Raw genomic sequence first — 82,994 nt, forward strand, 5'->3', positions numbered from 1 at the left:
TTGCTCTCCATAATGTCTATGGATTTGGTGACACAATTTCGTATACGCTACCGCCATATTTCTCGAAAGAAGCGGAGCAATGCAGCAAGCTTATCTTAGTACCTTTAAGGAGGTGGCTGACACTTACAATGTTTACATTGTAGGTGGGTCCATTGCAATGCGGGAGGTTCACGGAAACGGAAACCTTATAGCAGATAACAACACTTGTTATAATCTTTCCTACTTTTCGGGCCCGACGGGGAGGTTCTTGGTTGGCAGAAGAAAGTACATTTGACTCCCCAAGAGCAATATCAGGATGAAGAAGGAAATTACGGGTTGGATCTGAACCCCGGCACTATTGAAGAATTGAAAGTTTTTTTCCACGCCTTTTGGCAATGTGTCGGTCGCTATCTGCTATGATGCTTTCTTCCAGGATGAGGGCGATGTTGTTCAAACGCTGGCTGCTAGAGGCGGAGGCATACTGGTGCAACCGTCGGCTAATCCACATGAATGGAATGCGTGGCAGCAGGAAGACTGGTTAAACGGTTGCTGGAAAGCTACAAGAGAGCAAAATGGCTTGAATTGGTTTGTGAATCCGATGATGGTTGGGCCATTAAAGGAGATGGTATTTGAAGGTCAGTCGTCCATAGGGCTGAATGCGGCCATGGGGTCGGGCACACCGATGAACTATATGGATCTGGACCCGATCGATGGATTCCTGGCCATAGCGGCAACAAAGGATCAGCCTGAAATTTTAGTACAGACCATTTCCCCAACAAACACCTACACCGTATCCGTGACGGTCAACCCCCAGGGTGGAGGAACAGTAGAGGGAGCGGGAACTTATTTCCATGGAGAACAGGTGACCTTGAGGGCCATCCCCGCCGCGGGCTACCGCTTCCTAAGCTGGAAGGAAGGGGGATCCGAGGTCTCGAGGGACAACCCCCTGACCTTCACCGCGGAAAGGGACCGCGACCTGGTGGCGGAATTCGAAGTGGAAGCGCAACCCTCCAAAACCTTCTACTTCGCCGAGGGCTACACCGGAAGGGATGTCTTCGAGGAGTACCTGACCATCATGAACCCCAACTCCTCCCCGGCCCAGGTGACCATAACCTACATGTTCCGGGACGGGAGCACCCAGGAGCAGAGGATCACCGTGGGCCCCACCACCAGGGACACGGTGATGGTCAACTCCGTGGTGGGGATGGACAGGGAGGTCTCCATGAAGGTCTCCTCCGACCTCCCCATCGTGGCCGAGCGCCCCATGTACTTCAACTACAAGGGAAGGTGGACCGGGGGACACGTGGCCGTGGGAGCTGGCTGGGCTTCTTTGGACAGGATTTCCTGATGCTTAGGTGGTAGAACCGCTCATTACACAGCCACCTGCATCTCCGAAAGCGTATCCCAGCAGACCTCGTCCGGCGCCCCGTAGTCTACCTCTTCTCCGACGCAATCTACGAATCGCTCCGGGTCCAGGCGGGCTTGGAGGAGGGCATCCCGGTCTCCTGGGCCATACTTTCCTGCGGCTCAAAGGTCCTCCTATCCATGATCCTGGGAAACAAGAAGTCCTGTGAGGACTGGCTCTCTCACTTTCGGGACATGGTCTCCCGCGGGCTCAAGCCGCCCGGCCGTGACCGGAGGCGGAGCCCCCGGCCCGATCAAGGCTGTGGAGACCACATGATTCGGAGGGCAAGCGCATCCGCTGCCTCCTGCACAAGATGAGAAACGCCTTGGATAAGGTCCCTGAGGAGGAAAGGCCCGCCCCGAAGAGCCGGCTGGAGACGGTGCGCGATGCCCCCGACCAAAAGACCGGCTTGCCACTGGCCTTGAAGGTAAAGGAGCTGTTCAAGCGGGATTACCCCTCAGCGGTAGAGTGCCTCATGGATGCCTGGAGTCCTCCCTCTCCCACCTCGAGTCTCCCAACGTGCACCGCAAACACATCCGCACCACCAAGTGCGGTGGAGCGGAGCTTTTTGGAAGAGCGCCGCCGGGCCAAGGCGATCCCGCTTCCGGTCCGAGAGGGAATGCTTAAAGCTGGTCTTTGCCAGTTCATAACTTCGAAATGGAAGACCAGGCCGGGAAACATGCCCTCTGACCTGGTCTTTTACTGGTGGCGAGAGGCGGAATCGAACCGCCGACGCCAGGATTTTCAGTCCTGCGCTCTACCAACTGAGCTATCTCGCCACATACCCAAACTCCCTTCGGGACACCTCGGTCCTCCACGGAGTATATTTTGGCGGAACCGACGGGATTTGAACCCGCGATCTCCGGCTTGACAGGCCGGCGTGTTAACCTGACTACACCACGGCTCCGCGAAAAATCCGGGACGGGCACCCTTGCCTCGAGGCCCATCCCCTTCAATAGTATCTCAAGTCGTCCTCGCGGACAACGATCCATGCTGGTGCCCCCAGCGGAATTCGAATCCGCGTCACCGCCTTGAAAGGGCGATATCCTAGGCCGCTAGACGATGGGGGCACGCCAAACCTTCCTCTATCCTCTAACGGCTCCGGCTATATCTCCGAATATATTATAAGCTATCCTTCTCCTCCTCGGATCATAAAAATTTAAGCATCAAACCCCCTCTCTCTTCAATCCCGAATCGACCTTTTTAGGGACGATTCGTGCGGCAACCTCGAACAAGATGGTCCATCCAGTCTTTCTATTCCGTCCCCAGCACGCTTCCCCGCTTTTTCTCGCGAGCCCTTAACCGAACGGGCGGGTCCTGTCGATAGATATCTACGGGAGGAGCGGCGGCTTCTTCGGTGCCTCTCCGCAAGACGAGAATCGGTGATTTCGCTGGTCGGGCATCTCATCGCCTTCCCGGGGGGGAGGCAAGCCCGGCTGCGCATCCCGGCTCCGAGAAACCGCAGGTGGTGGAGGCGACCGAATGGAGAGGCTAGACGGTGAGGCGTGATGCGAAACCACGATGAACTTAACCTTCAACCTCTACATGATCTCGGCGCAATGGAGGAAACTGGGGGAAAACGCAGCCAAGAGCAGACCGCCCTGGACATCCTCACCCGCCTGGCCATCGCCTGCAAATCACGGCTCCTCTACTCACCCGACCATCCAGCCGTCAAGGATGCCGTCACCGTCCTCCACGCGGTGACCGAGGACAGCCTCAGGATACACCCCGAGATAGCCGTGCGGGTGGAAAAGGACCGCTTCACCTGCAACGGCATTCCCCTGGGCGAGGAAAGGGAGAGCCTGCGCCGGCTGGCCTCCCGCATAAGAGCCCTCAACATTCGGGCACTGGTCTTCGCCTCCGGCGTCAACCTCAAGGAGGTGGAGGCGCTGGTGGAACTGGCGGTCTCGTCCCCCGAGGACATAGAAAAGCAAGGCGGCGCGGAGGCCTTCCTCCTGGGCCGCGGAATGCACGGCATAAGGGTGGTGGAGAGCGAAGCCGGAAAGGCCGACGAGGAGGCCGACCTTCGCGATGGCGGCCAGGAAGCCCAAGCCCAAGTGGAAGAGGAGGTGGAAACCGCCGCCGCGGAGGATGAGCTCGAGCGGCTGCTGGACCTCCTCTTCGACCCCGAGAGACTGGCCCTAGCCCTGGCCCACTTGCGGGACCCCGATGGAAAGCCCCTGGAGGGCGAGGCCCTGGCCGCGGCCATGTACGACTTCCTGAAGAACGCGTGGGAGATTGTGCAAAGGCGTGCCCCGGAGAGGATTCCGGCCCTCCCCCGGTCCTTCGCCGAGGCCCTTCTCTTCTTGGAAAACGATCTGCGAAACCCGCTCCTCCTGCGCCACATCCTTCCCGGGATGCGCGAGGGGCCGCCGGGGAAGGAGATCCTCGGTCGCTTGAACCCCCAGGAGGCTTCGGGGGTCTTCAGCCACCTGCTCCCCCTGGCCCCCCAGCTCATTCCCAAGATGGACGAGCTCTTCACGGTCATCGGCTTCCGGGACCGGGACCTCGAGGAAGCCCTGACCCTGTTGAGGGAAAGGTTGATAGACCTCGGCGAAGTGCCCCTTCCCCTGCTCTCCGCCCTGGATGCCATCCTCGCGTCCCGGGGGATAAGACCGCCCGCGACCAGCCTGCCCACCGCCGACGAGATATCCTCGCTCTCCGAGTACTATGGGGAAAGCGAGCTGGAGGAGATCCGCGACATAGCGGAGATGGACATCGAGCTGGAGACCTACCTCTCCTCAACCCCCATGCTTTTAGATCTCCTCCAGCGGGGGGAGGAGCTGGACAACCTAGGCAAGGTGGTGAACCTTCTGGTGGAAAACTTCTGGGGGCTGGTGACCTCCGCCCGCTTTTCCCTCGCCGCCTCGATCCTCGAAGCCTTCGAGCGAGCCCTGCACAGCGGAAATCCCGCCCTACTCGCCCACCGAGAACAGCTCGAGGGCCTGCTGGAAGAGGCCTCCCGGAAGGGGATTCTGCAGCGCATCATCCAAATGGCCAGCGAACGCCGCGGGGATCGGGAAACGGTGGAGGGGTTCAAGGCCTTCATGAGACGGCTGGGGGACGGTGGGCTACTGGCCATGATAGACGCCCTGGGCTCCGAGGAGAATATGTCGGTGCGCAAGTTCATCATCGACACCCTGGCCGACCTGGCCCGGGATCGGGTCTCTCTCCTGGGTTCCTTCCTTGACGATCCCCGGTGGTACCTGGTGCGCAACATCGTTACCGTGATGGCCGGCATCCGCTCGCCCTTCACCCTCCCCTACCTGGAACGGGCCATGGCCCATCCCCATCCCAGGGTGAGGTCGGAGGCGGTCCGGGCCATCGGGCTCACCGGCGGATACGAGGCGGAGAGCCTGCTCATCAAGGGACTTGCCCACCCGGACAAGAAGGTGCGCGTCTTCTGCATCCGCTGGCTGGGGCGGCTCGAGGTCACCAGGGCGGTGCCCCGGCTCGAGGCCATGCTGGAGGAAAGGGAGCCGGGAGCCGAGGAGTCCACCGTGAAGAAGGAGATCCTGGAGAGCCTGGGGAAGATCGGGGATCCTTCCACCTACGAGCTGCTCCGGAAGTATGCAGGGCGCCAGCGGGGGCTTTTCAGGTCGGAATGGCAGGAACTGGCAACCACGGCCCGGGAGGCGCTGCAGCAGCTGGTGGACAAGTACCCCCACCTGGCGCGCAAGTGGTGAGGCCGGCAAGGCATGCATCGGAGGCGAGGAGAGGATATGTATACGAGGCCACAGATCCGCGAGGACGACAGGAAGCGCGAGGCCCTCGACTACTTCCGTTCCAAGGGGCTCCTGGAGAGGGTCCGCGATGTGCTCAGGGATCTCTCGGCCGCCAAGAAGAACCTGCTCCTTTACCCTCCCCAGCACGAAATATGCCTGGATTCCATATCCCGCTTCATGCATTCCTTTCGTGAATACCTCCGGCACGGGGAGAGCCTCTCGCTGCGCATCGTGGGCGAGGAGTTCTTCTTCGAGGACAGGCTGCTGGCCCGGGAGAGCGTACTCTACTACCCGCTCCTCCAGGAGCTGCGCTCCAAGGGGGTGGGAGGGTTGAACCTCCTGGCGGGACTGGAGGCCAGGGAGCTCCTCGATTTCCTGAGCCTCCTTAACCTGGGGGAGGAGGAGATCGCCTCCCGGGGCGGACTGGCCAGGCTCTTGCAAGAACGCGGTATATCCCACGTCATCCTCGACCCCCCGGGGACCTGGGAGGAAAAGGCCTCCCGGCTGAGGGAAACGGCGTCGGCCCGCGAAGAATACTTCGCGGCAGTGGACGTCATCCGTGAGCTCTCGGAGCAGGTGCTGCACGACCGCCGTCTCTCGGTGAGCAAGGTCAACCGAGTAGTCGGGATGTTGCTCAACCGGGTGGGCGAAAACCGCTCCGCGGTTCTGGGGCTGGCCACCCTCAAGAGCTACGACGAGTACACAACCTTCCACTCCGTGAACGTGCTCATCCTCTCCCTGGCCCTGGGCTCCATGCTCCCCCTGGACCGCAACGCGCTGATGATCCTGGGGACAGGCGCCCTCCTGCACGATCTGGGAAAAGTTACCATTTCGAAGAGTATCCTGGGGAAGAGGGGGCCCCTCACCGCCGCGGAATGGGAGGAGATGAAACGGCATCCGGTGCGCGGAGCGGACATCCTCCTCGCCCAGCCCGGGGTGCATCCACTGTCGGTCCTGGTGGCCTATGAACATCACGCCCGTTACGACCTCACCGGCTACCCGCGGCTGAACGGCGTGGAAAAGCCCAGTCTCTTTTCCCGCATCGTGCAGCTGGTGGACGTCTACGACGCCATGACCACCGTGCGCCCCTACCAGGACGCGCGCACCCCCGACCACGCCATCCGGGTGCTGGTCAGGGAGAAGGGAGCCACCTTCGATCCGCTGCTGGTGAAGGTCTTCGTGGACATGATGGGCCTCTATCCCGTGGGTACCTTGGTGCGCCTCCATACCGGCGAACTGGGAGTGGTTTACGAGCAGGTGGAGGGCGAACCCACCTCTCCCCGGGTTAAGGTCATCCGCGACCCCGAGGGCCGGGAGGTGGAGCCGTACCTGGTCGAGGTGACCAGGCTGAGGGAAAGGGCCGCTCCCGGCGAGGAGGTCATCTCCTCGGCCAGGCCCGAGCAGGAGGGACTCGATCCCCTGGACTACCTGGACTGACCTCCCTCCGCGGGGTTCTATCCCAGGTATCTCCCCTCCTCCGCCACCATCTTCCTCACTCGGGAGAAGAGCAGGGTGGATAGAAGCACGCAGGCCAAGGCCATGGCCCAGGCTCCCAGGTAACTGCCGCTGCGGTCAAAGATGAAGCCGGTAAGCACCGGCCCGAAGGCGCCGCCCAAAGCCCCTCCGGTGGTCACCGCCCCGAAGATGGCCCCCATATTCGCCTTCCCGAAGACCTCGGCGCAGACGGCGGGGATAACCGGCCCGTAAGCGGCAAACCCGAAGCCGAAGACGGCGGCGAAGACCATGAGCACCCACACCTGGCCGACCAGGAAGAGGAGGAGGATGCTGCCGGTGAGGATGAAGCAGGCGGGATAGAGAGCGTTCTTCTTCTCCCGGGTGCGATCGGAGAGGCGGCCAAAAAATATGCGGCCCAGGATGGAGGTGGCCCCGTAAAGGAAGACCGACCACTCCGCCCAGTTCCGGGAGATGCCCCGGTCGGTCACGTAGGGGACCTGGTGGACCATGATGCCGTAAAGGGAGACGACGATGAGCACGAATCCCATAAAGAGGTACCAGAAGGAAGCGGTCCGCAAGGCCTCGCGCAGGGTGAGCCCTCCGAAATTTCCCTCCTCTCCGTTTCCCGCCTCTCGAATTTCACTACCGGTACCCTCCTCGGGAACTCCTTCTTCCCGGATAGCGCTCCCGCAAATCCCTCCCGTTGACCCGACACCGTTCCTCGTACCCGGAACGGTACCTTCCGGGTCTCGGCGCTCGCCTCCTTCCTTCCCCGCCCCAAGGGACTCACCTGGCACGTTCTCCGTCCATCCTCCGGCGCCGGCGCAAGCTTCCGCCGGTATCTCCTCGGGCTCCTCCCCTCCCCCGGCCCCGCGGCGGAGAAACAGGAGGGCCGGGATGGTGAGGGCCAGGGCCACGTATCCCAAAAACTGGAATGAAACCCGCCAGTCCCAACGCGCCTGTATCAGCCCGGTGAGACGGGGAAGGATCATGGTGCCGAATCCGATCCCCATGGTGGCCACCCCCAGGGCCAGGCCCAGGCGGCGCCGGAACCACATGGCCACCGAAGTGTTGGAGGGCACCAGCCCTATTCCGTTCCCTCCCACACCGAAGACGATGCCGAAGAAGAACACCAGCGCCCACAGGCTGTTGGCCCGCGAGCATAACCACAGTCCGATTCCGGCGAGGAAGGCGCCGCCGACCATGACCCAGCGGGGGCCGAAGCGGTCGACGAGCCTCCCGGTGACCGGGGCCAGGAAGGCATAGACCAGGACGGAGACGGTGAAGGGGAGGGAAGCGGCCGCGCGCCCTATGTCCAGATCGCGTGAAAAGCCCTTGATGAGCACGGTCTGGGTGCCGCGCACGCCGTAGTTCACGAACATGGCCAGGAAGGCCACGGCGACTACCACCCAGCCGTAATAGACCCTGCTGCGGCCCCGCCGTTTTCCGTCCTTGGATGACCGCCTGTGCATTCCGTGCCTCATCTATGAAAACTCCATGCCCCACCGCCAATCGTCCTGAACAATGACATCACGGCTCCCTGTCCTGCGATCCACAATCCACGGGAGGCGTTGGGGCCCCGTTCTCACATCTATTTAGCGTCCGCTTCTCTCTATCCGGAACCTTCCCGGAGTCCCGCGATCAGGCCCTCAGGAAAGCCAGGCGGCCTGGAGATACCATCCCCACCAAAGCGAGCCCGGCACGGCTGCAAACCTCAGCGCCCCTTTTCCTCGCGCTGAAGCGAGTAGTCCCGCAAGACGGCGGCGGCGTTCACGGCCTCCTCGGCGTCGTCGAAGATGGGGAAGTCCACCGTGTAGCGCGCCCTTATCCTCACCTCGCTGGGAGCCATGAGGCTGAAGACGATGGGTTTCCCGTGCTTCCGCACCAGCTCGGCGAGGTCGGGGATGATGTTCCTCCTGAGGCTCTGGATGCCCCCGGTGGAGACCTCCTCGGAGGAGAAGCGGGCGATGAGCAACATGATTATCCCGTCGATGAAGTCCTGCTCCAGCAGCCGGTCGATTATGTACACGCGGGCGTCGGCATCGTGCACGTCGCCCAGGTCCACGGGGTTAGAGATGTTTATCACCCCGGCCCGCAGCCGGGACTGGATGTCCTCCACTAGCGAGGGCGGAAGGGGAGGGAAGACGAAGCCGCGCCGCGCGCACTGGTCGCTGGCCAGGACCAGTATCCCGCCGGTGGGAGAGACCAGGGCTACCCGGTTGCCGCGCAGGGGCGGGAGGGAGAACACCTTGGTATACCCGGCGAGCTCGGCCAGGCTGCGCACCCGGATGATGCCTGCCTGGTGGAAGGCACCCTCCAGCACGGCGTCGTCGTTGGCCAGGGCAGCGGTGTGCGATTGGGCGCTCTGTCGGGCCAGGGGCTCCACGTTGGCCTTGTACACCAGGATGGGCTTGTCTATCTCCCGGGCCGCCTGGAGGAACTCCCGGCCGCGCTGCACGTCCTCCAGGTACATGCAGATCACCCTGGTATCGGCGTCCTTCCCCAGGTAGCGGAGGAAGTCCACCTCGTCCAGGTCGGTCTTGTTGCCCATGGACACGAACTTGGCGAAGCCGGTGTTCTGGTCCTTGAGCCGGGCCAGGAAATCCAGCCCTATCCCCCCGCTCTGGGCTACGATGCTCACCCCGCCCCGCGGGAGGTCCGGGGGCACGGGCACGAAGGGAAGGCACAGCCCGGTGTGGGCGTTGATCACCGTGAGGCAGTTGGGCCCCACGAAGCGGATGCCGTGCCGCCGCGCCGCCTCCACCAGGCGGTCGCGGTGGCTGACCCCGTCCCCTCCGAATTCCTCGAAGCCCCCCGAAGGGATGGCCACGCGGGTGATCCCCTTGCGGCCGCACTCCTCTACCACCTCCGGGACCGCCTTGGCGGGGATGATGAGCACGGCCAGGTCCACGGCTTCCGGCAGCTCGGAGACCGAGGTGTACAAACGATGCCCCAGGGCCTCTCCTCCCTTGGGGTTGACGCAGTAGATGCGGCCCTGGTAATTCCAGTCGATGAGGTTCTGGAGGATGTATCTCCCGAGGTTGTTGGGCCTGTCCGATACTCCGACGACGGCAATGCTTCGTGCTTCGAATATCCTCTCCATGTTGAGGCCATTATACCAAACAGACTTGGGGTCACCTATGAGAATCGGTGTCCAGCCAACTTCTAACAGGCCCGCTCCTCAAAAGGAAACCTCCGCTGAGGACCAGAATCAGTCCCTTTCCCTGCCCGGGGAGAGCATGGTTCGCCTGCTCCGCTCCATTCAACCCCTGACCCTTAGCCGATGCCTTCCGGAACGCCCCTCTTACCTTTCCAGGCTACCGGCATGAAGGGTATTTCACCCCTCCCACTCCCCCTACCTAACCCAACTGCCATCGATATATAATGACGTTGGGCCGCTAGCTCAGTTGGCAGAGCACCGGACTTTTAATCCGGGTGTCCTGGGTTCGATTCCCAGGCGGCTCACCAGCATAAGACCAGGTCGGAGGGCATGTTTTCCGGCCTGGTTTTTTCTCTTTCCGGGCGCAAGCGATTTCTGCACCAGAAATACGCCGGGAACTTGAGCCGCGATTTGCGTTTCCGCAGGTTATCGTGGCACCTTTTTCTCTTCGGCAGCCGGGGATAACCTTAACTCCACTGGATACTACCGCCTCCAGGGATTTAGATGCCCGGTTAAGGGCGTCCCAGTAGGGTGCTATAAATATCCATGGTTGCTCAAGAGAATCCTGTGCATTTATCGAACCATGAAACGTCATCAGTCACGGGTTATGCAATGACCTCTCTCCTAGCCCGAGCAGGGAATACACGGCCTCCATGTCCAGTGTGGAGCTGACGATGTCCGCCAGTCGATCCAGGCTCTGCTCCCTCAAGGATTCCCACTCCTCTGCCATGCCCACGGTACTCAGCCCCTTCCTGCGTCGGAGGCTGCCCAAAAAATTCTCTCTCAAGCGGCGATTTTCGAAAATTCCGTGCAGGTAACATCCGAAGACGGGGAGTTCCTCGTGCAACGCCCCGTCCTCGATACGTACCTCCATCCCGTCCCGTTCCACGATAAGGAGGGGCGCTTCGCCTTCCACCCGGGAAATTCCCATGTGAATCTCGTAACCGCTCAGGGGAGGATGGGAGGGGTCCATCCCCAGCCAGGGGATCTTCCTCCTGGCCACCGCCTTCACCAGGTGGGTGCTTTTCTCGGAAGCCATGACCGTGTCCACCGGCAACATCCCCAGGCCCTCCACCCTTCCCGGACCAAATTCCACCCCCGCGGGATCCTCGATGCTTCTTCCCAGTATCTGGTAACCAGCGCATATGCCGATCAGCGGAATACCGCTGGCTGCGAGACGCATCACGGCGGCGGCGAGTCCGCTCCTTCTCAGGAAAGCGAGGTCCGAGGCCGTGCTCTTGCTTCCGGGCAGGAAAATGGCGTCCGGTACTCCCAGGTGGCGTGGATTCCTAACGTAGCGGACCTTCACCCCCGGTTCCCTTTCCAGGGGTTGGAAATCGGTGGCGTTGGATATATATGGGAAGTGGATAACCGCCAGGTCCAGGTGATCGTCGAGGATCGTGTCGCTTCTCGGCTCCTTTCCCGCTTCCAGGTTCACCGTATCCTCCTCCTCGAGGCCCAGGTCCCGGATGTAAGGGATGACGCCCAGAACGGGTTTTCCCGTTTTCCTCTCCAGGAAGTCCAGCCCGTCAGCCAGAAGTTCCTTCGCGCCGCGGAACTTGTTGATGACCAACCCGGCCACCAATTCCCGCTCCCACGGCTCCAGGAGCTCCATGGTCCCCACCAGGGAGGCGAAAACGCCCCCGCGATCGATATCCCCTACCAGGAGTACGGGGGCCTCCGCCTCCTTGGCCATGCGCATGTTGGCGATGTCCCGCTCCTTGAGATTTATTTCCGCCGGGCTGCCCGCCCCTTCCAGGACCACGATCTGGTAAGCGGAACGCAACCTTCGCAGTGCCGCCAAGGCGTGAGGCAGCAGGTCCAACTTGATCCGATGGTAATCCCCCGCCTCCAGGTGACCTTCCACTTTTCCGTTGAGGATGATTTGCGCTCCCTTCTCGGAGGTCGGCTTGAGAAGGATGGGGTTCATGTCCGTGTGCGGCCGGATCCCCGCCGCCTGCGCCTGCAGTACCTGCGCCCTCCCCATCTCGCCTCCCTCCGCGGTAACGAAGGAATTGAGGGACATGTTCTGGGACTTGAAGGGTGCCACCCGCCAACCGTCCCGGGCGAAAATGCGGCACAGGGCGGCCACCAGAACGCTCTTCCCGGCATGGGACGAGGTGCCCTGGACCATGAGGCAACGCCCCAGCGCTTTGTCCCCGCTCAACCCCCCTCCTTTCCCGCCTGCCGAAAGGCCTTCACCGCGGCGAGCAGGGATTCCCTGTCGCCCACCTCGACAGCGCCTTCTTCCACCAAGCGACGATAGATCCCGACCGCCGCTCCCCGGGTATGGTCCCTCTCCTCAACAGGTCGAGCCGAGAGGAGGAAAACCTTCTTTCCCCACCTCAGGGCCTGCAATGCCGCCTCCAGATTGACCAGGTTTCCCGGTCCCACGTGCAGATTGGTCACTACCACCGCATCGACTTCCCGGATTACCTCCAGGTTGGACCTGTGCGCCTCCTCCGAGATACGGGAAAAGGGTGCCTCGGTTATCATCCTCAGACCCAGGGCTCTTCCCACCTCCTCATCGCCGTCCCCCAGGTTGAGGACCCCCGCGGTCACGCGGCATCCCGCCTCCAAAAGGTCCCGCATGAGGGAGGCGCCGCTCGCCCCCCCGCAGATCAGATGCACCCGCAGACCGGCCAGGCCGCCGGACCCGTCTACGGGGGGGAGGAATATGACATGCGGCCTTTCGGTTACCGCGTGGCGGGTGACGATGGCCTCCACCCCGAAGACCTCCCGGAGAATGGGGGGAGTGAGGACTTCGCCGGGGGTTCCCCGTGCGAACTCCCTCCCCTTGTGGATAACGATCAACCGTCGGCAATATTGAGAGGCCAAGTTGATATCATGCATCACCATGATCACCGCCAACCCCTGATCGCACATTTCGGACAGCATGCGCAAAAGCGACAGCTGGTGGTTGATATCCAAGTGCTGGGTGGGCTCATCCAGGAGGAGGAGGCCGGTGTCCTGGGCCAGGGCTTGGGCGATGATCACCCTCTGGCGCTCTCCTCCCGAAAGCTCGGTAATCGTCCGATCGGCCAGGTGCCACACGTTGACCTTCTCCATGGCCCGCCGGGCCGCCTCCAAGTCGCGGGGACCGGCTCCCTGCAACCGCCCGAGGTGAGGATTTCTCCCCATGAGCACCACTTCCAGGGCGGTGAAGTCGAAGGTCACCTGCGATTCCTGGGGAACCATGGCCAGTTCCCTCGCCGCTTCCTTGGCCGGCAGGGAGTATAGGTCCTCTCCCCCCAGGAGAACCACCCCCTCCCTAGGCCGCAGGGCCCGGGAAAGGGCCTTGAGAAAACTGGTCTTCCCTGAGCCGTTGGGTCCCAGGATGCCGATGAAGTCTCCCGAGCGCACCTCCAGGTTCAACCCGGCCACCACGTCTTCCCCGTCGTAGGAGGCATGGACGTTCCACGCCCGGAGGTCCTTCCGTTCCCTCAAGTCGATCTTCCTCCCCGCCCGACATCCGCCTTCTACCGATAAATCCCTCAACCAACGGATCGCCTCCCCCGCTTGAGCAGGTAGATGAAGAAGGGCGCCCCGAAAAAGGCGGTTACGATGCCCACCGGCAATTCGTTGGGAGCGATGACCGTACGGGCCAGGGTGTCGGCGAGCACCAGGAAAAGCCCTCCCCCGAGGAGGGATCCCGGGATGAGGTACCGATGGTCGGGGCCGGTGAGCAGGCGCACGATATGGGGGGTCATGAGCCCCACGAAGCCGATGATGCCCGAGACGGAGACCGCTGCCCCCACCATCAGCGAGGCTACAGTGATTATCGCCCACTTGAACCGCTCCACCTCCAGCCCCAGCTGCGCGGCGCGCTCCTCGCCCAGGAGGAGGAGATTGAGATCCTTGCCACAGACGACGCTCGCAGCGGAGCCCACCGCCACAAAGGGCAAGACCGCCAGGACCATGTCCCAATTTCCGGTACCCAGTCCCCCCATCAACCAGAAAAAGATGTTGTGCATGCGATCCTCGCTCATCACCATGAGCAAGGAGACTATGGAAGCCAGAAAGGAAGAGAGGGCGATACCCACCAGGAGCAGGGAGGAAACGGAAACCCTTCCCCCAGCCCTGGCGATGAAATACACCAGGAGGACGGCGCCGAGGGAACCGGCGAAGGCAAAGATGGGGACGGCGGTGAGTCCGCCCCACCCCACCCTGATCCCGAAGAAGAAGGCGATGGTCGCTCCCAGCGCCGCTCCCTGGGAGGAACCGATGATGCTCGGGTCGGCCATGGGATTTCGGAACAGCCCCTGGAATATGGCACCGGCCACCGCCAATCCCATCCCCACCAGCAAGGCGAGGAGAACGCGGGGTAAACGCACGGAGACGATGATGGTCTCCTCGGTGGGGGTCCAGGTGGCATCGACGAGGCGACCCAGGAAAGGCAGGCGAGAGAAGATTATCCTCGCCGAGGTGAGGATGGGAATATAGACGGCTCCCAGGGCGACGGCGGCCACCACCGCCGCCAGGAGGAGCAACCCCAGGGCGACGAGCACCGTGTTGCGACGGCGCCGCAGCGCCGCCAACCTCCGGGTAACCGCAACCGTCCCTTCCATATTACCCTTATCCCCTCAAGCTTCACGGCTCCCGCGCCGCGGTAAAGCCGGTTTCCCCGGGCGCGCCGCCGCGCGACCGCGCCCGGGGTTGCCTGGCTTCGGCGACCATCTCCGCTCGACAGCTGCGGAAACCCTGGCCGCCCAAGGGCTCTTCCCGCCGTTCATCAGGGAAACAACGCCCGGTGTATGGCCTCCAGGCCCTGAATGAGGCGCGGCCCGGTGCGGTAGACGAGGTCCTCGTCGATGACGTAGACTCTTCCTTCCCTCACCGCTTCCATGCGGTCCCAGCCAGGCCTCCTGGTGACGTCCCCGGGATTGGACATGGACCCGCTCCCCACCAGGTAGACCTGGGGATTCTCCGCCATGAGCCGCTCCACGCTGAACTCGTAATAATCGCTTGCCTCGACGTCCCCGATATTCTCACCCCCTGCCAGGGAAATGAGATCGGAGATGATGCTGCTCTTCCCGGCCGTCCACACGTTGTTCTCGTAGTATATCTCGTAGAAGACGCGGGGGCGCTTCTTGCCCTCGGCCTCCAACTCGCGCACCCGCTTTGCAACAGCCTCGGCCCTTTCTTCCATGTCCCGTGCTATCCCCTCCGCCTCTTCCACGGCGCCGGTGATCTCCCCGATCTTGCGGATGTCCTCCACCGTTTGTTCGAAGGTCATGGGGTTCACGGCGAAGACGGTGAGCCCTAATTCCTCCATGCGGCCCAGGATTTCCGCCTGGACGCCGCCCGTGGCCAACACCAGGTCGGGCTCCAATGAGAGGATGGCCTCCAGGTTGGGAGTGGTGAAGGTCCCGATCTTGGGCTTCTCCTTGGCCTCCTCGGGGTAATCGCAGTACTCAGTCACCCCGATCACCTTGTCCCCCAACCCGAGGGCGAAGAGGATCTCCGTGCACGAAGGGGCGATGGAGACGATGCTTTGCGGCACCTCCGCAATCTCGACTTCCCGACCGAGGTCGTCCACGAAGACGGTGGGCCGGGCCTCCTTTCCCTTCTCCGCGCTGCTCCCGCACCCGGCAACCAGGACGACGGCCAGCAGAGCACCGATCAAGACTACGGAAAGCGTGCTTTTTCTTCTCAACCGCGTTCCCTCCTCCTTTTTCTTTCCAATACTTACCTTCTCTTGCCAAAATATGGTTTCAGGGCGCCACGCGCGAGGGTCGACCACCTGGCCTGTAGCAGCTTTATACGACCACCTTCAAATAGACATCACCTCCCTCAAGGCGCGGAGAAGCTTTTTGTTTTCCCTCGGCCTGCGCACCGCCACCCGGATGAATCCCTCTCCCAGGCCGTGGAAGTTGAAGCAGGAGCGAACCAGGATCCCCCTCCTTCCCAGCTCGTCCACCAGCGCGGCGGCGTCCGGCCTTTCCTCCCTCAACCGCAGCAACAGGTAGTTGACACGGGATGGGTATACCTGGAAGATGCCAATCTTTCCCAAACCCGTGGCCAGCTCCTCCCTCCAGGCCCGCACCGATGTGCGGGTCCTCCGGAGGTAACCGTCATCCGCCAGGGAAGCGTGCGCCGCTGCGGCGGCCACCCGATTCACCCTCCAGGGGACACCGGTTTCCTCCATCTCCGCCACCAGCTCCCGTGTCCCCGCCAGCCAGCCGGGTCCGCGCAGGCCGGCCAGGGCGAAGAGCTTGGTGCAGGTGGAAATCACCGCCAAGCCCTCCTCGCCCGCCAGCGGCATCAACGTGGACTCCCCCCCTTCCTCCGCGGGACAGAAACCCATGAAGCTCTCGTCCACCACCAGGAGCCCTCCCTTCTCGCGGCAGACCTCCAGGACGGGGAGCAGTTCCTCGCGGTGATATAGCGCTCCCGTGGGACTCGCCGGATTACAGAAGAAAACCATATCCGACCGCGCGGCCGATCGAGCCAGGGCGTGCGTATCCAGGGCAAAACCGTCGCTCGGGGAAAGGAGAAAACGCTCCACCTCCGCGCCTGCCGCCCTCGCCGCCCTCTCGTACTCGGAGAAGGACGGGGAGACCACGGTTACCCGGCGGGGAGACCGGCAACGGACCAGGTGATAGATAAGCTCGGTGGATCCGTTACCCAGGGTGAGGCGGGAGGAACCGGTTCCCAGCCAGGAAGCGAGGCTCCGTTTCAGCGAATCGGCGCCAGGCTCGGGGTAAGAGGATACGCACTTCAGGGCCGACCGAGCCGCCTTCAGCGCCGAAGGGGCGGGGCCCAAGGGGTTCACGCTGGAGCTGAAATCGAGGAATTTCTCCGGGCGCATACCGTATCGCTTCGAGGCCCAGGCCAGGTCTCCTCCATGCTCCGGAAATGCCACCGCCCTCTCCTCGCCTTCTTCCGCCGCAGCGACCGTGCAAAGGTCCCCGGCATGGGTTCCCCCCAGCCGGTGCGGGACTGTCCCGCAGATCGCTTCCCAACTCCCCTCCCGGAGAGCTCGATTGAACGACATGTATTTCCGGATCAATGACCCGGCCGCCTGGTACGGCATATGCGACCTCCTGCCCTTGAGTTCCTCGAGAAATCCCGCTCCTCCCCGACTCTCTCCTTGTGCGACCGAAAATTTCTGCCGCCGGCAAAGAGGAGGGCCACGCCCAAGCCAAGTAGGGAAGCCGTATTGAGCAACCCGACCGCTTCCCGTACATGGCATGGTTCCGCCTCCCGGGTCCCCTCTCCGATCTCCGGAAGCTCGCGCACCCGTCCCCCGTACAGGCTGGCCCCGCCCAGCCGAAGCCCCAACGCCCCCGCGAAGGCGGCCTGGGCATGGGCGCTGTTGGGACTCTGGTGGCGCAGGCGGTCTCGGAGACCGATCAGGAGAGCTCTCCTCCCGTCGTGGCCGCGAAGGCGGGCGGCTGCGGCGACGAGGGGGATGGACAGCCTGGCCACTGGAAACACGGCCAGGTCGTCCAGGCGCGCCGAGCACCACCCCAGATTTCGATACCTCTCGTCCCGGTAACCGATCATGGAATCCAGGGTGGAGACGGCCTTAAAAGCCAAGGCCGCCGGCGCTCCTCCCCATACCGCCCAGAAAAGGGGGGCCAGGACGCCGTCGACGAGGTTCTCGGCCGTCGATTCCACCGCGGCCCGGCAGATACCGCCCCGGTCAAGAGGCCTTGTATCCCGTCCCACCAGGGAGGTCAGGCGCCGTCGGGCCTCGTCCAAGTCCCCCTTCTCCACCGCCTCCGCCACCCGCAGGGCGCTTTTTTCCAGGTCCTTCCTGGCCAGGCAAGCGTAGAGAAGCAGCGCTTCCGCCACCGCCCCGCCCGGGAGGGAGGTCAGTGCGCGGGCGCCGATCCAGGCTCCGCCGACCACGATCCCAACGAGTGCGCAGCCGGCATACCTCGCCTCCTCGCTCCCGCAATCCTCCGGGGCCATCTTCTCCTCTAGGAACCGGATACACCTGCCCAACAGGCGAACCGGATGAGGATATCCGGGAGGGTCTCCCCACAGCGCGTCCAGGAGATAAGCCGCGGCGATGGTGGCTACCGTCGTCTTTTTCATCCTATCCTCCCGGAAGGAGCAGGGGCACGCGGCTGGCCAAAAGCAGAAGGACGAAAGCCTCGCAGAGCATGCCCGTGGCGCCGATTACATCGCCGGTGATTCCCCCCAGGGAGCGGGAAAAATACCCTCCCAAGAGCTCCGCAAGGGCCAGGGTGTAAAGGATGAGCACCGGAATCAACATGGGAATGTTTACCAGCCAGGTGAAGGAAAAGACCAAGGCGGACAAAGTGAGAAAGGTGGAGATGAGAAAGTGGCGCGGCAGTGCCTTGCCCACCATGGCCGCCCCTGTCCCCTCGGCCCGGGCGTAGGGAAAACGCAGGCAGAGGTAGGACATCGACCATCGCCCCAGGACGGGAAAGGAGAAAAGCGCCGCCTGCCGCAACCCGCCGCTTGTACCGGAGGAAGCGGCGGGAAGGGCGTAGAGCACCGCCAGCTCCGCGAGGAGGAAGAGGATCAGGGCGGTCACCCCCAGGGCTCCCGCCCGGGAGTCCTTCATGATCCGCAGGCGCTCCTCCCGTGACCTCCTCCCCCAAAAGGCGTCGGCCGTATCCAAGAGACCGTCGTGATGCAGACCGCCGGTGAAAAGCGCGTAGGTCAGGAGCAGCAGGGCCGAGGTAAGAAAGGAAGGCTGGTGGGTAAAGGCTCGGCCGCTCGCCCAGTCCACGATCACCAGGAGGCCGCCCAGCGCTCCACCCACCAGGGGAAACCAGGCCACGGAAGAGGCCAGCCGGTCTTCGCTCCCCCTCCTCGCCGACGGTAGGGGAACGGCGGTCAAAAAGCGGAAGGCCTCGAGGCAGGAGCGAGGCAAAAGAAATTTTCCCGCCTCGTTGCAGCCAATTCCCTTAGCGGAATCACGCTTGTCCTCCATCATCGATTATCCCCCTCAGGTCGTGAGATCACCACCCCGCCCCTCTCGCTTCCGGGCCCTTCTTCCGCCCTCACTCCGGTCTGGAGACCCCCGCCTCCTCGAAGGTGGCCATCTCGGAGAGTATCTTCAACGCCGCATCCACGATGAGGAAGGCCAAGGCCGCTCCCGTCCCCTCCCCCAACCTCATATTGGCCCGGATGACGGGATGAAGCCCGAGTTTCTCCAGGATTACCGCGTGTCCCTTTTCCACCGAGAGGTGGGAGGCGATCATGAAATGAGCCGCCCGAGGCTGGAGGCCGGCGGCGATCAGGGCTCCCGCCCCGGAGATGAACCCGTCCACCAGTACCGGGCAACGGGCGGCAGCGGCGGCGAGCATAACTCCCGCAATGCCCGCGATCTCCAAGCCTCCCACCTTGGAGAGGACATCCAGGGGATCGGACGGATCGGGATCATTGACCTGCAGGGCCCTGCGCACCACCTCCACCTTGTGCTCCAGGGCGGCGTCGTCGATTCCCGTGCCCCGACCGGTGACCTCCCGCGGATCTAGCCCCGAAATGCACGCGGTGATGGCGCTGGCGGCGGTGGTGTTCCCGATGCCCATATCCCCGGCGGCGAGGAAGCGCGCGCCCTTCCTTATTTCCGTCTCCGCCACCTCCATCCCCACTTCCAGGGCGGCTACCGCTTCCTCCCTGGACATGGCGGGACCCTTAGCCATGTTGGATGTGCCAGGTCTCACCTTGCGGGAAACAAGCCCCGCTCCCTCCACCGCGGACTTGACCCCGACGTCCACCACCCTCACCTCGGCGCCGGCGTGCCGCGAGAGAACGTTGATGGCCGCGCCGCCGGACAGGAAATTCAACACCATCTGGGCGGTCACCTCGGGAGGATACAGGCTCACCCCTTCCTCGGTGACGCCGTGATCGGCGGCCATGACGATTACCACCTTGGGACCGGGGAGAGGGCGGGGGTCCCCGAAGATTCCGGCTAACCTCACCGAGATCTCCTCCAGGACCCCCAGGGACCCTCGCGGCTTGGTCAACCGGTCCTGCCTGGCTTGAGCTTCCCGCATGGCCTTCTCATCCAGTTCCGGAATCAGGCTGATGGTTCTGTTAAGTTTTTCCATAAATTACCTCCTCTATCTTCGCTTGCCCGGTGGATACGGGATTGGTTCACCCCTGCCGTCCCGCGTTTCCGTTTCCCGACCCTCCCTTCAGGCAGAGGGGCAATCCCGCCGCCACCAGGTAGACCTCGTCCGCCTCCTCCGCCAGTTTCTGGTTGATCCTGCCGGCCAGATCGCGGAAAAGGCGTCCCAAGCGGAAGGGAGGCACCAATCCCATCCCCACCTCGTTGGAGACCACGATCAATTCCCTGCATCGATGACGCAGCTCGTCCAACATGGACAGGGCTTCCTCCACCACCCTTTCCGCTTCCCGTTCCACCTTGTTCTCCGGCACCAGGCCCTCGCCTTCCCCCAGCCGGTCAAGTCCATGCGCGGCCATGAGGTTGGAAAGGTACACGGTGAGGCAATCGAAGATGACCACCCTGTCGTCGGCCGGAAAACGTTCCAGGCGGATGCCCCCCTGAAGCTCCAGGGTTTCCCACTCCTTGGGCCTGCTCAGGCGATGGCGACGGATGCGTTCCCGCATCTCCGCGTCCTTGGCCTCGGCGGTGGCGATAAAACAGACCTCGCCACCGGCCCCTGCGGCCAGGGAGTGGGCGAAGGCGCTTTTCCCGCTGCGCGCCCCGCCGATAACCAATACCATGCGGGCACTCAATGACCTTCTCCTCTCGCTCGAAAAAAAGCCCCGCTCTCCGACTTGAAGAGCGGGGCTTGATTCCCTACTCGCCAGGTTTCTCCCTGAAGCGGAGAGCTAACTGGCACCGTCCGGGCAGGTCTTCTGACTCCTGGATCTTCGCTCCGCCCCACCTTCCCGACTTGCGTCAGTGGTATAACGGGGCTTCGCTCCCCAGTCACAGCGGCGCTACCGTGCCGGATTTTCACCGGCTTCCCTATTAACCCCTCCGAAGTGGGACCCGGACAGCGTCGTTATTACTTTCAAGGTTCTTCCGGAAAGATATTATCATTGCAATTTCATCGAATCAATATACATCAAGCTTTCAGCAACCCCTCCCCGCGAGTAGCAAAGAAGGCCGACCGTTGTGCGGGTAACGCAAATTCCCATCCTCCCCTTAAACACGCAGGCGGGAAGGAGGCATTTCCCGCTCCGGTTTCGCATCACCTAAGCCGGGAAACGGCGATCTTAAGATGAGGCTCCTCGCTAAATTGTGTGAGTAATGTCACCTGATTGAAAGTGTAAAGCACATCCTCCCTATCCATACCCGTTCCCTCGCGTGAAGTGCACACGGTGTGGAGAAAGGATGGTCGAGGTCCCCTGGGCCCAGCCGGGAATGGACTTCACCCTGCTCTTCGATGTTTACCTAGTCCTTTTGCCCAGGAGATGCCGGCATCCGCCTGGAGATATCATCCCTATCCTCTACGGAAAAATATTCCTTAAAAAGAGCCCAGGCTATCCTTATCCTGACCACGCCGGGTGAGGGCTCCTCCCAGCTCCAGGAAGGATTTTCCAACCCACATCCGGCGGCCACCATTCCGGCCAGGATGGCGCCGTGGTAGCCGTTGCGGACGTCGATCCCTTCCGCAAGTTCATCCCTGGTGGGTCGGAGGTTCTCCGGTACTCCCACGCCCCGCAACACGAGGAAGGAGAGGTCCCCGAAGACCTGGGGGTGCTCTTCCTTCCGGCGCCGGTAGAATTCGTAGGTGGCTTGGGCCACTACCCGAGGTATCACCTCGCCCAGCTCGAACTCCAGCTCCCTCAGTCGGCGTCGAGGGCCCGCGTCCCCTGGACGAAGAACCACTCTCCGGTCCCCTACTCCACGATCCTACCGCTCCGGTCATCCTACTGGAAGTGGGCCAGCTCAGTGGGCGAACCGCAGCGGGCACAGCGCTGAAACCCGGCCTGGGCCTTCACGGTGTGTCTCTCCTTGAGCTCCAGGCGTTCGCTGACGTGGGACTTCTCGGAGGCTTCGATACGCAGGAACATCTCCTTGGAAAGGAAGGCGTATGCCAGTTCCTGCCTGAAGGCGTTCACTCCGTCCAGGTCCTTTCACGCAACAGCCTGGACAGCCTTTCCGCTTGGCTTTGGTCCAGGGTGGAGAGGTCGAGGTCCTCCTCGCCGGTGTAGAAACGTGCATCGGCCGCCCGGTTGGGATCCAGCAGGGCGGAGACTTCCTTCTGCCATCTGGCATAATTTCCCTGCAGGGGGCTGAACAGCTTGCGCATCACGGGGTCGAAGTAGAAACCCTGCTCCATGCATTCCTCAATGGCCGCCAGGGCGAAGTCCAGGCTTAAGGGGACGAGGCTCTCCGTGTGACGGCGGTCGCGTGGATGGTAAGCGAATATCTCCTCGCAATGGGCATAGGCGCTATTCTCGTAGATGGTCATCCATGCGCAATCTCCCATGTCGTCAAGGATGGCTTCCCTTTCTATCCACCTCTCCTTTATCTCCTGCGCCTGCACCATGTACCGGGTGAGCACCTCCCAGGTCTCGTCCTTTGGCCAGCCGGTGGAAAACTGGCCTCCCGCGCGGTAGATGAGGGGGATGATGGTGACCCTGATGAAGTTCATCCAGAACATCCTTCCCAGTGCAGGCACTCCGTGGAAGAGCTCCATGGATATGCCACCGTGTTGGGACAGTATCTCCCGCAGCGCTCCCTCCTGGTAGGCCAATTCCCCCAGTGAGTCCCCGGCCAGGACCACCATGAGGAGGTATTTAAAGGCGTCCCTCAATACGGCCCTCAAGGCCTGCCTTCCCCGCAGCCTCTTCAGCAGGTGGGGTAGGATGCATAAAAGATAACCGGCCGTGGAGGACTTGCTGACCACGTACCCGATCTCCGCCTCTCCAAGAGCGTAGCCGGCGTCTTTGAAGGAGCGGAGATCGGGGAAGAAGCACATATGAAACCGCAGGTTATCCGGGACCGGGGCCGAGAAGTCGAGCAGCAAGCCGCTCCCTCTCGTTTCCTGCGGACCGGGCCAGTGGAACAACTTCAAAGCCGCCCTGGTGTATATGCCGTTCCCGCCCATGGAACCCATGTATCCCCGCATGATTCCCCGCAGGGAGGGCCCGGGGCCATCGCCGCAGAACCAGCCCCGCCCGGAACCCAGGGAACCGGTCTGTAGCAGGGTTCCATCCGGAAGGACCCACTCCACCCCCAGGAGGTTGCGCGGGCTGTAGCTCATGTACTGCCCATCCCAGCCCACCCCCCAGCAGGCGGTGGCGCTGGCCAGCGGCGAGCATGCCGGCCCCGCCCCGATGATGTGGGTATTCAGGCCCCTCTTCATGGCTTCCGCCTGCAGCTGGGCGCCGCTCACGTAGGGCTCCACCACGGCGTACATGTTCCTCTCGTCGATCTCCAGGATGCGGTCCATGCGCCGCAGGTCGATCTGGACCACTCCTTCCTGGGCGGGCCCGGCATGGGCTCCCCAGCCGGTGCTGAAGGCCTTGAACTTGAGCCCGTGCCGGTTGCATATCCTCACCACATCCTGCACCTCCTCGGTACTGGAGGGGAGGACCACGGCCGCGGGCCTCGGCAACCAGATCTCGGGGTCGGTGTTGAAGGAAGGCTGCCAGGCGTAACCGTCCAGCACAGCGGGTTCCACGGAAACGTTTTCCGGGCCCAACACATCTGCCAGTTCCTGGTAAGCAGATTCGGGGATGGTCATTCTCTTCCTGATACCGCTACAAGACGCTTTTGACATGACAGCCGGGACAGCCCGATAAACATTTTACATGGTGGTAAACGAAAAGGCCAAAAACTCCTAAAACCCTTAACGGACATGAGGATCGGTCAACCCTTGCCGGTCAAGAACGGCCGGTCCTTCTTTGTCCCACGCTCGTGCTCATGGCGGACGGTCGGTGGCCCATAGACCTCCATCGAACGCGTTTGTTCCATCCGGAACTAAAGAAATCCTTCCCCAGTTCGCTTGCCTTGCCGAGATAATCGCTCCATCACTCGGCCCTTTAGATTCACAACGCGCCCACCCAAACGACGGGACCTTTCACCTCCCCGCATCTCAAGATATCATGGAAGAATCGAAGTAAAATTTGCTTGAGCTGTTGAGGCAAAATTCCTGTTCCTGGTGCCAATAGCTGTAACGGGAGGTGATGGAATGGATGAGCTGACGCGCGCGGTGGTGGAGACCCTTCTGGACTGGGGAGCGGACCTGGTGGGGATAGCCCCGGTGGAACGCTTCGAGAACGCCCCGGAGGGACACCGGCCCACCGATTTCCTCCCCGAGTGCCGGTCGGTCATCTCCATAGGGATGCACCTCTTCCAGGGGATGGCCGACGTGTGGGGCGAGTGGTACGAGCCCACCAAAACCAACACCCCCTATCTCTTCTACGGATACGGGCTCACCAACTGGGAGAGTTCCCGCCTGGTCAACCGCATGGCCAAGCTCCTGGAATACAAGGGGTACAAGACGCTGGCCTTCATGCCTACCTGGATAAGCAGCATGACCAAGTACTTCGACCAGACCATCCAGACCGGGGAGGTGATGGCCGAGTTCTCCCACCGCCACGCCGCGGTGGCCGCCGGGTTGGCGGACTTCGGGTGGAACGGCTTGGCCCTCACGCCGGAATTCGGGGCCATGCAGCGCTTCAACTCCCTCCTCACCTCCGCGGAGCTGGAGCCCACCCCTCTCTACGACGGCCCTCCCCTCTGCCGGCCGGAGGAATGCGGGCGTAAATGCGTGCGGCTATGCCCGGCGGAGGCCTTCTCGGAGAGCGAGGCCCAGAGGTGCAGGATCGGGGAAAAGGAACTGGAGTACGCCGTCCACGACAACATCCGGTGCGCCTACGCAGTGACCGGGCTGATAAAGGGAACGGGAAGTCACAGCGACCTTCAGATGCCGGAGGGCCCCGGCCAGCCTCTGCACTACTTCGCCACCCTGGGGAGCGAGCAAATACATCCCTTCACCCGGGCCATGCTGGATAACTGCTTCGGGCTCATCTGCGGGGATTTCTGCGGCAAGTGCCTGCACATGTGCCCGTCCCTACGCCTGAGTCAGGAGGACCTCAGGGACTACGACCTCTCGCGGCGGCACAGCTCCCTGAACCGCAATCCGCTGGCCTGAGCAAGGACGCCCCGTTCAGGAGAAATTCTGGGTGATGTAGACCTCCCCGTCGTCGTCCACCCACACGCCGATGCCCTCGCGGGAGAAGGGGGTGAGGATGTTCTCCCGGTGGCCCGGGCTTTCCATCCAGCCCTCCACCGCCGTGTCCGCCAGGCTCTCCAGGGTGAAATAGGAGTAGGAGAGGATCTCTCCCGTGTTTTGGTCATAGGTATAGGATTTCACCACGTTGCCCAGAAAGAGGTTTTCGCCGCCCGCGTACTCAACGTTCCCCACCCTGGTGGTCCGGCTGTAACCGTGCTCCCGGTAACGATCGGCGAAATCCTTCCCCTCGGGACTCACGTGGTCGAAGTAGTTCCTCTCCGCCATGTCCCGGCTGTGCGCCAGGGCTATGGCTGCCAGCTCCTGATCCCAGTTGAGAGAGGAAAGACCGTGCCGTGTTCGGATGTCGTTTATCCTGCTGTGAATCATGAAAGCCAGCTCCCGGGACTTCTCCCGGAAATAGCTTATGCGCTCCGCCTTCTCCTTCTCCAACCGCGCGGGAGCATGATGCCCCTGCGGTTCCTGAGGCTGCTCCTCGACGGCTTTGTCGACCCGGAATTCGAAGGACACCTCCTCCTGGTTCCTCGGAACCGGCAGGCACCCGCAGCCGGGGTTGGTAAGGGCGCTCGCTAGAAACAGCAATACGAGGATGGGGACCAGGGAATACGCGACCATGCGGGACTGGCGTGGACGGGCGTCGCCCACGGACCGTCCGCGCGCTACAGCCGAGCCGTCGTTTCCTTCTGCCCCTTTAAGACCTTTTTTCATCTCCTCTGTCATCCTCCTGCCCGGGTCGTGCGCTCCATGTTAACTTTTTATCATCCAACCCTACGCCTCTTCTATCCCCGCACCGCGCTCCTGACTGAACCGCCCCTGCCGTGCTTACCGCTTCTATATCGGAGGGCGCTTTCCATGCCGACGCCCCCGCCCTCTTCCATACCAACGGGTTCGTTAGCGTTTCTTCGCGGATCCGTTCATCGAAGGTGGCGCAAACCTGCCGGCAGGGGTCCGCTCCGCACCGAACTGAGAGCTCTCCATTTCCATAAGGCTTATATATACCACATATACGCGTCATGCCCCCTGGCCCCTCAACATCCAAAACCAAAGAGGGTGAGCCCTTGCTCGGCGGTCGGAAAATCCTGATGCCACCATGCGGCGCGAGAGCTCCCCGAAATCACCGGTCATCCTGGGCCCTCATGATCCTCACCCTTTTCATGCCGCAACGGCAAGGGCTCTCCAAGCGTGCAACCGAAAAATATTGCTCAGTGTTGGGGAATCTTTTCTCACGGGGACGGAGGCACCATGAGAAAAATCGGGACCCGGGAAAGGAACGACTTAGTGAAACACCGTCCCGCCATGGTTATGCAAGGGGTCTCCCACGTCGACTCGCGGAGCACGCGGAACCCGCAGGCGGGTGGCTTGCCGCGGCCCGAAACCCAGCCGTGTTAGTATGGTGGATGAAGGCGGGGCACGGAAATCAATAGATTCCGGTCGCGCTTGCGGGGCCACCGGTCAGCGGTATGGGGTCAAGGCGGGGTCCGGAAAGGAGAAAACCCTTGGAATGCCGCAAGTGTGGGGCGTGCTGCATAGCGCTCTCCATATCCACCTTGAACAAGCCCGCGGGCGCGAGATGTCCGCACCTGACCGCGGAAAACCTCTGTTCCCTGTGGAAGAAGCCGGAGAGGCCCCGCGTCTGCTCGGCCTTCATGCCCGACCCGGCCTTCTGCGGGTCGAGTTTCGAGGAGGCGCTGAAGCTCATGGGGGAGCTGGAAAGGGAATCCCAAATGAGAGACGGGAAGATGGACGCCTCGCAGGGCTCCGCACCGGGTTAAGCTAGGGGCTTCCGAGCCTGCAGGGCCTTATCTCCCCGGGACCCCCGGGGGGAGAAGTGGAGCAGGTTGGGCCGGACAGGAGGATCAAGGCGGCGGCCGGAGGAAACTTTTCAATGAGCGGTGGCCGACCGGTTCCGCAAGGTTTCTCTTTCCCTTGTCCTCCGGGGGAGAAGTGGAGTAGATGAGCAGGACGGGAGGGTTAAGGCGGAAGTGACGGGAAGAAAGCTCCTCGTGGTGGGCGACAGCCTGGCGGGGGGATTCCCCCACCTCTGTTTCCCCGCCCTTCTCCGCCAACTGGACCCGTCCTGGGAGATAACCGTGAGCGCCAGGGGCGGGGACACCCTTCTGGGCGCGGGAAACCGCCTGGCGGAGCTCCTCTCGGGCCGGAGGCCGGACGCGGTCCTCCTGGTAGCGGGAGCCAACGACCTCCTCCTCCCCTTCCTCGAGAGCAGGGGTGGTACATGGAAGATACTGGTAAAAAGACTCGTCTCCCGGGGCAGCGTCCCCGCCGCCCGGCCCGAGGCCTTCCGGGCGCTCCTGGAGAGGGTGGTCAAGGCCGCGCGGGGCAGGGCCGGCTCGGTGATCCTGGCCTCCGTTCCCTGCCTAGGCGAGGACCTCCATTCTCACCTCAACCGACGGAGAGAGGAATACAACCGTGTCATCGCGGAAACGGCCCTGGTTGCCGGCGCACGGCTGGCCGACCTGGCCGAACCCTACGAAAGGGAATTAAAACGCCTGGAAAACCCCAGCTCCTACCTCCTGGGCTGCCTCTTCGACGCCTTCCTGGACCCCCTGCGCTCCCTGACTCCGTGCGCGGCCTTCCAGCTCAGCGGAAGACGGGGGCTTCTGCTGACCCTCGACGGCGTGCACCCCAACCCCCGGGGAGCGCGCATCCTGGCGGAGAAGGTCGCCGCGGCGCTATCCCCTATTTCGTGACCGCCGGAGGGGAACCACCTCCGGCATGGCATCCGGCATGTGCGAAGGATCACTTTTCCCACGAGGGCTTGCCCGGCGCACCATATCCAGGGTCAATGAGCTCCGTCCAGGGTTAATGAGCTCCGAAAAGGGTTGAGAAACGAATGCTTCTTGCCGCCTTACGCAGGAGCATCCCGGGGCGGTTTATTCCCTCCAGGATGGGGTATATTTACGCTACAGACAGAAGTAACCGATGGCCCATGGCTGGACGGCTTCCGGGTGGGCGTTCCTCGCAAACCCTACCCGGCGACAGGAAAGAAGAGGATGCATCGGATGTTCCGCGCTTTCCCGGGCCGGGACGGAAACGTCTGGCTTTCACGTGAGACGAGCAGGAGCCGCGAGGAAGGGGGCATTGGCCCGTAACCGGCCCGTAAACATTCGAGAGGACAACGGCCGCAAGGGGCGCGGCACGTGGAATGGCGTCCGGAACGGGGAGGGAGAGGCTATGACGATCAAGGCGGACAAGAACCTCAAGGAGCTCCTGCGCGCCCTGCCCCCGGCCCTGCGGATGGAGGAGGCACGGGGGCTGGGCAGGACCTTCCGGGAGCAGTGGGGCGGCTCTAAGAACACCCGGCGCATCGTGTACCGCATCTTCACCGGCGGAAGGGGGCTGCTCTCCAACCTCAAGGACCTGGGGAAGATGAAGGTGGGCCGCATCATCCCCAACTGGGTCCTGGGGATGTGGGACACCTTCCCGGAGCGGGAAGCGGTGGTGGACGGGGAGAAGCGATACAACTTCGGTGAGCTCAAGGAAAGGGTGCTGCGCTTGGCCAACGCCCTGCAGGACCTGGACCTCCGGCCCAGGGACACGGCGGGCGTCATGCTCCACAACAGCGCCGAGTTCCTGGAGACCATGTGCGCCTGCAGCCTCATCGGGGTGGTCACCCCCTTCGTCAACTGGCACCTGCGGGGAGAGGAACTTATCAAGACCATAAATTTGCGAAGTCCAAAGGTCCTGGTCTTCGACGCCGAATTCCGGGAAGAGATAGAGCGGATTCGTGGAGACCTGGGGAGCGTGCGCCACCTGGTCATGGTGGGCGACGGCGCTCCCGCCGGTGTGGACGTCCTGTCCTACGAGGAACTGGTGTTCTCCCATCCGGCTACCATGCCCGAGGTGAATTTCGTGGTCTCCTTCAACCCCTACACCGGGGGCACCACGGGGATACCCAAGAGCTCCAACCTCTTCGACAGCCTGGGGTACATGCTCTCCGACCTCGCCGAGCCGCCCCGGGCCACCCTCCCCGAGTTCACGCGTTACAACTTCCTGGCCTTCAGCTACCTCTACTGGTTCGGGGGTGAGCGCATCCACGACCCGGTGACCGGGAACATCCGCACCCTCATCGTCACCCCCCTCTACCACGCGGGAACCGCCGCAGCCTGGGCTCCCTTCTTCCTCTTGGGGGCCACGGCGGTGATCATGCGCAAGTTCGACGCCGAGGAGTTCCTGCGCCTCATCGAGCGTGAGAGGGTGAACTGGACCTTCGTGGCCCCCACCATCCTGCAGCGGGTGCTGGCCCTCCCCGAGGAGGTGAAGAGCCGCTACGACCTCTCCTCCATGCGCTCCATCCTCTGCGCCGCGGCGCCCTGTCCTCCGGAGGTCAAAGCGGCCACCAACGAGCTCTTCATGCGGCAGGGAGCACCGGGACCGGTGTTCGGCGAATACTACGGCAGCGCGGAGACGGCCATCATCACCGTGCTCCTTCCCGAGGACTACCGGGAAAACCCCAAGCGGCTGGCGAGCGTGGGAAAGGCACGTTGCGGAGACCTGCGCATCTACATCGAGGAGGAGGGACGCTGGGCGGAGCCCGGAGAGGTGGGCAAGGTGATGGGACGCACCGCCTCCACCCTGGCCTTGCGTTACCCGGGCTCGGAGGAGCGGCTGCATGAGTCCATCCGCCTGATCGATGGCCAGGAGTGGTACGATGACGGCCTCCTGGGCTACCTGGACGAGGACGGCTTCCTCTACCTCACGGGACGGGTCAAGGAGATGATCATCACCGGCGGGGTGAATATCTATCCCCTGGAGATAGAGGAAGTCATCCTCCGCCATCCCGCCGTCTTCGACGTGGCCGTGGTCAGGCTTCCCCACCCGGACCTGGGGGAGGTCCCGGTGGCCTGCGTGCAGCTCCACCAGGGGAAGGAGGCCACCGAGGAGGAGATAATCGAGTTCTGCAAGCGGGAGGGCCTCTACGGCTACAAGATACCGGCCAAGGTGGATTTCTTCGACGAGCTTCCCCGCCACATAGACGGCAAGATAATCAAGCGCGAGCTGGAGAAGATTTACTGGAGGGACGTGGAAAGCAGGGGTTGAACCGGGCTTCGGCGGAAGTGACGCCTTCCCGGAAGGCCAGCCGGTCGTATGGCGCTCCTGGGAACAGCGCGAGGACCGGGAGGACACGGTTTTCGGGAAGCATGCTGGCAACGAAACCGGGCTTTAGGAATTTTTCGCAGCTCAGGAGGTGAAAAATGACGGATAAACTCAGGGAAGTGGTGGTGGTTGAAGCCGTCCGCACCCCTACCGGCAGATCCGGATGGGCGGGAGCGGCCAAGGGCGGAGTTTTCGCCAGGGTGTCCGCCCAGCACCTGCTGGCCACGGCGCTGCGCGGCTTGGTGGAAAGGGTCGTAGAAAAATGTCCCTCCTTCGACCCGCGAGAGATCGAGGACGTGGCTGTGGGATGCCTGAGCCAGATCGGGGAACAGGGCCTCAACTTGGGAAGGATAGGCGTCCTGGCCGCCGACCTTCCCGACGAGGTGGCGGGGTGGACGGTGAACCGCTACTGTAACGCCGGTTTGCAGGCCATAAACTCCCAGGCCCACGCCCTCATGTGCGGAGCGGGCGAGATAGCCATCGCCGCCGGGGTGGAGAGCATGAGCCACTACGCCATGGGCTCCGACTTCATGGTCGCCGGACAGGCGGGGCTTCCCGCCTCCCTCCATCCCCGGGCCATGGAACGGGGAGCCCTCAACCCCATGGGGGTCAGCGCTCAGATGGTCGCCGACCGCTACGAGCTCTCCCGTGAGGACATGGACCGCTTCGGCCTCTGGAGCCACCAGAAGGCGGTGCGGGCCATGCGCGAGGAGGAATGGTACCGGAAGAGGATAGTCCCCGTGGAGGTAGAGGACGAGAACGGTACCCGCCTGGTGGACCGGGACGAGCCTCCCCGCGAGCAGGCCTTGGACGATCCGAAGGCCGCTTACGCCAAGATGGCCGCGCTCCCGCCTCGCTTCAAGGAAGGAGGTACGGTGACCGCGGGCAACTCCTCGGCCATCGTGGACGGGGCGGCGGCGGTCATGCTCATGACCTCGGAAAAAGCCGAGAAACTGGGGCTGGAGCCCTACGCCCGCATCCTCTCCACCGCCGTGGCCGGGTCCGAGCCCCTGATCATGCTCCTGGGGCCCATACCCGCCATACGCAAGGCCCTGGACAGGGCGGGAATAACCATGGACGACGTGGACGTCTTCGAGCCCAACGAGGCCTTCGCCTCACCCGTGCTGGCCTTCTGCAAGGAATTCGGGCTGGACTTCGACGACCCGCGCATAAACCCCACCGGCGGGGCCATCGCCATAGGTCATCCCATCGGCTGCTCGGGAGTCCTCTACTTCACGGAGATGGTGCACTGGATGGTCCGCCACGGCCTGAAGTACGGGCTGCAGACCCTCTGCGGGGGCGGCGGGGTGGGCATCGCCACGGTGGTGGACCGGCCCTGAGGGCAGGTTTTTCAAACCCGGATCTTGCTGTTTACGACCGAACGAGGACCTGTGAGCGGCGCACAGATGACTGGTAAGGGCTTTAATATGGCCATACATTGCGTTTCCATCCAACGCGGTGCGACGGGGGGTATCCAGGGCACCGTGGGTTCAGAACTCCCCATGGTAGGAACATGAGATGGCGGGCGGTGTCTCGCCTCCGCCTATAAAGGTGTAGGAACCCGGGTTCCCCACCTGCGGGCATATGGGAACTTCTTCCATGAACTCCGGGACCAGTTCTCCGACCGCGGTAGGATAGGTGCCGTACCGGGCATTGTAGACTCCAATGGCCGATTCCATCATCCTCACGTTGGCCCGGCACACCTTTTCTGAGGCGTTGTCGCGGGCGGCCACGTACACCGGGACAGCGATGCCCACCAGTATCCCCACGATGAGGATGACGATCATAAGCTCCACGAGCGTAAAGCCGTCCTCTTTCGAAAAGATCGTCGTAAGCATCGCCCATCCACCTGCGAATCCAGGCGGCTCCCCCGGGAGACTCGAATCGAAAACCCTAACTGTATATATATTTATCGACCAGCCTAGGAAGAAAAATAAAACCCAGGTACCCTTTTTGTTCACTTCGTTTTGTTGACAATTACCTCCCTTTCTCCTAAAATCCCCCTATGATGGAAAAGCAGGCCGTGAATCATTGCGAACTTCGATGGTGGTGGAGCCTCTCCTGAGGAGAGGGCTCCGCTGAAGCCTGCGCCAGTAAAACTTACGGATAAGAGAAAAGACCGAAAAACAAGAATCTAAAGAGGATAAGGCCGCGAGCCCTCTCCAGGGGGAGCGGCCTTCGAGCTTGTATGGGCCGCGTTCCCCGAGGGATACGCGGCCGTTCCTTTTCAGAGTAGTGAGGAATAGTGAGGGGATGGAAAACGGAGGATGAAGGTGTCATGGGAAAAAGACATTGCTATCCCGGCTTTCGAACGGGAGGTGGGCGAAGATGACCAGGGTATGCGCGGAGAGCGGTGGGAAAAAGAACGGTTTATACTCCCCCGGCGAAGAGGAGTTCCTGGAGCTCTCGCGGCGCTACAACCTCATCACCGTGACCCGCGCCGTGGAAGCGGACACCGAGACCCCGGTCACCGCCTTCCTGAAACTGGCACACGGGGACCATTCCTTCCTGCTCGAAAGCGCGGAGGGAGCTGAACGCTGGGGGCGCTATTCCTTCCTCGGCTGCCGCCCTCTCTGCATCATAAGCTACGATGAGGGGCGCATACGAATACCCTTGGGCGGAGAAGAGCTGGAGCGGCTCCACAGCGGGTTCCTTAGCACTCTCCCCGATGAAACGAGGCGCCATCCACCAGGCGATGGCGTCGCGCCGGCCCGGGAGGACCCCGTGGACTTCCTCTTCGACGTCATGGAATCCTTTCGTGCCTCCCCTCCCCCGGAAGGGCTCCCCTTCTGCGGCGGTGCGGTGGGTTATTTCGCCTACGACCTCCTGCCGTTCATGGACAAGATGACCCTGCGCCGGAAGGAGGGCCTCCCCATCCCGGACATGGTCTTCATGCTCACCCTCACCGCGGCCGCCTTTGACCACTTGCGGGGTCGCATTATTCTCCTGGCTAACGTCCTTGTCCCGGAGGAAGCGGATAGTGGCGAGAGGAGCCGTCTTTACCGGGAAGCGGCGGCCGCGCTGGAATCCATGGCCCGTGACCTGGTCACGAAACCCACACCTCCTTCCGGCGGAGAGGTCTACTACCTCTCCGAGGAAGTCGATTTCCAGGAAGTGGAATCCAACTGCACCCGCGAGGAATACGAGGACATGGTGCGACGTGCCAAGGAGTACATCTTCGCCGGGGAAGCCTTCCAGGTTGTCCCCTCCCAGCGATTCTCCACCCCCCTGCGCTGTTCGCCCTTCTCGGTCTACCGGGCCCTGCGGGGGCAGAACCCCTCTCCCTACATGTTCTTCCTGCGCTGCGGGGACCTTTTCCTGGTGGGTTCCTCACCGGAGCCCATGGTGAGGAGGCGGGGAAGCGAGGCGGTAATCCGCCCCATCGCCGGCACCCGGCCGCGCGGCAGGACCCCCGAGGAGGATCAGGAGCTGGAGCGTGAACTGCTCTCGGACGAGAAGGAGCGTGCCGAGCACGTCATGCTGGTGGACCTGGCCCGCAACGACCTGGGGAGGGTGTGCGAGCCCGGCAGCGTGGTCCTGAGAAGGGTCATGGAGGTGGAACGTTTCTCCCACGTCATGCACCTGGTGAGCGAGGTGGCCGGGACCCTGCGGTCCGACCGGGGCAACCGGGAGCTGCTGCGCTCCGCCTTCCCGGCAGGCACCGTCTCCGGGGCGCCCAAGATAAGGGCCTGCCAGATAATCGACGAGCTGGAGAGGGAACGACGCGGCCCTTACGCCGGCGCCGTGGGCTACGTCTCCTACCACGGGGACATGGACACCTGTATCGCCATCCGAACCATCGTCATCCAGGGGAACCGGGCTTACGTGCAAGCCGGAGGCGGGGTGGTGGCCGACTCCAATCCTTCCCGGGAGTACGAGGAGACGGTGAACAAGGCTCGCGCCCTCCTACGCGCCATTCGCACCGCTGAGGCCCGCGAGGGGGTGATGACACCGTGATCTCTGCGCGGAACACGATAGGGCGCGACGGCGCCCCGAGCTCGTCACGGACCGCGCTTTCACGTCCGGCAACGCGCTGGGAGAAAAACGCCCCCGCGGAAAGCGGCACCCGGTCCATTCGTGTGCTCCTCATCGACAACTATGATTCCTTCACCTACAACCTTGCCCAGGCCCTGCAGGTACTGGGAGCCGAGGTCATCGCGGCGCGCAATGACGAGCTCACGCTCTCAAGCGTAGATGAGCTACGGCCCACCCACCTGGTCATCTCGCCCGGGCCGGGAGGACCGGAGGACACCGGGATAACCATCCCCGTGGTCCGGCGCCTGGCGGGGAAGGTACCTGTCCTCGGCGTCTGCCTGGGACACCAGGCCATCGGCCACCTCTACGGAGCGGCGGTGGTTCGTGCGCCGCGCCCCGTGCACGGGAAAACTTCCAGAATATTCCACGATGGCAGAACCATCTACCGCGGGCTACCTAATCCCTTCACCGCCACCCGCTACCATTCCCTGGTAGTCGGCGCGGACCTCCCCCCCGAGCTGGAGATCAGCGCGCGCAGCGAGGACGGGCTGGTCATGGGCATAAGGCACCGTCACCTGCCCGTGGAGGGAGTGCAGTTCCATCCCGAATCCTTTCTGACCATCGAGGGAGAAGGCCTTTTAAGGAATTTCCTGGAAATGGAGGTGGGAAGATGATAAGCGATGTCCTGGCCTGGGTGACGGAGGGGAAAACCCTGAACCAGGAGACAGCCCGGGAGGTCATGTCCTTCATCATGCGGGGGGAAGCCACCGACGCCCAGGTCGCCTGCCTGCTCACCGCCTTGAGAATGCGCGGCGAGACCCCAGAAGAGATAGCAGGCTTCGCCCAGGCCATGCGCGAGGCGGCGCTGAACATCCGGCCCTCGGTCTCTCCCCTCGTGGACACCTGCGGAACGGGTGGGGACGGTTGCGGCACTTTCAACATTTCCACCGCCGCCGCATTCATCGCCGCCGGGGCGGGGGTCTACGTGGCCAAGCACGGGAATCGCGGCGTGAGCTCCTCCTGCGGGAGCGCTGATGTCCTCGAGGCCCTCGGGGTGAACATCGATATGGACCCGGAACGGGTGCGGACCTGCATCGAGGAAGTGGGGATCGGCTTTCTTTTCGCCCCACGCTTTCACCCCGCCATGCGCCACGTGATGCGGGCCCGCAGGGAAATGGGCATTCCCACCGCCTTCAACCTGCTGGGTCCCCTCACCAACCCAGCCGGGGCCCAGTTCCAGCTTCTGGGGGTAGGCAGAGTGGACAAGGCCCCGCTGATAGCCGGCGCCCTGGCCGGCATGGGGACACGGAAGGCGCTGGTAGTGCACGGCGAGGACGGCCTAGACGAGATCTCCTCCATCTCCCCCACCCTGGTCTGGGAGGTGGAGGACGGGAAAGTCAAAGAAGGGCGTATCGAGCCGGGCGAACTGGGGCTCGACCCCGCTGACCCTCAGGCCCTGCAGGGAGGAAGCGCGGAAGAGAATGCCCGCATTATCCGCGAGGAGGTTCTTTCCGGGAAACCGGGTCCCCGTCGCGACATTGCCGTCCTCAACGCCGCCGCGGTCCTTTATGCGGCGGGAAGGGCAGCCGACCTGAAGGAAGGGCTGGCGCTGGCGGAGGATGCGGTGGATTCCGGCCGCGCCCTACGGAAACTGGAAATGTTGGTAGAATTTACCAAGGAGGCGAGTCGTGTTTCTTGAACGGGCCATGCAGCTCGCCGGGAAACGCGTCCGGGAGATGATGGAGGTCTTCTCTCCCTCTCACCTCGAAGACCTCTGCGCGGAGCTTCCACCCCCTCCCTCCCTGTCCGCCGCCCTCCGGTCACGCGCCGAGGCGGAAGTGGGGATAATCGCGGAGATAAAACGTCGTTCTCCCTCCCGGGGGGACATCCGACCCAGTCTGCGGGTGGCGGAAACCGCCCGGGCATACCGGCGCGGCGGGGCCCGTGCCATATCCGTACTCACCGAGCCTGATTTCTTCGGCGGCAGCCTGCAGGACCTGGCCGAGGCGGCGACCGCCGTGGACCTACCCGTTCTGCGGAAGGACTTCATCCTGGATCGTTACCAGCTCTTGGAAGCCAGGGCGGCGGGTGCCGCGGCAGTGCTGCTCATCGCCACCGCCCTGGAAAGCAGGCAGCTCTCCAGATTGCTGGCGGGAGCGAGGGAATTGGGAATGGAATGCCTGGTGGAGGTACACGACGACAACGACCTGGAGAAGGCGCTCCAGGCCGGCGCGGAGATGATAGGCATCAACAACCGGGACCTCGTGACCCTCGAGGTGGACCTGGGCACCACAGCGCGACTGGCCCCGCTGGTTCCTCCCTCCATCCTCCTGGTGGCCGAGAGCGGTTACCGCTCCGCCGGGGACCTTGTGGGCCTGCGGGAGATGGGAGTAGACGCTGTGCTGGTGGGCGAGGCCCTCTCGGGAAGCAGGGATCCCGAGCGCACCCTGCGGGAACTGCGGGCCTCCCGGCACCCGGGTCAAAGTGAGGGATGACGCGATGTTCAGGAACGGGTACCATGGGGTGGTCGAGCCGAGCGTTCCCTTCCTTAAGGCCTGTGGGATCACCAGGCTGGAGGACGGGCTGGTCGCCTGCGCCGCCGGTTTCACCGCCGTGGGTTTCGTCTTCGCTGAAAGTCCAAGGCGGGTGGATCCCGTCCGGGCCCGCGAAATCAGCCTGCGCCTTCCCCAGTCCGTGCTGCGCGTAGGGGTCTTCCTGGACCAGGAGGAGGACGAGGTGCGTGATATAGCCGGGTTCTGCTCCCTGGACCTGGTCCAGCTCCACGGCCGCTCCCTCGGGCTGGCGTCCCGGTTCGGGGGAAGGGCCGTTCCCTCCCTCCGCCCGCGCACGCCGGAGGACCTGGAGCTCCTCGAGGAGTACCGCGGCGCCTTCGCCGTAATCCTGGATACCTGGGACCCGGAGCTCCCGGGCGGGACGGGCCGGGTGGGGGACTGGAACCTGGCGGCGGAGGCGGCCCGAAGGGGCCGGGTCATCCTGGCCGGTGGCCTTAACCCCGAGAACGTGGCCCGGGCCGTGGCTTGTGTGCGCCCCTTCGGGGTGGACGTGTCCAGCGGGGTGGAGATCTCACCCGGAATCAAGGATCCCGCCCGCCTGCGCGACTTTACGAGCGCTGCAAGGAAGGCCTTTGCCCGGGAAAAGAGAAAGATAGACTCCAGGAGCACAAGGCAGGTCATGGGCCATATGCCGGAGACGGGTCAACCCTCACCGGGATAAGGAGCAAGCCCCGGGAGTTCGAGGAGTGCCACAAGGAAAATCGATAATGCAGGCAGGGCAACCCTCACGGGATAAGAAGCATGTCCCGGGAGCGGATGACTCTTGGTCATTGGGTCGCAAGGGAAATAGGCCGGCTGCAAGCGAGGAGAGCTGGAAATGGTGATTCTTAGGGATCCTGCGACGTGGAGGGAAGTCGCCGGTAAGAAGCGGGTTCCGACCGTCTCCCCTCCCTCGTCCTGCCGCCGAACATCCGCCATGCTTGCGGGGACCGGGCACGGCCAGCGCGGAACCAAGCCCAGGCGCGCAAAAAACCGCGCCGGACGCCGACCCGAGAGGTCCGGTCTCCGCGCGGTAAACCTGAAGGAGGTGTACCCATGACCGCCGGATGGGATGCACAATCCGAATCCGTGGCCCCAAAGGGCCGTTTCGGAAGGTTCGGGGGACGCTTCATCCCTGAGACGCTCATCGCCCCGCTGGAAGAACTGGAAAAAGCCTACCAGGAAGCCAGGGAGGATCCCTCTTTCCGCAAGGAGCTGGATGCCTACCTCCGCGATTACGCCGGGAGGCCCACTCCTCTTTACCGGGCGGAGCGCCTGAGCCGGGAGCTGGGAGGGGCGACCATTTTCCTCAAGCGGGAGGACCTCTGCCATACCGGATCCCACAAGATAAACAACACCCTGGGGCAGTGCCTGCTGGCCAGGCGCATGGGCAAGCGCCGGGTCATAGCCGAGACGGGAGCCGGCCAGCATGGGGTAGCCACGGCCACCGCCGCCGCCCTCCTGGGCCTGGAATGCGACGTGTACATGGGCGAGGTGGACATGGATCGCCAGGCCCTCAACGTCTTCCGCATGGAGCTCCTGGGCGCCCGGGTGATACCGGTGCGCTGCGGCTCGCGCACCCTCAAGGATGCGGTGAACGAGGCCTTGCGGGACTGGGTGGCCAGCGTGGATTACACCCATTACTGCCTGGGCTCGGTGGTGGGGCCCCATCCCTTCCCCACCCTGGTGCGCGATCTGCAATCGGTCATCGGTCGCGAGGCCCGGAGCCAGCACCTGGAAAAGACGGGGCGCCTGCCTGACTGCCTGGTGGCCTGCGTGGGAGGCGGGAGCAACTCCATTGGGCTTTTCCACCCCTTCCTGGACACCGACGTGCGCATGGTGGGAGTGGAAGCCGGAGGCGTGGGCGAAGGACCCGGCGAGCACGGCAGCACCCTGGGGCTGGGCTCGGTGGGAGTTCTGCACGGCGCACGCTCCTACCTGCTGCAGGACGAGGAGGGCCAGGTACTGGAAACCCATTCCATCTCCGCGGGGCTGGACTACCCGGGGGTGGGGCCGGAACACGCCTACCTCAAGGAGAGCGGGCGGGTGGAGTACGTCCGGGTGAGCGACGCCGAGGCCCTGGAAGCGGTGGATCTCCTGTGCCGCACGGAGGGCATCCTGCCTGCCCTGGAGAGCGCCCACGCCGTGGCCTACGCCGCCAAGCTGGCGCGGGAGCTGGGCCCGGGCGCCTCCCTGGTGATCTGCCTCTCCGGGCGGGGAGACAAGGATGTGAACACCCTAATGGCCGTCCGCTCCCGCAGGAGTGAGGGAAGTTCGCTCTTTGGAGGAAGGTTCGATGGACGGAATGAAGCGCATTGAAGACATGTTCGAAAGAACCAGGGGCCGTGCCGCCCTTATCGGCTTCACCACGGCCGGTTTCCCCGACCGAAAGACCTCCCTTCGCCTAGCCTCCGTGCTGCTGGAGAACTGCGACGCCCTGGAACTGGGAGTGCCCTTCTCCGACCCGGTGCTGGACGGCCCGGTGATACAGGAATCGTCCTTCCGGGCCCTGCAAGCAGGGTTCCGCCCTAGCCAGGTCTTCGAGCTGGTCGGTGAATTGAGGCGGCGCACAGAGAATCCCATCCTGATCATGACTTACTACAATCCGGTGCACCGGCTGGGACACCGGACCTTCGCCGCCGCGGCCGCGGAGGCCGGGGCGGACGGGGTGCTCATCCCGGACCTGCCCCCTGAAGAGATGGGTGACTGGAGGGAAGCAGCCAATGGACACGGCCTGGCGGTCATCCTATTCGCCTCCATGACCACTCCCGACGAGCGCCTACGCATGCTGGGGGAGCTAACCCAGGGATTCCTTTACTGCTTCGCGGTCAAGGGGACCACCGGCCTGCGGGATAGCCTGTCACGGGAGCTGGCGCCTTTCCTGGAGAGGGTGCGCCGCTTCTGTTCCAGGCCCATCGCCGCCGGGCTGGGTGTCTCCAACCCGGAGCAGTGCCGGGAAGTGGGCAGGTTGGCCGACGGGGTGATCGTGGGAAGCGCCCTGGTCAAGGCGGCCCTGGACGCCGTGAACGCGGGGGAGGACCCGGCTCCTGCGGTATCCTCCCTGGCCGCCGCCCTCTCCTCGGGGATCAGGTCTTGAAGAATTGCATGGTGCCGTCAGGGATCACCGCCACCGATGCCCGGTCGGGGTATTCCCGCTCCAGGAGCTGCAGGGTTTCCTCCCAGTCGCGGGTGACAGTGACCGCTTCCATGGGGGCGAAGAGGTCGCACATGGTCCGGTCGGGATAGGCGGTGCAAACGATTATCTTTATTCCCGGCGGTGGGGGACCCATCCGCATGTAGAAATCCCCGCCGTACTCCTTCCCGAAGCTGCGGATGAGGTAATGGCATACCTGGCCCTCGGGCGCGTTGACCACCAGGACGATGACCCCGCGCTGCAGGTTCACGGTCATCATGGACATGAGCATGCAGATGGCCATCTCGTTGTACTTGGCGTAGGCGTTGGCCACCACGATGTCCTTCCCGGGGGAGGGAGGGGTGCCGTAATGTTCCCGTGCTGCCTCGATCCCGACCGCGTATTCCTCGAGGGGGTCCCCCACGAAGAGGTCGGTTATCTCGCCGCGTGCGTTGATGAGGGCGTCCACCTTGACCTGCAGGCCGGACATGCGCACCACGTGCTTTATCTCCTCGTACATCACGTTGCCCTCCGTCCGGCCCAGGCCCATGGTCTCCGGTCCCCGCCGGGAGACCTCGCCGTGCCAGGCCTTGATGGTCTGCACCCCGCTTATGCCAGGCAGGATTATCTTCCCCCCTCCGCCGAAGCCCACGTGGACGTGGGGGGTTATGCACCCTATCCCTATCCGCAGGTCACAGTACATGAACTCGCGGTTGATGTACACCGGGACACCGGTGGGGCTGTCGCCCAGGTACTCGCAGTTCTCGTAGGGGTTGTGGTTGTAGATGGGAAACTTTTCCACCACCTCCGGGCCCAGCTTCTTGCGGAAGTCGATGTTGTTCATGGCCCCGTGCATGCCCAGGGCGGGGATGAAGCGGATGTTGGCGTCGGGGATCCCCGCCTCCTCGAGGGGCCGCAATATCCAGGGCAGAACGCGGCTCACGGGGGTGGGACGGGTGATGTCGTCGAAGACGATGACCACTTCCCGGGCCCCGGAGGCCAGCTCCTCCAGAGGAGGACAGCCTATGGGTTCGCGGAAGGCGCGTTCCACCCCCGCGTCGTCCAGGGGAGGCTTGCCGAAACCGGGAGGCTCGAGGACCTCCACCTCCCAGCGGTCGGGAAAGTATACCTCCAGGGCCTGGTTCCCGTACCACAGCAGGTTGGGAAGGCTGACCCGGCGCATATTCCCCTCCTTCCTCGAGCCGGCCCGTTCTCCCGGGGCCGAAAATCACGTCCACGGGCCTGGATTGATTTTACATCACCGGGTCCACCATGCGGGGACCGGGGAAAGGGAGGGCAAGGTGATGCCTGGAGAAGTCAGCGATAATATCCGAGGAAGTAATTCCTTCGAAATCCCGTCGAGGTTTAAAAACCGAAACGATGCGCGAAGGCCTTTTCCCCGGGAGGCTACTAAGAGCAGGGCGGTAAGCATTCCGGGGGGACGTTGAACCGGTGACCATGTCGTCCGATGGCACCTTCGAGGGAAAGGATTGGAGCTTCTGGGTTGCCCGGGGAGTTGCTTCGAAGTTCTTGCCGACGTCGGGGTGGGAGGCCTTCCTGGGTTAACGAACGGCGCGGCGTTCAGAAAAATCAGGTAGGACCCGGGAGGAATCGGTCCCCGCTATCGGGCTCCGGCCGGCTTTCCGCCCGCCCGGGCCTAGCCCACTCCTCCTCCATGCTTTCCCTCCGCAGATGATGGTAATCGTAGATGATGGAACCCAGCACAACGAAAATCCCGCCCACCACGAAGGCGATGAGCAGGTAAGAGGTGTAGGTCGCGGGCTTGGTGCGGCGGTACTCCAGGGCGATCTGCTCGTTCCCGTGGGCCACCGTCTTGTCCCGGTTGGCTATTCCCCAGAACACCGCCGCCAGGAGGAAAAACAGGGCCACCAGGACCACTATCCGTACCGCCAGGTAGAACCGGTTCATAGGCTTATCATATAGCACCCGGGGCCGGAGATGAATGGCAAGCTTGAGATCACCCCTTTCCTCTTGTCGAATTTGCTTGTTTTGTCAGGATGATAGGGTGGTCTGTAAATCTTCTTCAACCCGGAAAGCGCCTACCGAGACGATACAACATCTTGAGATCTTCTCCTCGACGTCCCCGATGCCTTTCGCTTCGAAGAACAGGCGTAGCACCATAGTCGTCAGTCGAACGCTCGGGAGATCGCCTCCCTCTCCTTGACGAGATTGCCTGTTTTATCGGGATGACGGGATGATCTCCCGGCCTCTTCCACCCTGAAAGCGCCTGCTGAAACGTACGGCATCCCGGAATTTCAGCTTCCCACCCTCTCAGTGGCGGAAGTGGCGCTTGCCGGTGAGCACCATAACCAGGCCTCGTCTTTTCACTTCCTCGAAGATCTCCTGGTCCCGGACCGAGCCTCCCGGCTGGATGAAGGCCTCCACCCCGGCCTCCGCGGCCAGGATAACCGAGTCCGGGAAGGGGAAGAAGGCATCCGAGGCCAGCACCGAGCCGCGTGCCCGGTCACCCGCCTTCATCAGCGCCACGCGGGTGGCGTCCACCCGGCTCATCTGCCCGGCGCCGACTCCCACCGTGGCGCGATCCCGGGCGAGGACGATGGCGTTGGAGCGGACGTGCTTGCACACCTTCCAGGCGAAGATGAGCTCCTCCCACTGTTCCTCCGTGGGCTCGCGGTCTCCCACCAGGAGCATCTCCTCGCGGGGGTCCTCGCCCCGGTCGTAATCCTGGACCAGGAGCCCTCCCTCCACGCGCTTGACGTCCTTGAGCAGGAGGTAGGTCTCCCTCTCCAGGGGGAGCTGCAGGAGCCTGATGTCCTCCTTCCCCCGCAGGATGGAAAGGGCGGCCTCGGGGAAGGCCGGGGCGATCACCGCCTCCACGAAGGTCTCGTTGACCTGGGCTGCCGTCTCCTCGTCCACGGGACGGTTGAAGGCGATGACGCTCCCGAAGGCGCTCACCGGGTCGCAGCGGTAAGCCCGGCGGTAGGCCTCGGAGAGCCTCTCGGCCATGGCCACCCCGCAGGGATTGTTGTGCTTGATGATCACCGCCGCCGGGAGTTCCAGCTCCTTGACCAGGGCCCAGGCGGCGTCGAGGTCCAGGACGTTGTTGAAGGAGAGCTCCTTCCCGTGCAGCTGCTCGGCGAAGACCAGGGAGGTGGAGGGAGCCCCGATCTCCTGGTAGAGGGCGGCCTTCTGGTGGGGATTCTCCCCGTAGCGGAGGTCGGATTTCTTCTTAAAGACCATGTTCAGGGTGGCCGGGAACTCCTCGAAGGCCCGGGAGAGGTAGGCGTAGATGGCGGAGTCGTACTCCGCGGTGTGGCGGAAGGCCTCCGCGGCCAGGGCGCGCCGGGTTTCCAGGGAGATGGCTCCCCCGTTGCGGCGCATCTCCAAAAGGAGGGAGGAGTAGCGCTTGGGGTTGGTGACCACGGCCACGTCGGCGAAGTTCTTGGCCGCCGCCCGGATGAGGGTCACTCCCCCGATGTCGATCTGCTCCACCGCCTCCTCCAAGGTGGTCTCCGGGCGGGAGATGGTCTCCGCGAAGGGGTAGAGGTTGACCACCACCAGGTCTATGGGCTTGATGCCCATCTCCTCCATCTCCCGCAGGTGTTCGGGGTCGTCGCGCCGGGCCAGGAGGGCGGCGTGGATGTTGGGGTGAAGGGTCTTGACCCTTCCCCCGAGCATCTCCGGGAAACCGGTGACCTCGGAGATGGGGGTGACCTCTATCCCCTCCTCCCGCAGCCTAGCCTCCGTGCCTCCCGTGGAGATGATCTCCACCCCCATGTCCCGGAGTTCCCTGGCCAGGCCCACGATGCCGGCCTTGTTGGAAACGCTTATCAAAGCCCTGCGCACGGGTTCCACGCCCATCCCTCCTTAGCCGATACCTTAGAACGACCTGCCGTCCTCATGTTTCGTCCAGGATAACCACTCGCCTGCCCTCCACCCTCAGGCGCCCCTGGCAGAAGAGGCGGATGGCCTTCGGGTAGAGGCGGTATTCCACCTCGTGTATCCTCTGGTGCAGGCTCTCCACGTCGTCGTCCGGAAGCACGGGGACCGCCTCCTGGAGGATTATGGGACCGGTGTCCAATCCCTCGTCCACGAAATGGACGGTCACCCCGGTCACCTTGACCCCGTAGGCCAGGGCATCGGCCACTCCCGAGGTGCCCGGAAAGGAAGGGAGCAGGGCGGGATGGATGTTCAGGATACGGTTACGGAAGGCCTCCACGAACTCGGGGCTCACCAGCCGCATGTAACCGGCCAGGACCACCAGGTCCACCCGGTTTTCCTCCAGGATGCGGACAAGCTCCCGGTCGTAGGAAACCCGGTCGGGAAAGGACCGGGGATCCACGAAGACCGTTTGTAGCCCGTGGTTCCTGGCCCGCACCAGCCCGTAGGCGTCCTCGCGGTCGCTGATGACTACGGCTATGCGGGCGGGTATTTCCCCTTCCTCTATCCTCCTGGCTATATTTTCCAGGTTGGTCCCGCTCCCGGAGATGAGCACCCCAAGACGGCAGGTCTCCACCTTTATTTACCCCCTGTCCTCCATCATCTTCGCCTTTCTCTACAAGGGTAAGGGTACGTCAACCTTGGCGGCCTCCATCAGGCCTGGAAGCTCGGGCCGTCATTTTCACCTTTCCCCATCAGGGTACGCCAACAAAGTCCCCGGCCGCCGTGAGTCCCTCTTGACGTCTACCGGTATTCATCGCTCACGCGAATCATAGACCGCCACGGCTTCCTGCATGGACGGTGCGACCGCCTTGTCGATCACCGACGCACATACCGGGTTCCTCCGCACCCTACACTGCCCAATGTCGCGAGGGTCGCCCGATTCCCGCGTCTCTCAGCAGGTGAGGCAGATACCCCCCGTGCCCTCGCGTATTTCCCCGATGCGAAAGGCCCGGTACTGGGAGAGGCCCAGGAGGTGGACCACCTGGCGGTAGTCGTTGAGGTCCACCACCAGCACCATGCCTATCCCCATGTTGAAGGTACGGTACATCTCCACCTCGTCCAGGTCCCCCATCCTGCGGATGATGTTGAAGATGCTGTGGGGATGCCAGGAGGAGACGTCGATTACGGCGTCCACGTTGCGGGGAAGCATGCGGGGCACGTTCTCGATGAGCCCTCCCCCCGTGATGTGGGCGATGCCCTTCACTTCCACCTCCCGCAGCACCCGCAGGATGCCCGGAGCGTAGATCTCGGTGGGGGTAAGCAGTTCCTCCCCCAGGGTGGAGGACAACCCGCGCAGGCGGTCCTCCAGGTCGAAGTCGTTGAGCTCGAAGAATATCTTGCGCGCCAGGGAATAGCCGTTGGCGTGCAGTCCTGAGCTCCGCAGGCCCACGATGACATCCCCGGGCACGATGCGCGAACCGTCGATGATGCGCTTCCGGTCCACCACCCCCACCACGAAACCGGCCAGGTCATACTCGTCCTCCTCCAGGATGCCGGGGTGCTCCGCGGTTTCCCCGCCTACGAGTGCGCATCCCGCCCGGCGGCAGCCGCGGGCGATGCCGGAAACGATGTCCTTGACCTTCTCCGGAACCACCTTCCCCATGGCCAGGTAATCCAGCATGAAGAGGGGCTCGGCCCCGCAGGTGACGATGTCGTCCACGCACATGGCCACCAGGTCCAAGCCGATGGTGTCGTGGCGGTCCAGCATCTGGGCTACCTTGACCTTGGTCCCCACACCGTCCACCGAGGAGACCAGGACCGGCTCTTCCATGCCCTCGAAGCGGGCCCGGAAGAGGGCCCCAAAGCCGCCCAGCTCGGAGAGGACCTCCGGGCGCAGCGTGGAGGCGACCTCTCCTGCTATGAGCTCCACGGCCTTCTTCCCGGCCTCGATATCCACCCCAGCCTCCCGGTAGGACAGGGGAGTGCAGGACATCTCTTTCGACTCTCCTGACCCTGGTCCTTCCGACCTTCCTTCTTCGTGCACCATTTCCTCATCTGCCATTTTCATACAACTCCATGACTCCGGATCCCTCAACCCGCCTCCAGGCGGCACTTGGCCATGCGCATCTCGTCGGGAACGGGGATGGGGTATTCCCCGTCGAAGCAAGCGGTGCAGAACTCCTCCTTGGGCCTCCCCGTAGCCCGCACCAGGTTCTCCATGCTCAGGTAGTGCAGGGTGTCGGCCCCGATGAAGCGGCGTATCTCCTCCACGCTGCGGGAGGAGGCGATGAGCTCCTGGCGGGTGGCGGTGTCGATGCCGTAGAAGCAGGGGTTCTTGTCCGGAGGTGAGCTTATACGCATGTGCACCTCCCGGGCCCCCGCATCCCGCAGCATCTTGACGATCTCCTTGGTGGTGTTGCCGCGGACTATGGAATCGTCCACCACCACCAGTCGCTTGCCCCGGATGTCCCGCACTAAGGGGTTGAGCTTGAGGCGCACCCCCAGCTGGCGGATGGCCTGGGTGGGCTGGATGAAGGTACGGCCCACGTAGCGGTTCTTTATGAGCCCCTCCCCGAAGGGGATGCCCGAGGCCTGGGAGAAGCCGATGGCCGCCGGGACCCCGGTGTCCGGGATGGGCATGACCACGTCCGCCTCCACCGGGGCCTCGTCGGCCAGGCTCATCCCCATGTGCTTGCGGGCATGGTAGAGGTAGGTGCCGTACATCACCGAATCGGGGCGCGCGAAGTAAATGAACTCGAAGATGCACAGGGAGGGCCGCCGCATCTCCGCGAAGCGCTCGAAGCGAAGGCCGGAATGGTCGATGACCGCCATCTCCCCCGGCTCAATCTCCCTTATGTACTCGGCCCCTATGATATCCAGCCCGCAGCTCTCGCTGGATACGGCGAAGCCGTCCCGGTAACGCCCCACGCACAGGGGGCGGATGCCATGGGGGTCCCGCAGCCCGATGAGCTTGGTCTCGGTCAGTATGGCCAGGCTATAGGCTCCGCTCAGGCGGGGCATGACCTCACGGACGGCCTCCTCGATGTCCCCCGCCGGATGCCGGGCCAGGAGCAGGGCGATGACCTCGGTATCGGAGGTGGTATGGAAGCGAACCCCCTGTTCTCGAAGCTCCTCCCGCAGCTCGTCGGTGTTCACCAGGTTGCCGTTGTGGGCCACGTAAACGGAGCCCCGGTGCCCGGAGGCATGGATGGGCTGGGAGTTCTCCCAGAAGGAGGAGCCGGTGGTGGAATAACGGACGTGGCCTATGGCCATGTGGCCCTGCAGGTTGAGGAGGTCCCTCTCGCTGAAGACCTGGGAGACCATGCCCATGTCCTTGAGCATCACCGTTTCCCGTCCGTCGGATACGGCGATTCCCGCGCTCTCCTGGCCCCTGTGCTGGAGGGCGTAGAGGGCGTAGTAGGTCAGCTTGGCCACGTCGTCCTCGCGGGTGTAGATACCGAAAACGCCGCAGTGGTCGTGAATCTCGAGGCTCATGTTCGCCTTTCCCACCTCTTTTCGGCGACGACCGCCGTTTTCCGCGCCGCCACCTGCTTTCCCGGATCCCGGTGAGTGGTGTTTTTCCGGACAGTCTATTCCCGGCTCACACTACCAGTGTAATATAATCCGTCCCCATCGGGATTGATGTCTTCCTCTCACCGGGATACACACCTCCCTGTTCCGCATTCCCGCTCCACCATTCCGCACTTCCGGTTCACCATTCCGCATTCCATGTCCACCATTCCGCACTTCCGGTTCACCCATGTCATTGAGAGGTATTCCGCACTCCCCGTCCACCTATGTCATTGCGAGGAGGCGCGGAGCGCCGACGAAGCAATCTCGCGGGGCGATGCGCTTCCGGGTGGGATCGCTTCGCTTCGCTCGCGATGACAAGAAAAGGTCCTCGCGATGGCAGAAAGGGACCTCGGGATGACAGAAAAGGTCCTTGGAATGGCATGTTGGGGTACATCACCGGGACCTTCACCCGCCGGCCTCCCCGCTCAGTATCCGCTCCAGGGCCTCCTCCCTGGCCCTGGACATGTCGAGCAGGCCGAGGTCTATCCAGTCGTTCACCACCAGGCGGTTGCCCCCCGTCTTCCCCAGCACGGATAAGGGAATCTGCCGGCTCCCTGCCAGGGCACGGAGGGAATCCAAGTCCTCTTCGGTCACCGTGACCACGAAGCGCGACTGGCTCTCGCCGAAGAGCCAGGCATGGGGCGGCAACCCGGTCTCCACACGCAGGGAGGCTCCCACCCCACCCGCGCAACAGCACTCCAGGAGGGCCAGGGCCACCCCGCCCTCCGAACAGTCATGGGCCGAGAGCACCATGCCGCGGCGGATGGCCTCGATGCAGGCGGTCTGCACCCTCTTCTCCAGGTCCAGGTCCAGGCGGGGAGGGCTCCCTGCCACCAGCCCGTGGATCAGCCTCAGGTACTCTGAGCCCCCCAGGTCCTCGCCGGTCTCGCCCAGAAGGACCACTAAAAGTCCCTCGCCGGGGAAACCCATGGTGCGGCGGTGGGCCAGGTTGCCGATGAGTCCCACCATGCCCACGATGGGAGTGGGATAGATGGCCTTCCCGAAGGACTCGTTGTAAAAGCTCACGTTCCCGCTCACCACTGGCAGCTCCAGGAAACGCGCCGCGTCGGCCAGCCCGCGCACTGACTCCCTGAATTGCCAGAAAATGTCAGGTCTCTCCGGATTCCCAAAGTTCAGGCAGTTGGTCAGGGCCATGGGCACGCCTCCCGAGGCCACCACGTTGCGAGCCGCCTCGGCCACAGCTATCTGGGTGCCCAGGTAGGGATCCAGGTATACGTAACGCGAGTTGCCGTCGCAGGATATGGCCAGGGCCTTGCTGGTGCCCTTAACCCGCAGCACGGCGGCATCGGATCCCGGGTAGACCACGGTATTCAGCTGCACCATGTGGTCGTACTGTTCGTAGACCCATCTCTTGTCGCAGAGGTTGGGGCTGCCCGCCAGGCGGAGCAGGACCTCGCCGTAATCCGAGGGGTGATCCAGGGAGGAGAGGTCCAGGGACCGCACCTCGTCCAGGTATTCCGGCCTCTCCGAGGGTCGGTCGTAGACCGGTCCCTGGGCCAAGGTGGTGGCGGGCACGTCAGCCACCTTCTCCCCGTGCCAGTAGACCTCCAGCCGGTCCCCCTCGATGACCTCCCCGATGACCACGGCGTTGAGGTCCCACTTGCCACAGATTTCCATCACCTGGTCCAGCTTGGAGGGCTCCACGATGGCCAACATGCGCTCCTGGGACTCGGAGATCATGATCTCGAAGGGTTCCATCTCCTCGCGCAGGGGGACCTTCTCCAGCCACACCCTCATGCCCACGCCACCGCGGGCGGCCGTCTCCGAGCAGGCGCAGGACAGCCCGGCAGCCCCCAGGTCCTGGAGCCCCACCAGGAGGCCTCGGTCCAGGAGCTCCAGGCAGGCCTCGATAAGCAGCTTCTCGGTGAAGGGATCGCCCACCTGCACGCTGGGGCGTTTCTCCTGGCTGGTCTCGTCGAACTCCTGCGAGGCCAGGATGGAGGCGCCGCCTATGCCGTCCCTGCCGGTGCGGTTCCCGATGAGCACCACCGCGTTGCCCACCCCGGTAGCCACGCCCCGAATGAGCTTCTCCTTGGGCATGATTCCCACGCACATCACGTTGACCAGGGGGTTCTCGTCGTAGCAAGGATCGAAGTAGATGTCCCCGCCCACGGTGGGGATGCCCAGGCAGTTGCCGTACCCGGCGATTCCGGCCACCACGCCGCTTAAGAGGTAGCGGTTGCGAGGCTTGGAGGGGTCACCGAAGCGCAGGGGATCCAGGCAGGCGATGGGCCGGGCCCCCATGGTGAAGATGTCCCGCACGATGCCCCCTATGCCCGTGGCCGCCCCCTGGTAGGGCTCCACCGCGCTGGGGTGGTTGTGGGACTCCATCTTGAAGGCCACCGCCAGCCCGCCCCCGATGTCGATTACCCCCGCGTTCTCACCCGGTCCCTGCAGCACGTAGGAGGCCCGGGTGGGAAGCTGGGAGAGCACCATCTTGGAGCTCTTGTAGGAGCAGTGCTCGCTCCACATGAGGGAATACATCCCCAGCTCCACCTTGTTGGGTTCCCGCCCCAGGAGCCGGACGATGTCCCGGTATTCGTCCGCCGTCAGACCCAGTTCCTCGTACAGCTCCGCCATGGCCTCATCTCCAATCGCCGTTCCACCGCATCCGTCACCGCTCCGCCTATTCCGTCCCCGCTTGCCCCGGCGATCGACCACGCAAAATTGTACGATACCCCATTTTCAGGCTCTCCCCACCTTGTCTCGTTTTAACTTCCCCGGCGATCGACCCCCGGCAACCGAAACGGGCCTTCCTTCTCGCCTCGGTTACACCTGGCCCCAACCTCGATCTACCTGGCATATTATTCCAGCTACGGCTCACGTCCTCATCCCCTTTCCCGGTAGTGCTCGAGGATGGATTCCCAGATCACCAGGCCGTCGGTGCTCCCCAGTATCTCCTCCGAGGCCCTCTCCGGGTGGGGCATGAGTCCGAAGACGTTAAATCCTTCGTTGCATATGCCGGCGATGTTGTCCAGGGAACCGTTAGGGTTGGACTCCGGGTTGACCTCACCGTTCTGGTCACAGTAACGCAGTATAACCCGCCCCTCCTCCACCAGCCGCCGGTGGGTGGCGGGATCCACCACGTAATTGCCCTCGTTGTGGGCTATGGGAATACGCAGGACCTGCCCCGGCTGAGCGCGGTTGGTCCAGGGGGTGGCGGTGTTTTCCACCCTCAGGTTTACGAAGCGGCAGATGAAATGGAGGCTGGTGTTGCGCAGCATGGCGCCGGGGAGCAGTCCCGCCTCCAGGAGGATCTGGAATCCATTGCAGATGCCGATGACCAGCCCTCCCTCCCGGGCGAACCCGGCCACCGCCTCCATGACCGGGCTGAAGCGGGCTATGGCCCCGCACCGCAGGTAATCTCCGTAGGAGAATCCGCCCGGCAGGACCAGGCAGTCGTAGGACGAGACGACCCTTTCCTTGTGCCACACGTAATCCACGTCCTCCCGGAGTACCTTGTCGATGACGTGATAACAATCCGCTTCACAGTTGCTACCGGGGAAGACCACCACTCCGAACTTCATGGACACCTCTCCTCGGGGTCAAGAACTTTTACCAGTTATTACCTTTTCAGCACTTTCCTCCATCCCGCTCTCCACCGCCCGGCCGGCGAACCCGTCCCGGTACATAACCGGGGTCACCGCCTTTTCCTTTCCGGGTCCCCGCCATCCTTTTCCGAACCCTTCCCGTACATCCCGGAACCGGTTCCCGGGGCGGAATCATGGTCAACCCGTCTCCTCACTCTATCTCCACCCGGTAGTCCTCGATGATGGGGTTGGCCAGCAGGCGCTCGCACATCTCCCTGACACGCTCCTCGGCCTTGCCCTCATCCACTCCCTCCAGGCGCAGGGTGATGTACTTGCCGATGCGCACGTCTTTCACCTCGTCGTAGCCCAAGGACTTGAGGGCGCCCAGGGCAGCCTGACCCGCGGGATCGAGAATCCCCTTCTTGGGAGATACGTAGACCGCGGCGGCGATGCCGGTCTTTTCCTCGCTTATCCGGCGCAGGACCTCGGCATAGGTCTCCTCCACCCTCCCCAGGTCCTTTCGAAAACGGTCCTTGTCCATGATCTCCCCCGTCTCCGCGTCCCACAACCGGCACACGTCGGGGCTGAACTCGTCCCCCAGAAGGAGCCTCCCTTCCCGCGTCCCGAACTCCAGCTTGAAATCGGCCAAGATGAGCCCGCGTGCCTCGAAGTAGGGGCGCAGGATCTCGTTCACCCGCAGGGCTATGGAGGTCATCTCGTCCAGTTGCTCGTCGCCGGCCAGCCCCAGCTCATGGATGTGCTCACGAGTCAGCATGGGATCGCCAAGCTCGTCGTTCTTGTAGTAGTACTCCACGATGGGGGCCTTCATCTCCGTGCGCTCCGGGTAGCCCAGGCGCTTGGCCAGGCTTCCGGCGGCGAAGTTGCGCACGATTATCTCCACCGGGATCATCTCCAGCCACCAGGTGAGGATCTGGTTATCGGAGAGGAGCTTGATGTGGTGGGTATGGATGCCATGTTTTTCCAGGTACCGGAAGATAATGTCCGACATCCGGGCGTTCACCTTGCCCTTCCCGGCGATGACCCCGCGCTTCTTGCCGTCGAAGGCGGTGGCCTCGTCCTTGAACTCGTGGATGACCTGGCCGGGCTGGTCGGTGGCATAGACCCTCTTGGCCTTGCCCTCGTAGATGAGTTCCCGCTTTTCCATGCTCACTCTCCGTTTCCTTAGATCACCAACTCCTCCAGGCGCTTGAAGATGCGCCCCAGGTTGCGCAGGTGGGAAGGGAGGTCGAAGCAGGCCTCGAGCTCCTCCCGGTCGAGATACCCGATGACCTCGGGGTCTTCCAGGAGCAGGGCAAGAAAATCCCTCCCCGTGGACCAGGACTGCATGGCGTTGCGCTGCACCAGCGCGTAGGCTTCCTCCCGCGTCAGACCCTTCCTCACCAGGGCCAGAAGCACGCTCTCCGAGAAGACCAGGCCGCGGGTGAGCTCCAGGTTGCGGCGCATGTTCTCGGGGTAGAGGCTGAGACCGCGCATCACGCCGTGGAACTTCACCAGCATGTAGTGGAGCAGGGTGGTGGAATCGGGGATGATTACCCGCTCCACCGAGGAGTGGGAGATGTCCCGCTCGTGCCACAGGGCCACGTTCTCCAGGGCCGCCAGGGCGTTGGACCTCAGGACCCTGGCCAGGCCGCAGATGCGCTCGCAGAGGATGGGGTTGCGCTTGTGGGGCATGGCGCTGGACCCCTTCTGCCCCCGCCGGAAGGGCTCCTCCGCCTCCCGGACCTCGGTGCGCTGCAGGCCCCGCACCTCCAGGGCGAACTTCTCCAGGCTGGCCCCGGTCACGGCCAGGGCCACCAGGTACTCGGCGTGGCGGTCCCTCTGCAGGACCTGGGTGGAGACCTCCGCCGGTCGCAGTCCCAGCTTGCCGCACACGTACTCCTCCACCCAGGGGTCCAGGTGGGCGTAGGTGCCTACGGCGCCGGAGATCTTGCCGTAGCTTATGACCTCCCGGGCGCGGCGCAGGCGCTGGATGTTCCTCGCCATCTCGAAGGCCCAAAGGGCCAGCTTCTGGCCGAAGACCATGGGCTCGGCATGCACGCCGTGGGTGCGCCCCACCATGACCATGTCCCGGCATTCCAACGCCTTGGACCTGAGCGTGGAAGTCAGGGCCACCGCCTCGTCCAGGATGAGGTCCATGGCCTCCCGCATCTGGAGGGCCAGGCCGGTGTCCAGGATGTCGGAGGAGGTCATGCCGTAGTGGATGTAGCGGGAGGCCTCCCCCACGTTTTCGGCCACATTGGTGAGGAAGGCGATGACGTCGTGGTGGACGGTCTCCTCTATCTCCTTAACCCTGCGGGGATCGAAGGCCGCCCGGGCCCGTATCTCCTCCAGGGCCTCGCGGGGGACCTCCCCCCGTTCCACCCGCGCCTCCACGGCCAGGATCTCGATCTCCAGCCACTTGCGTAGCTTGTTCTCCTCGCTCCAGACGGAGGCCATCTCGGGGAGGGTATAGCGTTCGATCATCTCCTACCAGCCTTTTCCAAGTACGCCTTCCGAGCTTCCGGAAGATAGAAATCTTCCTCGACTATATTATCCTGCCCCGTGGTGCTTTGTAACCGCCCTTCCGCCTCCATGTCCCGGGTGCCTTGCGCCGCAACCCCACCCCCCTCGTTCACGGCGGCGGCGTGCTTCCGCCCGAGCCTCGCTATCCTTTCGAGAGGCTGTCGCGATAGGAGCGCCAGGCCTCGGCCACCTCTTCGTATTTCAGGGCCAGAATGGAGCAGGCCAAAAGGGCAGCGTTCACGGCGTTGTCCACCGCCACCGAGGCCACCGGGACCCCCCGGGGCATCTGGACCACGGACAGCAGGGCGTCCAAGCCGCCCAGTCCACCGGAGGAGAGGGGCAGGCCGATGACCGGTAGGGTAGTGAGAGAGGCTACCACCCCGGGAAGGTGAGCGGCCATGCCCGCGGCAGCGATGAAGGCCTCCACCCCCCGCGAAGGGGCCTCCTCCCGGACGAACTCCCACAACCTGTCCGGCTGACGGTGGGCGGAGATGACTTCCCAGATCACCTCCACGCCCATCTTCTCCAGGGTCTCCGCCGCGGGACGCACCCGTTCGCGATCCGACTCCGAGCCCATGAGCAAAGCGACTACCGGTGCCATCTCAAGTCAGACCTCCAACTCTTTCAGATCTGCGCCACTGCCGTAAAGCCGGCCCTCCGTACCAAACATCACAGTCATGCGCCGCCGCCGCAAGACCGTCCTTCCGCATCGTCCCTTCCGCGTCGTCCCCCAGCGAGGATGCGCGCCCGACCCGGGGCCGCCGCCTCAGGCGCTCTCCACCGCCCGCAGGGCGATGTCCCTCCGGTAATAGATATCCGTGAAGCTTATCCTCTCCACCGCCCGGTAAGCCCTCTCCCTGGCCTCCTGGAAATCCTTTCCAAGAGCGCTCACGTTAAGCACCCGGCCGCCGGCGGTGAGCACCTCCCCGCCCTCCCCCCGCCGGGTCCCGGCGTGGAAGACCACTACCCCGTCCAGGGAACCGGCCTCCTCCAGGCCGGAGACGGGATAACCCGTCCGGTAATCACCCGGGTACCCTCCCGAGGCCACCACCACGGTCACGCAGGCCTCGTCCCTCCATTTCAGCTCCACCTCCGGGAGGCGCCCCTCCAGGACGGCCAGCATGGCGGGGACGATGTCGCTCTCCAGCCTGGGGAGCACTGCCTGGGTCTCCGGGTCGCCGAAGCGCACGTTGAACTCCAGCACCTTGGGCCCTTCCCGGGTGAGGATGAGGCCGGCGTAGAGAATGCCCCGGTAATGGATGCCCCTTCCCGCCAGGGCTTTCGCCGTGGGGCGCAGTATATCCTCCACCACGCGGCGGTAGTCCTCGGCGGTCATCACCGGAACCGGGGAATAAGACCCCATGCCCCCGGTGTTGGGACCGGTATCCCCGTCCCCCACCCGCTTGTAATCCTGGGCCGGGGCCAGGGGCAGGATGTCCTCCCCGTCCACCAGGGTGAGCACGGAGACCTCCTGGCCCTCCAGGTACTCCTCGATGAGCACCTTCTTCCCCGCCTCCCCGAAGCGCCCCTCGAGGAAGCAGGCTTTGAGAGCCTCGTAGGCCGCCCGGTCGTCCCGGGCTATCACTACCCCCTTACCCGCGGCCAGGCCGTCCGCCTTGACCACGTAGGGCGGGCTTCCTTTCCGCACGCACTCCACCGCCGCGTCGTAATCGGTGAACACTTCCGCGGAACCAGTGGGGACCCCGGCCTCCTGCATGAGGCGCTTAGCGAAGTGCTTGCTCCCCTCCATCTGGGCTGCCTCCCGCCCGGGACCGAACACGGAGAGGCCCCGCTTCTCGAAGACGTCAGCGATGCCCGCCACCAGGGGCGCCTCCGGGCCCACCACGGTGAGTTCGATCCTCTCCCGCTCGGCGAAAGCGGCCAGGGCCTCCAGGTCCTCGGCCTTGATGTCCACGCAGGTGCCCAGCTCGGCCATCCCCGCGTTGCCGGGAGCGCAGAACAATTCATCGATCAGCGGCGACCGAGCTATCTTCCAGGCCAAGGCATGCTCCCGCCCGCCGCTTCCCACCACCATGACCTTCATGGACTACCTCCTCCGGTCATCCCCCAAACCCCTGATGGGGCGTTATGCCTCTCGAACATCGGGGTTAAGTCGCCCTTGTTGTTAAATCCCTCCGGCGCATCCCCCTTACGGTTGAGGCCATCTCATGCACAAAGAAATAATATTCATCCCGTCATGATCGTCCGGAAAATTACCCTTAAAGATCGGGAGAACTACTCCTATGAAGCCTCACCTCCATTCTCGCCCGCCTGTATACCGCTCGCTCCCACCCGCCGCCTACCGCGGGGCCAGCGGCGCGAACTTCAATCCCTATTTTAAGGGGGGCAGTGACAAGTAGACGGGGTACAGAGGCAAAGCTATAGAGGGCGGATACGAGCACTTGAAATGGACGGAAGTGCATTACCGGAAGAGATAACCGGGACAGGGGCGAAACTATAGAGGGCGGATACGAGCACGGATGGCCGGAACCTACAGCGGCAGGTCGTCGTAGAAGAGGAAGCGTCCCTGGCGGAGGGGCTCCCCGCCCCCGTCGAGGAAGATGGACTGTTGACGTTCCGGGCCCACGGAGACCAGCTTGATGGGCACCCCCGATCTCTCCCGAATGAACTGGAGGTAATCGCGCGCTTCCGTGGGCAGGTCCTCGAGGCGGGTGGCGCCCGTGATGTCCTTTTTCCAGCCTGGTAATTCCTCGTAGACCGGCTCGCAGTCAGAGAACACCTCGTACAGGGGTGGAAAGTCCTGGATTATCTCTCCTCCCCTTCGGTAGGCGACGCAGACCTTGAGGGTATCGAACTGGGAAAGGACGTCTAGCTTGGTGAGGACCAGGCTGGTCAAGGTGTTGAGTCGAACCGCGTAGCGCAGGATGACCAGGTCGAACCACCCGCAGCGCCGCTTTCTCCCGGTGGTGGTCCCGAACTCCCGTCCCACCTCCTGCATGGCCTCGCCGATCTCGTTGTCCTGCTCGGTGGGAAAGGGCCCGGCTCCTACCCGGGTGACGTAGGCCTTGGTCACCCCGATTATTTCCTCGATGTCGCGGGGCCCTATACCCGCCCCGGCGCACACCGCCCCGGCCACGGTGTTGGAGGAGGTGACGTAGGGATAGGTGCCGTGGTCCAGGTCCAGCATGAGGCCCTGGGCTCCCTCGAAGAGGACGTTCTTCCCCTCCCGGAGAGCCTCCTTGACCAGCAGGGAAGTGTCCGCCAGGAGGTGGCGCAGGCGGTGAGCATACCCGGTGTAGCGGTCGGCAATGTTCCCGGCGTCCAAGGGCTCCGCCTTGTAGACCAGGGTGAGGAGGCGGTTCCTCTCCTCCACCGCCCGGCGAACCTTCTCCCCGAAGGCCGCGGGTTCGAGCATGTCCTGCATGCGCAGTCCCACCCGGGCCGCCTTGTCCGCGTAGGTTGGCCCGATACCCCGCCGGGTGGTGCCCAGGCTGGCGGACCCACGGCTCTCCTCCAGGAGCCCGTCCAACACCTCGTGGTAGGGGAGGATGACGTGGGCGTTGTAAGAGATGCGCAGGCGCTCCGTGTCCACCCCCATGCCAGCGAGGTTTTCCATCTCCTCCAGGAGCACTGCGGGGTTGACGATGACCCCGTTCCCGATGACGGGAACGATATGGGGGTAGAGGATACCGGAGGGGATGAGGTGCAGCCTTAGGGTCTTGCCGTCGTAGACGATGGTGTGACCCGCGTTGTTGCCCCCGTGGAAACGCACCACCATGTGCATGTCGTCGGAAAGGAGATCGATGACCTTCCCCTTCCCCTCGTCTCCCCACTGGGTTCCCACCACCACTATTCCGGGCATGGCGCTTTTTCTCCTCGGCTTTCTTCCGCTTCCGGCGTGGATTTCTCCAGGCCGCACGAAGAAACATTATAGCACCCTGAAGAAGCGGTTTTCTAATCAGCGAATGGCCTTCTCACCCCGAGGGGTTCGAGGCCGGCGCCCGTAGAGACATGTCTCTCCTTTCGCGAACGCGGCGTGATCCGCCTTCCCCTTCTCCCCGCAAGACCGTCGGGAACCCGGGGACCCGTCCGGAAGCCGGGAAGCCGGGTCCAAGAAGGGGGGGAGAAGATCCGGCAAGCGCATGGCCGCTTCCTCCGAGAAGCGCGGCGTGATCCGCCTTCCCCCTTCTCCCCGCAAGACCGTCGAGAACCCGGGGACCCGTCCGGAAGCCGGGAAGCCGGGTCCAAGAAGAGGAATATTCTGGAAGCTGATGCCCCGCACCGCCGGGGTGGAGGTGCGAGGCACACCGAGCGCCGCCTACTTCCCGAGCCACTCCCCCAAATCGGCGAGGATATCCTCGAGCGGGGGCGCATTGAAGAAGCGCTTCCCGGTGATGCCGTTGCAACAGCCCTGGTAAAGCAGGGAGATAAGCTCCTTCAACCTTCCGGGTAGAGGGGGAGGCGCCTGTCTTACCAGGCTTTTCCATTCCAGCCGGTTAGCCTTCTTTGCCGCCTCGACCTCCCTGCTCCAATCCGTCCTGCGGTAGAAGATCCTGGCGATCTACTTACTTACCGGCATTCCCCGGTACTCGAACCGGCACTCGTCCGGCGTTCCCAGGACGTCCACCAGCATGAGCCTCCGGTTCTCGTCGAAGGAAAACTCCACCTTGCCGTCCTGGTTTACCAGTCCCAGGGCTGCACGGTGCGTGAGATGAGGTCGTTGATGCGCAGGGTGGCCTCCCGCAACGCCTGGAGCTCCTCGCTCGATAGCCCGGAGATCTCCCGCGCCTCCTCCCACCCCAGGTAGCGGTCGGTTGCCTCCAGCTTGGTGGACACGTCGAGAAGGGGACGTTCCAGTTGTTCATCCGGGGCGGGGAGCGCCTCCAACCTCAGCCCCTCGAGGCGCAAGCTCCCCTCTTCCAGGCGTCGGAAGACGCTGGATCCCTCCGGGAGAGAGTTGCGGTAAATCACCTCCAGAAGGATGAGGAAGTTGCCCCTCTCCCCTCGATATACGGAGTAATCATAGGCATCTCCGGCCGTGCCGGGCCTGATCACCCGGACCAGTTTCACCTCCATGGTGTCCACCGGGCCATCGAGATCGGCCAGGCGGCGTGCCTTTCCATCCCGTCCCACCACCCCGAGGTAGTGGGTGGCCATCCCCATCTCCTCGAGCCTCTCGAAAAAATAGGCCCCCATGAGGCATAAGGCAGCGCCCTTGCCCTCGATGTGGTCCGGCATTTCTCCCCAATCGAAAGCCGAGCAACGGTCGGAGAAGTGAAATCTCCCCCGTCCCGCCCTGTCCTCGGAGGGAACTTCCAGCACCTCCAGGTCCTTGACGCTCCCCACTTTACCCCATCCTCCCTTTCCATCATTCCCTCAATCCCGGTACCCGGCGAGGATGGAGCGCGCGGCCACCACCCCGGAGGCGGAGGCCTGCACCAGTCCGCGGGTTATCCCCGCCCCGTCCCCCACAGCGTAAAGGCCTTGTATCTCCGTCTGGAGATCCTTTCCCAGGTGGAGGCGGGAGGAATAGAACTTGACCTCCACGCCGTAGAGCAGGGTGTCCCGCGTGTGGAGCCCCGGGCAAAGCCTGTCCAGGGCCTCGAGCATCTCCAGGATGTCGGAGATGTAGCGGTAGGGCAGGGCGAAGCTCAGATCCCCCGGCGTGGCATCGGGAAGGGTGGGCCGGATCGTGGAGCGGGCGATGCGCCGCGCCGTGGAGCGGCGCCCGGCGAGGAGGTCCCCCAGACGCTGCACCAGGATGCCCTCCCCCAGGAGGTTGGCCAGGCGGGCGATGTACTTGCCGTAGGCGATGGGCTCCCGGAAGGGCTCGGTGAAGGTGGTGCTCACCAGGAGGGCGAAGTTGGTGTTCTCCGTGCGCCGCTCGGCGTAGGAATGGCCATTCACGGTGAGCACGTCCCCGTAGCGCTCCACGCACACCTCCCCATAGGGGTTCATGCAGAAGACGCGCACCCGGTCCTCGAAGCGACGGGAGAAGTAATGTATCTTGGGCTCGTAGAGGTCGTTGGTAAGGGGCTCCAGCACCGGGGCAGGGACCTCCACCCGTAGGCCGATGTCCACCTGGTTGTTCTGGGACCCCACTCCCAGCCTGCCCATCTCCTCCACCAGCCAGTCGGCCCCCTCCCTGCCCGGGGCCACGATGACGTGGGGGGCGCGTATCTCCTCGCCGGAGGCGGTGCGCACGCCTTCCGCCCTCCCCCTGTCGGCCAGGATGGTCTCCACCGCGGTGCCGGTCTCGATGTCCACCTTGTCCTGGAGGAAGGCGTGGACGTCCACCAGCAGGCGGCGGCAGTACTCCGTCCCCAGGTGGCGGAAGGGACAGGGGGTGAGCACCAGGTTGTGGAGGACCGCCCGGCGGCGCCAATCCTCCACCTTCTCCGGGTCGTCCCCGTAGGTTTCCCTCGGGGCGCCGAACTCCAGGTAGAGCCGGTCCACGTGCTGGATTAGGTCGCGCAGCATGCGCGTGCCCACGTACTCCTGGAGCCAACCCCCCACCTCCGGTGAGAGGGAGAGCTTCCCGTCGCTGAAGGCTCCCGCCCCTCCCCAGCCGCTGGTGATGGCGCAGGTGCGGCACCGGCGGCACTTCCCCACCCGGGCCGGGCATTTTCTCTCCTCGATGTCCGGCCCCTTCTCCAGCATGAGCACCCGCAGGCCGTCCCGCTTGACCAGCTCCAGGGCGGCGAAGATGCCCGCCGGGCCGGCCCCCACGATGATCACGTCGTAATCTTTTTTCATGCCCTTCTCCCGACGTCCTGCCGAAAACGACCGTCCACCACTGGGTCATCCCCGAAAGTGGTGCGACCGCCGTCGTCCCTTTATTCCTTCGTCCTCCGTGGGTGCGGCCATTAGACTAACCGCCCCATCGAGGGGCAGCCCAGGCTTAGGTTCTTCGTGTTGCCGACTGGCCCGCGCGCTTTCTTTTGCCCCGTGTTGCCGACCTGCCCCCGCGCTTTTCGTTCATCCCGTGCCCCACCCGCCCTATTTCTCAACCTTCCCCACGAGGCCCACATTCCGCGTGCCGTCCGTCTTCCCCGTGTTCTTCATTCCCGTACCAGCCCCTTCGCCGCTTCCCGCCACCATGATTATATTCTCCATCCCCTGGGCCGATGGCTCTCCTTCTTCTTATTCTCCATCCACTGGAGCGATGGCTGTCCTTCCCCTCATTCCCCGTCCCTGGAGCCAAAGCCCTTCTACCTTCCGGCTCTTTCCCGTAAAATCGACCATGCCGGGAAATCCAGGAACCCTGAACGGAGTCACAGGTAACCGGGTGATGGAGATGATCATCATCCCCTTCTGGATGCATGACCGCCTGGAGCAGGAGAAGGTCGGAGAGAAGGAGAGCTTCTGCCCTGCCTGCGACCGCCCGGTCACCTTCTCCGTGGTGCGCATGCGCCGCAAGAGGATGCTCTTCTCGGTGTTCAACGTCTCCACGAAGGACCTGGGCACCTTCCTGGTCTGCCCCTCCTGCGGCGGCACTTACCCCACCCGTTGATTTTCGGGGGGTCAGTCCCTTTCCTTTCCTCTGGCAAGATTCGGGGTTAATCCCTTTTCCTTTCTGCACCTGGTACGATCCTGGACAGCCCAGCAGCTCATCTTGCGCGGAAAGCTCCCCATGCATTATCCCCATGCATTATCCGCATGAATTATATTTTTCCCACAACCTACCCGCGTATGGACCCACTGAATCGGCCGCGGCTTCCTTACTTGGGCTCTTCGTAGAGGTTGGTTTTGCGGAGGTAAGCGAGACCTCTGCCCATCGGCCCCCGAAATAAGGACCCTTCAGGAGGCCAGGGTTTTGCCACGGCGAGCCTTCCTCTCCTGTCCTTTTTCTTTCGACAGGGCTTCTTGGAGGTGAGCAACACGATTAACCCCGGCCATCCCCGAAGAAAAAGGGCGGCAAGACCGCTGCCCGTCCGCCCCTTATCCCATATACCCCCAGGAGTATCAAAATTCAAGACCTGACCCCATTTGATACCACCAACGTCATCGCGAGGAGCGGAGCGACGAAGCGATTCCCTCCGGATTCCCCGACAAAAGGACGATGGTGTAAAGCATGATCATATATCCCTAGGGGTATCAAATTTCAACGGCCTGGCCCCGCTATTCCAAATCGTAGTCGTCGGGGAGGACCTTCATGCGCACCAACTCGGGGTCGTGCCCGGGGATGACCACGTCGGCCATCATGTCCAGCCTGGCCAGGGAGCGCATTATCTCCCCCGGGTTGAGCACCGAGGGACCGAAGTAGCCGCCGTAGCGGGAGCCCCACACCTTGGCGATGGTCTGCTGCACCTCGGGGTCCTCGAGGTCCACCTGCTGGCCGGCCACGCCCCCGAGGGCTACCACCTCGGCGAACTTGGCCGGGAAGCGCTTGGCCAGCCCCGCGTACATGTAGGCGGCGTCCCCGAAGATGATGGCCCTGCCCCGGGAGGTGTTCACCCCCACCGCCTGGTGCCCGGCGGTGTGCCCGGGGGCGAAGATGAGCTCTATCCCTTCCCGCAGCTTGAAGTCCCCGTTCACCAGCTTGAAGCGGGGCACCAGGTCTATCCAGTCCTCCTGGCAGCAGCCCACCGCCTGGTAGCCCATGGGGAAGTAGGACTCCACCATCTCCTTCTCCTGCACGTAGAAGGAGGCGTTCTCGAAGAGGTGCAGGTACCCGGTGTGGTCGTGGTGCAGGTGGGTGATGATGACCGTCTCTATCTCCCTGGGGTCCACGCCGTTCCGCCGGAGCACCTCGGGGACCTCCAGGTCCGGGGTGCGGGGCTTGGGTCCGAATATCCACTTGGGGACGTGGTCGTGCACGTAGCTCCCGTCCACGATTATCTTCTCCCCGTCCTCCCCCTCAATGAGGAACATGAAGACGGGGAGGTCGGCCACGTACCCCGCGGCCAGCGGGCTCATGATGAGCCCCCAGTTCATGTGGAACCACCCGGTGAGCAGGGGCTTTATCTTGTACTCCTTCATGCTGCAGCCTCCTTTCTTCGCTTCCCCAGCACGACATCCGAGGATGTAACCTCATAAATTATACCGGGGCTCGCCGACCGATTCTTTATAACGGGGCCCGCCTATCGATTCACCCATTCCGGCGGCAAGACGCAGACCTCCCCTGGCTCCACCTGGCGGGAATTCGAAACACTGAAACACCATCCCCTTCACAAGGAGCGCAGGAAGTCTGATGGCGAGAGGATGGAAAGGCCCCTTTTCCCCGCCCGGGATTTCGCTTCCAGGAAATGCCTGTCCCCGCTCACCAGGAAATCGACCTCTGCCTCCCGGGCCGCCGCGGCTATCGGCGCGTCGTCTCCGCCCACCACGTCCACCCATTCTTCCACCTCCGCCGGATGGAGGTCCATGCAGACCTCCAGGGGCACGTTCTCCAGGTACTCGCGCAAAAGGGGCAACGCCTCGGGTAGCTTCTGCCCGATAACGCGGACCACCCCGTCCGGTACCTGGCGGGAGACGACGGGCCTGAACTTCCCGGCAGCCGCGGCCTCCAATATCCTTCCCGGCGCCTCATCCCGGGAATGAAGCCCGGAGAAGAAGACGTTTCCTTCCAGGAAGGCGCGCGATTTCCCGCGCTCCGCCTCAGCGCCCCGCATCCCGAATCTCCTTGCTGAGCCTGCGTCGCAAGGCCCTGCCTGCCTTGAGGAGTTCCTCCTTGGTTATCCCCGACCTCCGGAAGGAGGCCCTTATCTCCTCCAGGGCGTCCAGGGCCTTCTTCTTCCTCGGCCTGGCAACGAGGACGCTCCCTCCACGCTCAGCTCCAGCATGTCGCCCGGCTCGATGGAGAGGCCGGCGCATATCTCCGGAGGGAGGGTGAGCTGGCGTTTGGGCCGCAGCCTGACCCGGCTACTGGATGTCCCGGCCATATCCAACCTCCTATCTATATTGGACCCTGCACCCCAAGGTGGTAACCCTTCCCTGGTGGTGGCTCTCCTCCTCCCCCACGGCGATAGGCAATGATGAAAAGTTACCTCCCCATACCTCCGGGGGTATCAAATTTCAAGACCTGGCACCGTTCGTGACCCCGTTCGGGCTCCTACACCTCGTCGCTCCTCTATCCAGATCCTTCTGCGGGGGACGTAGGGCCTGTAGGAGGGTCCAGCTCGAAAAAGAGCACCCGCACGTGGTCCTCGTCCCCCGCTGCGCGGCCAGGATGAGCCCTCCATACGGGTCTGGAAATCCGCGGGGAGGACCAGGTCGTGCAAGGCCTTATCTATATTGGGGTGAAAGGTGTGCGCCAGTTCCTCCTCGGGGAAGGTGAGGGTCTCGTGCAGCTTCTCCCCCGAACGCAACCCGGTGACCTTTATCTCCATCTTCCCCTCCTTCCCCATGAGGCGGATGAGCTCCCGCGCCAGGTCGATGATGCGCACCGGCTTGCCCATGTCCAGGATGAAGGCGTCCTTGCCCCGGGTGAAGGCCCCCGCCTGGATGACCAGCTGGGCCGCCTCCTCGATGGTCATGAAGTAGCGGATGACCTCCGGGTAGGTGATGAGCACCGGCACACCTTCCTCCATCTGTTTCCGGAAGACGGGAACTACGCTCCCCCGCGAGCCCAGCACGTTCCCGAAGCGCATGGCGGTGAAGAGGGCCCCCTTCCCCCCGTTCCTCCCCCTGCAGTCCTTGATGAGCATCTCCGCCACCCGCTTGGTGCAGCCCATGACGTTCATCGGGTGCACCGCCTTGTCCGTGGAGATGAGGATGAAGTGCTCCGCCCCGCCCTCCAGTGAGGCCTGGGCCAGGATGCGCGTGCCCAGCACGTTGTTCTTCACCGCCTCCGCCGGGTGGTACTCCATCATGGGCACGTGCTTCAGGGCCGCGCTGTAGAAGACCACCTCGGGCCGGTACCTCTCGAAGACGGAGCGCACCCAAGCCTCGTCCCGGACGTCCGCCACCACGGTATGGAAGGGGCAGGCAGTAAGTCCCCTGATGAGCCGGAGCTCAAGCTCGTAAAGGCTGGTCTCGTCATTGTCCAGAAGGACCAGGAGCCGGGGGCCCAGCCCCGCGAGCTGCAGGGGCGAGCTGCAGGGAGAACTCCGAGCCGATGGAGCCCCCCGCCCCGGTCACCAGCACCACCCTGTTGGAGATATAGGCGGAGATAGAGGCTGTCCTGGTCCACTACATGGTGAACACACCATCCCTATCCTTGCACTCCTCCATCCAGGACTTCAGGAACTCCATGGGGGTGAGATAGCTCAGGCTCTGGTGGGGCCTCACGTAATTGTAGACGTAGTTCCATTCCTCCAGGATCTCGTTCAACTCCTCCACCGTATATCCCTCACGGAAGGCCCACAGCTCGTACTTGGTGGTCTGGATCTTTCTCTCCACGAAGGCGTTCTCCTTGGGGCAGTAGGGATGGGAGAAGTAGTGGGTGATCTCCGCCTCTTCCACCGCCCGGTCGAAGTGGCGCAGGAACTCCGATCCGTTATCGGTCTGGATGGCCCAGACGGAAAAGGGCATGTAGGAAAGGAGGGAGGCGAGGAAGGCCCGGGCGCAGGCGGAGCTCGCGGAGGAATATACCCGCGAGAAGGCCACCCGAGAGAAGCAGTCCACCGCCGTGAACGGGTAGTACTTCCTCCCCCCGAAGTAGAGGTGCTTCACGTCCACCTGGATCAGGCATCCCGGAAAGGCCTTCTTCATCCAGCGCTCGCAGCGCAGGCGCCTCCTCCTTTTGGCGGCCTTGCTCTTCCTCCTTTGCACCCGCTGGTCATAGAGTCCCTTTCTTCTCATGATCCTTCCCACGCTGGAGGCGGAGATCTTTATGCCGTAGTCCCTTTTGAGGATCACCGCCAGCTTGTGCTTGGACCAGGCGGGATGCTCCCTGCGCAGGTCGCAGATGAGCTCCACCGTCTGCCAGGGTATTCTGGATACCCTCCTCCTTTTGGGGGCCCGGGGAGGTCCTCCAGGCCCCGGGGGCCAAGGCGGTGATATCTTCCCACCCACTTGTAGAGGGTGTTCCTCGAGATCCCGAACCTCCGGCAGGTCACGCTCACTTTCCCGTGCTTCTTGTAATGCCCCATCCAGGCAAGCCTTGTCCTGGCCTCCCTGGAGAGGTTCCAGGCACCTTCCCATCCTCTGAAGACTACGTTGCTGCGGAAGCCTGGTGTGGTAGATACTTGTAGTGATTCCAATTGAACCCTTCACTTGGACACCTCCTTGCTCTGCCTTTTTCTTAACAAAGCAAGTTCAGGGGGTGTCCACCATGTTTATGAACCTGGGCATTCCCCTCACGAAAAGACCTCTTTTCCGCGTAAACACGCCAGGTGAATCCATGTCGCCGCGGGTGTTCTAAACGGTACTCGCAGAGAACTGCGGTTAACCTCACCAATGCCCTGGGAACGGTGCAACCCATGACCCTTCCACCGGATTGTACAGTCGGAGTTTTAGGAGCAACGCCGGTCCCCTTTCGCGCCGGGGATCTATCGGCAGGGGGAATAAGACGAGGCCGTTCCACACCTTTCCGGATCCATCAGGAACCGCCTCTCGAAGGACCGCTCTACCATATGCCGTCCCAAGGGTTTCCCAATCCATCGGCGGAAGCAGCACGGAAGGCCAAATGACGATGGCCGTCACCAATGCTCTCGGAGACATCATTTCATGTTTATGCCGACCACGTTCAAACCGATAAATAAACAGATATGACGCATGGGTAACGAACTGGAGGAGCATGGACGGAACGGGAAGGGCATGGATGGACTGCGGTGCTCCTCTTTGACGACATCAACTCAGGTGCCAGCGAGGAGCATGGACGCGGCTGGAAAGGCGTGGATGGACAACTTGTCTTATCCGTTACCGGTGAGCCTATCCCGGGCGACGGACCGGCGGAGAGAAAGGAAGCCCGGAGGAAAAAAGTGATCAGAATTAACCCGCACCAGTTGCAGGTAGTGAACATATCCGCGGGAGAAAAGAGATCCCGGAGGAAAGGTGATTAGAAGAACCGCGCGGAAAGATAATCTAAAAAGACCTCGGGAGGTGGCAATGCGACTCACGCGATCCAGCGCTTGGGAATCATAAGAAAGGGAACGACCACGGCTCAAGTTACCGGAAGGCGGTAGACGCAGCTCACTCCATCCCGGGCTTGGGAATGGCCGGTCGTAGTCGGTAAGCAAAGGAGGTTGAACGGTGGAGATCAATCCCTGTTCCGGTTGCGGCATGCCCGATGCCTTCGTTCGCCTGAACCGCTGGCTTTCCAACGGGGATATCGTTCAGTCCACCAACGAGCAGGCGCGCATGGCCTTCGTGGAGTGCGAGAACGTGGACCCCGTCTTCCGCGACATCGGGCGGGCCATCGGCCTCTCCATCGACCACATGGTCATCAACATCGTGGCCCGCGGCACGCAGCTCTACATGGACTCCCTGATACCGGAGCCGGTGAAGGAGCTGATACGAAACAAGAGCATGGACATCGCCAGCTTCGCCCAGGGGGTCATGGACCTCTGTCACGCCATAGGCTACGGGAAGTACGAGTTCCTCGACTACCGCTATGAGAACGACCCTGAGGATTTCTGCCGGATACGCATCACCCGTCCCTTCTCCATCCTGGAGACCTCGGGCGCCTTCGCCGGAGTCATCGCCTCCTCGGTAGGGGGCGAGCACTCGGTGACCTACAAGGAGATCTCCCCCGGGGTCTTCGAGCTGACCACCGGCTGGACCACCTACCCGGAAGTCTTGAAGGAAAGGCTCAAGCTCAACCTGTACCAGCCGGAGGAAGGAGACCTGGACCTTTCGAGATGCGAGGTATGCGGGACTCCACTCGGGCTCGTGGACCTTTGCGAATGGGACCTGGAGAACGGTATCATCACCAGCCGGGCTACCGGCTACCGCATGGCCGTGCTGGGGCCCGGCCTCATGGACACCGTCTTTGAGGCCCTGGAGTGGGAGCTGGGTGAGGAAATACCCATGCTGGTGGTGGACGCCCAGAGGCGTTACGTCCGGGAGGGGTTTGCCCCCATCGACCTCACCCTGGGCCTGGAGGAGCTGCGGGAGCAGTTCGCCCTGCGGGGGCTGGGCAACCTGCGGGAGCTGAGCGTGGGCGGGGAGGGGGCCTCCCTCACCCTGGAGAACTCCTGCATGCGCCTCCTCCTGGTGGGGATGCTGCAGGGGACCTTCGAGAGGACCTACGGAAAAGATTCCACCGTGGAGTGGGAGGCGGACGGGAAGGGCACCCTCCAAGTGGAGGTGAAGGTGCTTTGACGTACTGGCTTCGCCATGTGAGGTGAATGAGGGATTCGCCTAAACGTGATGTTTCCTTCTCCGGGATATGCCGGAAGAGTCTTCCATGGGAAATCCCGGCCAGGAGAGCAACTGGTGACAATCCTTCCCTCCTCCCGTTGATTGATCCCGGCCACCGGGGAGCCCGCATATTCAGGAACCGTCGATGCGTATCCTCCCCTCTACCCATGGAGGTAGATTAACTTGGTCAGAGGTGAGACGATGAGAATCCCCTTGGCCGTTTGTGTCCCGGTCCTTTTCTCCCTGATCCTAGGGTGCGGCGACGGCCGGCATGAGACCGCCTCCGAGGTGGACATAGGGTTGAAGCTCCGGGTAATGGGATAACCCTGTCCCCTCCCAGGACGAGAGGCAACGTTTCCCTCGAGGAGGCCATGAACCGCCGCATGTCCCGCCGGGACCTTGAGTTGGTGCTTCTTTCGCCCTCGGAGATCGGCCAGCTCTTGTGGGCTATGGGGGACAAGGGTGGGCATGGCAAGCGGGGCCACCCGCACCTTTTCTTCAGCCGGAGGTATATACCTGCTGGAGCTCTACTTGGTATGCGGAGGGTCGGAGAACTTGAAAGTCGGCGTTTAGCGGTACGACCCGCACTCGCACTCCCTGACCATGATTCTTGCTGGGGAGAGGAGAGAAGACCTGGCCCAAGCCGCGCTCGGGCAGGACTTCATTGCCCGGGCCCCAGTAAACGTGGTGATCACCGCGGACTACGAGAAAACAAAACATTATTACGGTGAGAGGAGGACTCGTTATGTCCACCTGGATGCCGGCACGCCGCGCAGATTCTGGAGCTGCAGGCCGCGGTTCTCGGTCTGGGCACGATGGTGGCGGGCGCCTTCTCCGACGACGGCGTGGCCGCGGTACTGGAAACGACAAACGTCCCCCTGCTCATCATGCCCGTCGGACATCCGGTCTATTGAAGAAGAACGAAGCCGGCAACGATGTTCAAATCACAAGCCGAAGTCCGTCTCCCCATCCCGGCGGACGCCCTTTTTCCAGGGGGAGAGCATGATCTCCCAACCCTTCTCTCCCCTAAACTCCCGACTCCGAAATCCGAAGACCAACCCGCCTGGGTCCAAACAAGTCCCTCCCACGCCCCCTGCCCGTAAGGTCAGTCATTTCGGTGATGATTGTTGTAACATCCTGCTTTAGGGTTTGAAATGGAGCTCGCTCGAAACGACTTCCGCGCTCGAACCACGGACGGAAACGAGAGCACTTCCCCGGATGCATAGGGGACGGAGCGGCGCCCCACAAAGTGGGGGCATGGTAGGCCAAGGCCGGTGAGGAGGACGCATTGTTCGCACCCTATTCCGCTCCTAATTTTCATCCCCCTATTCTTGCTCGTTCTCACCCTTCCCCGGCAGCCGGATCATGCTACCTCCGTGCAATCGACGGGGGAAGGCTACCTTCACCAACCCTTCGTGCCTTCCCTAGGATGTTGTCATCGCGGGCCATCTCTTGTCGGTATCGCGAGCACTCTCTTGCTGTCATCGCATGGCCCTTTCTTTTTGTCATCGCGAGGAGCGAAGCAACGAAGCGATCCCATTCCTTAAAAAGAAATCCCCGGGGAATACCCCCGGGGGGTATCAAAATTCAAGACCTGACCCCTACGGACTCGCCGACGCGGGTGAAGGTGAACTCGCCGTCGGAGTCCACGTCCACCTCGATGAGGTCGCCCTCCCGGAAATCGCCCTCCAGGAGCTTGACCGCCAGGCGGTCCTGGATCTCGCGCTGGATGACCCGCTTGAGGGGACGTGCCCCGTAGTCGGGGTCGAAGCCCTCCGAGGCCAGGACCTCCTTGGCCCGCTCGGTGAGCCGGATGTCCAGCTTGCGGTCGGCCAGCCTCTGCCGCAGCCGTTCCACCTGGATGTCCACGATCTTCTTGATCTCCTCCATCCCCAGGGGGTTAAAGACGATTATCTCGTCCAGGCGGTTGAGGAACTCGGGCCGGAAATGGGCTTTGAGGGTCTCCATGACCAGCTCCCGTACCCGGTCCCGGTCCTTGCCCGCCATGTCCTGGAAGTACTGGCTCCCCAGGTTGGAGGTCATGATGATCACCGTGTTCTTGAAGTCCACGGTGCGGCCCTGTCCGTCGGTCAGCCGGCCGTCGTCCAGTATCTGGAGCAGGATGTTGAAGACGTCGGTGTGCGCCTTCTCGATCTCGTCCAGCAGGATGACGCTGTAAGGCCGGCGCCTGACCGCCTCGGTGAGCTGGCCGCCCTCCTCGTAACCCACGTAGCCGGGGGGCGCGCCGATGAGCCGGGAGACGGTGTGCCGCTCCATGTACTCGCTCATGTCCAGGCGCACCATGGCCCGCTCGTCGTCGAAGAGGAATTCCGCCAGGGCGCGGGCCAGCTCCGTCTTCCCCACCCCGGTGGGTCCCAGGAAGAGGAAGGAACCGATGGGGCGGTTGGGGTCCTGCAGCCCGGCACGGGCGCGACGGATGGCGTTGGAGACCTTTTCCAGGGCCTGGTCCTGCCCCACCACGCGCCGGCGCAGGCGCTCCTCCATGTGGATGAGTTTCTGGACCTCGCCCTCCAGGAGCTTGGACACCGGAATGCCCGTCCAGGCGGAGACCACCTCGGCGATGTCCTCCTCGTCCACCTCTTCCTTGAGCATCTTGCGATCCTTCTGCAGCTCCTGCAGGCGGCGGTTCTCCTCCTCCAGGGCCTTCTGGACCTCCACCGCCTCGCCGTAGCGCAGGCGGGCCGCCTTCTCCAGGTCGCCCTCCCGCTCGGCGCGCTGCTCCTCGATGCGGATCTGTTCCAGGCGCTCCTTGAGCTCGCGGATGCGGGTGATGCACTCCTTCTCCGCCTGCCAGTGGGCCTTCATCTCCGCGCTCTGCTCCTTGAGCTCGGCCAGCTCGGCCTCCAGCTTCTCCAGGCGCTCGCGGGAGGCCTTGTCCTTCTCCTTCTTCAAGGCCTGGCGCTCGATCTCCAGCTGCTTGATGCGCCGCTCCACCTCGTCGATCTCGGTAGGCATGGAGTCTATCTCGATGCGCAGGCGGGAGGCCGCCTCGTCCACCAGGTCGATGGCCTTGTCGGGGAGGAAGCGGTCGGAGATGTAACGGTCGGAGAGGACCGCCGCCGCCACCAGGGCCGAGTCCTGGATGCGCACCCCGTGGTGCACCTCGTAGCGCTCCTTCAGACCGCGCAGGATGGCGATGGTGTCCTCCACGTTCGGCTCCCCCACGTAGATGGGCTGGAAGCGGCGCTCCAGGGCGGCGTCCTTCTCCACGTACTTGCGGTATTCGTCCAGGGTGGTGGCCCCGATGCAGCGCAGCTCACCGCGGGCCAGGGCGGGCTTGAGCATGTTGGAGGCGTCCACGGCTCCCTCCGCCGCGCCCGCGCCCACCAGGGTGTGTAGCTCGTCGATGAAGAGGATGATCTGGCCCTCGGCGTCGGTGATCTCCTTGAGCACCGCCTTGAGGCGGTCCTCGAACTCGCCGCGGTACTTGGTCCCGGCCACCAGGGCCCCCAGGTCCAGGGCGATGAGGCGCTTGTTCTTGAGCCCCTCCGGGACGTCCCCGGCCACGATGCGCTGGGCCAGGCCCTCCACGATGGCCGTCTTACCCGTGCCCGGCTCGCCGATGAGCACCGGGTTGTTCTTGGTGCGGCGGGAGAGGACCTGCATGACGCGGCGTATCTCCGCGTCCCGCCCGATGACCGGGTCCAGCTTGCCCCGCCGGGCCAGCTCGGTGAGGTCCCGGCCGAAGCGTTCCAGGGCCTGGAAGCGCTCCTCGGCCTCGGGGTCGGTGATGCGCTGGCTCCCCCGCACCTCGCTCATGGCCTGCAGGATGCGGTCGCGGTCGATGCCCCGCCGCCGGAGGATATCGCCCGCGTCACCCCTCTTCTCCTCGGCGATGGCCAGGAAGAGGTGCTCGGTGGAGATGTACTCGTCCTTGAGCTTGTCCGCCTCCGCCAGGGCGGCCTCCAGGACGGCGGCGGTGCGGGGCGAGAGCTGCACCGTCCCCACCGCCCCGGTCACCTTGGGAACTTTTTCCAGGGCGGAGGCGGTCGCTGCGGAGAGCGTCGCCGGGTCCTCCCCTATCTTCTCCAGGAGGGAGGGCACGGTGCCACCCTCCTGGCGCAGCAGGGCCAGGAGCAGGTGCTCCGGCTCGATGAACTGGTGGTGGCGCTCCCCGGCCAGCCGCTGGGCGTCGGCCAGGGCCTCGCGCGCCTTTATGGTCAACTTGTCCAGGCTTATCATGCTATCTACCTCCTTTTCGCGGCTTTCGCCGCCTTCTATGTTCAATCCCTTTCGGGAATCCTTTCCCTTTGCGGGCCCCTCGCGGGGCCTTTATATGTAAACCCCCGGCACGGGGACCATTCCGCTTCTCCGTCGCACACCGGCGGGCTCACCCGCCCCGCTCCACCCTATTCCTCGGGGCTGCGTTGGGCCCAGAGCCCGTGGAAGGGGTCGGCCTGGCGGGGCAGCATGAGCTCACCGCGGGGAACGGGCACGATGTCGTGGCGGAAGCTCTCCCGTACCATGCGCACCCGCTCCTCCATCTCCCTCCGGGTCTCCTCCAGTTCCTCCTCCAGGGCCCGGACACGCCTGCGCATGGCCTCCAGGCTGCGCCTCAGGTCCAGGATCATCTTCACCCCGGCCAGGTTGATGCCCATCTCCTGGGTGAGCTCCTGGATGAGCCGGCACTGCTCGATGTCCGCCTCGGAGTAGCGCCTGCGGTTGCGCACCCGCGCCGGGTTGAGCAGCCCCTTGCGCTCGTAGATGCGCAGGGTCTGCGGGTGCACGTCCGCCAGCCGAGCGGCCACGCTTATGACGTAAAGGGGCTCGTCCTCCGGGTTGCGGGTCCCCTTGCGGGCCCCTTCCGGGTCGACCCCGGAATTTCTCTTCTTATTCTTCGTTTCCTTCATGCCGCCTCACCTACGCTTCCAGGAAGGCGCGGGGATTCTCCTTTTCCAGCTCCTTGAGCTTCTGGATGAGTTCCTTCTCCTTGGAGCTCAGCTTCTTGGGCACCACCAAATGGGCGGTGACGATCATGTCCCCGTGCCCCTTCCCCTTGGGACGGGGGGCTCCCTTTCCCCGCAGCCGGAACTTCTTCCCGTCGGAGGTCCCGGCCGGGATCTTCAGCTTGACCCTGCCGTTGATGGTGGGGATCTCCACCGTGGTCCCCAGCGCCGCCTCGGCGAAGGTTAGGGGAAGGTCCAGGAGGATGTCCGCGTCCTTCCTCTTGAAGTATTTATGCGGCCTGACGTGCACGTTGACGTAAAGGTCCCCCGGTGGGCTTCCCAGGGGTCCCGCCTCCCCCTTGCCCGGGAAGCGGACCTTGCCGCCGTCGTTTATCCCCGCCGGGATCTTCACCTTGATGCTGCGCGAGGTCTCCACCGCGCCCGTTCCCCGACAGGTGGCGCACGGTTTCTCGATGACCGTCCCCCTCCCGCCGCAGTTGGGGCAGGGGCGTGAGAAGGCGAAAAGCCCCTGGTTGTGGGAAACCGTCCCCCGCCCGCCGCAGGTGGGGCAGGTCTTGGGGAGGGTCCCCGGGCTGGCGCCGCTCCCCCGGCAGGTGGGGCAGGCGCTCCTGCCGCTCACGGTCAACGGCACGGTCACGCCGTGTATGGCGTCCTCGAAGGAGATGGTCACGTTGGCGGTGATGTCCCGGCCTTTCCTGGCCTCCCGCCTCCTTCCCGTGCCCATCCCGGTGCCCATGCCGGTGAAGAGGTTGAAAAGGTCGCCGAGGTCGCCCAGGTCCTCCAGGTTCCCGGTGAAGGTGTAGGTGCGGGCGCCCGGCCGCGACCCGAAGGTCCCGAAGTCGAAGCCGAACCCCGGCCCGGGGCCTCCCGCCCCCATGAACATGGCGCCGGAATCGTACTGGCGGCGCTTCTCCGGGTTGGAGAGGACCTCGTAGGCCTCGTTTATCTCCTTGAACTTCTCCTCGGCCTCCTTGTTGCCCGGGTTAGCGTCGGGATGGTATTTCCGGGCCAGGCGGCGATAGGCGTCCTTGATCTCCTTCTCGGACGCGTTCTTACTTACTCCCAAAATCTGGTAATAATCCTTGTAGCCGTTCACCTTACCTCGCCTCTGTCCCGGGGCCGCGTCCTTCCGGGGGTATCAAGCCCCTGAACCTTCGGAAAACCTTTGGAAGGGCTTTCCACCTTTCCTCCCCTCCATCTCGATGCGGCACGTATGGAAATCCACCCCTTCTCGCCTTCGGTCATCGAAGGCGCGACCCCCTTATTTCTTGCACACCGTGGCCCGCGCCGGACGGAGGAGGCTCCCCTTGTACCGGTAGCCCTTCTGGTGCACCTCGACCACCGTCTCGTCCTCGTGATCGTCGCTCACCACGGTCATCACCGCCTCGCACTCGGCGGGGTCGAAGGGATGGCCGTGGGGATTTATCTCCTCCAGCCCCTCCTTTTTCAGGATGTCCATGAGCTGCTGGTAGACCATGCGCACCCCGACGGCCAGGGAGTCCTCCCGGTCCGGGCAGGCCTCCAGGGCCTTCTCCAGGTTATCGATAACCGGTAGCAGTCCCGAGATGAGGGAGCGGTTGGCCTGCTCCACGATGCGGGTCTGCTCCCGGATCATCCGTTTGCGATAGTTCTCTAGCTCCGCCTTTTGGCGCTGCGCGTCCTCCAGGTACTCGCGGGCCTTGGCCTGGGCCTCCCCCAGCTTCTCCTCCAGCTCCAGGAAGGCGTCCTCGAGCTCCCTCTTGGTGAGGCGATGAAGCTCCCGCCGCCTCTTCTCGCGGGGATCCTCCGCCCCCGCCTTACCGGGATCTTCGGACGCGCCCGGCCCGGAAGCCGAAACGGCCTCCCCCTCGGAAGCCGGGGCGGCCCCCGCCTTCTCCTCCTGCTCCTTCAGCGTGTCCTTCTTCTCCCTGGTCTCGTCCATCATCTACCTTCACCTCTTCCCGATCCCCGGTCCTTTATGGAGGGGGCTGGTCACCCGGGCCAGCCCCCTCGCAGGACCAAGCAGGAAGGTGTTGCCTACCAAGAGGCTTACTTCCCCTCCACCTTGATGGGGATCTTCTTGGGCTTGGCCTCTTCCGCCTTGGGCATCTCGATGCGGAGCACCCCGTCGGAAACGGTGGCCGTCACCTTGTCCTCGGCGATCTTCCTCGGCAGGGGGATGGTCCGCTCGAAGAGCCCGTAGGCCCGCTCGATGCGGTGGTAGTTCTCCTCCTTGACCTCGGAGGTGAACTTGCGCTCCCCCTTGATGCGGAGGATGTCGTCCTCCAGGGAGATCTCCACGTCCTTGGCGTCCAGCCCGGGCAGCTCCGCCTCCACGACCAGCTTGTCGTCGGTTTCGTACATGTCAAGGGCCGGCGCCCAGGTAGCCACCGCCTCCGAGGCCGGCTCCAGTCCCCGGAAGAAGCTGCGGCGGAAGAGACGGTTCACCTCGTCCTGCAGGTTCATCAGGTCCCGGAACGGATCCCACCTCACGATAGCCATATGCCTCACCCCTTTCCTGGTAATTTATTCCAGGACCGCCACGGCGGTCCCGTTCGCCTCGCTTACATCTCCTCGTAGTCCGCCTCGTCGATTACCTCGCCCTCGGCCTCCTCGGTGGCCCCGTAGCTCCCGTCGCCCTCGGGCCCCACGCGGGCACCCTCGGCCTTGGCCTGGGCGTACATGTGCTCGGCCAGCTTGTAGGAGGCCTGCATGAGGATCTCCGTCTTGCGACGGATGTCGTCGACGTCCGAACCCTTGAGGGCCTCCTTCACGTCCTCGAGGGCCTTCTCGATAGCCTTGCGGTCATCGGGCGACACCTGGTCCCCCAGCTCGCGCAGGGACTTCTCGGTGGTGTACACCAGGCTGTCCGCGTTGTTGCGCACCTCCGCCTCCTCGCGGCGACGCCGGTCCTCCTCGGCGTGGGCCTCGGCGTCCTTGATCATGCGCTGGATCTCCTCCTCCGTGAGCCCGCTGGAGGCGGTGATGGTGATCTTCTGCTCGTTGCCGGTGGCCAGGTCCTTGGCCGAGACGTGCAGGATGCCGTCGGCGTCGATGTCGAAGGTCACCTCTATCTGCGGCACTCCCCGCGGCGCCGGAGGTATGCCCACCAGCTGGAAATTCCCGATGAGCTTGTTGTAGGCCGCCATCTCGCGCTCGCCCTGGTAGACCTTGATGTCCACGCTGGTCTGCCCGTCGGCGGCGGTGGTGAAGATCTCGCTCTTCCGGGTGGGGATGGTGGTGTTGCGCTCGATGAGCTTGGTGAATACCCCACCCAGGGTCTCGATGCCCAGGGAGAGCGGGGTCACGTCCAGCAGGAGGACGTCCTTGACCTCACCCTTGAGCACCCCGGCCTGGATGGCGGCGCCCATGGCCACCACCTCGTCGGGGTTGATGCCCTTGTGGGGCTCCTTGCCGCCGGCCAGCTTGCGCACCAGGTCCTGCACCATGGGCATGCGCGTGGCCCCGCCTACCAGGATGATGTGGTCGAGGTCCTTGGGCTCCAGCCCGGCGTCCTTCAGGGCGCGTTTGAAGGGACCCACGCACTTCTCCAGGAGGTCCGCGGTCATCTTCTCGAACTCCGCCCTGGTCAGGGTCATGTCCAGGTGCAGCGGCCCCTCCGGAGTGGCGGTGATAAAGGGCAGGTTGATGTTGGTCTGCGTGGTCGTGGAGAGCTCTATCTTGGCCTTCTCCGCCGCCTCCTTGAGGCGCTGCAGGGCCATCTTGTCCTCACGGAGGTCGATGCCGTGCTTGGCCTTGAAGTCGTCGGCCATCCAGTCAATGATTCGCTGGTCCCAGTCGTCGCCGCCCAAGTGGGTGTTGCCGGCCGTGGCCTTGACCTCGAAGACGCCCTCGCCGATGTCCAGGATGGACACGTCGAAGGTCCCTCCGCCCAGGTCGAAGACCAGGATGGTCTGCTCGTTCTCCTTGTCCAGACCGTAGGCCAGGGCCGCCGCGGTGGGCTCGTTGATGATGCGCAGCACGTTGAGCCCGGCGATGCGCCCGGCCTCCTTGGTCGCTGTCCTCTGGGCATCGTTGAAGTAGGCGGGAACGGTGATCACCGCGTCGGTGATCTTCTCGCCCAGGTAGTCCTCGGCGTCGGCCTTGAGCTTCTGCAGGATCTTGGCCGAGATCTCCTGCGGGGTGTACTCCTTGTCACCCAGCTTCACCCTCTCCGTGGTCCCCATCTTGCGCTTGATGGACACCACGGTGTTCTCCGGGTTGGTGACCGCCTGGCGCTTGGCCACCTGACCCACCAACCACTCTCCGGTCTTGGATATGGCCACCACCGAAGGGGTCGTACGCCCTCCCTCGCTGTTGGGGATGACCGTGGGCTCCCCTCCCTCGAGGATGGCCACGACGGAGTTGGTGGTACCCAGATCGATACCCACTGCCTTCGCCATTTCCCTCTTCCTCCTTTATCTATGGTCTCGGTCGGTCTTTTTCTTCCTAATCCGGTCTTTTCTTCATAATCTCCGCTTCAGGGTTGGTTCATGCTCAATCCTAAGCCTGGTTGTAATATAACTCTTGATAATATGATTGTCAAGAGTCTTTATAACTATTTTTTCAATTTATTGGAGGGGGAAGACGCTGAAAAGGTTCCTGGAGGAAAATTACGGGTTTGGGATGGGAGGTGGGAGTGGGCTTAAGGGAGTTCCGGGGGGCGGGGAGATGGGGATGGGGCGGTTGGAAGGGGTTGGGGGACGAGCGGGCCGGCGAGGGATGGGAGGTTGGAATTCTGGAGGGCGGTCACTGGCCGGGGAGATGTGGCGGGATGGAAGCGGAAGAACCAAAATCCTCCCCATACACAAGGCGGTGAAAATATTCCCATCCCGCCGCCGGCGACTAGGTTACCGGTCAGTTGCGGACGACCATGTGCACCCCGTAGACGAAGTAGAAGAGCCAGAGCAGGGCTATGGGATACACCAGCAGGGATGCGTTGAAGCGGATGAAGGGCGGTTTGTAGAGGAGGTGCATCCCAGCGGTGAAGACCAGGGCCCCGGGGAGGGCCAGAGCGATGAAGAGTTTGAAGGTCCAGCTCTGGGGCACGATGAAGTTGACCACCGCCACGGGTACAAGGAGAACGCACATGGGGATCATGGCGTTAAGCAGGCGCTTGGCCCCGAAGACCACTCCCGAGGTGCGGAAGCCGGCGGCGGCGTCGAAGGGCACGTCGTTGGCCACGCTGGGCATATACAGGGTGGAGGCGAAGAGGAACCCGTAGACCAGTGGCCATATGGGGGGCCAGGTGTCCGGCTGCAGGAGCTTCCACCCGGCGGTGAGCAGCACGCAGGCCCCGGTGGCGTTGATCACGATGTCCAGGACCGGCTTGTTCTTGAAGCGGAACCAGGGGTGGGAGTAGAGGATGCCCAGGAGGGCCACGGAGCCGATCATGAACCAGGCGAACTCCCTTCCCGCCAGGAGGGAGAGGGCCACGCACCCCGCCGCGGTGAGGAGAAAGACGGCCGCCGTCTCGAACTTGCCCATCTCCCCGGTGACGAAGGGCTGGTCGGACATGTGCAGGTCCCCCTTGTACATGTCGTTGTGCAGGCGGTCTGATTCCACGTCGGCGTAGAAGTTGAGGGTGCTGGAGAAGAAGGACCCGCAGAGAAAGGCCAGGAAGGCCAGGGCCACCCGGTAACCGGGAGCGTCACCTCCTCCCTCCGCCGCGGCGGCGAAGCCCAGGGTCAGGGGGAAGAGGTAGATGAACATGGTGCGGACGCGGAACAGCCTAGCGTACTTGTCCAGTCCCGACCGCAACCGGGAGACAGCCACATCCTGCATGGCTTTCGTCCTTTCCCTCGAAAGCCGGCCGCCGAGGGCGCGGAATAACCCGGTTCGCCGTGGACCCCACCCGCGCCCACATTTAAAGTAAAACAGAAGGGCACCCAATGTTCAACTTCTGCCACCGGGGAGGAGAGAGGTAGTCTTTTCCATTATTTTCCAGAAGATTTCGCGGGCTTCCGGTTCCCGCGTGAGGCGGGAGACGTCCACCTGGAAGAGGAAACGGGAACCGTACAGGGTGATGACGTCCCCCGCCCGGGGGTTCTCCGGGACCTCGTCCCCCAGGGCGACGCGCAGGCCCACCGCGGCCACCTTCCCGGAGACCACCACCAGCCGGGGGCCCACCAGGAGGATCTCCTCCGCCAGGTAAGGGGCACAGCGGCGCAGATGGGACACGGTGACCTTCCGTGGGCCGCAGCGCAAGGCGGTCGCATAGTAGAGCGAGCGCCCGGAAAGGCCCGTCATCTCCTCGAGCCTCTCCCGCACCAGGTCCCGCCAAGCGCCCCACGGGTTGTCCGGGGAGGCCCCAGGGCCGGGTCTTCCGGCCAGGAGGAAGAGGTCGGCGCCGGGAGAACCGTGACCCGGAACGCCCCTTCCCAGCCTCGGGCATAGGGAGCAGCGGGATACGGCGGCCCGGAGGGCTTCCAGGTCGGCCTGCACCTTCAGGCGGATGCTGTCCCGGAGCGCGCTCCTCTCTTCCCTGCCCGCGTCATCCATCTCAAAATCTCGCCCCTTGCGGAAAGGCCTCGGCCGGCGAAGTACTGAATACATTATATTGTATTTTTAAAAAAATATTCCCACAAGATATTGACATTATCTATATATATGGTTTATCATGGGCCACAAAATACAAGATATGGGCTGTATGCGAGGAGGGGTGCCGTTGCCGGTCAAGGAGAAAACCAGGTCTACAGCGTTGAGGGAACGCCAGAGACCCTACTTCCTTGAAGTCTCCTACGACGAGATGAGCGACGAGGACATCATCGCCTGTATCCGGCGGGGGGATTCGCAGGCCGAGGCTTACCTTCTCAACAAGTACCAGTACCTTGTGCACGTCAAGGCCAAGTCCTACTTCCTGGACGGCGCGGAGCACGACGACACCATCCAGGAAGGGATGATCGGGCTCTACAAGGCCATCCGGGACTACAAGTTCAACGATATCTGCTCCTTCCGCTCCTTCGCCGTCCTGTGCATCACCCGGCAGATAATCACCGCCGTGAAGACCCACACCCGCAAAAAGCACAACCCGCTGAGCTGCTATCGTCCCCTGGAGGCCCAGGCCTTCGACGAGGGGGGCGAGTACGTGTACTACGCGGGGAGCGGGTTGAACACCAAGGTGGAAGATCCCCTGGAGCTCTTCATCTTCGAGGACGAGGTGACCCGCGTCATCCACATCCTGAAGGAGAAGCTGAGCGGCCTGGAGTGGAAAGTGCTGGTCTCCTACCTGGAGGGAAAGAGCTACAAGGAGATCGCCAAGGAGATAAACCGGGACACCAAGGTGGTGGACAACGCCCTCTGCCGCATAAAGGTGAAGATCAAGAACCACGTGGAACCGCTCCTCAACTGAGGCCCTTCGGGCCTTTTCCCCGCCATCACCCGTTTGATCCCGGGATGTGGGAGGGCTCCCGGCGTCTCCCTTGTCCGCCGATAAGTGTATGAATAAAATAAGTTGGATATTTAGTGGGAATTATTACTTTACGGAGTGATGTCGAGAATCGCCGGACAGATCACGTTAAGGGTCGCGGCAAGCAAGATGCAGGCGGGGCGGGATTTCGAACTCATCCGGCGAGGAGCAAGGCCCGCCTCCGCGCCGGCACCGCGAGGGCCGGAGTTGCAGCAGAGGAGGGAAAAGGGATGAACAAGTGGGAGGAAGAGTACAAGAGGAAGCTGACCACCCCCGAGGAGGTGGCCAAAACGGTCAAAGACGGGGACCGCATCTTCTGCGGGAGCGGTTCCTGCACCCCCGACGCACTTCTCAATGCCCTCTTCGACCGGGCGGAGGAGCTGCATGACGTGGTCTTCGGGGGGCTCATCCTGCTGGCCCCCACCTACAAGATCCTCAAGATGGAGCTGACACGGAACATTCTTTTCGACAACTTCTACGCCACCCCCCTGGACCGGGAGTCCCTGCGGGAGGGGATAAGCGTGCACACCCCGTTCCATTTCTCGGAACTGCCCCGCCTGGCCTCCGAGTACCGGGGCTACCGGAAGATATTCACCCAGTGCGGCCCCATGGACAAGAACGGCTACTTCAGCTGCGGGGTCTCCGGCAACTTCCTGGACGTGGTGGACAAGGTGGACGAGCTGGTCCTGGAGGTCAACCAGTACCAGCCCCGGGTGCACGGGCGCAACTTCTACCACATAAGCCAGGTGACGGCTATCGTGGAGAACCACCACCCGGTCTTCGACCTGCCGCCGGAGCCGGCCACGGATATAGACCGCCAGATAGCGGAGAACATCGTGGAGTACATCGAGGACGGGGCCACCATCCAGCTGGGCATCGGGGCGGTTCCCAACGCCATCGGGGAATGCCTCATCGAGCACGACCGGCACCACCTGGGGTGCTACACGGAGATGATACCCGATGCCATCATGAAGCTCTTCGAGGCCGGGGTCCTGGATAACACGCGCAAGACCTTCCACCCCTACCAGTTCAACGCCTTCTTCGCCGCGGGGTCCAGCGCCCTTTATGCCTGGCTGGACGACAACCCCATGGTATGCTTCACCCCCATCAGCTACAACAACGACCCCTACAATGTGGCCAAGAACGACAAGATGGTGGCCATCAACTCCACCCTGGAGATAGACCTCACCGGCCAGTGCTGCTCGGAGTCCTTCGGGCCCTACCAGTACACGGCCACCGGGGGCCAGGTGGACTTCACCCGGGGGGCCTGGATGTCCAGGGGAGGCAAGGCCTTTATCGCCCTCCACTCCACGGCCAAGGACCGGGACACCGGGGAGATGGTGTCCAAGATAGTGCCTCAACTCCGTCCGGGAGCCGCGGTCACCCTTACCCGCACCGACGTCATGTACGTGGCCACCGAGTACGGGGTGGTCAATCTCAAGGGGAGGAGCCTGCGGGAGAGGGCCCGGGAGCTCATAAGCATCGCCCATCCCGACTTCCGCGGGGAGCTCAAGAGGTACGCCCGCGACGTGAAGTACTTCGTGCTGCCAGAGCACGAGGAGGGCCTGTAGGCAAGGGGGGCGAGATACGATATAAGGTTCGCTTCACGGCACCGGGGCGCGGGGTGAAGCGTGGGAGCCGTCGCGTCGGCGGTCACGCCGGGCATTCCCCTCTGCCGAAGCACGAGAAGGGCCTTTACCCGGGCGGCGTGAGGGCGTGAGGATAATACCTCTCCTAGACCGCTCCTTGCCACGGGACCTGGGGCTGGGGGGACCGGGAAGAGCGCGGGGCGATTCCGGCCGGGTAGCGAGGACGCGGGACGCTTCGTGCCTCTCGAGCGCAAGCATAGCCCGTGGGACAACGGTGCTTCGTCGGCGCCGTATCACTTCTTTCCCTTTTTCTTCTTTTTCTCCGCCGCTTTGCGCCTCCTCTCCTCCTCCAGGACCCGGAGGAAGAAGCGGTTGTAGGCCGCGGCCACGAAGCCGGTTCTCCCTCCCTCGAGGAGGGACATGCAGAGCAGGAAGACGACTACGGCTAGGACCCGCGGTTTGAGCAGGGGAAGGAGGAAGTAGAGACCCAGCATCAGGGTGCGGACGATGAACTCCGGGAGCAGGAGGAGCTTGAGTGCCTCGCCGTACTTGGGCCTCACTAACTGGTAAGCGGCCCGCAGGGTCTCCTCCACCTTCTTCCCTCCTCCCATGGTGATGACCTGCGGGGCGGTGACCACCAGGACCAGGGCCAGGTCCGCCGCGAAGTATCCGAGGTAGAAGAACTGGAGGGTGGAGAGCACCACCAGGATCCCGGGGCTGGCGCCCCCGGCCAGGAAAAGGCCGAGAACCAGGCCCACCACCATCTGGGCGGCCATGTTGGCCATGATGACTATGACTCCCAACGCGAGGCCAGTGAAGAATACCGCCCAGGGGGATTCGAGCATGCCGCGGTAGGCGCGCCGGAGGGACCCCTTCCTTCTTCGGCCCTTCGCCTTCACTTCCCCTTCCCTCTCCTCCGCATCCCCGGAAACTCTGCTGGCGTAGAGCAGCACGGACATGCACCAAAAGATGAAGTGAAGACAGAAGCACACCGCGTATCCCACGAGAAGGATAAGGAGGGAGAGGGTGGTTGCGGCATAGGTTACCAGGAACTGGTAAAGGAACACCAGGGGAATGACGGATGCTGAGAGGAGAAGCCACATGCCCGGGAAAGAGGCCAGGTCCCCCCATGCCGGCCGGGCCATCTCCCTGAGCCAAACCCTATCCCTCTCCGCCAATGCTGTTTCCTTCCCTCGTGCTCTTCCTTCGCGGGACCCTCCCGCCTTCCGGCGGGCAAATCGTTATCTAACGATAAACGGAGCCTCCCGGCCCGTCAACCACGCAGAAAAGCAGGTCTCTCCGGGGGCTCCGCGGAACCGTCGTCCCGAGGGTCTATAATACAGGAAGGCGGAACGGTTTGGGGAAGGAGGTAAAAATTGGTGGAGGAAGCGGAGGTTCAGAAGCAGCTGCAGAAGTGGGGGTTGGTCGCGGGTGGCCTGGCGGCTCTCTTCCTCTTGAACCGCTGGAGGCAGAAGCGCAAGGTCAAGAAGATTCTGAAGGCCCGGGCCAAGTTGAAGGCGCGCCAGGAGAAGGAACGCAAGGAGAAAAAGAGGGGCAGGGCCGCCCGCCGGGCGAAGAAAAAGGAACGCTCCATGGTCCAGCAGTTGGTCCGCTTCGCTGTCTTCCAGTTCCTCAAGAAAGTCATCTCCGAACAGATAAGGCAGATGGAGGTGGAGCTGGGGAAGGGGAAGCTGGGGAAGAAGCT

Annotated in this window: 64 protein-coding genes, 4 tRNA genes, 1 pseudogene and 1 riboswitch; of the genes and pseudogenes, 21 read left to right on the forward strand and 48 right to left on the reverse strand. The window is 63.4% G+C overall.

Annotated features, from left to right (window positions below; genetic code table 11):
• The first annotated feature begins 661 nt into the window (after positions 1 to 661).
• The gene (locus QME84_03050) at positions 662 to 1,327 is read left to right on the forward strand and encodes a hypothetical protein (protein MDI6873249.1); all 666 of its coding nucleotides are present in this window, start codon (positions 662 to 664) and stop codon (positions 1,325 to 1,327) included.
• Between the two features lie 760 nt (positions 1,328 to 2,087).
• On the opposite strand, the gene QME84_03055 is transcribed toward QME84_03050, so the two are convergent.
• From QME84_03055 to QME84_03065, 3 genes are all read right to left on the reverse strand, one after another.
• Positions 2,088 to 2,163: transfer RNA gene (locus QME84_03055), tRNA-Phe, on the reverse strand.
• A 50-nt stretch (positions 2,164 to 2,213) separates the two neighbouring features.
• A tRNA-Asp gene (locus QME84_03060) sits at positions 2,214 to 2,291 on the reverse strand.
• An 87-nt stretch (positions 2,292 to 2,378) separates the two neighbouring features.
• Positions 2,379 to 2,454, reverse strand: a tRNA-Glu gene (locus QME84_03065).
• Positions 2,455 to 2,943: 489 nt separating this feature from the next.
• Here QME84_03065 and QME84_03070 point away from each other — a divergent pair.
• A complete protein-coding gene (locus QME84_03070; GenBank protein MDI6873250.1) occupies positions 2,944 to 5,070 on the forward strand; it encodes a HEAT repeat domain-containing protein in 2,127 nt (708 codons plus the stop codon).
• Between the two features lie 36 nt (positions 5,071 to 5,106).
• Entirely contained in the window at positions 5,107 to 6,546 is a 1,440-nt protein-coding gene (locus QME84_03075) for an HD-GYP domain-containing protein (protein ID MDI6873251.1), read from the forward strand.
• A gap of 17 nt (positions 6,547 to 6,563) precedes the next feature.
• Here the strand turns inward: QME84_03075 and QME84_03080 are convergent, their stop codons facing one another.
• Together QME84_03080 and QME84_03085 are read right to left on the reverse strand one after the other, a co-directional pair.
• Complete coding sequence (locus QME84_03080) at positions 6,564 to 8,048, reverse strand: MFS transporter (protein ID MDI6873252.1); 1,485 nt, start codon at positions 8,046 to 8,048, stop codon at positions 6,564 to 6,566.
• 230 nt (positions 8,049 to 8,278) lie between these two features.
• Complete coding sequence (locus QME84_03085; GenBank protein ID MDI6873253.1) at positions 8,279 to 9,667, reverse strand: CoA-binding protein; 1,389 nt, start codon at positions 9,665 to 9,667, stop codon at positions 8,279 to 8,281.
• A 289-nt stretch (positions 9,668 to 9,956) separates the two neighbouring features.
• Here QME84_03085 and QME84_03090 point away from each other — a divergent pair.
• A tRNA-Lys gene (locus tag QME84_03090) sits at positions 9,957 to 10,032 on the forward strand.
• A gap of 290 nt (positions 10,033 to 10,322) precedes the next feature.
• Here the strand turns inward: QME84_03090 and QME84_03095 are convergent.
• From QME84_03095 to QME84_03150, 12 genes are all read right to left on the reverse strand, one after another.
• Positions 10,323 to 11,858, reverse strand: a complete 1,536-nt coding sequence (locus QME84_03095) for a cobyric acid synthase (GenBank protein ID MDI6873254.1) — start codon at positions 11,856 to 11,858, stop codon at positions 10,323 to 10,325.
• Between the two features lie 29 nt (positions 11,859 to 11,887).
• A complete protein-coding gene (locus tag QME84_03100) occupies positions 11,888 to 13,171 on the reverse strand; it encodes an ABC transporter ATP-binding protein (protein ID MDI6873255.1) in 1,284 nt (427 codons plus the stop codon).
• A gap of 47 nt (positions 13,172 to 13,218) precedes the next feature.
• Positions 13,219 to 14,292 (reverse strand): iron ABC transporter permease, encoded by a 1,074-nt coding sequence (locus QME84_03105; GenBank protein ID MDI6873256.1) that lies wholly within the window; start codon positions 14,290 to 14,292, stop codon positions 13,219 to 13,221.
• 164 nt (positions 14,293 to 14,456) lie between these two features.
• The gene (locus tag QME84_03110) at positions 14,457 to 15,380 is read right to left on the reverse strand and encodes a cobalamin-binding protein (protein ID MDI6873257.1); all 924 of its coding nucleotides are present in this window, start codon (positions 15,378 to 15,380) and stop codon (positions 14,457 to 14,459) included.
• A gap of 117 nt (positions 15,381 to 15,497) precedes the next feature.
• Positions 15,498 to 16,589 (reverse strand): threonine-phosphate decarboxylase CobD, encoded by a 1,092-nt coding sequence (cobD, locus tag QME84_03115; protein ID MDI6873258.1) that lies wholly within the window; start codon positions 16,587 to 16,589, stop codon positions 15,498 to 15,500.
• Between the two features lie 143 nt (positions 16,590 to 16,732).
• On the reverse strand, positions 16,733 to 17,770 hold the full coding sequence (gene cbiB, locus QME84_03120; GenBank protein ID MDI6873259.1) for an adenosylcobinamide-phosphate synthase CbiB: 1,038 nt from the start codon (positions 17,768 to 17,770) through the stop codon (positions 16,733 to 16,735).
• Position 17,771: 1 nt separating this feature from the next.
• Positions 17,772 to 18,638 carry an adenosylcobinamide-GDP ribazoletransferase gene (gene cobS, locus QME84_03125; protein ID MDI6873260.1) on the reverse strand — a complete coding sequence of 289 codons (867 nt, stop codon included), beginning with the start codon at positions 18,636 to 18,638 and terminating at the stop codon, positions 17,772 to 17,774.
• A gap of 70 nt (positions 18,639 to 18,708) precedes the next feature.
• Positions 18,709 to 19,761, reverse strand: coding sequence for a nicotinate-nucleotide--dimethylbenzimidazole phosphoribosyltransferase (gene cobT, locus QME84_03130; GenBank protein ID MDI6873261.1), 1,053 nt, complete (start codon positions 19,759 to 19,761; stop codon positions 18,709 to 18,711).
• Between the two features lie 46 nt (positions 19,762 to 19,807).
• Positions 19,808 to 20,401 (reverse strand): bifunctional adenosylcobinamide kinase/adenosylcobinamide-phosphate guanylyltransferase, encoded by a 594-nt coding sequence (gene cobU / locus QME84_03135; GenBank protein MDI6873262.1) that lies wholly within the window; start codon positions 20,399 to 20,401, stop codon positions 19,808 to 19,810.
• Positions 20,402 to 20,508: 107 nt separating this feature from the next.
• A riboswitch (cobalamin riboswitch) is annotated at positions 20,509 to 20,691 on the reverse strand.
• A 386-nt stretch (positions 20,692 to 21,077) separates the two neighbouring features.
• On the reverse strand, positions 21,078 to 21,515 hold the full coding sequence (locus QME84_03140; protein MDI6873263.1) for a hypothetical protein: 438 nt from the start codon (positions 21,513 to 21,515) through the stop codon (positions 21,078 to 21,080).
• Positions 21,516 to 21,556: 41 nt separating this feature from the next.
• Positions 21,557 to 21,748: a hypothetical protein gene (locus QME84_03145; GenBank protein MDI6873264.1), complete on the reverse strand. Its 192-nt coding sequence runs from the start codon at positions 21,746 to 21,748 to the stop codon at positions 21,557 to 21,559.
• Positions 21,745 to 23,379, reverse strand: a complete 1,635-nt coding sequence (locus QME84_03150) for an FAD-binding oxidoreductase (protein ID MDI6873265.1) — start codon at positions 23,377 to 23,379, stop codon at positions 21,745 to 21,747. The genes QME84_03145 and QME84_03150 overlap by 4 nt, the downstream gene beginning before the upstream one ends.
• 447 nt (positions 23,380 to 23,826) lie before the next feature.
• On the opposite strand from QME84_03150, the gene QME84_03155 reads away from it, so the two are divergent.
• Positions 23,827 to 24,792 carry a hypothetical protein gene (locus QME84_03155; protein ID MDI6873266.1) on the forward strand — a complete coding sequence of 322 codons (966 nt, stop codon included), beginning with the start codon at positions 23,827 to 23,829 and terminating at the stop codon, positions 24,790 to 24,792.
• Between the two features lie 15 nt (positions 24,793 to 24,807).
• Here the strand turns inward: QME84_03155 and QME84_03160 are convergent, their stop codons facing one another.
• A complete protein-coding gene (locus QME84_03160; protein ID MDI6873267.1) occupies positions 24,808 to 25,401 on the reverse strand; it encodes a CAP domain-containing protein in 594 nt (197 codons plus the stop codon).
• Between the two features lie 986 nt (positions 25,402 to 26,387).
• Between QME84_03160 and QME84_03165 the strand changes: the two genes are divergently transcribed.
• The 4 genes from QME84_03165 (at position 26,388) to QME84_03180 (ending at position 31,346) form a co-directional block, all read left to right on the forward strand.
• Complete coding sequence (locus tag QME84_03165) at positions 26,388 to 26,663, forward strand: YkgJ family cysteine cluster protein (GenBank protein ID MDI6873268.1); 276 nt, start codon at positions 26,388 to 26,390, stop codon at positions 26,661 to 26,663.
• Positions 26,664 to 26,873: 210 nt separating this feature from the next.
• Positions 26,874 to 27,599: a GDSL-type esterase/lipase family protein gene (locus QME84_03170; GenBank protein MDI6873269.1), complete on the forward strand. Its 726-nt coding sequence runs from the start codon at positions 26,874 to 26,876 to the stop codon at positions 27,597 to 27,599.
• 484 nt (positions 27,600 to 28,083) lie between these two features.
• Positions 28,084 to 29,949 carry an AMP-binding protein gene (locus tag QME84_03175; protein ID MDI6873270.1) on the forward strand — a complete coding sequence of 622 codons (1,866 nt, stop codon included), beginning with the start codon at positions 28,084 to 28,086 and terminating at the stop codon, positions 29,947 to 29,949.
• Between the two features lie 155 nt (positions 29,950 to 30,104).
• Positions 30,105 to 31,346, forward strand: a complete 1,242-nt coding sequence (locus QME84_03180) for a thiolase family protein (protein MDI6873271.1) — start codon at positions 30,105 to 30,107, stop codon at positions 31,344 to 31,346.
• 150 nt (positions 31,347 to 31,496) lie between these two features.
• On the opposite strand, the gene QME84_03185 is transcribed toward QME84_03180, so the two are convergent.
• Positions 31,497 to 31,844: a prepilin-type N-terminal cleavage/methylation domain-containing protein gene (locus QME84_03185; protein ID MDI6873272.1), complete on the reverse strand. Its 348-nt coding sequence runs from the start codon at positions 31,842 to 31,844 to the stop codon at positions 31,497 to 31,499.
• Positions 31,845 to 32,334: 490 nt separating this feature from the next.
• Between QME84_03185 and trpE the strand changes: the two genes are divergently transcribed.
• The 7 genes from trpE to trpA all read left to right on the forward strand — a co-directional run bounded on the left by trpE (position 32,335) and on the right by trpA (position 39,630).
• Complete coding sequence (gene trpE, locus QME84_03190; protein ID MDI6873273.1) at positions 32,335 to 33,963, forward strand: anthranilate synthase component I; 1,629 nt, start codon at positions 32,335 to 32,337, stop codon at positions 33,961 to 33,963.
• Between the two features lie 122 nt (positions 33,964 to 34,085).
• Positions 34,086 to 34,655, forward strand: a complete 570-nt coding sequence (locus QME84_03195) for an aminodeoxychorismate/anthranilate synthase component II (GenBank protein ID MDI6873274.1) — start codon at positions 34,086 to 34,088, stop codon at positions 34,653 to 34,655.
• Positions 34,652 to 35,680 carry an anthranilate phosphoribosyltransferase gene (gene trpD / locus QME84_03200; protein ID MDI6873275.1) on the forward strand — a complete coding sequence of 343 codons (1,029 nt, stop codon included), beginning with the start codon at positions 34,652 to 34,654 and terminating at the stop codon, positions 35,678 to 35,680. The genes QME84_03195 and trpD overlap by 4 nt, the downstream gene beginning before the upstream one ends.
• Positions 35,670 to 36,476: an indole-3-glycerol phosphate synthase TrpC gene (gene trpC, locus QME84_03205; GenBank protein MDI6873276.1), complete on the forward strand. Its 807-nt coding sequence runs from the start codon at positions 35,670 to 35,672 to the stop codon at positions 36,474 to 36,476. Before trpD ends, trpC begins: the two co-directional genes overlap by 11 nt.
• Before the next feature lie 4 nt (positions 36,477 to 36,480).
• The gene (locus QME84_03210; protein ID MDI6873277.1) at positions 36,481 to 37,215 is read left to right on the forward strand and encodes a phosphoribosylanthranilate isomerase; all 735 of its coding nucleotides are present in this window, start codon (positions 36,481 to 36,483) and stop codon (positions 37,213 to 37,215) included.
• Between the two features lie 374 nt (positions 37,216 to 37,589).
• Positions 37,590 to 38,852 carry a tryptophan synthase subunit beta gene (gene trpB / locus QME84_03215; protein MDI6873278.1) on the forward strand — a complete coding sequence of 421 codons (1,263 nt, stop codon included), beginning with the start codon at positions 37,590 to 37,592 and terminating at the stop codon, positions 38,850 to 38,852.
• The gene (gene trpA / locus QME84_03220; GenBank protein ID MDI6873279.1) at positions 38,830 to 39,630 is read left to right on the forward strand and encodes a tryptophan synthase subunit alpha; all 801 of its coding nucleotides are present in this window, start codon (positions 38,830 to 38,832) and stop codon (positions 39,628 to 39,630) included. The genes trpB and trpA overlap by 23 nt, the downstream gene beginning before the upstream one ends.
• On the opposite strand, the gene QME84_03225 is transcribed toward trpA, so the two are convergent.
• From QME84_03225 to QME84_03295, 15 genes and pseudogenes are all read right to left on the reverse strand, one after another.
• Positions 39,620 to 40,849 carry a lactate racemase domain-containing protein gene (locus tag QME84_03225; protein ID MDI6873280.1) on the reverse strand — a complete coding sequence of 410 codons (1,230 nt, stop codon included), beginning with the start codon at positions 40,847 to 40,849 and terminating at the stop codon, positions 39,620 to 39,622. The genes trpA and QME84_03225 overlap by 11 nt on opposite strands.
• Positions 40,850 to 41,256: 407 nt before the next feature.
• Complete coding sequence (locus tag QME84_03230; protein ID MDI6873281.1) at positions 41,257 to 41,595, reverse strand: hypothetical protein; 339 nt, start codon at positions 41,593 to 41,595, stop codon at positions 41,257 to 41,259.
• Positions 41,596 to 41,958: 363 nt separating this feature from the next.
• Positions 41,959 to 43,509: a bifunctional phosphoribosylaminoimidazolecarboxamide formyltransferase/IMP cyclohydrolase gene (purH, locus tag QME84_03235; GenBank protein ID MDI6873282.1), complete on the reverse strand. Its 1,551-nt coding sequence runs from the start codon at positions 43,507 to 43,509 to the stop codon at positions 41,959 to 41,961.
• A 37-nt stretch (positions 43,510 to 43,546) separates the two neighbouring features.
• Positions 43,547 to 44,164: a phosphoribosylglycinamide formyltransferase gene (gene purN, locus QME84_03240; protein MDI6873283.1), complete on the reverse strand. Its 618-nt coding sequence runs from the start codon at positions 44,162 to 44,164 to the stop codon at positions 43,547 to 43,549.
• A 318-nt stretch (positions 44,165 to 44,482) separates the two neighbouring features.
• Complete coding sequence (gene purM / locus QME84_03245) at positions 44,483 to 45,523, reverse strand: phosphoribosylformylglycinamidine cyclo-ligase (GenBank protein MDI6873284.1); 1,041 nt, start codon at positions 45,521 to 45,523, stop codon at positions 44,483 to 44,485.
• A gap of 98 nt (positions 45,524 to 45,621) precedes the next feature.
• Positions 45,622 to 47,025: an amidophosphoribosyltransferase gene (purF, locus tag QME84_03250; GenBank protein ID MDI6873285.1), complete on the reverse strand. Its 1,404-nt coding sequence runs from the start codon at positions 47,023 to 47,025 to the stop codon at positions 45,622 to 45,624.
• A gap of 483 nt (positions 47,026 to 47,508) precedes the next feature.
• The gene (gene purL, locus QME84_03255; protein MDI6873286.1) at positions 47,509 to 49,704 is read right to left on the reverse strand and encodes a phosphoribosylformylglycinamidine synthase subunit PurL; all 2,196 of its coding nucleotides are present in this window, start codon (positions 49,702 to 49,704) and stop codon (positions 47,509 to 47,511) included.
• A 248-nt stretch (positions 49,705 to 49,952) separates the two neighbouring features.
• Entirely contained in the window at positions 49,953 to 50,651 is a 699-nt protein-coding gene (purQ, locus tag QME84_03260) for a phosphoribosylformylglycinamidine synthase subunit PurQ (protein MDI6873287.1), read from the reverse strand.
• Between the two features lie 214 nt (positions 50,652 to 50,865).
• Entirely contained in the window at positions 50,866 to 51,819 is a 954-nt protein-coding gene (locus QME84_03265) for a phosphoribosylaminoimidazolesuccinocarboxamide synthase (protein ID MDI6873288.1), read from the reverse strand.
• Positions 51,820 to 51,836: 17 nt separating this feature from the next.
• A complete protein-coding gene (gene purB, locus QME84_03270; protein ID MDI6873289.1) occupies positions 51,837 to 53,138 on the reverse strand; it encodes an adenylosuccinate lyase in 1,302 nt (433 codons plus the stop codon).
• A gap of 181 nt (positions 53,139 to 53,319) precedes the next feature.
• Positions 53,320 to 53,778, reverse strand: coding sequence for a 5-(carboxyamino)imidazole ribonucleotide mutase (purE, locus tag QME84_03275; protein ID MDI6873290.1), 459 nt, complete (start codon positions 53,776 to 53,778; stop codon positions 53,320 to 53,322).
• Between the two features lie 165 nt (positions 53,779 to 53,943).
• A complete protein-coding gene (purD, locus tag QME84_03280) occupies positions 53,944 to 55,221 on the reverse strand; it encodes a phosphoribosylamine--glycine ligase (GenBank protein ID MDI6873291.1) in 1,278 nt (425 codons plus the stop codon).
• Between the two features lie 447 nt (positions 55,222 to 55,668).
• Positions 55,669 to 57,000, reverse strand: a complete 1,332-nt coding sequence (locus QME84_03285; protein MDI6873292.1) for an adenylosuccinate synthase — start codon at positions 56,998 to 57,000, stop codon at positions 55,669 to 55,671.
• Positions 57,001 to 57,456: 456 nt separating this feature from the next.
• Positions 57,457 to 58,484 (reverse strand): annotated as a pseudogene (locus QME84_03290) (phosphoribosylaminoimidazolesuccinocarboxamide synthase).
• Between the two features lie 30 nt (positions 58,485 to 58,514).
• Positions 58,515 to 59,894 carry an NAD(P)/FAD-dependent oxidoreductase gene (locus tag QME84_03295; GenBank protein ID MDI6873293.1) on the reverse strand — a complete coding sequence of 460 codons (1,380 nt, stop codon included), beginning with the start codon at positions 59,892 to 59,894 and terminating at the stop codon, positions 58,515 to 58,517.
• A gap of 535 nt (positions 59,895 to 60,429) precedes the next feature.
• Here QME84_03295 and QME84_03300 point away from each other — a divergent pair.
• Positions 60,430 to 60,651, forward strand: a complete 222-nt coding sequence (locus QME84_03300) for a hypothetical protein (GenBank protein MDI6873294.1) — start codon at positions 60,430 to 60,432, stop codon at positions 60,649 to 60,651.
• Positions 60,652 to 61,259: 608 nt separating this feature from the next.
• On the opposite strand, the gene QME84_03305 is transcribed toward QME84_03300, so the two are convergent.
• From QME84_03305 to QME84_03325, 5 genes are all read right to left on the reverse strand, one after another.
• Positions 61,260 to 62,120: an N-acyl homoserine lactonase family protein gene (locus tag QME84_03305; protein MDI6873295.1), complete on the reverse strand. Its 861-nt coding sequence runs from the start codon at positions 62,118 to 62,120 to the stop codon at positions 61,260 to 61,262.
• A gap of 188 nt (positions 62,121 to 62,308) precedes the next feature.
• Positions 62,309 to 62,752, reverse strand: coding sequence for a PIN domain-containing protein (locus QME84_03310; protein MDI6873296.1), 444 nt, complete (start codon positions 62,750 to 62,752; stop codon positions 62,309 to 62,311).
• Between the two features lie 90 nt (positions 62,753 to 62,842).
• Complete coding sequence (locus tag QME84_03315) at positions 62,843 to 63,022, reverse strand: AbrB/MazE/SpoVT family DNA-binding domain-containing protein (protein MDI6873297.1); 180 nt, start codon at positions 63,020 to 63,022, stop codon at positions 62,843 to 62,845.
• Between the two features lie 126 nt (positions 63,023 to 63,148).
• Positions 63,149 to 64,153, reverse strand: coding sequence for a polysaccharide biosynthesis protein (locus QME84_03320; protein ID MDI6873298.1), 1,005 nt, complete (start codon positions 64,151 to 64,153; stop codon positions 63,149 to 63,151).
• A gap of 118 nt (positions 64,154 to 64,271) precedes the next feature.
• On the reverse strand, positions 64,272 to 65,000 hold the full coding sequence (locus QME84_03325) for an integrase core domain-containing protein (protein ID MDI6873299.1): 729 nt from the start codon (positions 64,998 to 65,000) through the stop codon (positions 64,272 to 64,274).
• A gap of 1,275 nt (positions 65,001 to 66,275) precedes the next feature.
• Here QME84_03325 and QME84_03330 point away from each other — a divergent pair.
• Positions 66,276 to 67,346 (forward strand): hypothetical protein, encoded by a 1,071-nt coding sequence (locus QME84_03330; protein ID MDI6873300.1) that lies wholly within the window; start codon positions 66,276 to 66,278, stop codon positions 67,344 to 67,346.
• Positions 67,347 to 68,972: 1,626 nt separating this feature from the next.
• Here QME84_03330 and clpB read toward each other — a convergent pair.
• The 8 genes from clpB to QME84_03370 all read right to left on the reverse strand — a co-directional run bounded on the left by clpB (position 68,973) and on the right by QME84_03370 (position 78,793).
• Positions 68,973 to 71,588, reverse strand: coding sequence for an ATP-dependent chaperone ClpB (clpB, locus tag QME84_03335; protein MDI6873301.1), 2,616 nt, complete (start codon positions 71,586 to 71,588; stop codon positions 68,973 to 68,975).
• A gap of 167 nt (positions 71,589 to 71,755) precedes the next feature.
• Positions 71,756 to 72,256 carry a MerR family transcriptional regulator gene (locus QME84_03340; protein ID MDI6873302.1) on the reverse strand — a complete coding sequence of 167 codons (501 nt, stop codon included), beginning with the start codon at positions 72,254 to 72,256 and terminating at the stop codon, positions 71,756 to 71,758.
• Positions 72,257 to 72,266: 10 nt separating this feature from the next.
• Positions 72,267 to 73,409, reverse strand: coding sequence for a molecular chaperone DnaJ (dnaJ, locus tag QME84_03345; GenBank protein ID MDI6873303.1), 1,143 nt, complete (start codon positions 73,407 to 73,409; stop codon positions 72,267 to 72,269).
• A gap of 165 nt (positions 73,410 to 73,574) precedes the next feature.
• Positions 73,575 to 74,234: a nucleotide exchange factor GrpE gene (locus tag QME84_03350; GenBank protein MDI6873304.1), complete on the reverse strand. Its 660-nt coding sequence runs from the start codon at positions 74,232 to 74,234 to the stop codon at positions 73,575 to 73,577.
• 107 nt (positions 74,235 to 74,341) lie between these two features.
• Positions 74,342 to 74,794, reverse strand: coding sequence for an Hsp20/alpha crystallin family protein (locus QME84_03355; GenBank protein ID MDI6873305.1), 453 nt, complete (start codon positions 74,792 to 74,794; stop codon positions 74,342 to 74,344).
• A gap of 62 nt (positions 74,795 to 74,856) precedes the next feature.
• Positions 74,857 to 76,695, reverse strand: a complete 1,839-nt coding sequence (gene dnaK, locus QME84_03360; GenBank protein ID MDI6873306.1) for a molecular chaperone DnaK — start codon at positions 76,693 to 76,695, stop codon at positions 74,857 to 74,859.
• A 454-nt stretch (positions 76,696 to 77,149) separates the two neighbouring features.
• Positions 77,150 to 78,076 (reverse strand): UbiA prenyltransferase family protein, encoded by a 927-nt coding sequence (locus QME84_03365; GenBank protein MDI6873307.1) that lies wholly within the window; start codon positions 78,074 to 78,076, stop codon positions 77,150 to 77,152.
• 111 nt (positions 78,077 to 78,187) lie between these two features.
• Complete coding sequence (locus tag QME84_03370; protein MDI6873308.1) at positions 78,188 to 78,793, reverse strand: uracil-DNA glycosylase family protein; 606 nt, start codon at positions 78,791 to 78,793, stop codon at positions 78,188 to 78,190.
• Between the two features lie 166 nt (positions 78,794 to 78,959).
• Here QME84_03370 and sigH point away from each other — a divergent pair, with 166 nt between their 5' ends.
• Both sigH and QME84_03380 read left to right on the forward strand, forming a co-directional pair.
• On the forward strand, positions 78,960 to 79,643 hold the full coding sequence (sigH, locus tag QME84_03375) for an RNA polymerase sporulation sigma factor SigH (protein ID MDI6873309.1): 684 nt from the start codon (positions 78,960 to 78,962) through the stop codon (positions 79,641 to 79,643).
• Positions 79,644 to 79,930: 287 nt separating this feature from the next.
• Positions 79,931 to 81,271, forward strand: a complete 1,341-nt coding sequence (locus tag QME84_03380; protein ID MDI6873310.1) for an acetyl-CoA hydrolase/transferase C-terminal domain-containing protein — start codon at positions 79,931 to 79,933, stop codon at positions 81,269 to 81,271.
• Positions 81,272 to 81,582: 311 nt separating this feature from the next.
• Here QME84_03380 and QME84_03385 read toward each other — a convergent pair whose 3' ends face one another.
• A complete protein-coding gene (locus QME84_03385; protein MDI6873311.1) occupies positions 81,583 to 82,467 on the reverse strand; it encodes a hypothetical protein in 885 nt (294 codons plus the stop codon).
• Positions 82,468 to 82,668: 201 nt separating this feature from the next.
• On the opposite strand from QME84_03385, the gene QME84_03390 reads away from it, so the two are divergent.
• Positions 82,669 to 82,994: hypothetical protein (locus QME84_03390; GenBank protein ID MDI6873312.1), on the forward strand; the 326-nt coding region annotated here is incomplete at its 3' end.

This window comes from Actinomycetota bacterium (assembly GCA_030019255.1).
In the GTDB taxonomy this organism is placed as follows: domain Bacteria; phylum Actinomycetota; class Geothermincolia; order Geothermincolales; family RBG-13-55-18; genus Solincola_A.

Coding starts and splice junctions, on each gene's coding strand:
- QME84_03050 (MDI6873249.1), top strand. CDS start 662: ATGAACTATATGGATCTGGACCCGATCGATGGATTCCTGGCCATAGCG.
- QME84_03070 (MDI6873250.1), top strand. CDS start 2,944: ATGGAGGAAACTGGGGGAAAACGCAGCCAAGAGCAGACCGCCCTGGAC.
- QME84_03075 (MDI6873251.1), top strand. CDS start 5,107: ATGTATACGAGGCCACAGATCCGCGAGGACGACAGGAAGCGCGAGGCC.
- QME84_03080 (MDI6873252.1), bottom strand. CDS start 8,048: ATGAGGCACGGAATGCACAGGCGGTCATCCAAGGACGGAAAACGGCGG.
- QME84_03085 (MDI6873253.1), bottom strand. CDS start 9,667: ATGGAGAGGATATTCGAAGCACGAAGCATTGCCGTCGTCGGAGTATCG.
- QME84_03095 (MDI6873254.1), bottom strand. CDS start 11,858: ATGGTCCAGGGCACCTCGTCCCATGCCGGGAAGAGCGTTCTGGTGGCC.
- QME84_03105 (MDI6873256.1), bottom strand. CDS start 14,292: ATGGAAGGGACGGTTGCGGTTACCCGGAGGTTGGCGGCGCTGCGGCGC.
- cbiB (MDI6873259.1), bottom strand. CDS start 17,770: ATGAAAAAGACGACGGTAGCCACCATCGCCGCGGCTTATCTCCTGGAC.
- cobS (MDI6873260.1), bottom strand. CDS start 18,638: ATGGAGGACAAGCGTGATTCCGCTAAGGGAATTGGCTGCAACGAGGCG.
- cobT (MDI6873261.1), bottom strand. CDS start 19,761: ATGGAAAAACTTAACAGAACCATCAGCCTGATTCCGGAACTGGATGAG.
- cobU (MDI6873262.1), bottom strand. CDS start 20,401: ATGGTATTGGTTATCGGCGGGGCGCGCAGCGGGAAAAGCGCCTTCGCC.
- QME84_03150 (MDI6873265.1), bottom strand. CDS start 23,379: ATGACCATCCCCGAATCTGCTTACCAGGAACTGGCAGATGTGTTGGGC.
- QME84_03155 (MDI6873266.1), top strand. CDS start 23,827: ATGGATGAGCTGACGCGCGCGGTGGTGGAGACCCTTCTGGACTGGGGA.
- QME84_03175 (MDI6873270.1), top strand. CDS start 28,084: ATGACGATCAAGGCGGACAAGAACCTCAAGGAGCTCCTGCGCGCCCTG.
- QME84_03180 (MDI6873271.1), top strand. CDS start 30,105: ATGACGGATAAACTCAGGGAAGTGGTGGTGGTTGAAGCCGTCCGCACC.
- QME84_03185 (MDI6873272.1), bottom strand. CDS start 31,844: ATGCTTACGACGATCTTTTCGAAAGAGGACGGCTTTACGCTCGTGGAG.
- trpE (MDI6873273.1), top strand. CDS start 32,335: ATGACCAGGGTATGCGCGGAGAGCGGTGGGAAAAAGAACGGTTTATAC.
- trpD (MDI6873275.1), top strand. CDS start 34,652: ATGATAAGCGATGTCCTGGCCTGGGTGACGGAGGGGAAAACCCTGAAC.
- QME84_03210 (MDI6873277.1), top strand. CDS start 36,481: ATGTTCAGGAACGGGTACCATGGGGTGGTCGAGCCGAGCGTTCCCTTC.
- trpB (MDI6873278.1), top strand. CDS start 37,590: ATGACCGCCGGATGGGATGCACAATCCGAATCCGTGGCCCCAAAGGGC.
- trpA (MDI6873279.1), top strand. CDS start 38,830: ATGGACGGAATGAAGCGCATTGAAGACATGTTCGAAAGAACCAGGGGC.
- QME84_03225 (MDI6873280.1), bottom strand. CDS start 40,849: ATGCGCCGGGTCAGCCTTCCCAACCTGCTGTGGTACGGGAACCAGGCC.
- QME84_03230 (MDI6873281.1), bottom strand. CDS start 41,595: ATGAACCGGTTCTACCTGGCGGTACGGATAGTGGTCCTGGTGGCCCTG.
- purH (MDI6873282.1), bottom strand. CDS start 43,509: ATGGGCGTGGAACCCGTGCGCAGGGCTTTGATAAGCGTTTCCAACAAG.
- purM (MDI6873284.1), bottom strand. CDS start 45,523: ATGTCCTGCACTCCCCTGTCCTACCGGGAGGCTGGGGTGGATATCGAG.
- purF (MDI6873285.1), bottom strand. CDS start 47,025: ATGAGCCTCGAGATTCACGACCACTGCGGCGTTTTCGGTATCTACACC.
- purL (MDI6873286.1), bottom strand. CDS start 49,704: ATGGCGGAGCTGTACGAGGAACTGGGTCTGACGGCGGACGAATACCGG.
- purQ (MDI6873287.1), bottom strand. CDS start 50,651: ATGAAGTTCGGAGTGGTGGTCTTCCCCGGTAGCAACTGTGAAGCGGAT.
- QME84_03265 (MDI6873288.1), bottom strand. CDS start 51,819: ATGGAAAAGCGGGAACTCATCTACGAGGGCAAGGCCAAGAGGGTCTAT.
- purB (MDI6873289.1), bottom strand. CDS start 53,138: ATGATCGAACGCTATACCCTCCCCGAGATGGCCTCCGTCTGGAGCGAG.
- purE (MDI6873290.1), bottom strand. CDS start 53,778: ATGGCACCGGTAGTCGCTTTGCTCATGGGCTCGGAGTCGGATCGCGAA.
- purD (MDI6873291.1), bottom strand. CDS start 55,221: ATGAAGGTCATGGTGGTGGGAAGCGGCGGGCGGGAGCATGCCTTGGCC.
- QME84_03285 (MDI6873292.1), bottom strand. CDS start 57,000: ATGCCCGGAATAGTGGTGGTGGGAACCCAGTGGGGAGACGAGGGGAAG.
- QME84_03295 (MDI6873293.1), bottom strand. CDS start 59,894: ATGAAAAAAGATTACGACGTGATCATCGTGGGGGCCGGCCCGGCGGGC.
- QME84_03300 (MDI6873294.1), top strand. CDS start 60,430: ATGGAGATGATCATCATCCCCTTCTGGATGCATGACCGCCTGGAGCAG.
- QME84_03305 (MDI6873295.1), bottom strand. CDS start 62,120: ATGAAGGAGTACAAGATAAAGCCCCTGCTCACCGGGTGGTTCCACATG.
- QME84_03310 (MDI6873296.1), bottom strand. CDS start 62,752: ATGCGGGGCGCTGAGGCGGAGCGCGGGAAATCGCGCGCCTTCCTGGAA.
- QME84_03315 (MDI6873297.1), bottom strand. CDS start 63,022: ATGGCCGGGACATCCAGTAGCCGGGTCAGGCTGCGGCCCAAACGCCAG.
- clpB (MDI6873301.1), bottom strand. CDS start 71,588: ATGATAAGCCTGGACAAGTTGACCATAAAGGCGCGCGAGGCCCTGGCC.
- QME84_03340 (MDI6873302.1), bottom strand. CDS start 72,256: ATGAAGGAAACGAAGAATAAGAAGAGAAATTCCGGGGTCGACCCGGAA.
- QME84_03350 (MDI6873304.1), bottom strand. CDS start 74,234: ATGGACGAGACCAGGGAGAAGAAGGACACGCTGAAGGAGCAGGAGGAG.
- QME84_03355 (MDI6873305.1), bottom strand. CDS start 74,794: ATGGCTATCGTGAGGTGGGATCCGTTCCGGGACCTGATGAACCTGCAG.
- dnaK (MDI6873306.1), bottom strand. CDS start 76,695: ATGGCGAAGGCAGTGGGTATCGATCTGGGTACCACCAACTCCGTCGTG.
- QME84_03365 (MDI6873307.1), bottom strand. CDS start 78,076: ATGCAGGATGTGGCTGTCTCCCGGTTGCGGTCGGGACTGGACAAGTAC.
- QME84_03370 (MDI6873308.1), bottom strand. CDS start 78,793: ATGGATGACGCGGGCAGGGAAGAGAGGAGCGCGCTCCGGGACAGCATC.
- QME84_03380 (MDI6873310.1), top strand. CDS start 79,931: ATGAACAAGTGGGAGGAAGAGTACAAGAGGAAGCTGACCACCCCCGAG.